90 protein-coding genes, 2 tRNA genes and 3 pseudogenes (2 of these 95 only partly in view) are annotated in these 115,343 nt (G+C 65.6%); 52 read left to right on the top strand and 43 right to left on the bottom strand.

Going from position 1 to position 115,343, the window contains the following annotated elements; all coding sequences use genetic code 11:
- Nucleotides 1–2,319: the 3' portion of a UvrD-helicase domain-containing protein gene (locus F7R26_RS15075; RefSeq protein ID WP_150984175.1), read on the top strand. The gene continues 45 nt to the left of window position 1, outside the view; only the last 2,319 of its 2,364 coding nucleotides appear in the window; its start codon lies beyond the left edge, outside the window; its stop codon occupies nt 2,317–2,319.
- A 39-nt stretch (nt 2,320–2,358) separates the two neighbouring features.
- Here the strand turns inward: F7R26_RS15075 and F7R26_RS15070 are convergent, their stop codons facing one another.
- Entirely contained in the window at nt 2,359–3,336 is a 978-nt protein-coding gene (locus tag F7R26_RS15070; protein WP_150984176.1) for a tripartite tricarboxylate transporter substrate binding protein, read from the bottom strand.
- Nucleotides 3,337–3,407: 71 nt separating this feature from the next.
- Entirely contained in the window at nt 3,408–4,175 is a 768-nt protein-coding gene (locus F7R26_RS15065; RefSeq protein WP_150984177.1) for a GntR family transcriptional regulator, read from the bottom strand.
- 127 nt (nt 4,176–4,302) lie between these two features.
- Here F7R26_RS15065 and F7R26_RS15060 point away from each other — a divergent pair, with 127 nt between their 5' ends.
- Nucleotides 4,303–5,103, top strand: a complete 801-nt coding sequence (locus F7R26_RS15060) for an amidohydrolase family protein (RefSeq protein ID WP_150984178.1) — start codon at nt 4,303–4,305, stop codon at nt 5,101–5,103.
- Nucleotides 5,104–5,137: 34 nt separating this feature from the next.
- Here the strand turns inward: F7R26_RS15060 and F7R26_RS15055 are convergent, their stop codons facing one another.
- From F7R26_RS15055 to F7R26_RS15040, 4 genes are all read right to left on the bottom strand, one after another.
- Nucleotides 5,138–5,938, bottom strand: a complete 801-nt coding sequence (locus F7R26_RS15055) for a BPSS1780 family membrane protein (protein WP_006159000.1) — start codon at nt 5,936–5,938, stop codon at nt 5,138–5,140.
- Nucleotides 5,939–5,943: 5 nt separating this feature from the next.
- The gene (locus tag F7R26_RS15050; protein WP_150984179.1) at nt 5,944–6,927 is read right to left on the bottom strand and encodes a homoserine kinase; all 984 of its coding nucleotides are present in this window, start codon (nt 6,925–6,927) and stop codon (nt 5,944–5,946) included.
- Nucleotides 6,928–7,143: 216 nt separating this feature from the next.
- Nucleotides 7,144–7,578, bottom strand: coding sequence for a hypothetical protein (locus tag F7R26_RS15045; RefSeq protein ID WP_241754337.1), 435 nt, complete (start codon nt 7,576–7,578; stop codon nt 7,144–7,146).
- Nucleotides 7,579–7,784: 206 nt separating this feature from the next.
- Nucleotides 7,785–8,723: an LOG family protein gene (locus F7R26_RS15040; RefSeq protein ID WP_241754336.1), complete on the bottom strand. Its 939-nt coding sequence runs from the start codon at nt 8,721–8,723 to the stop codon at nt 7,785–7,787.
- Nucleotides 8,724–8,727: 4 nt separating this feature from the next.
- Between F7R26_RS15040 and polA the strand changes: the two genes are divergently transcribed.
- The 4 genes from polA to F7R26_RS15020 all read left to right on the top strand — a co-directional run bounded on the left by polA (nt 8,728) and on the right by F7R26_RS15020 (nt 15,107).
- Nucleotides 8,728–11,526, top strand: coding sequence for a DNA polymerase I (gene polA, locus F7R26_RS15035; protein WP_150984180.1), 2,799 nt, complete (start codon nt 8,728–8,730; stop codon nt 11,524–11,526).
- Nucleotides 11,527–11,725: 199 nt separating this feature from the next.
- Nucleotides 11,726–13,054, top strand: coding sequence for an NAD(P)/FAD-dependent oxidoreductase (locus F7R26_RS15030; RefSeq protein WP_150984181.1), 1,329 nt, complete (start codon nt 11,726–11,728; stop codon nt 13,052–13,054).
- A gap of 159 nt (nt 13,055–13,213) precedes the next feature.
- Entirely contained in the window at nt 13,214–14,086 is an 873-nt protein-coding gene (locus F7R26_RS15025) for a dienelactone hydrolase family protein (protein WP_150984182.1), read from the top strand.
- A 193-nt stretch (nt 14,087–14,279) separates the two neighbouring features.
- A complete protein-coding gene (locus F7R26_RS15020) occupies nt 14,280–15,107 on the top strand; it encodes a ZIP family metal transporter (protein WP_150984183.1) in 828 nt (275 codons plus the stop codon).
- 30 nt (nt 15,108–15,137) lie between these two features.
- Here the strand turns inward: F7R26_RS15020 and F7R26_RS15015 are convergent, their stop codons facing one another.
- The 3 genes from F7R26_RS15015 to F7R26_RS15005 form a co-directional block, all read right to left on the bottom strand.
- Nucleotides 15,138–15,995: a sulfurtransferase gene (locus F7R26_RS15015; protein ID WP_150984184.1), complete on the bottom strand. Its 858-nt coding sequence runs from the start codon at nt 15,993–15,995 to the stop codon at nt 15,138–15,140.
- A gap of 86 nt (nt 15,996–16,081) precedes the next feature.
- The gene (locus F7R26_RS15010; RefSeq protein ID WP_150984185.1) at nt 16,082–17,002 is read right to left on the bottom strand and encodes a DMT family transporter; all 921 of its coding nucleotides are present in this window, start codon (nt 17,000–17,002) and stop codon (nt 16,082–16,084) included.
- A 256-nt stretch (nt 17,003–17,258) separates the two neighbouring features.
- Entirely contained in the window at nt 17,259–18,362 is a 1,104-nt protein-coding gene (locus tag F7R26_RS15005; protein ID WP_150984186.1) for an aromatic ring-hydroxylating oxygenase subunit alpha, read from the bottom strand.
- Nucleotides 18,363–18,720: 358 nt separating this feature from the next.
- Between F7R26_RS15005 and F7R26_RS15000 the strand changes: the two genes are divergently transcribed.
- From F7R26_RS15000 to folE2, 4 genes are all read left to right on the top strand, one after another.
- The gene (locus F7R26_RS15000) at nt 18,721–19,011 is read left to right on the top strand and encodes an exodeoxyribonuclease VII small subunit (protein ID WP_043348298.1); all 291 of its coding nucleotides are present in this window, start codon (nt 18,721–18,723) and stop codon (nt 19,009–19,011) included.
- Nucleotides 19,008–19,928, top strand: a complete 921-nt coding sequence (locus F7R26_RS14995) for a polyprenyl synthetase family protein (protein WP_150984187.1) — start codon at nt 19,008–19,010, stop codon at nt 19,926–19,928. Before F7R26_RS15000 ends, F7R26_RS14995 begins: the two co-directional genes overlap by 4 nt.
- A 59-nt stretch (nt 19,929–19,987) precedes the next feature.
- Complete coding sequence (gene dxs / locus F7R26_RS14990; protein ID WP_150984188.1) at nt 19,988–21,898, top strand: 1-deoxy-D-xylulose-5-phosphate synthase; 1,911 nt, start codon at nt 19,988–19,990, stop codon at nt 21,896–21,898.
- Nucleotides 21,899–22,146: 248 nt separating this feature from the next.
- Complete coding sequence (folE2, locus tag F7R26_RS14985; protein WP_150984189.1) at nt 22,147–22,950, top strand: GTP cyclohydrolase FolE2; 804 nt, start codon at nt 22,147–22,149, stop codon at nt 22,948–22,950.
- A gap of 66 nt (nt 22,951–23,016) precedes the next feature.
- On the opposite strand, the gene tsaD is transcribed toward folE2, so the two are convergent.
- Nucleotides 23,017–24,057 (bottom strand): tRNA (adenosine(37)-N6)-threonylcarbamoyltransferase complex transferase subunit TsaD, encoded by a 1,041-nt coding sequence (gene tsaD, locus F7R26_RS14980; RefSeq protein WP_150984190.1) that lies wholly within the window; start codon nt 24,055–24,057, stop codon nt 23,017–23,019.
- Nucleotides 24,058–24,241: 184 nt separating this feature from the next.
- Between tsaD and F7R26_RS14975 the strand changes: the two genes are divergently transcribed.
- The 6 genes from F7R26_RS14975 (at nt 24,242) to F7R26_RS14950 (ending at nt 31,327) form a co-directional block, all read left to right on the top strand.
- On the top strand, nt 24,242–25,516 hold the full coding sequence (locus F7R26_RS14975; RefSeq protein ID WP_150984191.1) for a BaiN/RdsA family NAD(P)/FAD-dependent oxidoreductase: 1,275 nt from the start codon (nt 24,242–24,244) through the stop codon (nt 25,514–25,516).
- 110 nt (nt 25,517–25,626) lie between these two features.
- Nucleotides 25,627–25,839, top strand: coding sequence for a 30S ribosomal protein S21 (gene rpsU / locus F7R26_RS14970; RefSeq protein ID WP_043348281.1), 213 nt, complete (start codon nt 25,627–25,629; stop codon nt 25,837–25,839).
- 129 nt (nt 25,840–25,968) lie between these two features.
- Complete coding sequence (locus F7R26_RS14965) at nt 25,969–26,418, top strand: GatB/YqeY domain-containing protein (protein WP_150984192.1); 450 nt, start codon at nt 25,969–25,971, stop codon at nt 26,416–26,418.
- Nucleotides 26,419–26,643: 225 nt separating this feature from the next.
- Nucleotides 26,644–28,458, top strand: coding sequence for a DNA primase (dnaG, locus tag F7R26_RS14960; RefSeq protein ID WP_150984193.1), 1,815 nt, complete (start codon nt 26,644–26,646; stop codon nt 28,456–28,458).
- A gap of 486 nt (nt 28,459–28,944) precedes the next feature.
- Nucleotides 28,945–31,221 carry an RNA polymerase sigma factor RpoD gene (gene rpoD, locus F7R26_RS14955; RefSeq protein ID WP_150984194.1) on the top strand — a complete coding sequence of 759 codons (2,277 nt, stop codon included), beginning with the start codon at nt 28,945–28,947 and terminating at the stop codon, nt 31,219–31,221.
- Between the two features lie 27 nt (nt 31,222–31,248).
- Nucleotides 31,249–31,327 (top strand) — tRNA-Ile (locus tag F7R26_RS14950).
- Nucleotides 31,328–31,400: 73 nt separating this feature from the next.
- Here the strand turns inward: F7R26_RS14950 and F7R26_RS14945 are convergent.
- Nucleotides 31,401–31,763 (bottom strand): hypothetical protein, encoded by a 363-nt coding sequence (locus F7R26_RS14945; protein ID WP_150984195.1) that lies wholly within the window; start codon nt 31,761–31,763, stop codon nt 31,401–31,403.
- 301 nt (nt 31,764–32,064) lie between these two features.
- Here F7R26_RS14945 and F7R26_RS14940 point away from each other — a divergent pair, with 301 nt between their 5' ends.
- Complete coding sequence (locus F7R26_RS14940) at nt 32,065–32,592, top strand: DUF3455 domain-containing protein (protein ID WP_150984196.1); 528 nt, start codon at nt 32,065–32,067, stop codon at nt 32,590–32,592.
- 91 nt (nt 32,593–32,683) lie between these two features.
- On the opposite strand, the gene F7R26_RS14935 is transcribed toward F7R26_RS14940, so the two are convergent.
- A complete protein-coding gene (locus F7R26_RS14935) occupies nt 32,684–33,151 on the bottom strand; it encodes a hypothetical protein (protein WP_150984197.1) in 468 nt (155 codons plus the stop codon).
- Between the two features lie 71 nt (nt 33,152–33,222).
- Complete coding sequence (locus F7R26_RS14930; RefSeq protein WP_150984198.1) at nt 33,223–33,555, bottom strand: hypothetical protein; 333 nt, start codon at nt 33,553–33,555, stop codon at nt 33,223–33,225.
- A gap of 326 nt (nt 33,556–33,881) precedes the next feature.
- On the opposite strand from F7R26_RS14930, the gene F7R26_RS14925 reads away from it, so the two are divergent.
- From F7R26_RS14925 to F7R26_RS14865, 13 genes are all read left to right on the top strand, one after another.
- Nucleotides 33,882–35,519, top strand: a complete 1,638-nt coding sequence (locus F7R26_RS14925; RefSeq protein ID WP_150984199.1) for a ShlB/FhaC/HecB family hemolysin secretion/activation protein — start codon at nt 33,882–33,884, stop codon at nt 35,517–35,519.
- Between the two features lie 67 nt (nt 35,520–35,586).
- Nucleotides 35,587–37,377 (top strand): DUF2341 domain-containing protein, encoded by a 1,791-nt coding sequence (locus tag F7R26_RS14920; RefSeq protein ID WP_150984200.1) that lies wholly within the window; start codon nt 35,587–35,589, stop codon nt 37,375–37,377.
- 15 nt (nt 37,378–37,392) lie between these two features.
- Nucleotides 37,393–37,803: an ExbD/TolR family protein gene (locus tag F7R26_RS14915; protein WP_150984201.1), complete on the top strand. Its 411-nt coding sequence runs from the start codon at nt 37,393–37,395 to the stop codon at nt 37,801–37,803.
- Nucleotides 37,804–37,813: 10 nt separating this feature from the next.
- Nucleotides 37,814–38,524 carry an energy transducer TonB gene (locus F7R26_RS14910; protein WP_241754334.1) on the top strand — a complete coding sequence of 237 codons (711 nt, stop codon included), beginning with the start codon at nt 37,814–37,816 and terminating at the stop codon, nt 38,522–38,524.
- 74 nt (nt 38,525–38,598) lie between these two features.
- Nucleotides 38,599–40,371, top strand: coding sequence for a putative porin (locus F7R26_RS14905; protein WP_150984202.1), 1,773 nt, complete (start codon nt 38,599–38,601; stop codon nt 40,369–40,371).
- A 10-nt stretch (nt 40,372–40,381) separates the two neighbouring features.
- Nucleotides 40,382–41,158, top strand: coding sequence for a hypothetical protein (locus tag F7R26_RS14900; protein ID WP_150984203.1), 777 nt, complete (start codon nt 40,382–40,384; stop codon nt 41,156–41,158).
- Nucleotides 41,155–42,291 carry a peptidyl-prolyl cis-trans isomerase gene (locus F7R26_RS14895; protein ID WP_241754333.1) on the top strand — a complete coding sequence of 379 codons (1,137 nt, stop codon included), beginning with the start codon at nt 41,155–41,157 and terminating at the stop codon, nt 42,289–42,291. Before F7R26_RS14900 ends, F7R26_RS14895 begins: the two co-directional genes overlap by 4 nt.
- A gap of 100 nt (nt 42,292–42,391) precedes the next feature.
- Nucleotides 42,392–42,913 (top strand): YbjN domain-containing protein, encoded by a 522-nt coding sequence (locus F7R26_RS14890; RefSeq protein ID WP_241754332.1) that lies wholly within the window; start codon nt 42,392–42,394, stop codon nt 42,911–42,913.
- 201 nt (nt 42,914–43,114) lie between these two features.
- Nucleotides 43,115–43,591, top strand: coding sequence for a hypothetical protein (locus tag F7R26_RS14885; protein WP_150984205.1), 477 nt, complete (start codon nt 43,115–43,117; stop codon nt 43,589–43,591).
- A gap of 1 nt (nt 43,592) precedes the next feature.
- Nucleotides 43,593–44,993: a trypsin-like peptidase domain-containing protein gene (locus F7R26_RS14880; RefSeq protein WP_241754331.1), complete on the top strand. Its 1,401-nt coding sequence runs from the start codon at nt 43,593–43,595 to the stop codon at nt 44,991–44,993.
- A 133-nt stretch (nt 44,994–45,126) separates the two neighbouring features.
- Nucleotides 45,127–45,843, top strand: a complete 717-nt coding sequence (locus tag F7R26_RS14875) for an STN domain-containing protein (RefSeq protein WP_150984207.1) — start codon at nt 45,127–45,129, stop codon at nt 45,841–45,843.
- A complete protein-coding gene (locus tag F7R26_RS14870; RefSeq protein WP_150984208.1) occupies nt 45,844–46,359 on the top strand; it encodes an RNA polymerase sigma factor in 516 nt (171 codons plus the stop codon).
- An 81-nt stretch (nt 46,360–46,440) separates the two neighbouring features.
- The gene (locus tag F7R26_RS14865; protein WP_150984209.1) at nt 46,441–47,442 is read left to right on the top strand and encodes a FecR domain-containing protein; all 1,002 of its coding nucleotides are present in this window, start codon (nt 46,441–46,443) and stop codon (nt 47,440–47,442) included.
- A 756-nt stretch (nt 47,443–48,198) separates the two neighbouring features.
- Here the strand turns inward: F7R26_RS14865 and F7R26_RS14860 are convergent.
- A protein-coding gene (locus F7R26_RS14860) for an IS3 family transposase (protein ID WP_241754329.1) occupies nt 48,199–49,748 on the bottom strand; the annotation gives its coding sequence in 2 pieces (ribosomal slippage) (nt 48,199–49,262 and nt 49,262–49,748; 1,551 coding nt in all).
- Nucleotides 49,749–50,151: 403 nt separating this feature from the next.
- Here F7R26_RS14860 and F7R26_RS14855 point away from each other — a divergent pair.
- Both F7R26_RS14855 and F7R26_RS14850 read left to right on the top strand, forming a co-directional pair.
- Nucleotides 50,152–63,756, top strand: a complete 13,605-nt coding sequence (locus F7R26_RS14855; protein WP_170301975.1) for a filamentous haemagglutinin family protein — start codon at nt 50,152–50,154, stop codon at nt 63,754–63,756.
- Nucleotides 63,757–63,847: 91 nt separating this feature from the next.
- Nucleotides 63,848–64,264, top strand: a complete 417-nt coding sequence (locus tag F7R26_RS14850; protein WP_150990837.1) for a hypothetical protein — start codon at nt 63,848–63,850, stop codon at nt 64,262–64,264.
- A gap of 7 nt (nt 64,265–64,271) precedes the next feature.
- On the opposite strand, the gene F7R26_RS14845 is transcribed toward F7R26_RS14850, so the two are convergent.
- A complete protein-coding gene (locus F7R26_RS14845) occupies nt 64,272–64,814 on the bottom strand; it encodes a GNAT family N-acetyltransferase (protein WP_150990835.1) in 543 nt (180 codons plus the stop codon).
- Between the two features lie 107 nt (nt 64,815–64,921).
- On the bottom strand, nt 64,922–65,716 hold the full coding sequence (locus F7R26_RS14840; RefSeq protein ID WP_150990833.1) for an IclR family transcriptional regulator domain-containing protein: 795 nt from the start codon (nt 65,714–65,716) through the stop codon (nt 64,922–64,924).
- 203 nt (nt 65,717–65,919) lie between these two features.
- On the opposite strand from F7R26_RS14840, the gene F7R26_RS14835 reads away from it, so the two are divergent.
- Together F7R26_RS14835 and F7R26_RS14830 are read left to right on the top strand one after the other, a co-directional pair.
- Nucleotides 65,920–67,566 (top strand): acyl CoA:acetate/3-ketoacid CoA transferase, encoded by a 1,647-nt coding sequence (locus F7R26_RS14835; protein ID WP_150990831.1) that lies wholly within the window; start codon nt 65,920–65,922, stop codon nt 67,564–67,566.
- 182 nt (nt 67,567–67,748) lie between these two features.
- The gene (locus F7R26_RS14830) at nt 67,749–68,747 is read left to right on the top strand and encodes a Bug family tripartite tricarboxylate transporter substrate binding protein (RefSeq protein ID WP_150990829.1); all 999 of its coding nucleotides are present in this window, start codon (nt 67,749–67,751) and stop codon (nt 68,745–68,747) included.
- On the opposite strand, the gene F7R26_RS14825 is transcribed toward F7R26_RS14830, so the two are convergent.
- Nucleotides 68,734–69,660: a LysR family transcriptional regulator gene (locus F7R26_RS14825; protein ID WP_150990827.1), complete on the bottom strand. Its 927-nt coding sequence runs from the start codon at nt 69,658–69,660 to the stop codon at nt 68,734–68,736. The genes F7R26_RS14830 and F7R26_RS14825 overlap by 14 nt on opposite strands.
- A gap of 107 nt (nt 69,661–69,767) precedes the next feature.
- Between F7R26_RS14825 and F7R26_RS41780 the strand changes: the two are divergent.
- Together F7R26_RS41780 and F7R26_RS14815 are read left to right on the top strand one after the other, a co-directional pair.
- A pseudogene (locus tag F7R26_RS41780) lies at nt 69,768–70,728 on the top strand (Bug family tripartite tricarboxylate transporter substrate binding protein).
- Nucleotides 70,729–71,180: 452 nt separating this feature from the next.
- Nucleotides 71,181–72,671 carry a DEAD/DEAH box helicase gene (locus F7R26_RS14815; RefSeq protein WP_150990825.1) on the top strand — a complete coding sequence of 497 codons (1,491 nt, stop codon included), beginning with the start codon at nt 71,181–71,183 and terminating at the stop codon, nt 72,669–72,671.
- Nucleotides 72,672–72,768: 97 nt separating this feature from the next.
- Here the strand turns inward: F7R26_RS14815 and gluQRS are convergent, their stop codons facing one another.
- Nucleotides 72,769–73,701: a tRNA glutamyl-Q(34) synthetase GluQRS gene (gene gluQRS, locus F7R26_RS14810; protein WP_150990823.1), complete on the bottom strand. Its 933-nt coding sequence runs from the start codon at nt 73,699–73,701 to the stop codon at nt 72,769–72,771.
- A gap of 61 nt (nt 73,702–73,762) precedes the next feature.
- Nucleotides 73,763–74,686 carry a LysR family transcriptional regulator gene (locus F7R26_RS14805; RefSeq protein WP_150990821.1) on the bottom strand — a complete coding sequence of 308 codons (924 nt, stop codon included), beginning with the start codon at nt 74,684–74,686 and terminating at the stop codon, nt 73,763–73,765.
- A 150-nt stretch (nt 74,687–74,836) separates the two neighbouring features.
- Here F7R26_RS14805 and F7R26_RS14800 point away from each other — a divergent pair, with 150 nt between their 5' ends.
- Both F7R26_RS14800 and F7R26_RS14795 read left to right on the top strand, forming a co-directional pair.
- Nucleotides 74,837–75,535 (top strand): pirin family protein, encoded by a 699-nt coding sequence (locus F7R26_RS14800; protein WP_150990819.1) that lies wholly within the window; start codon nt 74,837–74,839, stop codon nt 75,533–75,535.
- Between the two features lie 164 nt (nt 75,536–75,699).
- Nucleotides 75,700–76,692 (top strand): CobD/CbiB family protein, encoded by a 993-nt coding sequence (locus F7R26_RS14795; protein WP_150990817.1) that lies wholly within the window; start codon nt 75,700–75,702, stop codon nt 76,690–76,692.
- A 67-nt stretch (nt 76,693–76,759) separates the two neighbouring features.
- Here the strand turns inward: F7R26_RS14795 and F7R26_RS14790 are convergent, their stop codons facing one another.
- The 3 genes from F7R26_RS14790 to F7R26_RS14780 are packed head-to-tail and all read right to left on the bottom strand — an operon-like array spanning nt 76,760 to nt 79,395.
- A complete protein-coding gene (locus F7R26_RS14790) occupies nt 76,760–77,068 on the bottom strand; it encodes a putative signal transducing protein (RefSeq protein WP_150990815.1) in 309 nt (102 codons plus the stop codon).
- A 54-nt stretch (nt 77,069–77,122) separates the two neighbouring features.
- A complete protein-coding gene (gene rsgA, locus F7R26_RS14785) occupies nt 77,123–78,151 on the bottom strand; it encodes a ribosome small subunit-dependent GTPase A (RefSeq protein WP_150990813.1) in 1,029 nt (342 codons plus the stop codon).
- Complete coding sequence (locus F7R26_RS14780; protein WP_150990811.1) at nt 78,148–79,395, bottom strand: M48 family metallopeptidase; 1,248 nt, start codon at nt 79,393–79,395, stop codon at nt 78,148–78,150. Before F7R26_RS14780 ends, rsgA begins: the two co-directional genes overlap by 4 nt.
- 195 nt (nt 79,396–79,590) lie before the next feature.
- Here F7R26_RS14780 and orn point away from each other — a divergent pair, with 195 nt between their 5' ends.
- Both orn and F7R26_RS14770 read left to right on the top strand, forming a co-directional pair.
- Nucleotides 79,591–80,241, top strand: coding sequence for an oligoribonuclease (gene orn / locus F7R26_RS14775; RefSeq protein ID WP_150990809.1), 651 nt, complete (start codon nt 79,591–79,593; stop codon nt 80,239–80,241).
- A 67-nt stretch (nt 80,242–80,308) separates the two neighbouring features.
- Nucleotides 80,309–81,190 (top strand): AEC family transporter, encoded by an 882-nt coding sequence (locus F7R26_RS14770; protein WP_150990807.1) that lies wholly within the window; start codon nt 80,309–80,311, stop codon nt 81,188–81,190.
- Between the two features lie 19 nt (nt 81,191–81,209).
- Here F7R26_RS14770 and mog read toward each other — a convergent pair whose 3' ends face one another.
- On the bottom strand, nt 81,210–81,863 hold the full coding sequence (mog, locus tag F7R26_RS14765) for a molybdopterin adenylyltransferase (protein ID WP_150990805.1): 654 nt from the start codon (nt 81,861–81,863) through the stop codon (nt 81,210–81,212).
- Nucleotides 81,864–81,910: 47 nt separating this feature from the next.
- Nucleotides 81,911–82,528 carry a ribosome biogenesis factor YjgA gene (gene yjgA / locus F7R26_RS14760; RefSeq protein WP_373887586.1) on the bottom strand — a complete coding sequence of 206 codons (618 nt, stop codon included), beginning with the start codon at nt 82,526–82,528 and terminating at the stop codon, nt 81,911–81,913.
- 57 nt (nt 82,529–82,585) lie between these two features.
- On the opposite strand from yjgA, the gene pmbA reads away from it, so the two are divergent.
- Nucleotides 82,586–83,956, top strand: a complete 1,371-nt coding sequence (gene pmbA / locus F7R26_RS14755) for a metalloprotease PmbA (protein ID WP_150990801.1) — start codon at nt 82,586–82,588, stop codon at nt 83,954–83,956.
- Nucleotides 83,957–84,046: 90 nt separating this feature from the next.
- Here pmbA and F7R26_RS14750 read toward each other — a convergent pair whose 3' ends face one another.
- From F7R26_RS14750 to F7R26_RS14740, 3 genes are all read right to left on the bottom strand, one after another.
- Nucleotides 84,047–84,547 (bottom strand): dihydrofolate reductase, encoded by a 501-nt coding sequence (locus tag F7R26_RS14750; RefSeq protein WP_150990799.1) that lies wholly within the window; start codon nt 84,545–84,547, stop codon nt 84,047–84,049.
- A complete protein-coding gene (locus tag F7R26_RS14745; protein WP_150990797.1) occupies nt 84,544–85,338 on the bottom strand; it encodes a thymidylate synthase in 795 nt (264 codons plus the stop codon). Before F7R26_RS14745 ends, F7R26_RS14750 begins: the two co-directional genes overlap by 4 nt.
- A gap of 187 nt (nt 85,339–85,525) precedes the next feature.
- On the bottom strand, nt 85,526–86,224 hold the full coding sequence (locus F7R26_RS14740) for a TerC family protein (RefSeq protein WP_150990795.1): 699 nt from the start codon (nt 86,222–86,224) through the stop codon (nt 85,526–85,528).
- 561 nt (nt 86,225–86,785) lie between these two features.
- Between F7R26_RS14740 and egtD the strand changes: the two genes are divergently transcribed.
- Together egtD and F7R26_RS14730 are read left to right on the top strand one after the other, a co-directional pair.
- A complete protein-coding gene (gene egtD, locus F7R26_RS14735) occupies nt 86,786–87,886 on the top strand; it encodes an L-histidine N(alpha)-methyltransferase (RefSeq protein WP_150990793.1) in 1,101 nt (366 codons plus the stop codon).
- Between the two features lie 145 nt (nt 87,887–88,031).
- The gene (locus F7R26_RS14730) at nt 88,032–89,291 is read left to right on the top strand and encodes an SUMF1/EgtB/PvdO family nonheme iron enzyme (RefSeq protein WP_150990791.1); all 1,260 of its coding nucleotides are present in this window, start codon (nt 88,032–88,034) and stop codon (nt 89,289–89,291) included.
- A 143-nt stretch (nt 89,292–89,434) separates the two neighbouring features.
- On the opposite strand, the gene F7R26_RS14725 is transcribed toward F7R26_RS14730, so the two are convergent.
- Nucleotides 89,435–91,378: a DEAD/DEAH box helicase gene (locus F7R26_RS14725; protein ID WP_150990789.1), complete on the bottom strand. Its 1,944-nt coding sequence runs from the start codon at nt 91,376–91,378 to the stop codon at nt 89,435–89,437.
- Between the two features lie 1,121 nt (nt 91,379–92,499).
- Here F7R26_RS14725 and F7R26_RS14720 point away from each other — a divergent pair.
- The 4 genes and pseudogenes from F7R26_RS14720 (at nt 92,500) to F7R26_RS14710 (ending at nt 93,589) form a co-directional block, all read left to right on the top strand.
- Nucleotides 92,500–92,574 (top strand) — tRNA-Arg (locus tag F7R26_RS14720).
- 139 nt (nt 92,575–92,713) lie between these two features.
- Nucleotides 92,714–92,929: pseudogene (locus F7R26_RS41775) on the top strand (Arm DNA-binding domain-containing protein); the annotation flags it as partial.
- A 136-nt stretch (nt 92,930–93,065) separates the two neighbouring features.
- On the top strand, nt 93,066–93,242 hold the full coding sequence (locus tag F7R26_RS41020) for a phage integrase central domain-containing protein (RefSeq protein ID WP_241754327.1): 177 nt from the start codon (nt 93,066–93,068) through the stop codon (nt 93,240–93,242).
- Complete coding sequence (locus F7R26_RS14710) at nt 93,239–93,589, top strand: hypothetical protein (RefSeq protein WP_150990785.1); 351 nt, start codon at nt 93,239–93,241, stop codon at nt 93,587–93,589. Before F7R26_RS41020 ends, F7R26_RS14710 begins: the two co-directional genes overlap by 4 nt.
- A 25-nt stretch (nt 93,590–93,614) precedes the next feature.
- Here F7R26_RS14710 and F7R26_RS14705 read toward each other — a convergent pair whose 3' ends face one another.
- The 11 genes and pseudogenes from F7R26_RS14705 to F7R26_RS14655 form a co-directional block, all read right to left on the bottom strand.
- On the bottom strand, nt 93,615–93,974 hold the full coding sequence (locus F7R26_RS14705) for a hypothetical protein (protein ID WP_150990783.1): 360 nt from the start codon (nt 93,972–93,974) through the stop codon (nt 93,615–93,617).
- A 442-nt stretch (nt 93,975–94,416) separates the two neighbouring features.
- Nucleotides 94,417–94,833 (bottom strand): GtrA family protein, encoded by a 417-nt coding sequence (locus tag F7R26_RS14700; RefSeq protein ID WP_150990781.1) that lies wholly within the window; start codon nt 94,831–94,833, stop codon nt 94,417–94,419.
- Nucleotides 94,830–95,678: a class I SAM-dependent methyltransferase gene (locus F7R26_RS14695; protein ID WP_241754326.1), complete on the bottom strand. Its 849-nt coding sequence runs from the start codon at nt 95,676–95,678 to the stop codon at nt 94,830–94,832. The genes F7R26_RS14700 and F7R26_RS14695 overlap by 4 nt, the downstream gene beginning before the upstream one ends.
- A gap of 58 nt (nt 95,679–95,736) precedes the next feature.
- The gene (locus tag F7R26_RS14690) at nt 95,737–96,117 is read right to left on the bottom strand and encodes a hypothetical protein (protein ID WP_150990779.1); all 381 of its coding nucleotides are present in this window, start codon (nt 96,115–96,117) and stop codon (nt 95,737–95,739) included.
- Nucleotides 96,117–96,878 carry a class I SAM-dependent methyltransferase gene (locus F7R26_RS14685; RefSeq protein ID WP_150990777.1) on the bottom strand — a complete coding sequence of 254 codons (762 nt, stop codon included), beginning with the start codon at nt 96,876–96,878 and terminating at the stop codon, nt 96,117–96,119. The genes F7R26_RS14690 and F7R26_RS14685 overlap by 1 nt, the downstream gene beginning before the upstream one ends.
- Before the next feature lie 20 nt (nt 96,879–96,898).
- Nucleotides 96,899–98,866 carry an NAD-dependent epimerase/dehydratase family protein gene (locus F7R26_RS14680; protein ID WP_150990775.1) on the bottom strand — a complete coding sequence of 656 codons (1,968 nt, stop codon included), beginning with the start codon at nt 98,864–98,866 and terminating at the stop codon, nt 96,899–96,901.
- 1 nt (nt 98,867) lies between these two features.
- Nucleotides 98,868–99,776 carry a transketolase family protein gene (locus F7R26_RS14675; protein ID WP_150990773.1) on the bottom strand — a complete coding sequence of 303 codons (909 nt, stop codon included), beginning with the start codon at nt 99,774–99,776 and terminating at the stop codon, nt 98,868–98,870.
- Nucleotides 99,773–100,570: a transketolase gene (locus F7R26_RS14670; RefSeq protein ID WP_150990771.1), complete on the bottom strand. Its 798-nt coding sequence runs from the start codon at nt 100,568–100,570 to the stop codon at nt 99,773–99,775. The genes F7R26_RS14675 and F7R26_RS14670 overlap by 4 nt, the downstream gene beginning before the upstream one ends.
- 66 nt (nt 100,571–100,636) lie before the next feature.
- The gene (locus F7R26_RS14665; RefSeq protein ID WP_150990769.1) at nt 100,637–102,463 is read right to left on the bottom strand and encodes a hypothetical protein; all 1,827 of its coding nucleotides are present in this window, start codon (nt 102,461–102,463) and stop codon (nt 100,637–100,639) included.
- 367 nt (nt 102,464–102,830) lie between these two features.
- Nucleotides 102,831–103,214, bottom strand: a pseudogene (locus F7R26_RS14660) (Tn3 family transposase); the annotation flags it as partial.
- Between the two features lie 358 nt (nt 103,215–103,572).
- Complete coding sequence (locus F7R26_RS14655; RefSeq protein WP_150990767.1) at nt 103,573–103,905, bottom strand: DMT family transporter; 333 nt, start codon at nt 103,903–103,905, stop codon at nt 103,573–103,575.
- A 289-nt stretch (nt 103,906–104,194) separates the two neighbouring features.
- Here F7R26_RS14655 and F7R26_RS14650 point away from each other — a divergent pair, with 289 nt between their 5' ends.
- A complete protein-coding gene (locus tag F7R26_RS14650; protein ID WP_150990765.1) occupies nt 104,195–104,689 on the top strand; it encodes a hypothetical protein in 495 nt (164 codons plus the stop codon).
- A 10-nt stretch (nt 104,690–104,699) separates the two neighbouring features.
- Here the strand turns inward: F7R26_RS14650 and F7R26_RS14645 are convergent, their stop codons facing one another.
- Both F7R26_RS14645 and F7R26_RS14640 read right to left on the bottom strand, forming a co-directional pair.
- Complete coding sequence (locus F7R26_RS14645; RefSeq protein WP_150990763.1) at nt 104,700–105,902, bottom strand: benzoate/H(+) symporter BenE family transporter; 1,203 nt, start codon at nt 105,900–105,902, stop codon at nt 104,700–104,702.
- A gap of 82 nt (nt 105,903–105,984) precedes the next feature.
- A complete protein-coding gene (locus F7R26_RS14640) occupies nt 105,985–106,911 on the bottom strand; it encodes an amino acid ABC transporter substrate-binding protein (protein WP_150990761.1) in 927 nt (308 codons plus the stop codon).
- A gap of 552 nt (nt 106,912–107,463) precedes the next feature.
- On the opposite strand from F7R26_RS14640, the gene F7R26_RS14635 reads away from it, so the two are divergent.
- Nucleotides 107,464–109,386: an ATP-binding cassette domain-containing protein gene (locus tag F7R26_RS14635; RefSeq protein ID WP_150990759.1), complete on the top strand. Its 1,923-nt coding sequence runs from the start codon at nt 107,464–107,466 to the stop codon at nt 109,384–109,386.
- Nucleotides 109,387–109,453: 67 nt separating this feature from the next.
- Here F7R26_RS14635 and F7R26_RS14630 read toward each other — a convergent pair whose 3' ends face one another.
- Both F7R26_RS14630 and F7R26_RS14625 read right to left on the bottom strand, forming a co-directional pair.
- Nucleotides 109,454–109,600: a hypothetical protein gene (locus tag F7R26_RS14630; RefSeq protein WP_170301974.1), complete on the bottom strand. Its 147-nt coding sequence runs from the start codon at nt 109,598–109,600 to the stop codon at nt 109,454–109,456.
- Nucleotides 109,597–110,829 carry an MFS transporter gene (locus F7R26_RS14625; RefSeq protein ID WP_150990757.1) on the bottom strand — a complete coding sequence of 411 codons (1,233 nt, stop codon included), beginning with the start codon at nt 110,827–110,829 and terminating at the stop codon, nt 109,597–109,599. The genes F7R26_RS14630 and F7R26_RS14625 overlap by 4 nt, the downstream gene beginning before the upstream one ends.
- Nucleotides 110,830–111,136: 307 nt before the next feature.
- Between F7R26_RS14625 and F7R26_RS14620 the strand changes: the two genes are divergently transcribed.
- The 3 genes from F7R26_RS14620 to parC all read left to right on the top strand — a co-directional run.
- Entirely contained in the window at nt 111,137–113,128 is a 1,992-nt protein-coding gene (locus F7R26_RS14620) for a DNA topoisomerase IV subunit B (protein WP_150990755.1), read from the top strand.
- A gap of 48 nt (nt 113,129–113,176) precedes the next feature.
- Complete coding sequence (locus F7R26_RS14615; protein ID WP_370565954.1) at nt 113,177–113,971, top strand: lytic transglycosylase domain-containing protein; 795 nt, start codon at nt 113,177–113,179, stop codon at nt 113,969–113,971.
- Between the two features lie 92 nt (nt 113,972–114,063).
- On the top strand, nt 114,064–115,343 hold the 5' portion of the coding sequence (parC, locus tag F7R26_RS14610) for a DNA topoisomerase IV subunit A (protein WP_150990753.1). It continues 1,072 nt past the right edge of the window; only the first 1,280 of its 2,352 coding nucleotides appear in the window; its start codon is at nt 114,064–114,066; its stop codon lies off the right edge, out of view.

The following is a 115,343-nucleotide window of genomic DNA, read 5'->3' as shown; positions in this document are numbered from 1 at the left end:
GTCACTTTGCCTGACGAGCCGGCGCTGATCCTGGCTGGCGCGGGCAGCGGCAAGACGCGTGTGCTGACCACCCGCATCGCATGGCTGATCCAGAACGGCCGGGTGTCGCCCGCCGGCCTGCTGGCGGTGACCTTTACCAACAAGGCCGCCAAGGAAATGATGACGCGGCTGACGTCGATGCTGCCGATCAACACGCGCGGCATGTGGATCGGCACCTTCCACGGGCTGTGCAACCGCATGCTGCGCGCGCATTACCGAGACGCCGGCCTGCCGCAGACCTTCGCCATCCTCGACAGCCAGGACCAGCTCTCCGCCCTCAAGCGCCTGCTCAAGTCGCTGAACGTGGATGACGAGAAGTACCCGGCCAAGAACCTGCAGTACTTCATCAACAATGCCAAGGAGCAAGGCCTGCGCCCGGCCGATGTGGAGGCCAACGACGACTTCAACCGCCGCTTCGTCGATCTCTACGCCGCCTACGATGTGCAGTGCCAGCGCGAAGGCGTGGTCGACTTCGCCGAGCTGCTGCTGCGCTGCTACGAGCTGCTGCGCTACAACGACGCGATCCGCCAGCACTACCAGCACCGCTTCCGCCATGTGCTGGTGGACGAGTTCCAGGACACCAACGTGCTGCAGTACCAGTGGCTCAAGATGCTGGCTGGCTTCGGCACGCAGAACCCGGCCGCGGTGTTCGCGGTCGGCGACGACGACCAGAGCATCTACGCGTTCCGTGGCGCCAATGTCGGCAACATGCGCGACTTCGAGCACGAGTTCCGCGTGCGCCACATGATCAAGCTGGAGCAGAACTACCGCTCCCACGGCCACATCCTGGATTCGGCCAACCACCTGATTGCCCACAATTCGCGCCGCCTGGGCAAGAACCTGCGCACCGATGCCGGCCACGGCGAGCCGGTGCGGGTGTACCAGGCCGGCACCGACGGCCAGGAGGCCGGCTGGATCGTGGAGGAAATCCGTGACCTGATCGCGCAGGGCATGAGCCGCTCGGAGATCGCCATCCTCTACCGCAGCAATGCGCAGTCGCGGGTGATCGAGCACGCGCTCTTCTCGGCCAGCATTTCCTATCGCGTGTACGGCGGCTTGCGCTTCTTCGAGCGTGCCGAAATCAAGCACGCGCTGGCTTACCTGCAGTTGCTGGAAAACCCGCGCAACGACGCTGCCTTCGGCCGCGTGGTGAATTTCCCCACGCGCGGCATCGGCGCGCGCTCGCTGGAGGCCCTGCAGGATGCGGCGCGCCAGTACAACTGCTCGCTGGCCGAAGCCGTGGCCTTCGTGCCCGGCAAGGCCGGCAGCACGCTGGGCGCCTTTGTGCGGCTGATCGAGCAGATGCGCGCCGAGACGCGGCGCATGACGCTGCCGGAAACAGTCGAGTACGTGACCAACACCAGCGGCCTGATCACGCACTATCGCGCCGAAAAAGAAGGCCAGGACCGCATCGAGAACTTGCAGGAACTGGTGACGGCGGCGCAGGCGTTCGTGACGGAGGAGGGCTATGGGCTGGACGCGCTGGCCAGTGCGATTCCGGTCGGGCGCGATGGCGCGCAGCCGCTGCCCGCGCTGGCCGAGGGCGACCAGGCCCAGCAGGTGCTGGATCCCGAGGCGCTGCCGGCGGTGATGACCCCGCTGGTGGCCTTCCTCACCCATGCCTCGCTGGAAGCCGGCGACAACCAGGCGCAGGCGGGCCAGGACGCCGTGCAGATGATGACGGTGCATGCCGCCAAGGGGCTGGAGTTCAACGCGGTCTTCATCACCGGGCTGGAAGAAGGGCTGTTCCCGCACGAGAACAGCGCCACCGAGGCTGACGGGCTGGAGGAAGAGCGCCGCCTGATGTACGTGGCCATCACGCGTGCGCGCGAGCGGCTCTATCTCTCGTTCGCGCAAAGCCGCGTGCTGCACGGGCAGATGCGCTACCACGTGCGCTCGCGCTTCTTCGAGGAGCTGCCGGAGGAATCGCTCAAGTGGCTGATGCCGCCTGCACAGGCCTATGGCGGCAGCGGTTCGCAGCGCCGCCAGCAGAACGAGGGCGGCTGGGGCCGCGACTGGTTCAAGAAGGCGGAGGACGTTCCCTATTCGGGCACCCAGCCTACCGGCGGCATGGACACCGGCAACGGCTATGCCGACGCCAAGCGCCAGGCCGGCTCCGGCTTGCGCATCGGCCAGAGCGTGTTCCACAACAAGTTCGGCGAAGGCGTGATCGCCGGGCTGGAAGGCGAGGGCGATGCCGCCCGCGCGAATATCAAGTTCAAGCGCCACGGCGCCAAATGGCTGGTGCTGTCGGTCGCCAAGCTGGACCCGATCGACTGAGCGGACGGGCGCCCAGGCGCCCAGGCCGCGGGAAAGTGATCAGTCCAGCTGGATGTTGCCTTCCTTGATCACCTTGGCCCATTCGTTGGTCTGGGCCTGGATGAACTTCGCCGCCTCGGCCGGCGTGCCGGCCACGATCTCCCCGCCCAGGCTGGTTACGCGCTCACGATTCTCCGGCAGGTTGATGACCTTGCGGATCGCATCCGACAGGCGCTTGACGATTTCCGGCGGCGTGCCGGCCGGCAAGAACACGCCATTCCACTCGTAGACCTCATAGTGCGGCACGCCTGCCTCGGCCAGCGTCGGCGTGTCCGGCAGGATGGCCGTGCGCCTGGCGCCGGTCACGCCCAGCACGCGCAGCTTGCCCGCGCGCACATGCTGCAGGCCAGACGCCGTGTTGGCGAAGAACACCGGCACCTGCCCGGCAATCACATCGGCCATGGCCGGGCCGCCGCCCTTGTACGGTACGTGCAACAGGTCCAGCTTCATGCGCTGCGCGAACAGCGCGCCCGCCAGGTGCTGGGCCGAGCCATTGCCCGAGGACGCATAGGCAATGCTGCCCGGCTTGGCGCGTGCCATCGCGATCAGCTCCTGCGTGGTCTTGGCCGGGAACTGCGGGTTCACGACCAGCATGTTGGGATACAGCGCCAGCACCGAGACCGGGATGAAGGACTTGACCGGGTCGTAGGGCAGCCGCTTGTAGAGCGAGGGGTTGGCGGCAAACGAGGCGGCGTCGAGCAGCACCGTATAGCCGTCCGGGGCGGACTTGGCGACCAGGTCCGTGCCGATCTGGCCGCCCGCGCCGGGACGGTTGTCCACCACGATGGTCTGGCCCAATTCCTGGCCCAGGCGCGGCGAGATCATACGGGCCATGGTGTCGGCGCCGCCGCCGGGCGCGTAGGTGACGACCAGCCGGATGGGCTTGGCCGCGGGCCAGGCCTGTGCGTGCGCAAGGCTGCTGGTGCCGGCGGCGAGCCAGCACAGGGCGGTGGCGCAAAGACGGATAGGGAATCGCATGGGTCTCCTCGGAATGTGCAGGTCTGGGTGCTTGCGCCGGCCCGCGCTTGCGGTGGCGTCGCGCGCGGGGCTCAGCGAACCTCGGCGCGGTAGTGGAAATCGTCGGCATTGCCCAGCGTCTGGCGGAACTCCACCCGCCGGCCCGCCAGGTCAAACGCCACGCGGCTGACCGCCAGCGCGGGATGGCCTTCTGGCAAGCTCAGCTGGGCGGCCTCGCGTGCGCCAAGCCGGGTGAAGCGCAGGTCGTCGACAGCGCGGCCGACCGTGACGCCGCAACGCTCGGCATACATCGGGTAGAGCAGGGGCGCGAACTCGGCCGGCTTGAGCGCGGCCAGCGCGCCGAACAGCTGCGCCGGCAGCCAGATGGTCTCGAGCAGGCGGACCTGGCCTTCCCAGCCGCGCTGGCGCAATACGCGCAACACCGGTGTGCCCGCAGCCAGGCCAAGCTGCGCGGCGACATCCGCCGGCGCCGCCAGCGTGCGCAGCGACACGATGCGCGACTCGGGAATCTCCGAGCCGGCATCGCCAAAGCGGAAGAACCGCGCCATGGTGGCGCCGGTCAGCGCGCCGCGCACAAAGGTGCCGCGGCCATGCACGCGTTCCAGCAAGCCTTCGTCCACCAGTGCCTGGATGGCGGCGCGCATGGTGCCCAGCGCCACGCCGTAGTGCTCCGCCAGTGCGCTCTCGGCCGCAATGGCGGTGCCGGAAGCCCATTCACCGGCCAGGATGCGGCCCTTGAGCGCGGTCGCGATGCGAGCCCAGCGCGGCGCCGCCAGGCTGGCTGGCGAGGCGTCGAGGCCGGCTCCCGTGGGGTCGGGCAGGGCGGAACGGTCTGGCATTCGTGTCTCCATGCGTGCCCCGGCGGCGGTGCCTGTTCGGGGAGAGAGGTGAACTCTAGTCATCTATAGGACTAGAGCATAGAATGGAGGGGCGCGGGTGTCAACCGGCGCTACCATTCATGGCGGCATGCGCCGTTCCTTGGGCCAGAACATGTTCCAGATCGATTCCCATTTCCACGTGTTTTCCGCCAATGCCCCCGCCGTGGGCGGGGCGCGCTACCGGCCCGCCTACGGCGCCAGCCTGGCGCAGTGGCAAGCCATCTCCGGGGCGCATGGCGTGCGCGCGGGCGTGGTGGTGCAGCCAAGTTTTTTCGGCTGCGACAACAGCGAGCTGGAAGCAGCGCTGGCGGCTTCGCCCGCGCTGCGCGGTGTTTGCGTGGTGGGCCCGGAGGCATCCGCCGGCGAGCTGGCGCGGCTGCACGGCCTGGGCGTGCGCGGCCTGCGCTGGAATATGGTGGGGCGGCACGACGACGCATCATGGCGCGATGCGCGCTGGCCCGCGCTGCTGGAGGCGGCCCACGCACTGGGCTGGCACCTGGAGTTGCACACCGATCCGGGCCGGCTCAACGAACTGCAAGCCTGGTTGCCGGCGGTGCCGATCGCGCTGGTGCTGGATCATTTCGGCAAGCCCGCGCCCGGCGCGCAGGCAGATGCGCCGATGCTGGCTTGCGCCGCACACTGGCGCAGGCAGAGGGAGGTCTACGTCAAGCTGAGTGCGCCGTATCGCGTGGCGGCGGACCTGGCCGGCGTGGTGGCTGGCTGGCACCACTGCCTGGGCGAGCAAGGCTTGCTATGGGGATCGGACTGGCCTTGGACCAATCACGAGGCCGAGGCCGGCTATGCCGGCCTGCAGCGCAAGGTGTGGGAGTGGCTGGGCCCGCTGTGCGAGGCGCCGGACCGCAACGCGGCCCGGCTGTTCGGCCTGTGAGCCGCCTGACCCGGGTGGCCGGCGTGACCTGCCTTCAGGCGGCCAGGTCCGGCCTGCCGGCGGCTTCTTCCGGCACGACATTGAAGCAGCCGCGGTAAGTGGCGTAGAACGAGCAATACATGATCGCCAGCATCAGCAGCGAGTACGGTGTGACCAGGAAGGACAGCACCGCTTCAGCCCCCAATGCGCCGAACAACGCCTCCAGGAAGAACGGCACCGCCACCAGCAGGACCGCGAACACCACGCCATAGGCCAGGAACGCGCCACGGTTGCGCCAGCACGCGGTCCAGCTGAAGAACAGTGCCTTGACCGGCGGCACGTTGTGCCACGCGGTGAGCAGCGGCGCAAACCAGAACAGCATGGCAATCGGCGTGTACAACGCGGCCCCGATCATCAGCGCGAAGTAGAGCTGCCGCACGGATTCCGCCGACGGCGCTTCTTCCTTGAGCAGGATCGGCACCAGCGTGCTGATATCCACCAGGCTGCCCGCGATAAGGCTCAGCACGAAGACCAGGCCTGCGTAGATGCCACCCAGCACCAGCAGGTTGCGGCTTGCCTGCTTGCCGTTGCCGCGAAATCCCGCCAGTAATACGGTCGGCAGCACGCGCTTGTTCAGTATCACCTCGCGGCAGGCGGTCATGATGCCGACCGACAGGCCCGGGGTGACCACCAGCAGCGCGATGATGCCGATCAACGGCACGAACACGGCCAGTTGCGCGGCGATCAGGTAGACAAACAACAGCATCAGGAAGGCGAGCGGGTTCTTGCGGAACAGCCAGACACCCTGGCGGAACCAGACATAACCTTCCTTGGCGGAGACTTCCAGTAATTGCATGACGGTCAGGTCCAGGGCAGCGCGGCGGCTTCGATGCGCCGGCGCAGGATGCGTTCAAAGTGGGTCGGGTCATGCGGTTGCAGCATGTCGGCCTCGCGTGGCAGGTAGAAGTCCCACAGGCGGGAAATCCAGAAGCGCAGTGCGCCGGCGCGCAGCATGTCGCGCCAGTGCTGTGCCTCGATGGGGCCCAGCGGCCTCACGGCATGATAAGCCCGCAGCAAGGCCTGGCCGCGGGCGGCGTCTAGCGCGCCGCTGGCCAGGTCGATGCACCAGTCGTTGACGGTGACGGCCAGGTCGAACAGCCACTTGTCGTTGCCGGCGAAATAGAAATCGAAGAAGCCCCCCAGTTTCTCCTGCCCGGCGGGGCCGTCCTCGAACAACGCGTTGTCACGGAACAGGTCGCAATGGCAAGGGCCGCCGGGCAGCGCCGCGTAGTCCGCGCCGCCGAAGAAAGCGGTCTGGTGGGCCAGTTCCTCGCGCAGTAACGTTTGCTGGCCGGCATCCAGGAAGGGCAGGATCTCGCCTTCCGTTTGCTGCCACCACGGCAGGCTGCGCAGGTTGGGCTGCTGGCGCGGATAGCTCTGGCCGGCAAGGTGCATGCGGGCCAGCATGTCGCCCACTTGCGCGCAGTGCCCCACGCCTGGCGCCAGCTGCGAGCCGCCCGGCAGGCGCGTGACGATGGTCGCCGGCTTGCCCTTGAGGGCCCGCAGGATCTCGCCGTCGCGGCCCGGGATGGGCGCCGGCACGCGGATGTCGTGCGCGGCCAGGTGGGCCATCAGGTGCAGGTAATACGGCAGTTGCTCGAACGTCAGGCGCTCGAAGATGGTCAGCACGTACTCGCGCGTGACCCCGTCCTGCTCCATGGTCAGGAAGAAGTTACTGTTCTCGATGCCTGAGGCAATGCCGCGCAAGTCGCGCATTTCGCCCAGGTTGTAATCAAGGAGCCAACTGGCGATCTCGTCCGGCGAGACCGTGGTGAATACGGCCATACTCTTTGTGTGAATCGAAACGGATGGCGGCGGGCGCAAGCAGAGCTTGGCTTTCGCGGCATGGATGCCGGAAGCGCCGGCGCGGCCCCGCCGTGATCATCTGGCGGGGTCGTGGGAAATCAGAAACAAGACAACAGAAACCAGGCAGCAAAAACAAGAACGGACGCGAACATCAGGGTGCGCAAGGCGGGATTCCAAGACCTGGCGCCCCGGTGCTCAGAATTGCAGCACTTTGACCGATGGCACGCGGTTCGTGTCGTGGTCCCGGATCTTCGGCGAGCTGTCTTCCGGCTTGCTCATCTGGTATTTGGTGCCCATGCCGGACTTGACCTCGATATCGGTGGCCTGGCCCTTGTTCTTGTACTCCCGGATCTGGGTGCCATCCCGCTCATTGAGCTGGAAGCTCGGTTCGCGCGGCTGGTTCAGCTGGGTCTTGGCCGGCGCGGTGATCGGCCGGTCGTTGATCTGGTTCAGCTCTTGCTGGGTCAGCGCGCCGCCTGCCTGCTCGGCCGGCTGCGCCATCACCGCGGCCGGGGCGCCAAGCGCCACCAATGCCGCAAAAGCCAGCACGCGCAGGGCGGCCGGACGGGAGGCTCCAAGCGGCTGCGGCGCTTGCGCGCGGGCGGTGGCCAGGAGTGAGGGGGAGGTCATTGAAGGCTCCTGCGCGGCGCAGCAGGCCGGGGGCATGCTGCACCACAAATGGCGCTGCAGCCCGGCGGCGCCGGGCTTTGGCAGTGTGTCAGGCTTCCATTCTAGCAATTCCTGCCCGCGCCGGGCCCCTCGCGGTGACCCTGCGGGCACCTTTGCGGGGCGGGCGGCGCGCCTGGAAGCCGCCTGGCGGGCCTGTTCTACCTGGCTTACAGGTAGAACATCTCTTCCTTGGGCGGGATCGGGTTGTCGCCACCGCGCTGCTCGTAGTACTCATATACCGCTTCGAGCACTTCGTGCGGCTCGTCCACGATCTTCATCAGGTCGAGGTCGTGTTCGGCGATCAGGCCCATCGGCAGCAGCGTGAAGCGGAACCAGTCAAGCAGGCCTTTCCAGAAGCGGTTGCCGAACAGCACCACCGGCACGGCGCGGGACTTGCCGGTCTGCACCAGCGTCAGCACTTCGGCCAGCTCATCCAGTGTGCCGAAACCGCCCGGCATCACGATAAAGGCGTCCGAATTCTTGACGAAGGTGACCTTGCGCGTGAAGAAGTGGCGAAAGCGCATGGCGATGTCCTGGTAGGGATTGCCTTGCTGCTCGTGCGGAAGCTCGATGTTCAGGCCTACGCTGGCCGACTTGCCCGCGTGGGCGCCCTTGTTGGCCGCCTCCATGATGCCTGGGCCGCCGCCCGAGATCACCGCGAAGCCGGCGTCGGAGAACAGGCGGGCGATCTCGATGGTGCGCTGGTAGTAAGGCGAGTCCTCGCGCAGGCGCGCGCTGCCGTAGATCGATACCGCCGGGCGGATCTCCGAAAGGTACTCGGTCGCCTCGATGAACTCTGCCATAATCGTGAACATTTGCCACGAAGCGCGCGCCTTCTTTGCGGTCGCGCGGTCTTCGTCGGCCAGCGCACGCAGGCTGGGAATCATCTTGCGTGGGTTGGCGCGGATGCCGGCGGCGGGAGACGTATCTCCCGGGCCATCGGCAGCGGTGCTGACCGTCACGTTCACGTCCATATCGGCCGCGGTGGTAATACTGCCTTGCGCGGCCTGCTTGAGGGCCGCTGCCGGGTTATCGGCGCCGGCTGCGTCGGAAGGGGGGGCGGCGTTCGCACCGCCTGCGGCGGCACCAGTCAATTTTGAGTCCATGGGAATGTCGGATAGTCCAAAAACACTCTTGCTCGTCGATGGGTCGAGCTATCTGTATCGTGCGTATCACGCTCTGCCGGACCTGAGGAACGGTGAGGGCCTGCCCACAGGGGCAATCTACGGCATGATCAATATGCTGCGCAAGCTGCGCAGCGATTTCCCGGCAGAGTATAGCGCCTGCGTGTTCGACGCCAAGGGTAAGACCTTCCGCGACGACCTGTATCCGGCCTACAAGGAGCATCGCCCGTCGATGCCCGAGGACCTGGCCAAGCAGATCGAGCCGATCCACGAAGCGGTGCGTGCGCTGGGCTGGCCCATCGTGGTGGTGGACGGCGTGGAGGCGGACGACGTGATCGGCACGCTGGCGCGCCGGGCCACCGCCGAAGGCATGCGCACGGTGGTCTCCACCGGTGACAAGGACCTGGCGCAGCTGGTCGACGACCATGTCACGCTGGTCAACACCATGAGCGGGGAAATCCTCGACCCGCCCGGCGTGGCCGCCAAGTTCGGCGTGCCCCCGGCGCGCATCGTCGACTATCTCTCGCTGATCGGCGACGCCGTGGACAACGTGCCCGGCGTGCCCAAGGTGGGCCCCAAGACCGCGGTCAAATGGCTGACCGAGTACGGCACGCTCGACGATGTCATGGCCAATGCCTCCGGCATCAAGGGCGTGGTGGGCGAGAACCTGCGCAACACGCTGGCGTGGCTGCCCAAGGCGCGCGAGCTGGTGACGGTCAAGACCGATTGCGACCTGACGAGCTCGTTGGCCGACTTCCACCAGCTCGCGGGTGGCAGCGAGGACAAGGACAAGCTGATTGACTTCTTTGCGCGCTATGGCTTCAAGACCTGGCTGCGCGAGGCCACCGGCGAAAGCCTGCCCAACCCGCGCGCCCAGGCACGCGCAAGCGCGGCGCCGCCCGCGGCCGGCGCCGACCCGGGTCCGGCCCAGGGTGGCCTGTTCGACAGCGCCCCGGCCCCGGCGCAGATTCGCTACGAAACCGTGGCCACCGAGGCGGCGCTGGAGGCCTGGATGCGGCGCATCGAAACCGCGCCGCTGGTGTCCATCGATACCGAGACCACTTCGCTGGACCCGATGCAGGCCCAACTGGTCGGCATCTCGCTGTCGATCGAGCCGGGCGAGGCCTGCTATATCCCGGTGGCGCACCGCGGCCCGGATGTGGTGGGCCTGGAAGCCAATGGCCAGCTCACGCGCGAGGCCGTGCTGGCGCGCATGCGCGCCTGGCTCGAAGACCCGTCGCGCGGCAAGGTTGGCCAGAACCTGAAGTACGATTCCCATGTCTTTGCCAATCACGGCGTCAGCCTGCGCGGTATCGTGCACGACACCATGCTGCAAAGCTACGTGCTGGCGTCCCACCGCAATCACGGCATGGACAGCCTGGCCGAGCGCCTGCTCGGCCTGAAGACCATCAGCTACGAGGAAGTGTGTGGCAAGGGCGCGAGCCAGATCGGCTTTGACCAGATCGACATCGCGCGCGCCACCGAGTACGCGGCCGAGGATGCCGACGTCACGCTGCGCCTGCATCGCAATATGTACCCGCAGGTCGAGGCGTTGCCGGGGGTGCATTACGTCTACGAAAAGATCGAGATGCCGGTCTCGGTGGTGCTGCAGAAGATCGAGCGCAACGGCGTGCTGATCGACGCCGAGCGCCTGGGCGCGCAAAGCGCGCAGCTCGGCCAGCGCATGCTGACGCTGGAGCAGGCCGCCTACGAGGCTGCGGGCCAGCCTTTCAACCTGGGCTCGCCCAAGCAGATCGGCGAGATCCTGTTCGGCCAGATGAAGCTGCCGGTGGTCAAGAAGACCGCCAGCGGCGCGCCGTCCACCGACGAAGAGGTGTTGCAGAAGCTGGCCGAGGATTACCCGCTGCCCAAGCTGCTGCTGGACTACCGTGGCCTGGCCAAGCTCAAGTCCACCTACACCGACAAGCTGCCGAAGATGGTCAACCCGGCCACCGGCCGCGTGCACACCAGCTATGGGCAGACCACAGCGGTGACCGGCCGGCTGGCATCCACCGAGCCCAACCTGCAGAACATCCCGGTGCGCACCGAGGAAGGACGGCGCATCCGCGAGGCCTTTATCGCCGGCCCGGGCAATGTCATCGTGTCGGCAGACTACTCGCAGATCGAGCTGCGCATCATGGCCCATATCTCTGGCGACGAGAACCTGATGCGCTCGTTCGCCGAGGGCGAGGACGTGCACCGCGCCACCGCCGCGGAGATCTTCGGCGTGGCGCCGGATGCCGTCAGCAGCGAGCAGCGCCGCTATGCCAAGGTCATCAACTTCGGCCTGATCTACGGCATGAGCGCTTTCGGCCTGGCCGGCAACCTCGGCATCGAGCGCGAAGCCGCCAAGCACTACATCGACCGCTATTTCATGCGCTATCCCGGTGTGGCGCGGTACATGGAAGAAACGCGCCAGACCGCGCGCGAGCAGGGCTTCGTCGAGACCGTGTTCGGCCGCCGCCTGTGGCTGCCGGACATCAATGGCGGCAACGGCCCGCGCCGCCAGGGCGCCGAGCGCGCCGCCATCAACGCGCCGATGCAGGGCACGGCCGCCGACCTGATCAAGCTGTCGATGATCGCGGTGCAGGACTGGCTGGAACGCGATGGCCTGGGTACGCGCCAGGTCATGCAGGTGCACGATGAACTCGTGCTGGAAGTGCCGCAGGCCGAGCTGGAACTGGTCAAGGTAAAGTTGCCGGAACTGATGTGCAACGTGGCTGAACTGCGCGTGCCGCTGGTGGCCGAGGTCGGCGCCGGCAGCAACTGGGAGGAGGCGCACTAAGCTCGAGGAGCGGCCTTCAGGGCCGCTCCGGGATTGCACCCGTCCCGGTATTCCTGCATCCTGGTTTCGATTGAAGCGACCGCTGAATCGGTGAATGGCGTCTTGCCAGTTGTGCTGCTGTGCAGCAGACTGATGAAAAGCCGAGGTCACTGGCTCGCGTCAGGCCCCGCAAAAGAATATCGACGACACTGGGTAGATCATGAGCACAGAGGGAAGGGCGCATCGCATCATCGTAGTCGGAGGAGGAGCGGGCGGACTGGAGCTGGTCACGCGGCTGGGCGACAAGCTCGGCAAGGGCGGGGCCGCGCAGGTGGTGCTGGTGGACCGCTCCCCCACGCATATCTGGAAACCGCTGCTGCATGAAGTTGCCGCCGGCAGCATGGATCCCCACACCCATCAGCTTGAATACGTGGCGCAGGCCCGCTGGCATCATTTCGAATTCCAGCAAGGCGAGCTGACCGGCATCGACCGGGATCGCAAGACGATCTCGGTGGCGGCCTGTGTCGACCTCGACGGCACGGAGCTCTTGCCCGCACGCGATCTTTCCTATGACACCCTGGTGCTGGCGATCGGCTGCGTCACGCATTTCTTCGGCGTGCCTGGCGCTGCCGAGAACGCCATCGCGCTCGACACCGTGGACCAGGCGGAGCGCTTCCGGCGCAAGCTGATCTCGGCCTGCGTGCGCGCCCAGAACGGGCGCGGGCGCATCGGCGAGGACGGCCGCCCGCGCGTGGACGTTGCCATCATCGGTGCCGGCGCCACCGGCGTCGAGCTCTCTGCCGAGTTGCGCAATACCGCACATGTGCTCAGCGCCTACGGGCTGCATCAGCTCGATCCGCGCCGCGATGTGCGCATCCACGTGATCGAGGCCGGCCCGCGCATCCTGCCCGCGCTGTCCGAGCGCGTGTCCAACGAAACCACCAAGCTGCTGCACAAGCTCGATATCGAAGTCCTCACCGCCGAGCGCGTGACCGAAGTCACCGGGGATGCGGTGCTGACCGCCAGCGGCAAGCGCATCGACGCCGACCTGACGGTGTGGGCCGCCGGCATTACCGCGCCGGCGGTGCTGTCCACCCTGGGCCTGCCGGTCAGCCGCATGGGCCAGCTCATCGTCAAGCCCACGCTGCAAAGCGAGGCCGATCCCGATATCTTTGCCTTTGGCGATTGCGCCAGCTGCCCCTGGCCCGAGAAGCAGGGTGCGGTGCCCCCGCGCGCCCAGGCCGCGCACCAGCAGGCCATGTTCCTCTATGGCGCGCTGCGCGCGCGCCTGAGTGGCAAGCCGCTGCCGACGTTTGCCTTCAAGGACCTGGGCTCGCTGGTGTCGCTGGGGCATTTCAGTGCGGTAGGCAGCCTGATGGGCGGCCTGATCGGCGGCTCCATGTTTATCGAAGGGCTGATGGCACGTGTGATGTACAGCTCGCTGTACCGCATGCACGTCATGGCGTTGCATGGCGCCGTGGGCATGGGGCTGGATACCGTGACCCACTGGCTGCGCAGCAAGACCAGCCCGCGCGTCAAGCTGCACTGACACGCGCCGGCGCAGGGCGAATCGCACTGCGAACCGCCCCGCTTGCCGGCTGCGTGCGCTGAACTCCATGTTTGCTTAGAATCGGATCTCGCCACGGCGGCGGTGCCACCCCGTGCGCCGTCCATCCAGATTCGCCATCCACGCCAGACAGGAGACCGCATGCTGAAGCCAGAAGTGGAAAGCCTCGTACCCAGCCAGTCCTTTGACCGCCGCGCCTTCGTCAAGACGGCGCTAGGTTCGGCTTTTGCCGCAGCCGCCTTGCCCGTGATGGCACAGGCCATCAAGACCGATTTCGCAGGCCTTGCCGCCGGCGAGGTGACGATTCCCTCGGGCGGCTTCAACATGCCCGCGTACCGCGCCCAGCCGGAAGGCAAGACCAACCTGCCGGTGGTGCTGGTGGTGAGCGAGATCTTCGGCGTGCATGAGCACATCGCCGACATCTGCCGGCGCTTTGCCAAGCTGGGCTACCTCGCCATCGCGCCGGAGCTGTTCGCGCGCCAGGGCGACCCGAGCAGCTTCGGCACCATCCAGGAATTGCAGGCGAAGCTCATTTCCAAGGTGCCCGACGAGCAGGTGATGGGCGATCTCGATGCTGCCGTGGCTTGGGCCAAGGACAACGGCGGCAATACCAGCCGCCTCGCCATCACCGGATTTTGCTGGGGCGGGCGCATTACCTGGCTGTACGCCGCGCATAGCCAGCAGATCAAGGCCGGCGTGGCCTGGTATGGCCAGCTGGTAGGCGAGCCAACCCCGATCAAGCCGCGCAACCCGATCGACCTGGTCGGCCAGCTCAAGGTGCCGGTGCTGGGCCTCTATGGCGGTAAGGACACCGGCATCACGCAGGAACAGGTCGAGAAGATGAAGGCGGCGCTGGCTGCATCGAACGACCCCTCTGCCAAGGCTTCCACCTTCGTGGTCTACCCGGAATCCGGCCATGCCTTCAACGCGGACTACCGCCCGAGTTACCGCGAAGCCGATGCCAAGGACGGCTGGCAGCGCTGCCTGGCCTGGTTCAAGCAGCACGGGGTTTGAGGCGCGGCCCGCACTGGCGCGCGTTTGCAGCAGGGCCCGGCGTCGCCACGCCCGCGGCACAAGGCCGACTTGTGCCGCGGGATTTGCAAAACCGGCTGCAATCTACGTACAATGCGGGCTTCGTTTCTTGCAACAGTGTTGCGTTTGAGGTCGATGCTGCTCTCCAAGAGCGGAATACCGATCCCAGGAGCCCATCATCGATTCCACGCTTGTCTACATCCTGCTTGCCGCCACCATCTCGGGGGTGGGCAGTATCTTTGGCGCGGCGCTGTTGTCGCTGACCGTGGCTTCGCGCGTGGTCGAGCGCATGGTGAGTTTCTCGGTGGGGGTGCTGCTGGCCACGGCGCTGCTGCATTCCCTGCCCGAGGCGTTCGAGTCCGGCGCCGATCCGCGTGCCTTGTTCGGTACCTTGCTGGCCGGCCTGCTTGGCTTCTTCCTGCTGGAAAAAGTCGCGCTGCTGCGCCACTCGCATCATCACGAGGGCGACGGGCACCACCATCACCACGGCCATGACCGGGAGGAAGCTGGCCGTAGCGGCATGACCATCCTGGTGGGCGACACCTTCCACAATTTCGCGGACGGCATCGTGATCGCCGCGGCCTTCCTGGCGGATCCGCATATTGGCCTGGTCACCGCGCTGGCCATTGCCGCGCACGAGATCCCGCAGGAGGTGGGCGATTTCATCGTGCTGCTCAACGCCGGGTTCTCGAAGGCGCGCGCCTTTGCCTTTAACCTGCTGTCCAGCCTGGCGGCCATCGCCGGCGGCGTGGTGGGGTACTACCTGCTCGACCAGATGAGCGGCTGGATTCCCTACGTGCTGGTGATTGCTTCAAGCAGCTTCGTCTATATCGCCGTAAGCGACCTGATGCCGCAGATGCAGCGCAAGCCGCGCTGGCGCGAATCGATCATCCAGGTCGTGCTGGTCGCCACCGGGATCTGCGCCATCTTCTTCATCACCAATGGCGTGCACGAGGCGCATGGCCATGGCCATCCACATGGCGTGGCCGCAGCCGCAAGATAAGCTGGCCCGGGCGGCTTGCGCCGCCCGCCATCAGGACCCGCTTGCCACTGGCCGCGCCGGGTCGGCGCACCACTCGCTCCACGAGCCCGGATAGAGCGCGGCGCCCGGCATGCCGGCCACTTCCAGTGCCAGCAGGTTGTGGCAGGCGGTCACGCCCGAGCCGCACTGCATGATCGCCTCGCTGGCCGGCTTGCTGCCTAGCACTTGCCCGAACTCCTGGCGCAACGCGCTAGCCGGCTTGAAACTGCCGTTCCCTTCCAGGTTGTCCTTGAAGAAGCGGTTGGCCGCGCCGGGGATATGCCCACCCACGGGGTCCAGCGTTTCGTTCTCGCCACGGAAGCGGTCTGCCGCGCGGGCGTCCACCACCAGCCGGGTCGGGTTTGCCAGGTTCGCCAGCACGGCGTCGGCGTCCACCGTAGCTACCAGCGCCGCCTTGCGCGTCAGGTTGCCCGGGTTTTCCGGCTCCGGCGTATTGCCCGCCTCGAGCGGCAGGCCCGCCGCCACCCACGCATTCTTGCCGCCATCCAGCACGGCCACCGCGCCGTGGCCCAGCCAGCGCAGCAGCCACCAGGCGCGCGCCGCGTACATGCCGCCCTGCGCGTCGTAGGCAATGACCTGGGTGTCATCGTTTACGCCCAGCACACGCAGGCGCGCGCTCAGCGTGTTCGGGTCCGGCAACGGGTGCCGGCCGTTGGTGCCGGTTTTCTCGCCGGACAGTTCGTTGTCCAGGTGCAGGTAGAAGGCGCCGGGCAGGTGGCCCACGTGATAGGCCTCGCGTCCGGCGGCCGGGTTGGCCAGGTCGAAACTGCAGTCGATCACGACGCTGTGGCGGCTGCCGTCTTCGCGCAGCGCGCGCAGGTCCTGGCTGGAGATCAGGGTGGTGAACATGGCGTAACCTTGGGTTGGGATAGTCGCGCTGCAAAGGCATGGGCGGGCGCGGGCGGCGGGGTGAGCACGGTCCGCCACCCCCGATGCTACACCTCGGGGTGCACTTCCGCCTCGGCCGACTTGACCGGGGTATCAGCGGTTGGCTGCTGGTTGGAGCCTTCGCGCGCCCGGGTCAGCGTGGTGGCGATGCCGCTGGCAATGATGAGTGCCATGCCAACCCAGGACAGCCAGTTGAGCTGGTCGCGCCAGACAATCATGCCCCACAGGCTGGAGAACACGATGCCGGCGTACTGCAGGTTGGCGGTGAGCAGCGTGTTGCCGCGCTTGTAGGCGCGTGTCATTGCGGTCTGGCCGAGCGTGGCCAGGATGCCGATGGCCAGCAGCAGGCCCGCGCCGCGCCAGGTGTGGGTGCTCGGCCCGGTGTACAGCATCCAGGCCAGGCCTACCACCATCCCGACTGCCGAGAAATAGAACACGATGCGGCCTTCAGGCTCGCCCAGTTGGCCGAGCTGGCGCACTTCGACATAGGCCAGCGCGGTGAACATGCCGGAGATCAGGCCGATCAGCCCGCCGGTGAGCTGGTTATGGCCGACGGACGGCTGCAACAGGCAGATTACGCCGCCGAACGACATCAGGATGGCGCCGATCAGCTTGCGGTCCGCGCCGCCGGTGCCGGTCAAGGCTGCGCCGGCGCCCAGGATCAGCGCGATCCAGACCGGCGACATGTAATTCAGGGTCATCGCCGTGGCCAGCGGCAGCATGGTGATCGAGGTGAACCACAGCAGCAGGGCGGTCACGCCGAACAAGCTGCGCTTGATGTGCATGGCCATGTGCGGCGTGCGCACCGAGGTGCCGGATGAAGCCAGCACCGTCCACATGATGATCACGCCGATCAGGCTGCGGTAGAACACGATCTCGCCCGTGGCATAGATCTCGGATGCCAGCTTGACGCCCACCCCCATTAACGAGAAGGCGAAGGCGGCGAACAGCATCCAGAGCGATTGCATGGTGGGGCGAAAGGAAGAATGGACAGCGCGCGAAGCGGCTCCTGGCGGGGGGCGCGGAACTGGATCGCGAAAGGCTCCGCATGGGGCGGATGGCCGGCAAGGCTGGCGGCGAGGCGCCGGGCGCACACCGGAAGCGGCGATTGTATCAGCGAGTGTGCACCGCACCAAAGGCAAAACGGACCGCCTGGGCGGTCCGTTTTGCTTGCGTCTGCGCTGCGCTGTCGATGCCGCGGCCCGCTGGGCCTTGGCTGGCGGGTCAGTCCGTGAAGGACATGGCGCGGCGATACCATTCATGAAAGTGCTGCATACCGTCTTCCATGGGTGACTGGTACGGGCCGGTCTCGCTGACGCCGCGTTTGGCCAGCGCCCGGCGCCCGGCATCCATGCGCTCGGCGATCTCGTCGTCCTCGACGCAGGTTTCCATGTAGGCGGCGCGCTCGGCCTCGACGAATTCGCGCTCGAACAGCGCGATTTCCTCGGGGTAGTAGAACTCCACGACGTTGCGCGTCTTGTTCGGCCCGAGCGGGTGCAGGGTGGAGACCACCAGCACGTTCGGATACCACTCCACCATGATGTTGGGGTAGTAGGTGAGCCAGATCGCGCCGTACTTGGGCAGCACGCCGTTGTTGAAGCGCAGCACGGCCTCATGCCACTTCTGGTACGTGGGGCTGCCCGGGCGTTTCAGGCCCGCGTGCAACCCGACGGTCTGGACGCTGTGCCAGTCACCGAACTCCCAGCTCAGGTCGTCGCAGGAGACAAAGCTCCCGAGGCCCGGGTGGAACGGCACGACGTGGTAGTCCTCCAGATAGACCTCGATAAAGGTCTTCCAGTTGTAGTTGCACTCGTGGATCTCGACGTGGTCGAGCAGGTAGCCTTCGAAGTTCAGGTCTTCGGCCACGCCCAGGCGTGCCAGGTCGGCGCGAACGTCGCGCTGCCCCTCGAACAGCAGGCCGTTCCAGTTCTGCAGCGGCGAGCGGTTCAGATGGACGCACGGACGCTCGGCGAAATGCGGCGCGCCGAGCAGTTCGCCCTTCAGGTCGTAGGTCCAGCGGTGCAAGGGGCAGACAATGCTTTTCGCATTGCCGCGGCCATTGAGCATGATGGCCTGCCGGTGTCGGCAGACATTGGACATGAGCTCGATCCCGTCGGCATTCCGTACCAGGATGCGGCCCTCGTCCTCGGCGGCCAGCGTGTGATAATCGCCCGTTTCGGGGATCATCAGCTCGTGGCCGACGTAGCCCGGGCCCTTCTTGAACAGCAGTTCCAGTTCTTGTTGATGCAGTGCCTCGTCGAAGTAGACGTTTACGGGCAACTGCGTATCAGCCGGCACCAGTTTCAGCGCGGTGCTGAGATTGGACATTATCCCCACTCCCTATGACAGGCGAAAGCAGTGAACAACCCAACCATCGAAAAAGAAATCGATTTGGGAAAGACGGTCAGTCGCGCCCTGGCCTGCTTTCGGGCCGACGGATGGGGATCGCGCTGACGAACCGCGGATTGTACCCGAGCGAAAAAGTTAAGGGACTGATTATTTGGCCTTTTTAGCGAAAAAGTCGACCCGGGTCGTCATGGAGGTGTCGTTCAGGGCGCATTCGGAAAGACGACCCAAGCGCACAAGTCACTTTCCGGCAACGTTGTCCCTGTCCCCTGTTGCATGGGATGCGGGCAATGTCCCGCTTTGGCGTAAAATCCCAGCTTCCCCAGATTCAATGTCCGCAATGCCAAAGACTACGAGCTCTCCGGCCCAGGCCGATCCGGCCGCGACCGACCAGCGGTCCGCCTCCGCGCCGCCCGCCTCTTACGAGGCCGCCATGGCCGAACTGGAGGCGCTGGTCGCCAGCATGGAGGGCGGCGCCTTGCCGCTGGAAGATTCTTTGGCCGCGTACAAGCGCGGGGCCGAACTGGTCAGGTACTGCCAGCAGATGCTCGAACGCGTGGAACAACAGGTTAAAGTGCTGGAGGGCGATGTACTCAAGCCCATGGCCGCCGACGCCGGAGACCTGGAATGAGCGAATCGCATCAAACTATCGAAGCTGGCGAATTTGCTGCCTGGATGCGCGCCACGGGCGCCAGGACCGAGGCCGCGCTCGACGCCGGGCTGCCGGCCGCGGAAACAGTGCCTTGCACACTGCACGAAGCCATGCGGTATGCTGTGCTCGGCGGTGGCAAGCGGGTTCGCCCCTTGCTGGTGCACGCGGCCGGTGAAGTAGCGGGCGCTGCCCCCGAGGCCTGTGACGCGGCGGCCAGCGCGGTGGAGATGATCCACGCGTACTCGCTGGTGCATGACGATATGCCCTGCATGGACGATGACGATTTGCGTCGTGGCCGCCCCACCGTGCACAAGGCCTACGATGAAGCGACGGCGCTGCTGGTGGGCGACGCGCTGCAGACCCAGGCCTTCGTTGTGCTGGCCGAATCGGCCTTGCTGGCCTCGCTCGACGCTGCCGCGCGCCTGCGCCTGGTAGCGGAACTGGCCCGGGCCTCCGGCTCCGTGGGCATGGCAGGCGGGCAGGCGATCGACCTGCAGCATGTCGGCCTGGCCATGTCGCTGGAGGAACTGGAAGGCATGCATCGCATGAAGACTGGTGCGTTGCTGCGCGCCAGCGTGCGCATGGGCGCTTACTGCGGTGCCGTGGACGAAGCCGGCCTGGCCGCGCTTGACCGCTACGCCGCAGCCGTGGGCCTGGCGTTCCAGGTAGTGGACGATATCCTCGACGTGACCGCGGATACCGCCACGCTGGGCAAGACTGCCGGCAAGGACGCGGCAAACGACAAGCCGACCTACGTGTCGCTGATGGGGCTCGAGCCTGCACGCCAGCTGGCGCAGCAGCTTCGGGCCACGGCGCACGAAGCGTTGGCGGTGTTTGGCGCGCGCGCCCGACGCCTGGGCGAACTGGCCGATCTCATCGTGCTGCGCTCGAATTGAATGGACAAGCAGGAAACACTGACAACCGGGCACAAGAATCCGGCCGCCGAACGGACATCATGACCTACGCACTGCTCAAAACTATTGACGACCCCGCAGCCCTTCGCAGGCTGGACCGCCGCCAGCTCAAGACGCTGGCCGACGAACTCCGCGCCTACGTGCTTGAATCGGTGTCGCAAACCGGCGGCCACCTGTCGTCCAACCTGGGCACGGTCGAGCTGACCATTGCCCTGCACTATGTGTTCAATACGCCGGATGACCGCGTCGTCTGGGACGTGGGGCACCAAAGCTATCCGCACAAGATCCTGACCGGTCGCCGCGACCGCATGCATTCGCTGCGCCAGTGGGGCGGCATCTCTGGCTTCCCGCGCCGCTCGGAAAGCGAGTACGACACCTTCGGCACCGCGCATTCGTCCACCTCCATCTCGGCTGCGCTGGGCATGGCGCTGGGCGCCCGCACGCTGGGCGACAAGCGCGTTTCCATCGCCGTGATCGGCGACGGCGCGATGACCGCCGGCATGGCCTTCGAGGCCATGAACAACGCCGGCGTCTACAAGGACCTGCCGCTGCTGGTGGTACTCAACGACAACGACATGTCGATCTCGCCGCCGGTGGGCGCGCTCAACAGCCACCTCGCGCGGCTGATGAGCGGCAAGTTCTACGCCGCCACCAAGAAGGGCATCGAGCGGGTGCTGTCGGTCGCCCCGCCGGTGCTCGAGTTCGCCAAGCGCTTCGAGGAACATGCCAAGGGCATGATGGTGCCGGCGACGCTGTTCGAGGAATTCGGCTTCAACTACATCGGCCCGATCGACGGCCATGATCTCGAATCGCTGGTGCCGACGCTGCAGAACATCCGCCAGCGCGCCCTCGAAGGCGGCGGCCCGCAGTTCCTGCATGTGGTCACCAAGAAGGGCCAGGGCTACAAGCTGGCCGAGGCCGACCCGATCCTGTACCACGGCCCCGGCAAGTTCAATCCGGCCGAAGGCATCCGCCCGTCGACCAAGCCCGCCCGCAAGACCTACACGCAGGTGTTCGGCGATTGGCTGTGCGACATGGCCGCCGCCGACCCCAAGCTGGTGGCGGTCACGCCGGCCATGCGCGAAGGCTCCGGCATGGTCGAGTTCGAGAAGCGCTTCCCCAGCCGCTACTACGACGTGGGCATCGCCGAGCAGCACGCCGTGACGTTCGCCGGCGGGCTGGCCTGCGAAGGCCTCAAGCCCGTGCTGGCGATCTACTCCACGTTCCTGCAGCGCGGCTATGACCAGCTGATCCACGACGTGGCGCTGCAGAATCTGCCGGTGGTGTTCGCACTCGACCGCGCCGGCCTGGTCGGCGCCGACGGCGCTACCCATGCGGGCGCCTACGACATCGCGTTCCTGCGTTGCATCCCCAACATGATGGTGATGACGCCGGCCGACGAGAACGAGTGCCGCCAGCTGCTGACCACCGCTTACCAGCAAGATTGCCCGACCGCCGTGCGTTACCCGCGCGGCGCCGGCACGGGCGTGGCGACCGGGGCCGCGCTCACCGCGCTGCCAGTGGGCAAGGGCGAGATCCGCCGCACGGGCGGCGCGCGCGCCGGCCAGCGCGTGGCGTTCCTGGCGTTCGGCTCGATGCTGCATCCGGCGCTGGGTGCGGCCGAGGCGCTCGACGCCTCGGTGGCCAACATGCGCTTCGTCAAGCCGCTCGACGAAGAACTGGTGAAGAAGCTCGCGAGCGAGCATGACTACCTCGTCACCGTCGAAGAAGGCTGCGTGATGGGCGGCGCGGGCAGCGCGGTGCTCGAAGCGCTGGCTGCCGCTGGTATCGCCATGCCGGTGCTGCAGCTCGGCCTGCCTGACCGCTTCGTCGATCATGGCGACCCGGCCTTCCTGCTATCGCAGTGCGGGCTGGACGCCAAGGGCATCGAGCAATCGGTGCGCGAGCGCTTCAACCTGGCGCAGCCTGCCGTCGCTACCCGCGCGGCCTGAGCCAACGGCGCGCCCGCGGCTTGCGGGCGCGCCGGTTTTCCTGATGGTATCCCGATGCCATCACCCGTGCGTCCCGTACGGGTATCGCCCCGCTCGTGGGCAGTCAAAGGCAAATTCCCTTAGAATCCCAGGTTCTGTGTTCGCAGCTGCGGGAGGCCATCGGCTTTGCCATCCCCGCGGTTTCACACTCGTTGCGCGGCAAGGTTGACTGCGAAAAATGCCGCGACCGTAGAGGAAACCTGATCGATATGAATGACATCAATCCCGCCTTTGTGATGCCCGACGTGCAGTCGAGCCTCGATACCCGCCAGATCCCCATCCAGCGGGTTGGCGTGAAGGGCGTGCGTTACCCCCTGTCGCTGAAGACGCCGGCCGGCGTACTGGCCACCGTCGGCACCTTCAATCTCGACGTGCACCTGCCTGCCGACCAGAAGGGCACGCACATGTCGCGTTTCGTCGCGTTGCTGGAAGAAGAACGCGAGCCGCTGGAGCTGGCGAGCTTCCGCACGCTGCTCGACAAGATGCTGGTCAAGCTCGAAGCCGAGGCTGGCCGTATCGAAGTGACCTTCCCGTATTTCATCAACAAGACCGCGCCGGTATCCGGCGTGCAATCGTTGATGGACTATGAAGTCACGCTGATCGGCGAAGTGCGCAACGGCGCCACCAAGGTCTTCCTGAAAGCCCTGGTTCCGGTCACCAGCCTGTGCCCGTGCTCGAAGAAGATCTCGCAGTACGGCGCGCACAACCAGCGCTCGCACATCACCATGAACGTCGAACTGGCGGCCGACCTGCCGGTCGAGGCGCTGGTGCGCATGGCCGAGGAAGAGGCCTCGTGCGAGTTGTGGGGCCTGCTCAAGCGCCCGGACGAGAAATTTGTCACCGAGCGCGCTTACGAGAACCCCAAGTTCGTCGAGGACTTGGTGCGCGATATCGCCATGCGCCTGAATGCGGACGATCGCATCGTGGCCTATGTGCTGGAGGCCGAGAATTTCGAGTCCATCCACAATCACAGCGCCTACGCCGTGATCGAGCGCGACAAGCGCGCGCAGTAAGCCCGCCGTGCCGCAGTAAAAAAGCCACCGTGAGGTGGCTTTTTTTACTGCATCGAGGCGTTCGCCTCAGGCGGCGGGGCGCTCCGGCAGCCGGATGTCCGACAGCTCCCAGCGCGGCGTCACGCCGTAGCCGTAGTCGCGCTTGGCCAGCTCCGGCGCGGCTTGCAGCCGCATGGCGCCGGCGAAGGCGATCATGGCGCCGTTGTCCGTGCAGAAGGCCAGGTCCGGATAGTAGACCTCGATCTTCTTCTGCGCGCCAAGCTGGTTCAGCCGCTCGCGCAGTTGCCGGTTGGCGCCCACGCCGCCGGCCACCACCAGGCGCCGGTGCCCGGTCTGCTTGAGGGCGGCCATCGACTTGGCGGCCAGCACGTCGACGATGGCATCGACAAAGGAGCGCGCCAGGTTGGCCCGGTCCTGCTCACACACATTGCCCAGCTTGCGCGTTTGCGTGAGCACAGCGGTTTTCAGGCCGGCGAAGGAGAAATCGAGGGTGCCCGAATGCAGCATCGGACGCGGCAGGGCGTACGTGCCGGGCACGCCGAACTCGGCCAGCCGCGAGACTTCGGGGCCGCCCGGGTAGCTCAGGCCGAGCAGCTTGGCGGTCTTGTCGAACGCTTCGCCGGCGGCATCGTCCAGGGTCTCGCCCAGCAAGGCGTACTCGCCGATGCCGCGCACTTCCATCAGCTGCGTGTGTCCGCCCGAAACCAGCAAGGCAACGAACGGGAATGGCGGCGGATTGGGTGTCAGCAGCGGCGACAGCAGGTGGCCTTCGAGATGGTGCACGCCCAGCATCGGCACGTTCAGTGCGAAGCCCAGGGCGTTGGCCACCGATGCACCCACCAGCAGCGCGCCAGCCAGGCCGGGGCCTTGGGTGAAGGCAATCGCGTTGATGTCCGCGCGGGTGCGGCCGGCTTCGTCGAGCACCTGCTGCAACAGCGGCAGCACGCGGCGGATATGGTCGCGCGAGGCGAGTTCAGGCACGACGCCGCCGTAGTCGCGGTGCATGGCGATCTGCGAATGCAGGGCATGGGCGAGCAGGCCGGCTTGCGTGTCGTAGAGCGCGAGGCCGGTTTCGTCGCAGGAGGATTCAATGCCGAGGACAAGCATGGGGCAGGCGAGGCCGGCATCAAGCGAGGCCGGCAAATCAAGGGGTTGGAGCGGGCTGCAGACCATCGGGCCGGCAGCCGGGCATGAGGCCAGCAGGGTAGCACAGCGGCGCTGGCCATGCTTTTCGCTACAATCGGCGCTTCTTCCGCGGGCACTAATCAGGCATTCATTGGGCAAGACAGACATGGGCAGCAAGCAGACCACAGAGACCGGCCGGGCCGGCGCGCGCGCAGGGCGCTTCGACGTGGCGGTGCTTGGCGCCGGGGCCGCCGGCATGATGTGCGCCGCTGTGGCGGGGCAGGGTGGCGCCAGCGTGGTGCTGATCGACCACGCCACCAAGGTGGCGGAGAAAATCCGCATCTCCGGCGGCGGGCGCTGCAATTTCACCAACCTGCAGGCGGGGCCGGCTAATTTTTTGTCGGCTAATCCGCACTTCTGTCGTTCCGCGCTCGCTCGCTACACGCCGCAGGATTTCCTCGCGCTGATGCGCAAGCATGAGATCGACTGGCACGAGAAGCACCGCGGCCAACTCTTCTGCAACGACAGCGCCGAGCAGGTGATCGAGATGCTGCGTGCCGAATGCGGCGCGGGCAACGTGCACTGGCGCACCGGCTGCGGCGTGGACGAGGTCAGGCGCGAGGGCGACGATTTCCTGCTGATGACGGCAAGCGGGCCAGTGCGTGCCGGCGCGCTGGTGGTGGCCACGGGCGGCCTGTCCATCCCGAAGATCGGCGCCACCGACATCGGCTACCGCATTGCCCGCCAGTTCGGGCTGGGCGTTGTCGAGACACGCCCGGCGCTGGTGCCGCTGACGTTCGACGGGCAGGGCTGGGCGCCATTCGTGCCGCTGGCGGGCGTGTCGATGGAGGTAGACATTGCGACGGGAAGCGGCAAGACGGCCGGCGCCTTCCGCGAGGACTTGCTGTGGACCCATCGCGGCCTGTCCGGGCCGGCCGTGCTGCAGATTTCCAGCTTCTGGCGCCCTGGCACGCCGATCACCATCGACCTGTTCGACGGCAACGACGCCAGTGAATGGCTGCTCGAGCAAAAGGGTGGCAGCCGCAAGCACCTGGCCAACCTGCTCGCCGAGCGCCTGCCCGCCCGTCTGGCCGACGCCTGGTGCGCGGCGGCCGGCCTGAACGGCGCGCAGCCGCTGCACGATATGCCGGACAAGGCACTGCGCCGGCTCGGCGCGGCGCTCAACAGCTGGCAACTGGTGCCGGCAGGCACGGAGGGCTACCGCAAGGCGGAGGTCACGCTCGGCGGTGTGGACACGCGCGCGCTGTCGTCGGCGACCATGATGGCGCGCACCGTGCCCAACCTGTATTTCATCGGCGAGGTGGTCGACGTCACCGGATGGCTGGGGGGGTACAACTTCCAGTGGGCGTGGGCATCCGGCGTGGCCGCCGGGCAGGCCGTGGCGGAGAATGCAAGGGCCATGGCGGCGGGGACGGCCTGAGTATCGTAAGCAGCATGGCGGCAAAAAAACCGCCATACGGGCTTGACAGCGGTTGTGCTACACTTGTAGCTTTCGTAAAACCGCTAACAGCTGCTACTTATTTCAGCAAAATGACCACGATCCACCTTAAAGAAAACGAGCCGTTTGAAGTTGCCATGCGTCGTTTCAAGCGCACCATCGAGAAAAACGGCTTGCTGACTGAATTGCGGGCTCGCGAGTTTTACGAAAAGCCGACGGCGGAGCGCAAGCGCAAGAAGGCCGCCGCCGAAAAGCGCCACTACAAGCGCATCCGCAGCCTGATGCTGCCGAAGAAGATGTACTGAGCGTACCCTTCGCGTTTCGCATCAAAACCCGCTGTGGGCAAGGCTCCGGCGGGTTTTTGCATTGGCGGCCGACGGCCGGCGTTGCGCCTGACCGGCACCATCCCGCCCACACTTTCCTGGAATAATGCGATGTCCCTCAAAGCCCGTGTAACCGAAGACATGAAGGCCGCCATGCGTGCCCGCGAGACCGAGCGCCTCGGCACCATCCGCCTGCTGCTGGCTGCCATCAAGCAACGGGAAGTGGACGAACGCGTCGAGCTCGACGACACCGCCGTGCAGGCCGTGATCGAGAAGCTGATCAAGCAGCGCAAGGACTCCATCTCCCAGTTCACCCAGGCCGGCCGCAACGACCTGGCTGACAAGGAGAGCGCGGAAATCGATGTGCTCAAGGTCTACATGCCGGCGGCCCTGTCGGATGCGGAAGTGGCCGCCGAAGTGCAGGCCGCGGTCACGGAAACCGGCGCTGCCGGCCCGCAGGACATGGGCAAGGTCATGGCCGTGCTCAAGGGCAAACTGGCCGGCCGTGCCGACATGACCGCGGTCTCCGGTCTGGTCAAGGCCGCGCTGGCGGGGCGTTGAGCGGGGTGGGGCGCTAGCTGGCACCTGGCGGCCGGAGGCTGCGGAGTCTGGCTGAGGGCACTTTTTGCCTGGCACCCCTCGCCGGCGCTGGCTGCAATCCGTTGCGTCTGCACTACAATGTAGTGTTAAGGGGCCGGAAAGCGCAGTGCCGGTCACGCACTTCATGAACCAGATATCGCCGCCGCCCGGTTCCACGGGTGGTTCGGCCATAGGACGACAAGCCGGGTGATTCCGCAATCCTTCATTCAGGACCTGCTCAACCGTGTCGACATAGTCGATGTGGTGGGCAAGTACGTGCAGTTGAAGAAGGGCGGCGCCAACTTCATGGGGCTCTGCCCCTTTCACAACGAGAAGTCGCCGTCGTTCACGGTCTCGCCGACCAAGCAGTTCTATCACTGCTTTGGTTGCGCGGCGCATGGCTCGGCCATCGGCTTCCTGATGGAATACTCCGGGCAATCCTACCCCGATGCCGTGCGCGAGTTGGCGCAATCGGTCGGCCTGTCCGTGCCCGAGGAGCGCGACCGGCTGCCGCCGGCCCAGCGCGCCGAAGTGCAGGCGCGCTCGCTGGCGCTCTCCGATGCCATGACCCGCGCGACCGAGTTCTATCGCAAGCAATTGCGCAGCGCGCCGCAGGCGATCCAGTACCTCAAGAGCCGCGGCCTGACTGGCGAGATCGCGGCGCAGTTTGGCCTGGGCTATGCCCCGGACGACTGGCAGGGGCTGGAGTCGGTGTTCGGCAATTACCGCGACGATGCGATCGCCGGGCCGCTGGTGGAAGCCGGCCTGATGATCGAAAGCGCCGAGAAGCGCGACGCCGACGGCAAGCCGCGGCGCTACGACCGCTTCCGGGACCGCATCATGTTTCCCATCCGCAGCACCAAGGGCCAGGTGATCGGCTTTGGCGGGCGGGTGATGGGGCAGGGCGAGCCCAAGTACCTGAATTCGCCGGAAACGCCCTTGTTCAGCAAAGGCACCGAGCTATATGGCCTGTTCGAGGCCCGCCATGCGATCCGGGAAACCGGCTATGTTTTGGTGGTCGAAGGCTATATGGACGTGGTGGCCCTGGCGCAGCTGGGCTTTGCCAACGCCGTGGCCACGCTGGGCACGGCCTGCACGGCGGTGCACGTGCAAAAGCTGTTGCGCCAGACCGATGCCGTGGTGTTTTCGTTCGACGGCGACGCCGCCGGGCGCCGCGCGGCGCGCCGGGCCCTGGAGGCCTGCCTGCCGTACGTGGCGGACAACAAGACCATCCGCTTCCTGTTCCTGCCGGCCGAGCACGACCCGGACAGCTATGTGCGCGAGCAGGGCACCGACGCGTTTGCCGCGCAGGTGCGCGATGCCATGCCGCTGTCGCGCTTCCTGCTGCAGGTGGTGTCGGAGGGGCAGGAGCTGCGCCAGGCCGAGGGGCGCGCACGCGCCCAGTACGAGGCCAAGCCGCTGCTGCAGTCCATGCCCGCAGGCGGCCTGCGGCTGCAGATCGTGCGCGAGCTGGCCGATGCCACCGGCACCACGCCGGCCGAAATCGAAGCCGTCTGCGGGCTGGCGAGCGACCCGGCGCGGGTCGGGCGTTTTGCCCAGCCGCGGCCGCGCACCAAGCGCCAGGCCCCCACCGGCCTGGAGCAGCGGGTGCTGCAGTTGCTGATGCGCTACCCGCAGCTGTCGAGCCGGCTCGACGCCGATAGCCGGGCACTGCTGCTCGAAGACGAGCAGGCCGACGCCGAAGTGCTGGCGCACCTGGTGTCCGCCTGCGACGAGTTGCAGGGCGAGGTGAACTTCGCGGCCTTTAGCGAGCATCTCGCGCAGTCGCCGTACGCCGAGGTCTATGCCAATGTGCGCGCCGCGGTACTGCGCGAAGAGATTGATGAGGAACCTGCCGAGCAGGAGTTCGACACCGCCATCGCCAAGCTGCTGGCGGGGCCGTTGCGCCGCGAGCTCGACATGCTCCAGCAGTCGGTGATCATGGGCACTGCGGATGAGCAAGGCAAGAGCCGCATGCGATGGCTGGTCAGCGAGATCAATCGCCGGCGGCAGTTGGGTTGATTCGGGTTGAACCGGGTTGACCGTCCGGTAGGTCGGGCAAGGTGGGTGGTGACAAATAAGTGAGGGCTTGGCGCGGCATGGCTACGCTTAAGCCTTGATTTTTCAGGTGAAAACCTCACCTGTTGGGAAGCCGGCTAATTGCTAGTGCTACAATAGCCGGTTTGGATAGCGAGATCTTTCTCTCCCCTTCTGGTGAAAGTGAGCGTGCCAATGGCAAAGGCCAAAGCAACCGAAAAGGTTTCCACTACAACTCCCCAATCGGGGAGCGGCAAGGCGTCCGTGAAGACAACGGCGGCTGCGAAGACGGCCGCGTCAGTCAAGGCGCCTGCCCAGCCTGTGCCTGCCAAGACAGCTCGGAGCGCCAAGGCGCCCGCAGCGTCCACTTCCACCGGGATCCGCCTGTCCGAAAACCTGAAGCCCTCGACTTCGGCACACGAGAGCGGCGATAGCGCCAATACAAGCGGCAAGAACGCCGCATCTGTACCTGTGAAAGGCAAGAGTATTACCGTGGCGAAACAGCAGAATACCGAAGTCGAGAGCAAGAAAGCGGCAGCGACCAGCGCCAAGACCGGAGACGCCAAGCCAGGCGCCGCCGAGCCCGAGGCCACGCCGAATGCCACAACTTCCGCCCCCGTTGCATCCGAGCGTCCCGCCGCTCCGGCAGTCAAGCCGGAGCCCAAGAAGCGTGGCCGCAAGCCCAAGGCCGGAGCGCAGCACGACGACAGCACACCAGACGACGTGACTGAAGAGCTTTACGAAGACGAGATCCCCGCGGCGGCAACGCCGACTGCCGCGCCCAAGAGCGACAAGCAAAAGGCTCGCGACCGCAAGGCCAAGGAAAAGGCGCTGCTCAAGGAGTTCGCCTCGACGCAGCAGGGTACCGAGGAAGAGCTGGAAGTACGCCGCCAGAAGCTCAAGGCGCTGATCAAGCTCGGCAAGTCGCGCGGCTACCTGACGTACGCGGAAATCAACGATCACCTGCCGGACGACATGGTCGATTCGGAAACGATCGACACGCTGGTCGCCACGCTCAACGACATCGGCATTGCCGTCTACGAACAAGCGCCGGACGCCGAAACGCTGCTGCTCAACGACAACGCCCCGTCGGCCACCAGCGAGGAAGAAGCCGAAGAAGAGGCGGAGGCGGCTCTTTCAACCGTTGACTCCGAATTCGGCCGCACCACCGACCCCGTGCGCATGTACATGCGCGAGATGGGCACGGTGGAGCTGCTGACGCGCGAAGGCGAAATCGAGATCGCCAAGCGCATCGAGGCTGGCCTGAAAGACATGGTGATGGCGATCTCCGCCTGCCCGGTCACGATCTCCGAGATCCTGGCCTTGGCCGAGCGCGTTGCCAACGATGAAATCAAGATCGACGAGTTCGTCGACGGCCTGATCGACCCGAACGCCGCGGACGTACCCGTGGCCCCGCCGGCTCCGGCCGTGGTGGCGGCTGCCGAGGAAGACGAGCTGGAGTCTGACGGCGAAGAGTCCGACGAAGACGAGGATGACGATGCCGGCGGCCTGGCTGCCTCGGCGCGCCAGCTCGAAGAACTGAAGCTGGCCGCGCTGGAAAAATTCCGCGTGATCGCCGAGCAGTTCGACAAGATGCGCCGCTCGTTCGAGAAGGAAGGCTACAAGTCCAAGTCCTACGTCAAGGCCCAGGAAGCCATCCTGAACGAGCTGATGTGCATCCGCTTCACCGCGCGCAATGTCGAACGCCTGTGCGACACGCTGCGTGGCCAGGTGGACGAGGTGCGCAAGCTCGAGCGCTCCATCCTGAAGATCGTGGTGGACAAGTGTGGCATGCCGCGCGCGGATTTCGTCGCCCGTTTCCCGGGCAATGAGACCAACCTCGAGTGGATCGACACGATTATCAAAGACGGCAAGCCGTACAGCACCATCGTCGAACGTAATGTGCCGGCCGTGCGCGAGCTGCAGCAAAAGCTGATCGACCTGCAGATGCGCGTGGTGTTGCCGCTCAAGGAGCTCAAGGAAGTCAACCGCAAGATGAGCGAGGGCGAGAAGCGCGCCCGCGAAGCCAAGCGCGAGATGACCGAGGCCAACCTGCGCCTGGTGATCTCGATCGCCAAGAAGTACACCAATCGCGGCCTGCAGTTCCTCGACCTGATCCAGGAAGGCAATATCGGCCTGATGAAGGCGGTGGACAAGTTCGAATACCGCCGCGGCTACAAGTTCTCGACCTACGCGACGTGGTGGATCCGCCAGGCCATCACCCGCTCGATCGCCGATCAGGCGCGCACCATCCGTATCCCGGTGCACATGATCGAAACGATCAACAAGATGAACCGTATCTCGCGCCAGATCCTGCAGGAAACCGGCAACGAGCCGGATCCGGCAACGCTGGCCGAGAAGATGGAGATGCCGGAAGACAAGATCCGCAAGATCATGAAGATCGCGAAGGAGCCGATCTCCATGGAAACGCCGATCGGCGACGACGACGACTCCCATCTTGGCGACTTCATCGAAGACACCAACACGCTGGCCCCGGCCGAAGCGGCGCTGCACGGCTCCATGCGCGACGTCGTCAAGGACGTGCTGGATTCGCTCACGCCACGCGAAGCCAAGGTGCTGCGCATGCGTTTCGGCATCGAGATGAGCACGGACCACACGCTGGAAGAAGTCGGCAAGCAGTTCGACGTCACACGCGAGCGGATCCGTCAAATAGAAGCCAAGGCATTGCGCAAGCTGCGTCACCCGAGCCGCTCGGATAAGCTAAAGAGTTTCCTTGAAGGCAGTTGATCGGTATCATGCCGGTCTGACTTTCCAGGGCCTCTAGCTCATGCCTGGTTAGAGCAGCGGACTCATAATCCGTTGGTGCCGTGTTCGACTCACGGGAGGCCCACCATTGTTGAAAAAGCCCCGCAGGAATCTGCGGGGCTTTTTCTTTGCCGCGTCGGACTTAAGCTAAGCAGGCTGCGCTACTTGTCCATGCCGGCAGTGGGCGATTTTTTCTGGCTTGACGCCTTGCCAGCCGGCTTCTTGGCAGACGCTTTTGAGTCGGTGAGCGCCGAGGCCGTGTTCTGGTTGGCACCCTGGGTGTACGGGTCGAACTTGTCGTTGGCCTTCGCGGTGTCGGGCACGTAGCCATCCTTGTTGGTGGCGCGTTCGGCATCGGGTACGTAGCCGTCTTTATTGGTCGTGCGCTGAGGGTCCGGCACATAGCCGTCCTTGTTGGTGCTACGCATGTTGTAGTCGTAGCGATCCGCTGGATTCGCAGGGCCTGCGGCGTAGACGGTAGCAGGGAGGAGAACTGCAATTGCCATTGCGATAGCGATCTTCATGGATGACTCCTTCCAATCAAAGTCGATGCAAAGCCGATGACCCTCGCGCGCTCAGCTGGCGCAACGGTCTGCCTATTAGCGTAGCCGCCAGGCTTGCAGAATTCCAGTGATCATTTTGCCGCGCGCTTGTGGCTGCGTGCTTGTGGCTGGACCCATGTCGGCAGTTCGCTACTTCAACCGCATCCAGTGGCAACGCGGACGGCCGCGCCTGCCGCGCTCGCTGCGATTGCTGTGTCTTCCGGCGTTTCCCTGCCATCGCGCCGGAGGTACCATTCTGACCAGGCTCAGGCAAGGAGGACGTATGCCGCAAGATTTCCGCACCCGTCGCAAAGCGCATCGCATCGCCCTCGCCGGCGCATGCTTGCTGGTTTCCTGCGCTGTTGCCCAGGAGGCTGCGCCGCCTGAGCTGCGGCCCGCCGACGCCCATCGCACGATCGCGACCCTGCACGCATCCGGCGTGCAGATCTATGTCTGCAAGCGCGATCAGGGTAGTGCATTGGCGTGGGCGTTCAAATCCCCCGAAGCGGATCTGCGCGATGATTCCGGCAATCTCATCGCCAGGCATTACGCCGGGCCGACCTGGGAGGCGCCGGACGGCAGCAAGATCACCGGCAAAGTACTGCGGCAGGCCGCAAATGCCAGGGCGCCCGACAGCATCGCGCTATTACTGTTGCAGGCGACGAGTTCCGGAGCGGCGGGCATGCTAGCGGGAGTGCATTACGTTCAGCGCCTGAATACGCAAGGCGGCATTGCGCCCGCTCAGGCCTGCACCGAGGAAGGACAGGAAAGCCGCGTGCCTTATCGCGCCGACTACGTATTTCTCGAATAGACGCGTCTTGTCGAGGCAGGCGCGTTCGTTCCGATGGCGTTGCCGGTCTTGCCGTTCGTGCCGCTCGGGCGAGCCGCGCAGCACCAGGCCTTCAAAGCTTCTGCACCGCAGCCAGGTCGAAAATCTTCGCCCAGCGCAACGCTTCCTTCCGGCTTGCCATCGGGATCTGCCAACTGCCTTGCGCCTGGTGTTCGAGACGCAAGGCAAGCATCCATGCGCTGCCGTTTTCCAGCGCGGTAGCGCTCGCTATATCCGCAAAAATAAACTTCGCCTGCTGTCCGTCGACATCCAGTGCGCCACGCTTGCGTTCCGGATCCACGCGCATCGTCCCCCATGCGCCCTCCAGCGACAGGATGCGCTCGCCCTTGATCTTGACGCCGTGGATCGCGCGGTAGCGGCGCACCAGGCTTGCGACGAATGCGACGAGCAGCGCCGCGCAGAACAAGACAGCGGCGGTCCCGGCGATCGCGCCATAGGCTGCGGCCACCGTGGCGTACAGGCGGACCGCACCGTAGATGAGGGCACCGATCAAGGCGAGGCCGGCGATGATGAATGGCACGTCTTTTCCCTTAAAGAAACCGTGGTGAATGGAGTGGCTTGCCGCTAAGGCGGCTAGTGCGGCTAATGCGGCTATGGCCGCTGCGGCGTGACCGATGTGCCGAAGGTATTACCCATGCGGTTGCTGGTCGCCGAGTGGTTGAACAGCCCCAGCGCGTTGGAGGGGCGCTCCACGATGGCTTCGGACGCCAGCTTGCGCTCCGAGGGTGGCTGCCCGGCCGCGGGCTTGGGGCTTAGCTTCTGCGTCAGGCAAGGAAACGACGGGGCCCGCATGCCATTGACTTCGACCTCGACACAGTTCGCCGTGCCTTCCCCCGTCGGTGGGGATGCCTCCGCGGCGAGTAGCGGGCAGGCCGCGGCAAGGCTGCCTGCGGCAATCACTACAGCGTTCAGCCATCCGCGCATTTCGTGCTCCGTGTTCATTGGTTGCCAACCCCGCCATTGGCGATATGCCTGAAGTGTAGCGCTCCATCCCGAGTAGTGCGGCATGCAATTGCTCTGCGATATCGCTGCCGTTGAGGCGCATCGCCATGCCCCGCGCCCGCAGATGAAGCTTTCGTGACAAACGACAGTCGGCGCGCGGGCCGTTCGTCTAACCAATCGTACGCGGCGCTGAAATGATGACCGCTCATCATGGCCTCATCGGATGCGATCGCTTACGACTTGCCTCTGGTCGAGGCGCCGGCGCAAGGGAACGACGGCAATTGTTTCGCAAGGGATTGAGCAAACACATGCATGACAAGAACAAGAACGATGCGTCCGCGCGCTGGAGGGCGCTATGTCTGGCGGTGCTAGGACTAGGGACGCAGGGAACCGCGATGGCGCAGGCCCCCGCTGCCACCGAGGCGGCAACGCCTGGCGTGCAGGCCGACGCGGAACGGCGCGTCGACATCAACGAGTACATCGTGCGTGGGAACACGGTGCTGGATGCGCGCGCGATCGAGCGCGCGGTCACGCCTTATCTTGGACCGAAGCGCACGCTGAAGGATATCGAGGGCGCGCGCGATGCGCTGCTGGCGGCCTACCAGGCAAAGGGATACCAGTCGGTGTACGTGGACCTGCCTGAGCAGCAGGCGGTTGGCGGCGTGGTCTTCCTGCAGGTGAGCGAGACCAAGGTGGGCCGCGTGCGTGTGGTGGGAGCGCAGTACAACTCGCCGGTAGAGGTGCGTGAGCAGGTGCCCGCGCTGGCGGAGGGCGCGGTGCCGGACTTCAACCAGGCGCAGACGGAGCTCACTGCCCTGAACCGGACCGCGAACCGGCAGGTGATGCCGCTGGTCAGGCAGGGCGCGCTGCCAGGCACCATGGACGTTGATCTCAAGGTCGAAGACAGCAGCCCGTGGCGGGCGAGCGTGGGCCTGAACAACGACTACAGCGCGGATACCAAGCAACTGCGGGCCACGGCTTCGCTGGGCCACGACAACCTCTGGCAACTGGGGCACAGCGCCTCGGTCAGCTTCTTTGGCGCCCCGCAGGACCTGAACCAGACCCAGGTGTGGTCCGGCTCGTATGTGGCGCCGCTGCGTGGCACTAACTGGGGCCTCGAGGCTTCCGGCTACAAATCGGACAGCAACGTCGCGACGCTAGGCGGCACCAATGTATTGGGCAAGGGCTATGCGGTTGGCGTGAAGGCCACCTACACCGTGCCGAACACCGGCGCATGGTGGCACGCGTTCAGCGCCGGCGTGGACTTCAAGGACAACGACGAGGTGACGCGCCTTGGCAGCGCCGCCGATACGGTGCCGCTCAAGTACGCGCCGATCACGCTCGGCTACTCGGGCTTTGGCCAGACGGAGCGCGGCACCTACGGCCTGAACCTGTCGCTGGTCGCGGGCACGCGCAGCTTCCTTGGCTACGGCAGCACCGCGCAGCAATTCGACTACAAGCGCTACAAGGCGTCGCCGAGCTTCATGGTGCTCAAGGGCGATACCAATGGCTCCTACACCTTCGCGGGCAACGCGCAGCTGGGCTGGCGCCTGGCGGCCCAGGTCACGGATTCCCCGCTGGTCTCGAACGAGCAGATCGCGGCCGGCGGCATGAACTCGGTGCGCGGCTACCTGTCCGCCGAGTCCACCGGAGACTATGGCGTGGTCGGGTCCGTGGAAATGCGCACGCCGCCGCTGGCCTTCTTCACTTCCGTGGTTGAAAACTGGCGTGCCTACCTGTTTGCCGATGCCGGCCAGGTCCGCCTGCGCGATCCGTTGCCCGAGCAGAAGAGCAACGTCTCGCTCGCCTCGGTGGGGGTGGGCACTACGTTCCGCCTCGGCCAGAAAGTCACCGGGCGCCTGGACCTGGGCTATCCGCTCAAGGACGGGCCACGCACGCAGCGTGGCGACCCGCGCGTGAACTTCAGCGTCACCGCCAGTTACTGAGCGCGTGCGGCGCGCCGCTTCCAACCTGATACATCGACTCCCGACGAGCTAACCGAGAACCACTGTCATGCGACGCATCCTTTTGCTCGTGCTCACGCTGCTGAGCACACTCCTGCCCGACCTGGCCCATGCCTGGTGGCAGCCCGACTGGGCTTATCGCAAGCCGATCACGATCGATGCCGGCCCCAAGGCCGGCGCGATCGGCGGCGATGCCGGGCGTACCCCGGTGCTGCTGCGCCTGCATACCGGCAACTTCAGCTTTGAAGGCGTGAGCGAGACCGGCGCCGACCTGCGCTTTGTTGCCGCCGACGACAAGACCGTGCTTAACCACCAGATCGAACAGTTCGATCCGCTTCTGGGCATCGCGCTGATCTGGATCGACGTTCCGTCGGTCTCCGCCGCCGGTCCGCAGCAGTTGTGGATGTACTACGGCAACGCCAAGGCGCCGGCATCGGGCAATGGCCAGCGGACCTTCGACCCTGACTACACGCTGGTCTACCACTTCGCCGAAGGCAGCGTACCGGCCCGCGACACCACGGCTTACGGCAACCACAGCCAGACCGCTGTGGTGAGCGTCGATGGCACGGTCATCGGCAAGGGCGCGCAGCTCGGCGCCGCCCCGCTGGTGCTGCCGTCGTCGCCGTCGCTGGCGCTGGCCGCGGGCGCGCCGTTCGGCTTTTCCGCCTGGGTGCGCCCCGAGAGGCTCGGCCCGCAGCAAGTCGTCTATGCGCGCCGCGATGGCGCGGGCGAACTCGTCATCGGCATCGACCAAGCCGTGCCGTTCGTGCAGGTCAATGGCCAGCGCAGCAATCCCGGCCAGCCCGTGCAGGCGGGGCAGTGGTCGCACCTGGCAGTCAAGTCCGATGGCAAGAGCGTGTCGCTGTATGTCGGCGGACGTCCTGCCGCGTCGCTGGCAACCGCCTTGCCGGCGCTGAACACACCGGCCACGCTCGGTGCCGACGCGGCCGCGGCCAACACGCCGGCCGCAGCGACCGCGCTGAGCCCGTTCACCGGTGCCATCGATGAAGTGCGCTTGTCCAAGGTGGCGCGCCCGGATGCGCTGATCCTCGCCGACGCCGTATCGCAGGGTGCTGAATCGCGCCTGGCCGTGTTCGGCGCGGACGAGCAGCAGGCCGGCAAGAGCCATTTCGGCTTCATCCTCGCCGCCATGCCGCTGGACGCCTGGATCGTGGTGGGCCTGCTCGGCATCATGATGGCGCTGTCGTGGGCCATCATGATCAGCAAGGGCCGCAGCTACGGCGCCACCTCACGCGCCAACGCTGCCTTCATGGTGCATTTCCGCGAAGCGGCCGGCGCGCCGCTGGACCAGCTGGCCAAGAGCAACCGCGTACCCGAGGCCGTCAAGGCGGATTCATCGCTGTGGCGCTTGTATGAGATGGCGGTCGAGGAACTGCACCGCCGCCATCAGATGGGCTACGACCTCAACGCGGTCTCCGACGCGACCATCAGCGCGATCCGCGCGGCCATGGATGGCGTGATGGTGCGCGAGAGCGAGCGCATGGCCAAGCGCATGAACTGGCTGTCGACCACCATCGAAGGCGCGCCGTATGTGGGCCTGTTCGGCACCGTGATCGGGATCATGCTGGTGTTCGTCGTGGCGGCCATGGCCGGCGCGGTGGATATCAACTCGGTGGCACCAGGCATGGCCGCGGCCTTGCTGTGTACCGCTGCCGGGCTGGGCGTCGCGATTCCCGCGCTGTTCGGCTACAACTGGCTGGCCTCGCGCTCGGATTCGATCGGCGCCGACATGGCGGTGTTCGTGGACGAGTTCGCCACGCGCCTGGCCGAAGAGCAGGGCGAGGGACGTCGCGTCCCCGCTGCCCTGCACCGGGCTTAAGGGGAGCGCGCGGCCATGGCAAACGCAGCCAAGTTCGGCACCAAGAAGCGCACGGGCGGCATCAACATCACGCCCTTCGTCGACGTGCTGCTGGTGGTGCTGGTGATTTTCATCCTGACCAGCAATGCCAGCATCCCGGGCATCAAGGTGGACCTGCCCAAGGCGAGTTCGTCGGTCGCGCTGGAGAAGCCCAAGACCAAGGCCATCACGATCGACAACGCGGGCCAGGTGTTCCTCGACGCCTATCCGGTGACGCTGCCGGAGCTGGAGGAGCGCTTGCGCACGGAGAAGGCGCTCACGCCGGATTTCCCCGTGATCGTGCGGGGCGATGCCGCCGTGCAGTACGCGAAGGTGGTGGAGGTGCTGGACCTGCTCAGGCGCATCGACCTGAACCAGATCGGCCTCGTCACCGGCAAGCCGGCGTGAGGAGAGTCGGGTGAAACATCGTGATTCAACTCCTCCTGCCCGGCAGCGCGCCGTCGCCTTGTGGCGCCGCTGGGGCGGGCTGATCATCGGCGCGCTGGTCATCATCGGGCTGGCCGTGCTGGTCTGGCGCTTGCTGTCCGACACTGCCAGCACCAAGCGCGAGGTGGCGGCCACGCCGATGCTGGTGCTGCCGCCGCCGCCGCCGCCACCCCCCGAGCCTGAGAAGCCGCCCGAGCCCGTGCCGGAGAAGGTCAAGCCGGAAGTGGTCGAACCCGAGCCCAAGCCGGCGGACCCGCAGGAAGCGCCGAAGGACGACGCCCCCCCAAGCCCGTCGAAAGATCTCGGCGACCCGGTCACGATCGACGGCGCGGCGCAAGCCGGCACGGATGCATTTGGCATCCAGGCCGGGCGCGGCGGCGGCATGACCGGCGGTGGCGGCGGGCTGGGCAGCCGGTCCTATTCGAGCTACGTTTCGGGTGCCTTGCAGCAGGCCTTTGCGCGCGACCAGCGCACCCGGCAGCTGGCGTTCGAGGACATCCGCATCGAGCTGTGGCTGGACGCCGACGGCCGCGCCACGCGCGTGCAACTGGTGCGCAGCACCGGCAACGCGCAGACCGATGAAGCCGTGCTGGCCATGGTGCGCGATTTCCGGGCCGACGAACGGCCGCCGGCGTCGCTGCGCTTTCCGATGCGCATGTCGATCAAGGGGCGCCGGCCGTGACGCGGCCAGCGGGCCGCCGCCGCATGTCCCACCGCATGCCCTACCTATTCCACCTCATTCTCGTGAACGAACCGATGAACCATCCAGCAAACTCCCGGCGCCATGCGGAGCCGGCCCGCAAGACCCACGCGCTGGCCGCCGCCATGGCGATCGCACTGCTCGGCGCAAGCGGCGCGGGCTACGCGCAAAGCGCGGCGCCCGCCGATAGCACCATGGTCAAGCTGATCCGTGGCCTGATGCAAAGCGGTGCCCTGAAAAAAGATGCCGGCGAAGCCTTGCTCGCCCAGGCCCAGACCGAAGCCATGGCGCAGCAGCAGGCGCAGCGCCTGGCGTCGGCAGCCCCGGCCGCCGCCGCCGCCGCCGGCGGCATGCGCGTGGAGCCGGGCGACGTGCGCGTGCCCTATATCTCCGATACCGTGCGCGACCAGATCCGCGACGAGGTCAAGGGTCAGATCATGGCCCAGGCCCAAGCCGAAGGCTGGGCGGCACCGAACGAAACGCCGGAGTGGACCAAGCGCATCCGCATCGAAGGCGACGTGCGCGTGCGCGACGAATCGCGCTTCTACTCCAGCAACAACAGCGATATCGCCATCGACTGGGCGGCCATCAACCAGGGCAGCGGCTTTGACGTCAACCCGAACACCAATCTTTCGCTGCCGCCGCTGCTCAACACGCGGCAGAATCGCGTGAGCCTGCTGCGTGCCCGCGCCAGGTTCGGCGTGCTGGCCGATATTTCCGACAGCACGCATGCGGGCATCCGCATTGCCACCGGCAACGACGACAGCCCGGTGTCCACCAACCAGACGCTGGGCGGCGGCCTGGCCAAGAAGAATGTGTGGCTGGACCAGGGCTGGCTGTCCTACAAGCCGGCGGAATGGGTCAACCTCACGGCTGGCCGCTTCGGCAACCCGTTCGTGTCGTCCGACCTGCTGTTCTCGAACGACCTGAACTTCGACGGCCTGGCCGCGCAGTTCGACAAGGCGTTGCCCAACCGGGACGTCGCGCTGTTCGGCACGCTGGGCCTCGTGCCGCTCGAGTATTCTTCCGACAGCTTCCCCAGCCGCAGCCAGAACAAGGCGAGCAGCGAGAAGAAATGGCTGCTGGGCGCGCAGATCGGCGCGAGCTGGAAGCTCAACAACGACAATCGCCTGCGCGGCGCGCTGGCGTACTACGACTTCCGCAACGTCAGCGGCCAGGTGTCGCAGCCTTGTGCGTTGTACGCCGGCGCCGATGGCTGCAGCACCGACTGGTCACGCCCGGCCTTCATGCAGAAGGGCAACACGCTGATGCTGTTGCGCAATATCGCGCTCAATCCGCTGGATCCGGCCGGCACGCCGCAGCCGCAATACGTGGGCCTGGCGTCCAAGTTCCAGCTGCTGGACCTGAACTTCCGCTGGGAAACCAAGGTGGCGGGCAGCCTCGGCCTGCGCATGGATGCGAACTACATCCGCAACCTGGCCTACGACGAGGGCGGCATGTTCTCGCGCGCAAACGGCGGCATCGTCAACAACTTCGGCGGCAGCGGCGGCACCAGCCGCGCGGACTTCAAGAGCGGCGGCAACGCCTATATGTTCCAGGCGACGCTGGGCAAGCCCGTGACGCTTGCCAAGGGCGACTGGAACATGCTGCTTGGCTACAAGCGCATCGAGCCGGATGCCATGCCGGACGGCTACAACGATTCGACCTTCCACCTGGGCGGCACCAACGCACGCGGCTACTACGTGGGCGGCTCGTACGCGCTCGACAAGAACACGTGGGTGACCGGCCGCTGGACGTCGACCAAGGAGGTCTATGGCCCGCCGCTGGCAATCGATATCTTGCAGGTCGAGATCAACACGCGCTTCTAGGAGGGATACAGTGTCATCCACATCACGCTTGCGCGGCGCCTGGCGTCCGCTGGCGCTCGCCGCCAGCTTCATGATGGCCGGCGCAGCGGCTCACGCCCAGCCGGCCCAGACCATGGAAGAGCGCCTGCGCGCCCAGTTGCGCGTCACCACCACGCAGCTGCAACAGGCGCAGAACGAACTGGCCGCGCTCAAGGCCGGCGCGCCACATGCCGGCGCCGCGCCATCCGGCGCGGACGGCGACGTGAAGAAGGAACTGGAGCGTGCCCGCGCGCAACTCGCCGCAGAGCGTCAGGAGCGCGAACGGCTGAGCGACAGGAGCCAGCAGGCGCAACAGCAGGCACAGGCGGTTGCCGAGAAAGCCAGCACGCAAATTGCGCAGTACCGCAACGCTTATGACGAACTGCTCAAGCTCGCACGCGCAGCCGAGGCGGACCGCCAGCGCCTGGCCCTGGAGGCCAAGACGCTGCACGCCACGGTGGCGCAGTGCGAGGCCAAGAACGCGAAGCTCTACGCAGTGGGCCAGGAGATCCTGCGCGCCTACGAGACGGTGGACCTGGGCACGGTGATGATCGCGCGCCAGCCCTTCGCGGCGCAGAGCCGGGTGAAGTTCGAGCAGATCGCGCAGGAGTATGGCGACAAGCTGTACGAAGGGCGCTTCGTGGCCGGCGCTGCGGCAGCCGCCGACGCACCCGCGCAGGCGGCCGCCGAAGTCAAGGATGCGCAGAGCACCACGAACACTACAAACACCACAAGCGCCACGGGCGCGGCAGAGGCGCCACGCCCATGACGCGCAAAGCCGGCAACGGACCGTGCATGGCGGTGGCGCCGAGCCTGCTGTTGCTGGGGCGTGAGTGTTTTGTCATGTTGCTGCGATGTCATGAAGCGCGCGGGCCAGCGCGCGGGCAAGGCGATGCCGCCGGCCCGCGCAAGCGTTCGCCCGCGCTCACAGAGAAAAAAGGTAAGACACAGATGATTCGAATGAAATCGCACGTCCAGTCCATGCTGCCGCCCGTGCGCACGGCCATCGGCATCCTGCTGGCCTCGTGGCTGAGCGCGGCGCCGGTGCAGGCGGCGGAGCCCGCACCGGCAAGCGGTCCGGTGGTGGCGCGTGCCGGCTCGGTCACCGTTGGCCAGGATGACGTGGAACGGCTGCTGCAGGGCCTGCCAGAAGCGGACCGCGCCGCGGCCAGGAGCAACCGCGCGGGCATCGAGAGCTGGCTGCGCCAGCGCCTGGCCAGTGAAGCGTTGCTGCGCGAGGCACAGGGCAAGGGTTGGGCGGAACGGCCCGAGGTGAAGGCGCGCGTCGATGCCGCCATGCGCGAGATCTCCGCGCGGATCGTCGCCTCCACCTACCTGGAGTCGGTCACGCAGGTGCCGGCGGACTATCCGTCCGAGCTTGAGGTGAAGGCGGCCTATGAAGAAGGCAAGGCGAACTTCCAGGTGCCCGCCACCTACCGCGTCGCGCAGATCTTCCTGGCTGCCCAGGGCAGCGATGCCGCGGCCACGGCCAAGGTGCGCGACGAAGCCCGCAAGCTTGCCACGCAGGCACGCCAGGGCGACTTCGCGGCGCTCGCCAAGAGCCGCTCGCAGGATCCTCGCGGTGCCGAGCGCGGCGGGGAGGTCGGCACGCTGCCGCTGGCGCAGATGCTGCCGGAAGTGCGCGACACCGTTGCCAGGCTCAAGGTTGGCCAGGTAAGCGACCCGGTGCAATCGGCCGCGGGCTTTCATGTGGTGAAGCTGCTGGACACGCAGCCTGGCCGCACCGCAACGCTCGACGAGATCAAGCCGCAGTTGGTGTCGGCGATGCGCCAGCAACGCCAGCAGCAGCTCGTGCAGGCCTATATGGCGAAGCTGGTTGCGCCAGGCGCGGCCAGCATCGACACCGCCGCGCTGGATGCCGTGCTGCAGAAAGCGAACTAGAAAAACGATGCGGGCGCGGATCACGGCGCCCGGTCACGCAAGCCTCAATCCCGATCCAGATTTCAATACCAGTCCCAATCATTTAAACACCAGGATACCCATGAACACCACCGCAACCCAGATCGACACCTCGGCAGACAGCCAGCCCGCACTGCTGATGGCAGTCACTTCGGAGCAGGTCTGCGATGCCATCAAGGCCGCCGGCTGCGCTGTGACGGCCATCGAGCAGGACGGCGTTCAGCGCCTGCACAGCGCCAGCCACGGCGTTGGCTTCCAGGTCCTCTGGGGCAACTCGGCTGCGCCGGATGCGTACCTGGATTTCACGCTGAGCTGCCCGCTGCGGGTGCAAGGCGGCGCGTTGCCCGAAGGTGTGCTGGGCGACTGGCATCGCGCCAAGCGCTTCGCGCGCGTGGCGCAGCACGGCGAATTCCTGGTGCTTGAGATGGACGTGGTGATTTCCGGCGGCGTGGGCCCCGACTATCTCACCGTGGCGCTGCAGCTGTGGACGCAGATGATGGGCCAGTTTTTCCTGCATCTGCGCAACTTCCAGCCGGCGGTATCGGAGGCAACCGCGGAGGCAACCGCGGACGCACCTGCGCAGGAAGAGGCAACCGCCGCGTAACAACTAACGCACGGCCGGCTAGCAGGCATGTTGTAGCAAGGGCCAATGCGCGGGGCGCGGACCTGAGGCGGGCCTGATGCGGCGGGGCATATGAATCTTCCGTGACAAACGACAGGTCCGGGCGATGTGTTCCGTCTTGCTATGACGAGGTTGCGGCCCTGCGTGGTGCGCAACGCACCATGACGAAAGACAGGAACTTCGATGCATTCCCCGATTGAGCCAAGCCGGCAGGCCAGTCCTGCCGCGCGCAAGCTGGCTGCGCCCTGGAAAATGTGGGGGCGTTTGCTCCGTACGCTGGGGCTGGTGGGCCTTGGCCTGGGCGCGGCGTCTTCCGCCGCCGCCCCGGCGCAGCCGTTCCCGCAGCACTGGATGCGCTATGCGCAGCTGGCCAGCGCGGAGTTCCAGGCGCGGCTGGGCGATGCGGCCGACGCGAGCGCCCTGCGTTTGCAGGATTGGATGCAGGCCCGCGCGCAGCCGGCCACGTCATTGGTGATGCGTGTGTGGCTTGCTCCCAATGGCCGCGTGGAGCGCATGGAGTTCGACTCGCTGGGCAATCCGCAGGCCGACGCGGACCTGCGCGCGGTGCTGATGACCAAGGCGTTGCCCGAGCCGCCGCCGCCGGATATGCGCCAGCCCATGGTGCTGGAACTGGGGCTGGATGGCGCACAAGCGAGCTGATATGGCGATGGCTTTGGACCCGGGTCGCCGCAGCGGTTTCGTGCGGCGCTCGCTGGCCTTTGCTGCCATGGCGCTGCTCTTTGCGCTGGCGGCAGGCACGGCCGGATGCGCGCCGCTGCAGGCGGCAGCGTGGCGAGCCGCGCCCGATTTCTCGCGGCTGGTCCGCGAGAATGGCCCGGCCGTGGTCAACATCGGTGTGGCCCGCGAGGCATCGACCGATCTGCTGCGCGGGCGTGCGCAGGGCCAGGACAATGTCGACGAGACCAGCCTGGGCTCGGGCTTTATCCTTAGCGGCGACGGCTATATCCTCACCAACGCGCACGTGGTCGCGCGCGGATCCCTGGTCAGCGTGAAGCTGACCGACCGGCGCGAGTTCAAGGCCAGGCTGATCGGGCTGGATGCCGTTGCCGACGTCGCGCTGCTCAAGATCGACGCCACCGGCTTGCCGACGGTGAAGATCGGCGACGCCGCGAGCGTGGAAGTGGGCAGCTGGGCCCTGGCCATCGGCTCACCCTATGGTTTCAGTAACTCGGTCACGGCCGGCATCGTCAGCGCCAAGGGCAGGGTGTTGCCTGGCGCCGAGTACATGCCCTTCCTGCAGACCGACGTGCCGGTCAACCCCGGCAACTCCGGCGGCCCGCTGTTCAACCTCAAGGGAGAGGTGATCGGCATCAATTCCCGCATCTACAGCCGCAGCGGCGGCTATCAGGGCTTGTCGTTCGCCATTCCCATCGATGTGGCCATGCGCATCAAGGACCAGTTGCTGCGCCAGGGCGCGGTGACACGCGGGCGTATCGGCGTGGCGGTGCAGGAGGTCTCGCAGGCCCTGGCCGATTCGTTTCGCCTGCCCCGGCCCGCGGGCGCGCTGGTGAGCTATGTGCAGCCCGGCGGGGCCGCCAGCCGGGCCGGCATGAAGCCGGGCGATGTGATCCTGCAGGTGGGCGCGCGCGATGTCGTGCAGTCCGCCGATGCGCTGATCTGCATCGCGGACCTGGCCCCCGGCGTCGCGGTCCCGCTGCGCATCTGGCGGGACCGCGCCGTGCTCGTGCTGGAGGTGCGGCCCGATCGCTTCGACGCGCCACGGGTGGCGCGCACGGCCACGCCCGGGCACGCGCCGCTGGGCATGATGGTCAGGCCGCTGTGGGCGCAAGAGCGGCAGGTGCTGCGTATCGACGGCGGCCTGCTGGTGCAGCGCGTGAACGCGGCCGCGTCGCGCGCCGGCATGCAGGCCGGCGATGTGATCCTCGCGCTCAACGGCCAGCCGGTCGACAGCATCGAGGCGCTGGCCGACGAGGCCAGCGCGGCGGACGGCGCGGTGGCGCTGCTGGTCCAGCGTGGCAACGCGCGGTTGTTTATCGCGATCGAGACGCGGCAGCCGGCGGGTCCCGGCCAGGAGGAGTGAGCCATGTCACCGCAGTGGCTGGCACGCCTTCACGGCGGCGTCACATTGGATCCCTACGATGCGCACGAGTATGCACTTGGGCCACGCGCCCGATGCGGCAAGGACTCCTCAACGCACATGGCATTGGATCGTGATGGCAAGTTTGGTCGCAGCCCCCGGTGCGCGCGCACTGGTCGTCTATATGGCGGTCCTGGCCCTCTGCCTCGCCTGCCAGCAGACCCGCGCCCAGCAGCCCGCCAACCGCGGCGCGGTCGAGATGGCATTCGACCTGCCGGCCCAGCCGCTCAAGCAAGCGTTGGCGCAATACGACGCGCAGACCAGCCTGTCCGTCTTCTTTTCCTCCGAGCTGGCAGCGGGGCGAACCTCGACTGCCGTCCACGGCACCTTCAGCCCGGAAAACGCCTTGCGCAAGATGCTCGAGGGCACGGGGCTGAGCGTGCAGGCAGCCGCGGCCGATGCCTTCGTGCTGGTGCCCGCGCCGCGCTACGCGGACACGGCCGTCGCGCAGCCCCCGGCCAGCGCCGCGCGGCAATATGACGGCGCCGTGCAGTCGCAGGTCTATCAGGCGCTATGCGCGCGGCCCGCACTCGCGCTCGGGGAATATCGTCTCGCGCTTTATGTGCAGATCAATGCGGCCGGCCACGTTGCGCACGTGCGCCTGCTGGACACCACCGGCGACAAGGCACGCGATGCGGCCATCATCGAGACCGTGGAGCACGTCGATGTGGGCCAGCCGCCCGGGGATCCGGCCAAGGCATTCGTGCTGCTGGTCAAGCCGGTGCGCTGTGACGGCGCCGCGGCCCGCTCCGGCTCGTGCCAGCCTCCCTGTGGCCGGCAGGCGAGCCGATAGATGAGCGACTCCAGCCGCTCCAGCTTGCGCGAACTGCTCGCGCAACGCTACGACGACCTCAAGCGCCGCCTGACATGGCGCCTGGGCTCGGCCGAGCTCGCCAGCGATGCGCTGCACGATACCTGGGTGCACCTGGAAGACCGCAAGGAGGAGGGCGAGCCGGTCAAGAGCCCGGCCGCCTACCTGATGCGCATGGCCACCAACCTGGCGCTGGACCGGCTGCAGCGCGACCGCCGCTACATGAGCGCCGAAGAGATGGAGACGCTGATGGCCGAGATCGTCGATCCCGCGCCCGGCCCCGCGCAAACGGTCGCGGCGCGTGACGAGGTCGAGGCCGTTGCACGCCTTATCGAAAGCATGCCGCCACGCCGGCGGGCGATCTTCCTCGCGGTGCGGGTCGATGAACTCTCGAACCAGGAGGCCGCGGTGCGCTTCGGCGTGTCGCCGCGCCTGATCGGCCTGGAGCTCAAGCGGGCCCATGAGTACTGCATGGCCCATAGCCCCAAGCATGGATGAAAAAAAGCATGCCGATCTGTTGCTTCCCAACCGTCTTGTCTATGTCCACGGGCAAACCACGGTGGCGGCTCGCTTGATGCCATGATACGAATGATGATTCCTGCGCGACAACCGGAACGCACGCTTGATGCGATCGAGCGGCAGGCGCTCGCCTGGGTGCGCCGCGTGGCGGCGGGCGAGATGACGCAGGCCGACGGCGCCGCGCTGCGGCGCTGGTGCATGGCCGATCCCGCCAACCGGGCCGCTTTGTCCGTGGCACGGCAGCGATGGGCGCAACTGGGCGAGGCCAGTCAGCTGGTGGTGGCCCGCAACCCGGCCAGCCTGCGTTTTGCCGGGACGCCGCGCGCGCCGAACTGGCAGCGGCGTGCATTTCTCGGCGGCGCCATGAGCGCGGCGGCAGCCGCGGCGACAGTGGCCGTCATCCGGCCGCCGCTGGGCCTTTGGCCTTCCGTGGAGGAGATGCGCGCGGATTACCGCACCGCGACCGGCGAGCAACGCCGGCTGGCGCTGGCCGAGGATGTCACCGTCGAGCTCAATACGCGCACCAGTATTGCCGTGCGCTCCGGCGCGGGGCGTGTGCAGGGCATCGACCTGATCGCCGGCGAAGCCGCCGTCGATACCTTGAATGCGCCGCAGCCGTTCGCGGTGGTCGCCGGGCCGGGGCGCGCGTTTGCGCAGAGCGCACGGTTTGAAGTGCGGGTCACGCCCGCCGGTGTCTGCGTGACTTGCGTCGAGGGGACCGTGCAGGTGGCGCACGGTGCGGGCATCGCGACGCTGAGCGGCAAGCAGCAACTCACCTACGATAGTGCTGCGCTCGGGCGCATCGTGCATGTCGATCCGACATGGATGCCGGCGTGGCGCGATGGCTACCTGCGGTTTGCCGACGCGCCATTGCATGAGGTGGTTGAGGAGATCAATCGCTACCGGCCGGGCAGGGTGGTGCTGTTGGATAAGCGGGTAGCGAGCAGGCATGTGACGGGGCGGTTTCAGATTCGGTCGCTGGATAAGGCGATTGCGCAGATGCAGCGCTCACTTGGGTTGGAGGTGAGGTCGTTGCCGGGGGGGATTGTGTTGCTTAGTTGAGTGTTTCTTAAGGGGGCGTTTTTTGCGCTGCTGGCTGCTGGCTGCTGGCTGCTGGCGCAGATTGGCGTTTTTGGGGCGGGGTTTTATTGCTTCTAGCTGCTGGCGCGGCTGTACGGTGTTGGCTGTTTTGGAACGTGTGAGATGTTACTTTTCTTTACTCGTAAAGAAAAGTAACCAAAAGAAAGCGATCCTTGCAGGAGGCTGGCGTGGCGTCATTGGGAATCCCAATGGTTTCGTCGTACGGCCCTGGGTGCTAATGGACTCGTGCCGTTACCAGTTTAGATCACCACGACCCAGCCAATGCCCAGGGATTCGTGGTGGCCCCCACCGGTAGCCATCACCACGAATTTGAAGCCGTCTGTCGCTCGCGGTGCGGGCGGCCACGAAGTTGCAGGCGTCCCGTTTCCGTCGTGGGCGCGGTGGCAACGGCTTGATTGGCCGATGAACTTCGTCACCGCGCCCACCCCACCACGAAACCATCATAGCGTGATATATCGTGGCGCTTTGCGCCGGTACCGGCAGATGCGTGAATGAGCAGGGATGCCTCTACCGAGCAGCCTCACCACGAAACCAGCGTCATTTGCTGGGTCGTGGTCCTTTAAACCGGTTGCGGTACGAGGCCATTAGCACCCGGGGCCTGACGACGAAACCACCGGGCTGCGCAACCCCGAAAAGCCAGCCTCCTGCAAGGATCGCTTTCTTTTGGTTACTTTTCTTTACGAGCGGCGTGTGTCAAGGTAGTTGTCGCCTCAGCCGTTACGCTGCTTGCTTGTAATTCTGTCCGTTTTGCTGCGCTCGCTCCGGGTTCAGGTACACAGCATCTGGTAGTTCCCAGTTGCGGATGCCCGTGGTCCAACGCTGCGGATTCCGGGCGCGCACAACTTCATACAGTGCCGTTCTCTGCGCCAACAGAGCGGTGGCTGTGCCCTGATGCCGCTGGTTGGGCGTGACGTATTTCAGGCTGCTGTGTCGGTGCTCGTCGTTGTACCAGCGCACGAAGCGCAGCACCCAGTCACGCGCTTGTTCCAGGCTATCGAACGGGCGTTCCGGCCACATCGGGCAGTACTTCGCCGTGCGGAACAGCGCTTCGGCATAGGCATTGTCGTTACTCACCCTGGGCCGGCTGTAGGATGGCACCACCCCTAGGTCATACATTGCTGCCAGCATGGTGGCCCCTTTCATGGCCTTGCCGTTGTCCGAGTGCAGCACCAGCGGACGACCCGCTGTCTGCTCCCGCAAACAGCCGTGCATCAGCAGGCGGCTGGCGTGCTCAGCCGTCTGGCTCTCATGCACCTCGTTGGCTACCAGCTTGCGGCTGTAGATGTCCTTCATCATGTACCAGTAGAAGAACTTGCCCTTGACCGTAGTCGGCAGCCAGGTGATGTCCCAACACCACACCTGATTCGGACCCGTGGCCCGGTGCGTCGTCAGCGGGCGCGTGCACGGGGCCTTGCTGCGGCCACGCCGACGGCTTTGTCCCGCTTCATGCAGCACCCGGTAGATCGTCGATACCGATCCCACGTAGATGCCCTCATCCGCCAGCTTTGGCACGATCTGGTGCGGCGTCAGGCTCGCATAACCTGGCTGGTTCGCCGCCCTCAGCACCGCCTGCCGTTCTGATTCGCTGAACTTGTTGGCCGGTGCATCACGACGCGCTTCAAGCCGCCCGTCGGCGGGGGCATGCCGCCAGCGCTGCATGGTCCGCTCGGTCAAACCAAGCGCCTCGCACGCCTTCGCCTGACGGGCCCCGGCGCCTACGGCTTCATCGATCAACTCTATGGCTTCCAAGCGATCCGGGGTGCTGATCAGTCTTCCTCGTCCCGTCCCCAGATCGCTGCGGCTTTTTTTTGCAAGACCAGCAGTGCCGCCGTCTCCGCCAGCGCCGCATTCTTGCGCTTGAGCTCGCGTTCCAGCTCACGCACTCGCCCACGCGCCGCTTCGTCTTCCCGCCGCTGCGCCAACGTTCGCTTGACGGGGGTAGCCGCATTGGCCTGCTCGCACGCCTCACGCCATTGCTGAATCTGCTCCGCCCGGATGCCCTTTGCGCGGCAGTACTCCGACAGCTCCGCTTCGCTTAGCGGCGCTGTCTCCAACACAACGCGAAACTTGTCCGCGCTGGACCATTGATCACTCTGCTTTCCGTCACCCGGCACAATTCTTCCTGCTTCTCTCGCCATCCTGCGCCAAGTCCGCAAGGTCACTGTCGTGATCCCTGTGGCCTTGGCCAACTCCACTATCGACCGGTTCAGCGGCGGCATCATCTGCTCCACCACCCATTCCCGATGCTCGATTGCATATCGTGTCATCACCTATTCGCACACCGCCCTCCATTTTGCTTCACCAAGGAGACGGAGACGACAAGTATCCTGACATGGAGGGCGAGTAAAGAAAAGTGACATCTCACACGTTCTAAAACGGCCAATACCGTACAGCCGCGCCAACAGCTAGAAGCAATAAAACCCCGCCCCCAAAAGCCAACAGCAACCAGAAGCCGCCCAATACCCCCCCAATTACCCCTCCTATCCCTCTGTCACGAAATCTTCAAATAAAACCTTGCCGATTCCCCCGCGCCCAACGGTCTAGATCCCAGGAGCATCGACGGCGCTTGCCATCGATGGACATGATCGCAGTGCCTGTTCGTCAAGCAATGCCAGGCAATGCCGGGCGAGCGGGCCACGCCGAATGAGCTAGACGGGAATGGAAGCCAGAATGAACATGCGCGTTCACTACAAGAAGATGCCCTCGCGACAGACAACGCGATTCAGCAGAACGGTTCTCACGATCCGGCCCCTGGCCCACGCCATCGCATTGCTCGTGGCAGCCGGTGGCAGCATGCAGAGCGCGCATGCGCAACAAGCCTTCAGCCGTGCCTGGATGGCGCAAAAGAACATGATGCAGGACACGGCGGCGGCAACCGGCCGCCTGCCCAATGGCCAGCCCGCCGCATCGCTGACCAACCCGCAGGCGCAACAGCAACGCGCTAACGAACAACTGCAACGCTCCATCGACAACCTCAACGTGGCGGCGCGCGGCATTGCTGCCATGCAGGCCGCGCAGGCTGCCGCGCGGCAGGCCGCGATGAGCGATGCGTCGGTGCCCGATGGCCTGGCCGAAGGCGGCCTGAAGGTGGATACCAACAGCCTCACCGCGGGCTGGATCAATGCGAGGCCGCTGGACAAGGAAACCGGGCAGAAGGTCGTCGACGGCAGGACGCAGGTTACCGTCCGGCAGACCGCGGACAAGGCCATCCTGAACTGGGAGACCTTCAACGTCGGGCGTAACACCACGGTGCAGTTCGACCAGCAGCCGAGCTGGTCGGTGCTCAATCGCGTCAACGATCCGCAGGCGCGGCCCAGCCAGATCCAGGGGCAGATCAAGGCAGACGGCACGGTGATGATCGTCAACCGCAACGGCATCCTGTTCTCGGGCAGCAGCCAGGTCGACACGCGCAACCTGGTGGCGGCAGCAGCGGGCATGACGGATTCGCAATTCCGCAAGGGTCTTTACAGCGATGCGCTGGGCGTTGGCTATGTGCCGACCTTCGCCAACGACCTGGTCAGCACCCCGAGCACGTCATCGAACGGCAATGCCACGGGCGACGTGATCGTCCAGGCCGGCGCGCGCATCGCAACGCGCAAGCCGCAATCGGTGACCGAAGGTGGCGGCTATGTACTCCTGGCCGGGCGCGAAGCGCACAACCACGGTTCCATTTCCACACCTGGCGGGCAGGTCACGCTGGCCGCTGGCGACAGCTTCATCATCCGCAAGGGCGTTGGCACCGATGCCAACCAGGATTCGAGCACGCGCGGCAACGAGGTCAGCGTGCAGCGCAACCCCGGCAGCCTGGCAGGCCGCGTGAGCAACAGCGGCTTTCTCCAGGCGGCGACCGGCGACATCACGCTGGTTGGCCGCAGCGTGGAGCAGTCCGGCGTGGCGCTTGCCAGCACCTCGGTCACCACGCGCGGCACCCTGCACCTCACAGCCGTAGGCGACGCCGAGAGCCGGGTGATCCTGGGGCCCGGCAGCGTCAGCGCGATCCTGCTCGACGACAGCAACGCCACCGCCCTGGATGCGCAGCGCGATGCGCTGATCAAGGACTCCGCGCGGCTGAGCGATGGCGCCTACAACCGGCGCGACCAGTCTTTGGTGAAGATCGATTCCAGCGGCGACGTCGACTTCCAGTCCGACTCCATGACGCTCGCCACCGGTGGCCAGGTGATGGTGGGCGCCGTGCGCCGCACGCGCGTGGCGGATCGCGCCGCGATCGACGTGGCTGGCGCCGTGGGCGTCAGCGTGGCGATGGAATCCAACAACGTCATGATCAACGTGCAGGGCAACGAGCAACGCGACGCCCCGCTCAACCGCGACAGCAAGCTGCTCAACAACGCCAATATCTGGATCGACCGCCGCACCCTGGTGCGCGTCGCCGCGGGCACCAACGGCTATGCCACCGAGCGCATGTACACGGGCGGCGGCCTGCTGGAAGTCAGCGGCTACCTGAGCACCGGCGGCCACAGCATCGGCGAATGGGCCGCGCAGGGCGGCACCGTGGCCTTCAGCGGCGGCGAGCTGGTCACGCAGGCCGGGTCCGGCATCAATGTCTCCGGCGGTTCGCTGAACGTGCAGAGCGGCATCATCAAGCAGACCTGGCTCAGGGGAGTCGACGGGCGCTTGTATAACCTGGCTACCGCGCCTGCGGACAACCTCTACACCGGGCTGTATCGCGGCTTCGAGAACGCGCACGCGCGCTGGGGCAAGAACACCACGGAATACTTCCTCAGCCCGCTGATCGCGCCGGGCGAGCGGCTGGAGAACGGCTACACGGTCGGGCGCGATGCCGGGCGCGTGGTTGTTGGCACGCAGTCCGCGGTGCTCGAAGGCCATATCGACACCACGGTATTCCAGGGCGATCGCCAGCGCGACGCGCGGGATGTCGGCCTGGACGGCTACAAGCAATCGCAGATCGCCGCGCCACGCGCCGGCCAACTGATCGTTGGGCAACTCACGCCGATCTATGACAGCAAGACCGGCATGCTGCGCGACAGCCCGCAGGCACTGGTGAAACAGGTGGATATCGGCGTCGTGCAAGGCATCGCGGATGGCCTGGCCATGACGGACGCGCTGCCCGACGAGCGCAAGGGCAAGTTGCGCCTGGATGCCGGGTGGATCAATGGGCTAGGCCTGGGCGCCTTGAAGGTCTACGCCAGGGACGGCATCGACGTTGGCGCCGCCGTGCAATTGGCCGCGGGCGGCGACCTCGCGCTGCATGCCACGCAGGTGGACGTCGGGGCGGACCTCGCGGCGCGCGGCGGGCGCATCGCGCTGGGCAACATGATCAATCAGTACACCAGCAGCGCCGGTGGCGCCTGGCTGGACGTGCCGGTGGTGGCGTTACCGGCCAAGGGCTATACGCCCGGCGTTTCGGTGGGGCAAGGTGTCACGCTGGATGGGCGTGGGCTGTGGTCCAACCTCGAACTGGACTTCACCCGGATCGGCGGGCTGCCCTACGTCAACGGTGGCGCGATCACCATCAGCAGCACTGGCGACGTCACCCTTGGCACGGGCAGCGTGCTGGATGTGTCGTCGGGCGCGGCGCTGCTCGCCGGCAACAAGATACAAGGCGGGCGGGGCGGCAATATCACGCTGTTGTCCAACCAGAACGACGTCGCTGGCAAAGGTTCCGGCGCGTTGCGGATGAACGGCGAACTACGCGGCTATGGCGTCAAGGGCGGGGGTACGCTCACCATCGATACCGGCGTGGGCATTGCCATCGGCGGCGGCTTGCTGGCCGACAGCGGCCTGTTGCCGGCGGGCCAGTCGGTATCGGTCAACCTGACGCTGGCGCAGTCGGTCACGCTGCCGGCCGGCACGGTGCTGCCCAGTGATTTCACGTACATGGCGGACATCGTGGCGCCGGGCCAGGCGATGCAAGGCAACCCGCTGTTCAGCGCGACGCGCAAGGTCACGCTGCAAGCGCCGTGGCTGGTGCCGCGCGGCACGACCTGGAACTTCGCGGTCATCGACGACAAGGGCCGCTTTTATTCCAACGGCAACATCGCCCCCGCCGGTACCGTGCTGGTAGGCTCATCGGGCGACCTGGCACCGGGCTACGTGGTGCCAGCGGACGTCTTTCCCAACGGCATGCCCGTGCCCGAGTTCAATAGCACCCTGAAGGCCGGCACGCCGTTGCCCAAGGACGTGGTGCTCGCCGAGGGCTCCAGGCTGCTGGCCGGCACGAAGCTGCCGGGCGCGGTGGCGGTCAAGCCGCTGCTGGTGATCGGCAACGAGGTGTTCCAGAGCGGCTTCTCGCGCTACGCCGTGGCCGCCCAGCAAGGCGTGCAGGTCGCCCGGGATGCCAACACGGCGGTAGCGATGCCGGTGCTGCGCTTTAACGCCGCTGCGGGCCATGCGGTGGCAAGCGGCGCCGATCCGGCGCAAGTCCTGGAGCGCTGGCTGCCGCCCCTGTGGCAGGAAGACCCGCTCAAGGCCACGCTGACCCAGCGCGGCGGCGCCGACCTGGCATTGTCGGCCGGTTCGGTCTACACCCAGGCGCCGCTGGTCATCGGGCAGGGCGCCACCGTGACCGTCGATCCGGGCCGTGCGCTGACCCTGCAGGGCAATGGCCAGATCACCGTCGAGGGCACGCTGAACGCCTGGGGCGGCAATATCGCATTGCTGCCGGGCAAGCTTGGCACCGGCAACCAGGCGGACCGGCCCAACGGCATCGCCGATGCCATGTCGATCTGGATCGGCAACGGCGCCGTGCTCGATGCCGCCGGGCGCGCGGTCACCGCTGTCGACGCGCGCGGGAACGTATATGGCAAGGTGGGCCAGGGAGGCACGATCGAGATCGGTGCGCGCCATAACCTGGACGCCACCCAGATCGACGCCGCGGACGCCTTCGTCGTGGTTCGGCCGGGCGCGCGCATCGATGCCTCTGGCTCTTCCGCACGGCTGGACCTGCCCGGGCTGGGCGCCACGCAGGTGGCGAGCGACGGTGGCGTCATCGCGCTGAGTTCCTTTCGCGGCCTGTTCCTGGACGGCAGCCTGCGCGCGGCCGCCGGCGGCCAGGGCGCCGCCGGCGGCACGCTGGCGCTGAACCTGGAGACACCGGCCTACGGACCGGTGGACAACTATACCCAGAAGAGCCCCAGCGTCGAGGACGCGGTGCGGGCCGCGCGCGAGCTGGTGGTGGCGCAAACGCAGGGCGCCACCGCGCTGGCGGCCGGACTGCGGCCCGGCGAGCGCGATGCCGCCCTGGCCTACGGCGCCGGGCGCATCGGCGTGGACCGCATCGGGGCGGGTGGGTTCGACAACGTTGCACTACTGGCCAACGGCTTGATCAGCTTCGATGGCAACGTCAATCTGGCCTTAGGGCAGAGCTTGCGCCTGACGACCGGCGCGATCGCGCTGGCGGAGCATGCCGCTGCCGGCACCCAGGTCAGCCTGGCCGCGCCCTATGTTCGCCTGGCCGGCACGACCCGTGTTCCGCCCGACTTCTACTACATGCCCAACCCCACTGTGAACACCGTGGGCGTGCCGCTGGTGTCGCAAGGCACCCGGCTGCAAGTCGAGGCGGATCTGCTGGACCTGGTGGCAGCCACGCAGCTCGGCGTGCGCGGCGTCATCAAACGCAACGCTGACACATCGCTGACGGTGGAGCGAGGTGCCTTCGACGAAACGACCCTGCGCAGCCGCGGCGACATGCGCATGTACCGCGCCGCCTCGCTGAGCGTACCCGGCAACCTCACGCTGGCGGCCGCGCAGATCTACCCGGGCATGGGCGACAGTGGTTCGGTGACGGTCGGACAGCGCAGTTTTCTCGACAACTACGGCAACGTCCAGCGCGAATTCGACCCGGCGCGCCACCTCAACATCGAGCGCGTGGGCGATGAACTGCCCGCCATGCCCTATTCCGTCTTCGGCCGCCTGACCTTGCGCGCCCCGACCATCAACCAGGGTGGCGTGGTGCGGGCGCCGCTGGGCAACCTCGAGCTGGGATCGGTGGGCTATGGCGCTGTGACGGAGCACCTGAACCTGCTGCCGGGCAGCGTGAGCTCGATCAGCGCCAACGGCCTGGTCATGCCCTATGGCGGCTCGCTCGACGGGCTCAGCTACCTGCACGACGGCAAGGACGTGGTGTTCAACGGCGTGGGTAATGGCCCGGCCATCACCCTGGCCGGCAAGACGATCGACGTGCGGCAGGACGCGGTGCTGGACCTCAGCGGTGGCGGCACGCTCACCGGCGCGGCCTTCCTCGCCGGGCGCGGTGGCTCGGTGGACGCGCGCATGAATCCGCTGGTGCAGGTCGGCGCCCGCGGCGGCTTCACCTTGCCGGGCCTGTCGACCAACCCGGTCTATGCGATCGTGCCGGGCGTGCAGCCCGGCTATGCGCCGGTGGTGGCCGAGAAAGGGGCCAGCGATCCGGCCATCGGCCGCCAGATCACCATCGGCGCCGGCGTGCCGGGCCTGCCCGCCGGCACCTACACGCTGTTGCCTTCCACCTTCGCCTTGTTGCCCGGCGCGTTCCGCGTCGAGCTCAACGGGCTTGGCCATGGCACGTTGGCGGCCAGCGGCGCCATGGCCATGCGCAATGGCTCGTACGCGGCCTCGGCGCAGCTGGGCGTGGCCAACACCGGCATCCGCAGTGCCGTGCCTAGCCAGGTCTTCCTGACGCCTGCCGACGTATTGCGCAGCTATTCGCAATACAACGAGATGAGCTACGCGGATTTCGCGCTGGCCCAGGCCGCACGCGAGGGCGTGCCACGCGTCCAGCTGGAGCGGGACGCCAAGACACTGCGCTTTTCCTTCGCGCCGAGTGCGCCGCGCGCCCCTGGCGATGAACCTGTCCTGCACTTTGGCGGGCGCACCTTGTACGCGCCCGCCGCAGGCGGCTTTGGCGGCAGTGCGCTGATGATGGGCGAAACCAGCTACGAAATCCTGGCCGCCGGCGCGGCGCCGACGCCGGGTTTTAGCGGCACCTCGCTGTACGCGGCGGATATCAATGCCATCGGCGCCTCGCGCATCGGCATCGGCGGGCTGCCGTCAGTGCGCTATGTCGACTACACCGGCAGCAGGCAACGCGCCAACATCGCCACGTTCGATAGCGGGGCGTGGAGCATCTTCCTGCGCGAAGGCGCGGTGCTGAAGGCCGCCGAGGTGTACCTGGTGACCAGTACCAAGTCCGGCGGCATCTTCGTGGAGCAGGGCGGCGGCATCAATACGCTGGGGCAGGGCAAGGCGGCCTGGGATTCCACCAACGGCTATGTCTACGACCCGGGCTCCAGCAGCGTGCTGGCGGTCTCCAACGGCTGGCTGGACATGCTGGCTCCCGGCTATAGCGTTGATCCCCTCCGGGGCGCGGGCCGCATCGACATCGGGGCCTGCAGCCCGGGTGCTGTCTGCCACGGCACCACGCCGCTGTATTCCGAAGGCACCATCGCTGCCTCGACCGACCAGAGCTTCAACCTGCGCGACGCGGCACGCTATGGCACCCGCAACCTGGTGTTGTCGGTCGGCGCAATCAACGCGGGCAACCAGGCGACGCTGGCGGACCTGGCCGCGCGCAATGCGCTGCCGCCAGGCCTGACGCTGAACCAGGAGGTACTGGACCGGCTCCTGAAGGGCGACACCAGCACCGGCGCGCCGGCGCTGGAGAACCTGGCGCTGACCGCGCGCGACGCGCTGCGTTTCTATGATTCGGTGGAGCTGTCCACCATCGACCCGGCCACCGGCAAGTCCTCGCTCGCGCGCCTGGTGCTGGGCACGCCGGCCATCCAGGGCTATGGCAGTGCCGATGCGCTGGCCCGCATCCACACCGACATCCTGGTGTGGAACGGCGCGACCAATGCGCCGGGGCTGGTGGCAACCGGCGGCGCCGGCACGGGCAGCGGCCGCCTGCAGGTCGACGCGAAGCAGATCGAGTTTGGCTATGGCCCCAACAGCCGCCCCGATACCATCCACGCCATGGACCGGATGGTGCTGGGCTTCGCTCAGGTCGACCTCAACGCCAGCGAGCGCATCACCGCCAACCAGAAGGGCTCGCTCGCGGTCTACCAGTCGCAAGGCGCCTGGGACGACGCCACCAAGGGCTATGCCTACAGCGGCGGCAACCTGAATCTCAACACGCCGCTGCTGACCGGCCAGGCGGGCTCGGTCAACAAGATCACCGCCGGTGGCGACATCCGCTTGACCGCGCCTGCCGGTGCCGCTGCGCCGGCCTTGTCCGGCAAGGCCCTGGCCGAGGCCCTGGGCGCGGAGATTTCGCTCAACGGCAACAGTGTGGCGCTGGATAGCACGGTAGTCTTGCCCAGCGGCAAGCTCACCGTGTCCGCCGAGCGCGACGTGATGTTGCGCGACGGCGCGCGGCTCGACCTGGCCGGGCGCAAGCTCGATTTCTATGACGTCAGCAAGTACAGCTGGGGCGGCGACGTGGTGCTGGAAAGCCGCGCCGGCGACGTGCGCCAGGCGGCGGGTGCGCTGATCGACGTTTCCGCCAAGGAGAACCGCGCGGGCAAGCTCACCGTGCTCGCGCTGGGCGCGGGCGCGGGCACCATCGACCTGCGCGGCAGCGTGCTGGGCGGCAGCAGCGGCCACTACGATGCCGGCGGCACCCTGGTGCCGTTTGCTGCCGGCGGCGCGGATATCCGCGCGCAGCATATCGCCGATTTCACGGGACTGAACCAGCGCCTCAACGACGGCAAGCTCTCCGGCATCCGCAGCTTCCAGCTCAAGCAGGGCGACCTGGCCATCGGCGACGAGCTCAAGGCGCGCGAGGTCAGCGTGTCGGTGGACGGCGGCAAGCTCACCGTGACCGGCACCATCGACGCCAGCGGCGAGCAGGTCGGCAGCATTCGCCTGGCCGCGCGCAACGGCGTCACCATCGGCGGCGGCGCACTGCTCGACGCGCACGGCACGGTGCTGCGCGTGGATAGCTACGGCCAGGTCATCGAAGCGCCCAACCGCGCCACCATCGAGATCAACGCCGGCACGGGCCGGCTCACGCTTGAGAGCGGCGCGCGCATGGACCTGCGCGCCGGCACCGGCGCAGGCGCACAGTCGCTCGGCACGGTCGAGCTCAACGCCCCGCGCCTGGGCGGCGCCACCGGCAACGATATCGATATCGACGCCAGCGGCGCGCTGCGCATCGACGGCGCGCGCTCCATCGCGGTCAACGGCTTCTGGTCTTACAAGGACGCGGCCTGGGGCACCGATCCGATGGCCGACGGCCGTCCCTACCAGGTCATCAACCAGGCCTACCTGGACGCCAAGCACGCAGATAGCCTGGTGTTCATGAGCAATGCGCTGGCCAACGGCGACCTGATGAACCGCAAGCTCGCCGGCCTGCGCGGCTATGCGGATGCTTTCCACCTGCGCCCGGGCGTGGAGATCGTCAGCGCCACGCCGGATGGCGACCTGCACGTCGATGGCGACATCGACCTGTCGCGCTACCGCTATGCCAGCGTCAACCCGCGCACGCAGCAGACCGGCGTCTATGGCTCCGGCGAAGCCGGCGCGCTGGTGCTGCGCGCGGGCGGCAACCTGAATGTCTATGGCAGCCTGACCGATGGCTTCGACGCCTCGGCGCTGCCGGTCACCCCGGACGATCAGGGCTGGGTGCTGGTCAAGGGCAGGGTGCCCTGGGGCGGCGATGTCGTCATCCCGCAGGGCCAGCTGGTCACGCTGGCGGAAGACACCTTCTTCCTGTCCGGCCGCACGCTCAACTACGACCTGCCGATCAAGGCGGTGAGCCTGCGCCCCGGCACGGTGCTGCCCGCACGCGCCACGCTGGCGGCGGACCTGGTGCTGCCAGCCGGTACGATACTGGGCGGCGCGGTGCGCGATGCGCAAGGCAATATCGTGCAAGCGGCGGGTACGGTGCTGTCGCAGCCGCTGACGCTGGCCAGCGGCATGCAGCTCGATGCCGGCAACCGGCTTGCCGGCGGAGCCAGCGTAGCAGCCATGACCTGGCCTGCCGGCGTGCCGCTGCCGCAGACCGGCACGAGCGTGGAGACCGCGCCAGGGGTCTACCTGGCGAACGCACTTGCCTTGCGCAAGGGCGCGGTGATCCCGAGCGAAACGGTGGTCAAGCTGCCGGACGACGCGGTCATGGTGTCGCTGCGCCCAGGGGACGCCAGCGGCAACCAGGGCCGCAACTGGGCGCTGGCGCCGATGCTGCCCGAGGGTTCGCAATCGTGGTCGGTGCGGCTGGTGAGTGGCGCCGACACGCAGGCCGCGGACACGCGCGCCTTGCAGACGCACGGCAAGCAGGCGTCCATGCTGCTGGCCGACACCCACTACGGCCTGGTCTCGACGAACGTCTTGTTGCCGGGCACCGGCTTGCCGGGCGAATACGTGTGGGCGGGGGATTCGCTGGAATTGATCGGCATCGAGCCCGGCACACCGATCGACCTGGACCAATGGGGCGGCGAGCAAGAGGTCAAGAACCTCAACGACCTGGGGTATGGCTTGCTGGTCGTCAAGGTCAAGGACGGCACGCCCCCGGAGTACAGGACGCAGCTGCAGCCAGCCCGGCAGCAGCTCTTCAGCGTGCTGCGCACCGGCACCGGTGACCTGGACCTGATCTCGGGCGGTGACTTCACCATGACCTCGCCGTTCGGCGTCTACACCGCCGGTACGCAGTCCGCCGGTGTGGGCGCGGCGTACAACCTGCCACGCGCCACTGCCTTCGACGGCACGCTGCTGGGCCCGGATGGCACGACGTTTGCGCCGTATATCGATGGCGGCAGCCAGAGCCTGTACCGCGCCTGGTACCCGGAGCACGGCGGCAATGTGCTGGTACGTGCCCAGGGCGACGTGAAGGGCGACCTGATCGGCGTCAGAAGCAACCAGTCCCGGACCGATGCGATCGGCGTCCTGCGCGCCCACGTCGGCTCCACCGCTGTTGGCAACTGGCTGTGGCGCCAGGGCACCGGCAGCGCCGTGACAGGCAGCGAAGGCGTGCCCACCGCCTGGTGGGTCAACTTCGGCAGCTATGTGGCCGGCCCGACGGGAGGCTACGACTTGTTCGCGAGCGCGCCGTTCCTGGTCGGGTTCACCGGCATCGGCACGCTGGGCGGCGGCAACCTGGTGCTGGAGGCCGGCGGCGACGCCGGCATGCTGTCGTCGCGCATGTCGGCATCCGGCAGCTATGTGTCGCGCAGCCAGGGCTTGAACCTGGCGGTGGCCAGCACGGGCCGCGTTTCGGCCGATGGCAAGCAGCTGACCCTGACCGGCGGCGGCGACCTCGACATCCGCATCGGCGGAGGGCTCAACCCCGTGGCGGAAGTGCGCGCCTTCTCCTCGCAGACAGGTGACGTCACGCCGGCCACCCGCTACTCGGGGGTATATAGCGATATCAACAGCACCTTCGTCAACCTGCGCGGGGCGTTGCGCATGGAGGCCGGTTCGGTGGGCGGCATCGAGCTGCGTTTCGACCGCGCGGATCCCGCCGAATCGCGCGCCTACGACGTGTACAAGGCCACGTCCTCCATCGCCGGCGGCGGGCCGGTGCTGGTACCCGGCGATGCCGGCGTGCGCATCGACGCGCGCGGCGACCTGGTGCTCGGCGGCGTGGGCGACCCGGGGCGTGTGGCGCTGGTCAACAACGGCACGCCGTTCCGGGCCAACGGCGCCAGCTACACCGGCGACGGCTGGACCTGGTTCTCGCTGTGGACGCCGGGCACCGCCATCGACCTGTTCAGCGCGGGCGGTAATCTGACGCCGTCCGCCGCGGCGGCGGACAATGGCAATTCCGGCAACCATACGGCGACCGACGGGCGTTTCATGATGCCGTCGGTGCTGCGCGCGGTGGCGGCCAGCGGCAGTTTCTACTACGGCAATTCCAGCACCGGCGCCATCGATGGAACGAACCGGCCGGTCCAGTCCAGTACCACGCTGATGCTGGCCCCGTCACCGGTGGGGCCGCAATATGCCCGTACGGGCGCGGGCCAGCTGGAGCTGCTGGCCGCCGACTCGATCTACGCCGGCGGCTACGGGATCACGCAGTCTGGCGCCGATCCCACTGCCTTGCCAAATCCGTTCAACGCAGCCTTCAGCGGCAGCACGGTGAAGATCATCTACGGCACGCTGAAGCTGAGCAATATCAGCCCGGACGGGCTGGCTGCCAGCGTGTTCCTGGCGAACAACGGCGGCGCAGATACATACCAGGCCTACCCGCTGTTCAGTTTCACGCCACCCACGGCCTCGGGCTACGCGGCCCCCGGCAGCCAGCCGGCGCGCTTCTATGCGGTCAATGGCGATATCGTCGGCCTGCGCACGGGGTCGATCATTTCCCGTGCCAATGGCGTCGGTTCGGCCCTCACGTTCGGTAACTGGTATGAAGGCAGCGGACCGGTGGCGATCCGCGCGGGGCGCGACCTTGTCAATGCGGGTACAGCGCTGGGCGAGGCCGAAGACGTGCCCGCCGATGGCCACGGCTGGTACCTTCCTCCTCGCCGCGGCGACGGCACCTTTGCCGAGAAGCCCGTCCCGGTCCTGAATGCCAGCGCGCGTGGCAACCTGATCGTGCATAACAACGCGGACGATGTGTCCGTGGTCTCCGCGGGCCGCGATATCCGCATGAGCAACTTCTACGTGGCCGGTCCCGGACTGCTGGAAGTCACCGCCGGGCGCGACCTGTACATGGCCGACCGGGCCGAGCTCAAGAGCATCGGGCCGGTGGCCAACGTGACCCCGGGCGACCGCGGCAGCGGCGCCAGCATTGCGGTGGCGGCGGGCGTGGGCCGCAACGGGCTGGACTTCAACGCCTTCGCCAGGCGCTACCTGGATCCCGCCAACCAGGCCGACGCGGGCCGCGCGCTTGCCGATCAGCCGGGCAAGGTGGTGGCCATCTACAGCGGCGAGCTGAAGCTGGCCGACTGGCTGCGCGCCCAGTTCGGCTACGCGGGCGACGAGGCCGGCGCGCCGGCTTACCTGCAAGGCAAGCAGGCGGAGCTTGACAGCGCGCGCCAGCAAGCCTTGGCGGCCGGCGCGGCCGCCCCCAACCGCGACCTGCGGCGCGAGTACGGGTTGGCCGGCCAGCTGCACCTGGTCAACTGGCTGAGTGGCCGCTTTGGCGGGCATAACGGCCTGGGCCTGCACTTCGACGCGGCCAGCATGGACGCGCGGCAGTTCTTCGCCGCGTTGCCGGCCGAGCAGCAGCGGGCCTACCTGCGCAACGTGTACTACGCCGAGCTCAAGGCCGCCGGGCGCGAGTACAACCAGGCCGGTGGCCCGCGCGAAGGCAGCTACCTGCGCGGCCGCGAGGCCATCGCCACGCTGTTCCCCACGCATGACGCACAGGGCAACGCGCTTGCCTACGAGGGCGACCTGACCATGTTCAGCAGCGCCAACTACTACGCCCCGGTCTCCGGGGCGCAAGCCACCAAGCGGCCGCTCAAGGGCGTCACCTACCTGCGGCGCGACGAGTACAAGGCGGCCGGCAACCCATACAACATCGGTGTGTACGACCTGCTGGACGCTGGCATCCATACGGACTTCGGCGGCGACATCGACATCATGACGCCGGGCGGGCGCACGCTGGTCGGCGTGGATGGCGGTTTCGTCCCGGGCGAGGGCTCGGGCGTGCTGACGCAGGGCGCCGGCGAGGTCCAGATCTACGCCAGGGACAGCATCCTGCTGGGGCAGAGCCGCATTTTCACCACCTTCGGCGGCAACATCCTGGCGTGGTCAGCGCAGGGCGACATCAATGCCGGGCGCGGTTCCAAGTCCACCGTGGTCTACACGCCGCAGCGGCGTGTGTACGATGGCATCGGCCTGGTCACGCTGTCGCCCACCACGCCGAACACCGGCGCGGGCATCGCCACGCTCAACCCGGTTCCCGAGGTACCGCCGGGCGACATCGACCTGATCGCGCCGCTGGGCACCATCGACGCGGGCGAAGCGGGCATCCGGGTCTCCGGCAACATCAACATTGGCGCGCTGCACGTGGTCAACGCCGAGAACATCCAGGTGCAGGGCAAGGCCACCGGCATCCCCGTGCTGGCCGCGGTGAACGTCGGCGCGCTGACCAACGCCAGCGCGGCGGCTTCGCAGGCGGTGGGCGCGGCGCAGGACGCGCTGCAGCGCGAGCGCGCGGCGGCGCGCCAGGGCTTGCCGTCGATCTTCACGGTGCGGGTGCTCGGCTTTGGCACGGATGCGGATGAGGCAGCGCCCAAGGCGAGGGAAGGCGCCAAGGTGGCGCCGGCCAGCTACGACCCCAACGGGGTGGTGCAGGTGCTGGGCCAGATGGAGCTGAGCGAGTCGCAGCTCAGCCAGCTGAGCGCCACGGAGCGCCGCAATCTCCAGCGCTGAGCCCCTGGCGGGGGCGTTCCCGCGCGCGCGCCGGCTGCAATGGCGCCACCCGTGGTGGGCGTGGCAAGTGTTGTCATGGAGCGTGGCGACATTGGCTGCGCCCACCTTTCTCACCATCGGCGTGCTGCTGATGCAGGACGCGCGCAGCGATCATCCGTTCTTCTGGCCGTCGCTGATGGGGATCGTGGCGGCAGCCAATGCCGTGGCGATCCTGCGCATCAACCACCTGCACCGGCATGCCGCCTTCACCGGACGCGTGGCACTGGCGCTGCGGTATTCGTGCGCCGGCATGTCGGCGGGCTGCGCCATGTTCCTGGTCCTGGGCTGGGGCACGGGCGTGCTGCCGGAGATGGTGGCGCCGATGGCGGGCACGGTCGACGCGCCCGCGGTGGCGACGGCACCGTGGAGCGCGGTGATTGCCGTGGTGTTCGGCGTCGGCTCCTTCGCGCATGCCGGCGTGCTGCATGCGTGGATCGGCTTTTGCCATGCGCAGGAGGGGGCTGGCTAGCGGATGGCTAGCCAGACTTGCGCACCACCGGCCGCGTGAAGATCAGCGCGGTCTCGGTGCCGGCGGTGTCGGGGTCATAGAGGTCCCAGTCCAGCCCGCACAGCGAGAATCCCAGCGCGCGGTAAAAGCCGATGGCCGGGTAGTTGGTGTTTTGCGTTTCGGCGCGCAGGCAGCGGGCCGGCGTTGCTAGCAGCAGGCGGTTGATTTCCCCCAGCAGCACGCGGCCGATGCCGGTGCCGCGGAACGCGGGCGCGACGAAGATGGCGCTCAGCAGCGCGGACCGGTTCCAGGCTTCGAGCCTGACGGCGGCAAAGCCGCCGATGTCGCCGCTTGCGCTCTCGAACACCAGCGCGTGGTCGGCCTTGGCGCAATCCTGCTCGAAGCCGGACGGGTCGTAGTGGTTGAGCACGGGCTGGCCCAGCACCTGCTCCACGAGCCAGATGCCCAGCGGGCCGCTTTTGACCGCGTAGATGCGATCGGTCTCGTAGGTGGTGTCGAGCTTGAGGATGCCGGCGCCGTCACGCGCCCAGTCGAGCGGTCTGATAGTCATGCGGTGATGCTTTCAAGTGCGGTACGTGCCGGCCTTGACCCGTTTCTCATTCTAGGCGTCCCGCCCTGGTTGTGCATTGCCGATGCGCCGCCAGGGCGCCGATGTCCTCAACGCCGGCGCAGCAGCGCCTCAAGCTCCCCCGCGGCGTGCTTGAGCGCCGGCAGGTAGTGCTGCTCCAGGTGCGCCGCATCCCGGCTGCCCAGCACCATGCTCAGGCCCAGTCCCGCCACCACCTTGCCGGACTCGGCGCGCACCGGCACCGAGATGCCGGCGAAGCCGTCCACCAGTTCGCTGATCAGCGTGCAGTAGCCGTCGCCGCGCACTTGCTTGAGCGTGCGCGCCAGCGCCGTGCGCGAGCTGACCGTGAACGGGGTGAGCTTGCGCAGCTGCGCGGTGGCAAGGTAAGCCTCGAGCGCCTTGTCGTCCAGCCCGGCCAGCAGCACGCGGCCGAGCGAGTGGGCGTAGGCCGGCATGCGCCGCCCCACACCCATGTCGACGCGCAGGATCTGCGGCGGCTCCTCGCGCGCCACCAGCGCGACCGATTCTCCGTCCAGCACGCCCAGCGAGCAGGTTTCCCCCGTCTGCTCGGAGAGCGCCTTGAGGTAGGGCGCGGCCAGTTGCGGCAGGTTCATCGACGCAAAGTACGCGTAGCCCAGGTCCATCACGCGCGGGGTGATGGAAAAGTCCCGGCCGTCCTGCGCGACATAGCCGTTGTGCTGCAGGGTCAGCAGCAGCCGCCGTGCCGCGGCGCGGGTCACGTCGAGCTGTTCCGCCACGTCCTGCATGGTGAGGCTTCCCGCGCCGGAGGCGAACAGGCGCAGCAGCGCCAGGCCATTGGTCAGCGAATCGAGCAGCTCTTCCTTTTTCTGCGGGTTGGCCAGGGGCGTGTCGGTGCTGTTCATAGCGTGGGGAGACGGAAATAGGGTGATTTTAGTGCGCTGAGCGCACTTGCGCGATGCCGGCATGACTACGTATGATAGGTGTTTTGCGAACAAATGTTCGCGGAATGCGTGGCGTGTAGTGTGTAGTGCGGAGTGCGGTCCGGCGCAATGCGTGCAGGCAGCACGCCGCACGCCGCGCCGAGAAGAACACGATGGAGACAGCCATGAAGGTCATCAGCGCGCAGCAGGCGGCTGCGCTCGTGCAATCCCGGTGGACCGTGGCCAGCGCCGGTTTCGTGGGCGCCGGCCATGCCGAGGCGGTAACGGACGCGCTCGAGCGCCGTTTCCTGGACACCGGCATGCCGCGCGACCTGACGCTGGTGTATTCGGCGGGGCAGGGCGACCGCGGCGCGCGTGGGGTGAACCACTTTGGCAATGCGGGCATGACCGGGCGCATCGTGGGCGGGCACTGGCGCTCCGCCACGCGCCTGGCCTCGCTTGCCATGGCCGAGGCGTGCGAGGGCTACAACCTGCCGCAGGGCGTGCTGACCCACCTGTACCGTGCCATCGCGGGCGGCAAGCCCGGGGTGCTGACCAAGATCGGCCTGCACACGTTCGTGGATCCGCGCACCGCGCAGGACAGCCGCTACCACGGTGGCGCCATCAACCGCAGCGCGCAGGCGGCGATTGCCGAGGGCCGCGCGAACTGGGTCGAGGCGGTCGATTTTCGCGGCGACGAATACCTGTTCTATCCGAGCTTCCCGATCCAGTGCGCGCTGATCCGCTGCACCGCCGCCGATACGCGCGGCAACCTGAGCACGCACCGCGAGGCCTTTCACCACGAACTGCTGGCGATGGCGCAGGCGGCGCACAACTCCGGCGGCATCGTGATCGCGCAGGTGGAGTCGCTGGTGGATCACCACGACAACCTGCAGGCCATCCACGTGCCCGGCATCCTGGTCGACTACGTGGTGGTGAGCGAGAACCCGGCGCATCACCAGATGACGTTCGCGGAGCAGTTCAATCCGGCCTACGTGACGCCGTGGCAAGGGGAAGCTGCCTGCACTGTCAACGTCGCCAGCGCACCGGCGCCAGAGATGTCCCCCGCGCCCCCCGCGCTTGATGCCCGCACCATCGTGCAGCGGCGCGCGGTGCTGGAACTGGCGCGCAGGCAGCCGCGCGTGGTCAACCTCGGGGTTGGCATGCCGGCCGCCGTCGGCATGCTGGCGGTGGAAGCCGGCGTGGAAGGCTTCACGCTCACGGTGGAAGCCGGCCCGATCGGCGGCACGCCCGCGGATGGCCTCAGCTTTGGCGCGTCTGCCTATCCGGAAGCGATTGTCGACCAGCCGGCGCAGTTCGATTTCTATGAGGGCGGCGGCATCGATCTCGCCATCCTCGGGCTGGCCGAGCTTGACGGGCACGGCAACGTCAACGTCAGCAAGTTTGGCGAAGGCGCCGAAGCGCTGATCGCCGGCGTCGGTGGCTTTATCAACATCACGCAGAGCGCCAAGGCCGTGGTCTTCGTCGGCACGCTCACCGCCGGTGGCCTGGAGGTGCGCGCCGAGAACGGCGCCCTGCGCATCGCGCGCGAAGGCCGCGTGAAAAAGATCGTGCCGCAGGTCTCGCACCTGAGTTTCAACGGCCCTTATGTGGCCTCGCTCGGCATCCCCGTGCTCTACATCACCGAGCGCGCGGTCTTCGAGATGCGCCCCGACGCCATCGGCGCGGAGCACCTGACCCTGATCGAGATCGCGCCGGGCATCGACCTGCAGCGCGATGTGCTGGACCAGTGCGCCACCGCGGTCACCGTGGCGCCCGACCTGCGCACCATGGATGCGCGGTTGTTCCGCTCAGGTCCGCTGAAGCTCTGAAGCCCTGAGACGCAGCTGCCCAGCTGCTTAGTTGCCCGATAACAAACGACCGGCCATGACCGGTCATGGAGGAGGCCATCGAAGCTTTGTCCTGTCTTTCCCGTTAGTTTTTGCTGGATCGCCGACGCGCGCGGGCTGTCAAGCCGGCACGCGTCATTGCTGGATTACGTTTCATACTCATCATGCAGAAGACAAGCCGTCGTATTTTCTCGCGCCGCCTGGGTGCGGCCATCCTTGGCGTTTCGCTGCCGCTGTGCGCGCCGCAGGCCTTCGCGCAAGCCTATCCGTCCAAGCCGATCCGCCTGGTGGTGCCGTTCCCGCCGGGCGGCCCGACCGATACCGCTGCGCGCATCATCGGCCAGAAGATGGGCGAATCGCTCAAGCAGACGGTGGTGGTGGACAATCGCCCGGGCGCCTCCGGCACGATCGGCGCGGAAGCCGTCGCCAAGAGCGCGCCGGATGGCTACACGCTGATGGTGTTGGCCACGCCCACGCTGCTGGCGCCGCACCTGATCAGCCGCAAGGGCTACGACATCTTCAAGGATTTCACGCCGATCGGTTCCGCCTACGATCTGCCCATCGTCATGGTGGTCAACCCGCAGGCCATGCCCGACGTGACCGACCTGCAGCAATACATTGCCCGCGCCAAGGCCAAGCCCGGCGCGCTCAACTACACCAGCGCCGGCAATGGCAGCTTTGGCCATCTGTCCACCGAACTACTCAAGAGCACCGGGCATTTCGACGTGCAGCACGTGCCCTACAAAGGCAGCGCGCCGGCGATCTCCGATCTGCTGGCCGGCCAGGTGCCGATGATGTTCTCCGACATGATCGCGGCGCTGCCGCACATCAAGGCCGGCAAGCTGCGTCCCATCGCCGTGGGCTCGGCCAGGCGCGTGAGCTTCACGCCCGATGTGAAGACGGTGGCGGAGCAGGGCTTCCCCGGTTTCGAGGCCACCGCCTGGGGCGGCCTGCTGGCCCCCGCCGGCACGCCCAAGGATGTGATCGCCAGGTTGTCGGCCGAACTGAAGGCGGCGCTGGCCGATCCCGTGGTGCAGGAAAAGATGCTTGGCGCGGGCACGGTCGCTGCCTACCAGCCGCCTGAACAACTGGCATCGCGCATGCGCAACGACTACAAGAAGTGGGGCAAGGTGATCGAGGACAACGGCATCAAGAGCGACTGAGTCTGGCCGGCCCCGGCAGGATCTGGTGAACCAGGCCGACCAGCGCCTGCGCCGCCGGCGACAGCGAGCGTCCGGCGAGCGACACCAGCCCATACGCGGCCTTGAGATCGATCGGCGGCGTGACCTGCAGGGCCACGAGCGCGCCGCTGGCCTGCTCCGCGGTCATCATGGCCCTGGGCACCAGGCCGACGGCGTCGGTGTTGAGGATCAGCGTGCGCAGCGTGTGCATGTCGTCGCAGGTCACCGTGAGCAGCTCGCGCGCGCCCTCGCCAGCCTCGGCGCGGATGCGCTCGCGAAAGAAGTCCGCCACCCGCGCCGGGATGCGGGGGCCGGCCACGGGATACGCCAGCAGGCCGGTCAGCGCGGGCGCCCCGCGCGCGGCCAGCGCATGGCCGCTGCGCACAAAGAAGCTGGTCTCCAGCGAGCGCAGGCGGTCGATCCGCAGCTGCGCTTCATCCTTCAGGCTCTGGCTCTCGCCCACAAAAAAGTCCAGCTGCTCGGCCTTGAGCTTTTGCACCATCGAAGGCGTGTCCGCGATCTCGATATCGATTCGCAGCTTGGGATAGCGCGCCAGCAGCACCGTCAGCACGGGCTCCATCAGGATGGCCGCGGCAAACGGGCCAAAGCCCACGCTCACTTCGCCCATCTCCACATCGCGTAGCAGTTGCAGGTCGCGCCGTAGCTCGCGGCCTTCGCGCAGCATGCGGCGCGCCCGCTCCAGCACGATGCTGCCGGAGGCCGTGGGGCGCGCCTTGCCGTAGCTGCGGTCAAGCAGCTGGCTGCCGAACTCGTCTTCCAGGCCCTGGATGCTGCGCGAGAGCGCCGGTTGCGACAGGTGCAGCGCGGTGGCGGCGCGGGCAAAGCTGCCTTGCTCGATCAGGGTGACGAAATGATGCAGGCGGCGCAGGCCCATGATTTTGCGTGCTGTGCATGGAAAACTGAAAAATATTGCATTGGACGTATTTTCTCAAGTCGGTAAGCATGTCCCGACCAATAAAAGAAGATTTCTGGAGACTAGGCATGGTTCGACGCGCTTTGCTTGCGCTTGCCCTTGGCGGCACTTCCCTGATGACCTCCCACGTCATGGCCGATGCTTACCCGGCCAAGCCGGTGCGCGTGGTGGTGCCCTACGCGGCCGGCGGCGGCAGCGACATCGTGGCACGCGCGCTGGGCGAGAAGCTGAGCAAGAAGCTCGGCCAGCCCATCATCGTGGACAACAAGGCCGGCGCCTCCGGCATCATCGGCACGGACGCGGTGGCCAAGGCGGCGCCGGACGGCTACACGCTGCTGGTCACGATCACGCAAGTTCCTCTACAACCGGCTGCCCTACGATCCGCGCAAGGACCTGACGCTGGTCAACGTGATCGCCGATGCGCCGCTGGTGCTGGTCACCACGCCATCGCTGCCGGTCAAGTCAGTGAAGGAGCTGGCCGACTACGGCCGCGCTCACAAGGGAAAGGTCAGCTATGCCTCCTGGGGTGTCGGCTCTTATCCGCACCTGGCAGGCGCGTATTTCAGCAAGGTCACGCACGGCGATATGGTGCATGTGCCATACAAGGGCGAGGCCCCCATGCTGCAGGACCTGCTTGGCGGCCAGGTGCAGTGGGCCGTGGCCAGCGTGCTGTCGGCCAAGCCTTACATCCAGAGCGGCAAGCTCAAGGCCATCGCGGTGACGGGCACGCAGCGCAGCACGGTGCTGCCGGACCTGCCGACCTTCGCCGAGGCGGGCATGGACGACAACGCGTTCAAGGTGTTGGGCTGGATTGGGTTGCTGGCGCCGGTCGGCACGCCCGCGCCGGTGGTGGCGAAACTGGATGAAGAGGTGCGCGCGCTGATCCAGGCGCCGGACATGCAGGCGCGTTTCGCCGCGCTGGGCCTGCGCCCGGTGGGCAGCACGCCTGCCCAGTCGCAAGCCATCTTTGCGCGGGAATGGCCGGTGTGGAAGACGCTGGTGGCGGAGTCGGGCGCGAAACTGGACTAAGCCGCAATGGAAATAGGGGCCGCATGCAGTGAGTGCGTGCGGACTCCCCCCGCTTAGCCGGTAATCCGGTAATCCGGTAAGTCTGTTACCCGGTCAGCCAGGTGGCGCTCAGCTGCTGGCGTTGCTTGCCGGCTCGATCTCCGGTGCGTTGGCGGCATGGCTGGCGTTCATAAAGTTGAAATCCGCGGCGCCGAAACTGGCGTAGCCGCCACACCCGCACTACCCTTAAACGGGCCGCTAATGCTACAATCTAAGTCTTTGATTTACATGAGCTATTGATCGCGCGGCGGAATTGCCCGCAGAGGCACGGACAGACGACGGCTTGCAGTGGCGTGCAGCAGCACAACGCGCCCCGCGCGGCCGGCCCCTAAATCCATGCGCAGATCTCCCCCGCTCGGTTCAAGACGCGTGTCCGTTGGCGCCGGGTTCGCCTCCTGCAAGACACGGAAACCATGACGACTACGACCACTGACCAGACCACCCCCGAGATCACCTTCGACAGCTTCGGGCTGGATGCGCGCATCCAGCGCGCGTTGTCCGAGCAGGGCTACACCAAGCCCACTCCCATCCAGGAGCAGGCGATTCCCGTGGTGCTGCTGGGCAAGGACGTGATGGGCGCGGCCCAGACCGGCACCGGCAAGACCGCCGGCTTCGCGCTGCCGATCATCCAGCGCCTCTTGCCGCTGGCCAGCGCCAGCGCCTCGCCGGCCCGCCATCCCGTGCGCGCCCTGATGCTCACCCCCACCCGCGAACTGGCCGACCAGGTCTACGACAACGTGGCCCGCTACGCGCGCTTCACGGACCTGCGCAGCACGGTGGTGTTCGGCGGCGTGGACATGAACCCGCAGACCGAGGCGCTGCGCCGCGGCGTGGAAATCCTGGTGGCAACGCCGGGCCGGCTGCTCGACCACGTGCAGCAAAAGTCGGTGAACCTGTCGCAAGTGCAGATGCTGGTGCTGGACGAGGCCGACCGCATGCTCGACATGGGTTTCCTGCCCGACCTGCAGCGCATCATCAACCTGCTGCCGGCACAGCGGCAGACGCTGCTGTTCTCGGCGACCTTCTCGAACGAAATCAAGCGGCTGGCCGCCAGCTACCTGCGCCAGCCGGTCACCATCGAAGTGGCGCGCAGCAACTCGGCCAACGAGAACGTGCGCCAGACCGTGTTCCAGGTCGAAGACGGCCACAAGCAGGCCGCCGTGGTGCACCTGCTGAAGAAGCGCGCCGCCGAAGGCCTGTCGCGCCAGTGCATCGTCTTCGTCAACAGCAAGATCGGCTGCTCGCGCCTGGCGCGTCACCTGGAGCGCGAGGGCATCAATGCCGCCGCCATCCACGGCGACAAGACCCAGACCGAGCGCATGCAGACGCTGGATGGCTTCAAGCAAGGCAATATCGATGCGCTGGTCGCCACCGACGTGGCAGCGCGCGGCCTCGACATTCCCGACATGCCCTGCGTGATCAACTTCGACCTGCCGTTCAGCGCCGAAGACTACATCCACCGCATCGGCCGTACCGGCCGTGCCGGCGCCAGCGGCGATGCCCTGTCGATCTACGTGCCGGCCGATGAGCGCCTGCTGGTCGATATCGAGAAGCTGCTCAAGCGCAGCCTGCCGCGTACCGCGCTGGTGGGGTTCGACCCCACCGGTGCCGGCGCCCGCGCTGACGAGAACGACCGCCGCCGTGCCCGCACCGAAGTGCGCCGCCCGCGCGCCAATGGCGACGGTGAGGAGCCGCGTGCGCGCCGCAACGATCCGGCCAGCTCGCGCAACGCGTTCCGCCCGTCCGACGATTCCTTCTTCTCGCGTCCTTACGAGCCGAGCGTCGCGGCGATTGCCGCGCAGCCCGAGGTGACGGACAACAATGCCGCCGCCTTTGGCCGCGGCCGTCCGGCGCCCAAGCGGCAGCTGGCGGCGCTGCTGGGCGGCGTGCCGCGCAAGTCCTGAGCGCCACGGCGCGGCACCGCGCGTAGCGGATCGCTGCCGCCGCAGCCAGCAAGAGAGGCGCCTTCGGGCGCCTCTCTTGTTTTGGGCCTCATGCCAGTCAGGGGTGCGTCGCCGCTTCGCCTTGCGTCTGCGCGGGGAGGCTTTCCAGCAAGGCCGCCCAGCCGGCAGTGGCATCGCTCAGCCAGCTCTGCACCGATTGCGCCGCGCTCGCCAGTCCCAGGTGCGCGCCGGCCGTGCGCAGCGCCGCCAGCGGATCGAGGCCGTCGATGGCCTGCGCGCCGCTTTGCTTGCTGAGCTTCTCGCCCAGCGCATTGGTCACCACCGGCACATGCAGGTACGACGGCGTGGGCAGTCCCAGCAGATGCTGCAGGTGGATCTGCCGCGGGGTGGAGTCAAGCAGGTCGGCGCCGCGCACGATATGCGTGATGCCCTGGTGCCCGTCGTCGACCACTACCGCCAGCTGGTAGGCCCACAAGCCATCGGCACGGCGCAGCACGAAGTCGCCGAGCTCGGTCGCGAGGTCCTGGCATTGCCGGCCTTGCCAGCGGTCGTCGAAGCAGATCAGCGCGGCGTCGCCGTCCGGCACCCGCACCCGCCAGGCGCGGGGCAGCTTGCCATGCAGGCCGTCGCGGCAGGTGCCGGGATACCCGAGCGTCTGGTGGCGCTCGCGCGCATGCAGCAGCGAGTCGGCGATTTCCTTGCGCGAGCATCCGCAGGGATAAATCCGGTGGTCGGCATCGAGCTGGCGCAGCGCTTCGGCGTACAGCGCTTCGCGCCGGCTCTGCCATTGCGGCGGCTCGTCCGGATGCAGGCCGAGCCGCGCCAGGGCGCGCAGGATCTGCTGGTCCGCGCCGCGCACGCAGCGCGGATAGTCGATGTCCTCGATGCGCACCAGCCAGCTGCCGAGATGGGCGCGTGCGTCGAGCCAGCTGGCCAGCGCGGTGACCAGGGAGCCCATGTGCAACGGGCCGGTGGGGGAGGGCGCAAAGCGGCCCCGGTAGCTGGGCGCCAGGCTCGGGTGGGTAGACATGGCGAAAGCAGGTGTTAGACGGTGATAGGTCCGGCGATGGGTCTGGTGCGTAGTCTGGTGCTTAGTCAGGCTGGCCCGGCTGCTGCTGGAGCAGGGCTTGCGCCAGGCGCGGGTCGTCCAGCTTGTTGGCCCACCATTGCAGCGCCTTGCCGCGCGTGCTGGTGCGCCAGGCTACCTTGAAATTGCCGGGGGCGCGCACCTCCAGGGTCTCGCGTGCCTGCAGCACGCCGCTTTCGATAAAGGGCTGCGCCATGGGCGCCGGCAGCCAGCCGCAGCCCAGGCCGCGGATCTGGGCTTCGAGCTTGTCGCGCATGGTGGGCACCACCAGCACGTCCTGCCCGGCGAGCACGCCATGGGTGCGCGCGGGCAGGTTGCGCGAGGTATCGCCCACGGCCACGATGCGGTGCTTGGCGATCTGCAGGGTGGTCAGCGGGCCGGGCTCGGTCGCCAGCGGATGATGCGCGGCCACCGCGAAGACAAAGGGCATGGAGCCCAGCGCGCGCACCTGGAAGCCCTGGGTGCTCGGCGCATCGTAGGCGCCGCCGATCACCAGGTCGGCGCGGCTGCTGACCAGCGCATCCCATGCGCCACCCAGCACTTCCTTGGCAAAGCGCAGCCGGGTGGCATCGTTCTCGGCATAGAAGTCCTGGATGACCGGCAGCAGGGCGCGGAAATTGATCAGGTCGTCGACCACGATGGTCAGGGTGGCCTCCCAGCCGGTGGCCAGCCGCTTGACGCGGCGGGCCAGGTCGTCGGCGGCGTGCAGCAGGTGGCGGCCTTCGTCCAGCAAGGCGCGCCCGGCGGGCGTGAGCTCGGCGCGGTGGCGGCGTCGGTCGAACAGCAGCACGTCCAGGTCTTCCTCCAGCTTGCGCACCACATAGGTGAGCGCGGAGGGCACTTTGCCCATCTCGTGCGCGGCGGCTGCGAAGCTGCCCTTGCGCTCGATGGCATCAAGAACTTCCAGGGATTCGAGAGAGAGTGCCATGTTCAGAATTTCTGAATGAATGCTTCTAAGATCGGTCCGCCAAATATACGCCTGCCACCCTAAACTGCCTAGCATCGAAACGTAGCGCAAGGCCAGGACTAGGATTAACCCAGCTCCTGCGCCGATGTGGCCTGAAGGAGGGCCGTCAAAATGATTGAAATCAGAAAGGCGGGTGAACGTGGTTATGCCGATCATGGCTGGCTCAAGTCGTACCATACGTTTTCCTTCGCGGACTACTACGATCCCAAGCACGTGCAGTTCGGGCCGCTGCGCGTCATCAATGAAGACCGTGTAGCGCCGGGCATGGGTTTTGGCACCCATGGCCACCGCGACATGGAAATCATCAGCTATGTGCTGGAAGGCGAGCTGGCCCACAAGGACAGCATGGGCAACGGCAGCGTGATCCGCCCCGGCGACGTGCAGCGCATGAGCGCGGGCACCGGCGTGCGGCACTCGGAGTACAACCACGCCGCACACGACACCACCCACTTCCTGCAGATCTGGATCCTGCCGGAGAAGTCCGACCTTGAGCCCGGCTACGAGGAAAAGCACTTTCCGGCGGCCGACAAGCGCGGCCGGCTGCGCCTGGTGGGCAGCCGCGACGGTGCCGAGGGTTCGGTGGTGATCCATCAGGACATGCGCCTGTATGCCGGCCTGTTTGACGCGGACGAGTCCGCCACGCTGGCGCTGGCACCCGGGCGCAAGGCCTATGTGCATGTGGCGCGTGGCCGCGTCACCGTCAATGGCAAGGCGCTGGAAGCGGGCGATGCCGCGCAGCTGGAAGGCGCCGAGGCCGTGACCCTGGCGCACGGCGATGGTGCCGAAGTGCTGGTGTTTGACCTGCCCTGAGGCGTTGCCTCGGCAGCCCGCAGCCCGCCCGCTTTGCCGGCGGGCTGCTGTGCTTTGTCTGGGCGGGTTTGCCGTATGCTATCGTCTCGCCATAGATAAGATAAGCGATCAGCCCGGCACACGCGCCGCCTGATGCGCCCTGGCCATCGACACCCAGACCAGAGATGACATTTGTATCCGTTCTCCTCGCGCTGATCGCCGAGCAGTTCCGCGCCCTGGGCCGCAACAATCCGATCTACGACATCGTGCGCGTTCTTGCCGAGCGCGCCGAGCATGCCTTTGACACCGGGCGTCCGCGCGATACCGCGCTGGCCTGGTTCACGGTGGTGCTGCCGCTCACGCTGACCGCCATGGTGGTGCACTACCTGCTGGCTTCCATCAGCGTGGCGCTCACGCTGGCGTGGAATGTCCTGCTGCTCTACCTCACCCTGGGTTTCCGGCAGTTCAGCCACTTCTTCACCGACATCCACGAGGCGCTTAACCGCGATGACCTGCCGCGCGCCCGCGCGCTGCTGCACGAGTGGACCGGTCTCGAAACCATCGAGATGCCGGTCACGGAAATCGTCCGGCACACCCTGGAAGCCGCCATCGTGGCAGTGCACCGGCATGTGTTCGGGGTGTTTTTCTGGTTCCTGGTGCCGATCGGCCCGGGTGGCGTGGTCTTGTACCGCATCGCCGAGTACCTCGCGCGCCACTGGAATATCCCCTCCACGGACCGCAGCCCCGCGCTGGGCCGCTTTGCCGCGCGTGCCTTCTACCTGCTGGACTGGATTCCTTCGCGGCTGACCTCGGTCGGCTTTGCCATCGTTGGCAATTTCGAGGACGCGGTCTATGCGTGGCGCAACCATGCGCGCAAGTGGAACGATGCCGTCAACGGCATCCTGCTTGCCAGCGGCGGCGGCGCGCTTGGCGTGCGCCTGGGGGTGCCGCTGGCCGAAGAGAGTACTGCCGTGGTGCTGCGGACCAGCCTGGCCGGGCCGGCGGTGGACTATGCACCGGGCATGGACGACGACAGCGAGCCCGAGGCGGCCGCGCCGGAATTCGGGGTGGAACCCAACGTGCGTACGCTGCAATCGGCCATCGGCCTGGTGTGGCGCGCCGTCGTGCTGTGGATGCTGCTGCTGGCGATGTTGTCGCTGGCGCTCTGGGTGGGCTGAGCCAACCCCGCCGTACCCGTTGACCGTCGGCCATCGACGCCCGCGCTTGCCGCGGGCGCTTTGCTTTTCAGGGTTGCCGCGGTGCGCCGCATTGCCAGCACGAGCCGAACTGCGCATCGTGCCATTCCCCGCAGGACACGCAGGCCCATCGCGGGCCCGGCGCCGGATTGGCGGCGGCGTGCAACACCTCCCAGGCCTCGGCCTCCCGTTCATCGTCGATCAGCCAGACCTGGGGGGCGCTTTCGCGAAACGGGATATCGCCCATGGCGCCAGCCAGCCACGTATTGCGCAGGTCGGCGCGGATGCCGGCGGCTTCCAGCACATTCTGGCAGTGCGCGGCATGGACGAGGGAAGGGGTCGATAGCAGTAGTTTCATCGGGATCGGGTGCGCCGCATGCCCGTTTGTCCGCAGGCGGCGCGCCCGATTACCTTACCACGGCTTTTGCTGGCGGGATTCGTGCAGCAGCTGCGTGTAGAGCTGGTGGCGCCGGCCGGAGATCTCGCCGGCCTTCATCGACGCCAGCACGCCGCAGCCGGGCTCGTTGATGTGGTGGCAATTGTAGAAGCGGCACTCGGTCAGGCGTGGGCGGAATTCGGGGAACGCGCGCTCCAGCATGCCTTCGCTCAGGTGGTGCAGGCCAAACTCCTGGAAACCCGGCGAATCGATCAGGCAGCCACGCTGGCGCGCTTGAGGATCCGCGTCATCCATGCCATCCACGCCATCGGCCTCGCCATCCACGCTGGCGGGCAGGTGGTAGAGGCGGGTGAAGGTGGTGGTGTGCTTGCCCGAATCCAGCTTGGCGGAGATTTCCCGGGTTTGCGCTTCCACGCCCGGGATCAGCAGGTTCAGCAGGGAGGACTTGCCCATGCCCGACTGGCCGATCAGGATGCTGGCGCGGTGCGCCAGCTGCGGGCGCAACTGCGCCAGCGTATCGTCCGGCGAGCCGTGCACCGACAGGAACAGCGTCTCGTAGCCAAGCCCGCGGTACAGTTCCAGGCGGCCGCGCGCTTCTTCCAGCCGCTCGGTCAGGTCGATCTTGTTGAGGATGATCAGCGGGCGTATGCCCAGTGCTTCGGCGGACACCAGCGCGCGGCCCAGCAGGTCTTCCGAGAAGCCCGGCTCGGTCGCCAGCACAATCACTACCTGGTCGATATTGGCAGCCAGCAGCTTGGACTTGAACTGGTCCGAGCGATGCAGCAGGTTCTTGCGCGGCTTGAAGCCGGTGATCACGCACTGGTCGGACGCGGCGCGCTCGATGGTGACTCGGTCGCCCACCGCGCATTCGCTGCGCTTGCCGCGCGGGAAGCCGTGCAGGCGGCTGCCGTCGTCCAGTTCGATCACATAGTGGCGGCCGTGCGCGGCGACGATCAGCGCCTCCTCGGCGGCGGCGCCATTGGCATTGGCTTTGGCAGGGCTTGGGGCGCGCTGCGGGCCTCCCCGGCTGGCGGCGCGGCTCATGCGTGCGCCAGCAGGCGGTCGATCCGCTGTGCTGCCGGTGGGTGCGAGTAGTAGAAGGCGCTGTAGATCGGGTCGGGGGTCAAGGTAGAGGCATTGTCCTTGTAGAGCTTGACGAGGGCAGAGACCAGGTGGCCGGCATCGGTCTGGCCGGCCGCAAACGCATCCGCCTCGAACTCATGGCGGCGCGAGGTCAGGCTTGCCAGGGGGCCAAGCAGGAAGGTGAAAACCGGCAAGGTCAGGAAGAACAGCACGAGGGCAAGGGCGTGATTGGTGGTGCCCAGGTTGGGCAGCACGCCCAGCCCGGTGTAGAACCACGTGCGGCTGGAAAGCCAGCCCAGCGCGGCGAGGAAGACCAGGCTCAGCGCAAAGCTGACCAGCATGCCCTTGAGGATGTGGCGCCGCTTGAAGTGGCCAAGCTCATGCGCCAGCACCGCTTCGATCTCGTCATCGGCAAGGCGCTCCATCAGCGTGTCGAAGAAAACGATGCGCTTGGCCGCGCCGAAGCCGGTGAAGTAGGCATTGCCGTGCGCGCTGCGCTTGCTGCCGTCCATGACGAACAGGCCGCGGCTGCGAAAGCCGCATTTCTGCAGCAGCCGCGTGATGCGGGCTTCCAGCGAGGCATTGGCCAGCGGCTCGAAGCGGTTGAACAGCGGCATGATCACCGACGGGGCAATCATCTGCACAAAGATGGTGAAGGCGATCCACGTCAGCCAGGTCCACGCCCACCAGTACTCGCCCATATGCGCCATCAGCCATAGCACGGCGAGCAGCAAGGGCAGGCCGAGCGCGCAGCCAACGGCGGTCATCTTGAGCAGATCGGCCAGGTAGAGCTTCCAGCCCATGCGGTTGAAGCCAAAGCGCTGCTCGATGCCGAACTGCCCGTAGAGCGAGAAGGGCAGGTCGACCAGGCCCCCGATCACGGCAACGCTGGCGATCAGCGCCACGCTGTAGGCGTAGCCCGGCCCGAAGGTGTCGATCCAGAACTGGTTGATCCACTGCAGCCCGCCCAGCATGGTCAGCACGATCAGCAGCGCGGCGCCAGCCAGCACTTCCAGCATCGACAGCCGGGTGCGGGCGATGGTGTAGTCGGCCGCCTTCTGGTGGGACGACAGCGTAATGGTGTCGGCAAAGCGCTCAGGCACAGCATGACGGTGTTGCGCCACATGGCGCACCTGGCGGGCGGCCAGCCAGAGCTTGGTCAGCACCATCAGCATCAGGGCGGCTAGGAACAGAAACGTGAACATCGGGCAGAGCCTTGTCGTGTGAAGCCTTGGCGTACGCGGTGGCGGCCGGACCGCCGAAGCGGGTTTCCGAGCGCGTTGGAACCGGCTGCGGTGGCGGATATGCGAGAATTATAAGTTGTTCGTGCCTGCTGCCCCGTGTTCCTGATCCGGAGCGCGGGCGCGCCCCCTATTGCTTCCCTTTCGATTGCAGTCCAGATGACCAGCCAAAATACCCACGTCCCCAGCGGCGTCAAATCCGTCAAGAGCGAAAACAACCTGATCTGGCTGGACATGGAGATGACCGGCCTGATGCCCGACACGGACCGCATCATCGAGATCGCCATCGTCGTGACGGATTCCGAACTCAACATCCTGGCCGAAGGCCCGGTGCTGGTGATCCACCAGGAAGACGCCGTGCTCGATGGCATGGACAACTGGAACAAGGGCACCCACGGCCGCTCGGGCCTGATCGACAAGGTCAAGGCCTCGACCCTGACCGAAGCCCAGGCCGAGGCCGAACTGCTGGCCTTCCTCAAGCGCTGGGTGCCGGCCGGCAAGTCGCCCATGTGCGGCAACTCGATCTGCCAGGACCGCCGCTTCATGGCGCGCTACATGCCCAAGCTGGAGGCGTTCTTCCACTATCGCAACCTCGACGTCTCCACGCTCAAGGAACTGTGCAAGCGCTGGGAGCCGGCCATCCACAAGGGCTTCATCAAGCGCCAGCTGCACACCGCGCTGGCCGATATCCTGGAGTCCGTGGAAGAGCTGCGCTACTACCGCACCCACTTCATCCGGCAGTCGGCGCCGGCAGCCGTACCTGCAGCCGCGGCCGAGGCGAGCGCAACGCCGGATACCCCGGCCGCCTGATTCTTTCTCCTCCCATGTCACTGCCAAGGCGCCCTGCGGGGCGCTTTGGCTTAACGGCAGCCCGCCCATGCTTGCGCGCATCGTCTCGATCATCACGCCGGTCATCCTGATCATCCTGGTCGGCTGGCTCTACGGGCGCCGCGCGCACCCCGACATGTCCGGGATCAACCGCGCCACGCTCGATGTGATCGCGCCGCTGCTGGTGGTGTCGGCCTTTGTCAGCAAGGAATTCGTGCTGGCCGACCAGCTTGTGCTGCTGGGTTGCGCGATTGCCGTGGTGCTGGGCTCGGGCTTGATGGCGTGGCTTGGCGCGCGGCTGCTGGGGGCGGATCCGCGCACCTTCGTGCCGCCGATGATGTTCAACAACTGCGGCAACATGGGCTTGCCGCTATCGGTGTTCGCGTTCGGGCCGGTCGGGCTGGCGCCCGCCGTGGCGCTGTTCGCCGCGTCCAATCTGATGCACTTCACCATCGGCATGAAGATCGTCAACCGGCACGCGTCGATCACGCAGATCGCGCGCAATCCGATGGTGCTGGCAACCGTGGGGGGGGTGGGATTGTCGCTGGCGCGGCCGTGGTTCTCGCTGCCGGAGCCGGTGTTCCAGTCGATCAAGCTGCTGGGCGACGCCACCGTGCCCTTGATGTTGTTCGCGCTCGGCGTGCGCATGAAGGACGTGAGCCTGCGCAACTGGGGCATGGGCGCGATCGGCGCTGCGGTCTGTCCGCTGACCGGCATCGCCTGCGCCTTGCTGCTGGCGCAGGTGGTGCCGCTGACCCAGCTTCAGCGCGGGCTGCTGTTCGTGTTCGCGTCGCTGCCGCCGGCCGTGCTCAACTTCCTGGTGGCCGATCATTTCCGGCAGGAGCCGGACCAGGTGGCGTCGATCGTGCTGCTGGGCAATGTGGCTGCCGTGCTGTTCGTGCCGGTGGGGCTGTATCTGGGGCTGCGATAGCGTGGCTGCCCACTGAGGTTCACGCGGCGGGTTTGGCGCGGATCGCGTGCTTTGGGCGCCACACCTTGGCCACGGCTTCGTCAGTCTCGATGTAAGGCCCGCCGATCAGGTCGACGCAGTAGGGCACGGCGGCAAAGATGCCTTGCACGATGGAGTTGCCGTCCTCGCCGCGCAGGCCTTCCAAGGTTTCACGGATGGCGCGCGGCTGGCCCGGCAGATTGATGATGAGGGCGGCGCGGCTGGCGGTTTCGCGAATCACGGCCACCTGCCGTGACAGGATGGCCGTGGGCACGAAGTGCAGGCTGACCTGGCGCATCTGCTCGCCAAAGCCAGGCATTTCCTTGGTGCCTACCGCCAGCGTGGCCTCGGGGGTCACGTCGCGGCGGGCCGGGCCGGTGCCGCCGGTGGTCAGCACCAGATCGCAGCCGGTCACGTCGACCAGCTCGATCAGCGTGCGCGAGATCAACGCCTGCTCGTCAGGGATGAGACGCTCCACGGCCTGCCAGGGCGAGCTCAGGGCGCGCCCGAACCAGTCGCGCAGCGCCGGGATGCCCTCGTCCTGGTAGGTGCCGGTCGAGGCACGGTCGGAGATCGAGACAAAGCCAACCAGCAGTTCGTCCGGGTGCCTGCGGGTAACGGGATGGACCAGCGCGGGCGTTGTGGTTTGCATCATCTTGTCCCCATTTCCTTGGTTGCTGCGTTCGGGATGCCGTTTATCGGTTATTCGCCGGCTTCCGGCTCGGGTTCCTGCTCGCCGGTGGCCGTGGCCTGCTTGCTTTCCAGCGCGGTCTTGATGGCCTGGAACAGCTCGCGGAAGTAGCGCGGCGGCTTGTTCATCTCGTGCTCTTTGCGCGCGTTGCGGATGATGTTGCGCAGCGCCTGGACGTCGCTGGCCGGATGCTCGGCCAGGAATTTCGTCAGCGCGGCGTCGTCCGCCAGCAGCAGCTCGCGCCAGCGCTCGACCAGGTGCAGCTTGGCCGTCTCGGCCTTGCTGGTGCCCTTGAAGCCTTCCAGCACGCGCTGGATGGCGGCCACTTCGTCATCGTCGAGCCTGCGCATGACCTTGCCGACATACTGCATCTGGCGGCGCTTGCCTTCGTGGTTGGTGATGCGCCGCGCGTCGCGGATGGCGTCGGCCAGCGCTTCAGGCATGGGCACGCGCGCCAGGCGGTCCTTGGGCAGGGCTTCGAGTTCCACGCCCAGGTCTTGCAGGGCGAGCATGTCGCGCTTTTTCTGCGACTTGCTCTTGAGCATGTCGTCGTCGTCGGCCGGCTCAGGGGTGAACGGGTCGGGGAAGCCGGAGGCGTTCCGGGGGGAGGGGCGGGTGTTTCGCGTCATGGTTGGCATTTTATCTTGCTATGATTCTTGTTTGGACTTTTGATGACCGCGCCCACAATGGATCAATCCGCAGACCAGACCACCCACTTCACTTATACCCAGGCCCAGCTCAGCGAGATGGCCGCCGATGTGCTGCGGGTGGCACGCGAGCTGGGCGCCACCGACGCGGCTACCGAGATCTCCGAGGGCAGCGGCCTGTCGGTGTCGGTGCGCAAGGGCCAGGTGGAAACCATCGAGCAAAACCGCGACAAGGTAGTGGGCGTCACGGTCATGATCGGCCAGCGGCGCGGCAACGCCAGCACCTCGGATTTCTCGCCGGCGGCCCTGCGCGCCACGGCCGAGGCGGCTTACAACATCGCTCGCTTCACCGCGGAAGACGATTGCGCCGGCCTGGCTGAAGAAGCGCTGCTCGAGCGCAACCCGCAGGATCTAGACCTGTTCCACCCGTGGAATATCGACGCTGAGCAAGCCATCGAGCTCGCGCGGCGCGCCGAGGCGGCCGCCTTCGCGGTCTCGCCGCGCATTCGCAACAGCGACGGCGCCAGCGTCTCGGCCCAGCATTCGCAGTTCGTGCTGGCCACTTCGCGCGGCTTCACGGGCGGCTACCCCTATTCCCGCCACTTTATTTCCTGCGCGCCGATCGCCGGCACCGGCAGCGGCATGCAGCGCGACGACTGGTACTCGTCCAAGCGCGCGCCCGGCGCGCTGGCTGCGCCCGAGGACATCGGCCGCTATGCCGCCGAGCGCTCGCTGGCCCGCCTGAATGCGCGCCAGTTGTCGACGCGCCGCTGCCCGGTGCTGTTCGAGGCACCTCTGGCCGCCGGCCTGCTTGGCGCCTTCGTGCAGGCCGTGTCTGGCGGCGCGCTGTACCGCAAGTCGACCTTCCTCTACGACACATTGGGCAAGGCGGTGTTTGCGCCGCATATCCATATCCACGAGCAACCCCACCTGCCGGGCGCCATGGGCAGCGCACCCTTTGACGAAGAAGGTGTGAAGACCCACGCGCGCGATGTGGTGCGCGGCGGCGTGGTGGAAGGCTATTTCCTCTCCACGTATTCGGCGCGCAAGCTGGGCATGACGACCACCGGCAACGCCGGCGGCTCGCACAACCTGACGCTTTCCAGCAAGCTGACCACGCCGGCAGACGACTTCGCCGGCATGCTGCGCAAGCTGGGCACCGGCCTGCTGGTGACCGAGCTGATGGGGCAGGGCGTGAACTATGTGACGGGCGATTACTCGCGCGGCGCGTCGGGCTATTGGGTCGAGAATGGGGTGATCCAGTACCCGGTGGAAGAGATCACCATCGCCGGCAACATGAAGGAGATGTTCCAGCAGATCGTGGCCATTGGCGCCGATTCGCTGGTGCGCGGCACCAAGGAAACCGGCTCGGTCCTGATCGAGCAGATGACCATCGCCGGCGGCAACTAAAACGACAGCGGCGGCCTGAAGACAGGCCGCCGCGTGCTCAAAACGTCAGCGACGTCAGCGTCGCTTGAAACTTGCCGTTTGAGGCGACCGTTATTCCTCGCCCGAGGGCGGGCGCTCGTACGTCACGAACGCGTAGTCGAAACCGTTCGCCTCCGAATGATGCCGCTCGCGCTGCGTCGCGATCCACTGCCGCGGGTCGATGGCCGGAAACACCGCGTCGCCTTGCACATCCGCATCGATTTCCGTCACCACCAGCCGGTCTGCGCTGGGCAGGGCCTCGGCATACAGCTGCGCGCCGCCGATCAGGAAGATCTGCGGGGCGCCCACGCATAGCCGCTGCGCTTCTTCCAGCGAGTTCGCCACGTCGCAGCCCTCGATGCGCAGGTCGCGGTTGCGGCTCACCACGATATTGCGCCGGCCCGGCAGCGGCCGGCCGATCGACTCCCACGTCTTGCGGCCCATCACGATGGGCGCGCCCATGGTAGTGCGCTTGAAGTGCGCCAGGTCCTCGGGCAGGCGCCAGGGCAGGGTATTGTCGCGGCCGATCACGCCGTTGCGGGCCTTCGCCACGATCAGGGTCAGCAACGTCATACGGCCACCGGTGCCTTGATGGCCGGATGCGATTCGTAGCCCACCAGTTCGAAGTCCTCGTATTTGTAGTCGAAGATGCTGTCCGGTTTGCGCAGGATCTTCAGTTGCGGCAACGCCATCGGTGTGCGCGCGAGCTGGGTTGCCACCTGCTCGGCATGGTTGCTGTAGATGTGGCAGTCGCCGCCGGTCCAGATGAAGTCCCCCACCTCCAGCCCGGTCTGCTGCGCGATCATGTGCGTCAGCAGCGCATAGCTGGCGATATTGAACGGCACGCCAAGGAAGATATCGGCGCTGCGCTGGTACAGCTGGCAGGACAGGCGGCCGTCGGCCACGTAGAACTGGAAGAATGCATGGCAGGGCGGCAGCTTCATCTGCGCGATCTCGCCCACGTTCCAGGCCGATACGATCAGCCGGCGCGAATCGGGATTGCTGCGGATCTGCGCCATCAGGTCGGCGATCTGGTCGATGTGGCGGCCGTCCGGCGTGGGCCACGCGCGCCACTGCGAGCCATAGACCGGCCCGAGCTCGCCGTTTGCGTCGGCCCATTCGTCCCAGATGCTGACGCCGTTGTCCTTCAGGTACTGGATGTTGGTCGAGCCCTTCAGGAACCACAGCAGTTCGTGAATGATCGACTTCATGTGCAGCTTCTTGGTGGTCACCACCGGGAAGCCTTCGCGCAGGTCGAAGCGCATCTGGTAGCCAAACACCGAGCGCGTGCCGGTGCCGGTGCGGTCGGCCTTTTCGGTGCCATGCTCTTGCACATGGCGCATGAAGTCGAGGTACTGTTTCATCGGCGCGGGTGTTGGGGAAAAGTGACGCGACAGCGGTGTGCGCGTATGGCAGGCAATCTGCTAACCGAATGGCAAATTGCTAAAGGTTTAGCATTTTATCGCAAAGCAAAACGGGCCGCCTTTCGGCGACCCGTTGCGACCCGTTTTCAGGTTTCAGCTAGCTCGGCGGCGCTGGCGCCGTCGCGCATTACTGCGCGGCCGTAGCCGGAGCCCGGCGCTTTTGCACCAGGTAGCCACCGCCCAGCACACCGCCGACGACCACCACGAACAAGCCGTAGTAGGCCAGCGCGTTGCTGTTGAAGAATTCCTTCACCAGCGGCTCGCTGACGATCATCTTGACTGCCGTGAAGGCCAGCACGCCGGCACCCACGAAGATGATCGAGGGGAAGCGCGACATCAGCTTGAGCACCAGGCTCGAGCCCCACACCACGATGGGGATGCTGATGAGCAGGCCCAGCACCACCAGCAGGAAGCTGCCGTGCGCCGCGCCAGCCACAGCCAGCACGTTGTCCACGCCCATCACCGCATCGGCGATGATGATCGTCTTCATCGCGCCCATCAGGGTGGTTGCGCCCGCGCCATGCTCGTCGCCATTGCCGTCATCGGACAGCAGCTTGTAGGCAATCCACACCAGGGCCGCGCCGCCGATCAGCAGCAGGCCAGGGATCTTGAGCAGCCACACCACGCCGACCGTCATGGCCGAACGGACCACGACCGCGCCGACAGTCCCCCAGATGATGGCCTTCTTCTGCAGGTGGGGCGGCAGGTTGCGCGCCGCCAGGGCGATCACGATCGCATTGTCGCCGGCCAGCACAAGGTCAATGACGACGATGGATAGCAGTGCGGTCAGGAACTGCATCGTGAACAAATCGGTAAACCATTCCATGAAATCTCCTCGAACAACGAATAGCTAAGAGCCGTGCGTACGCACCGGTTTGGCCTGGAGACATGATGTGTGGGAGCTTGGGGGCGCCTTTGCAAACCATGAAACCAGGTTGCAAAGGTCTTGCTCGACCGCTGATGTTACTTGGCGCGGTCAGCACAACCGGAGACTGTCAGTCCCGGAATGACGATTGTGCTAAGGGCATGGCCCCGGAGCTACTCCCCTTTGAGGGGCGATCCAATCCGGGCGAGCCCGAAGCAGATGCGCTGAAGCGGATTATAAACGATGCTGCGTATTTTTTGTGGGCGCCGTGGCGGCATTGTGGCGGCGTTGCCGCAGCGAATTTTTGTTGAACAAAGCGCACTTTCTGGTTTTCACTGCACGGAGGTTTTTGTGCAATGCGGTAAGCACACTCCGCGCTCGCCAGCTATCCTGAGAAGACTTGCATCGGCTGATGCGCCCCAGACGTCACCGGAGGCGGATCCCTTGCAACTCCCGCGCATGCCGTGACGTGCGGGCCCCTGGGGGTTTTATGCAGTGCCCATCGACCATCAAGGAAACGTCATGCCGGCAGTCCCGACCCCGCTGAATCCACTGAACGTACGCCTCAATCACTCCCAAGCCAAGCACAACGGCACCTCGGCCCTGAAACCCAACGGCCCTCCCGCCGGCAGCGTCGTCGTCGGCAACGGCCATGCGCAGCCGAACCCGGTGCCCCGGCTGGATTTCATCCAGCAGTACCACGAGGACAGCGGCGCGCTACGCGGCGAGATCACGCGCGGCCTGCTGGCCAGCGCAGCCAGCATCAGCCCCAAGTTCTTCTACGACGTGCTCGGCTCGCGCCTGTTCGAGGCCATCACCGACCTGCCCGAGTACTACCCCACGCGCACCGAGGCCGCGGTCTTTTCGGCATTTGCTCCCGCCATGGCCGCGCGCGCCGGCAGCGGCTGCGTGCTGATCGACCTTGGTGCGGGTAACTGCCAGAAGGCGGCCCGGCTCTTCGGCAGCCTGCAGCCGGCGCAATACGTGGCGCTGGATATCTCGGTGGAATTCCTGCGCGGAACGCTGTTCTGCCTGCAGCAGCAGCATCCGCAGATTCCCATGCTTGGCCTGGGCGCCGACCTGTGCGTGCCGCTCGACTTGCCGCCCGAAGTCAGGAGCGGGCGCCGCCTGTTCTTTTATCCAGGATCCAGCATCGGCAATTTCGCACCAACGCAGGCCCAGTCCTTGCTGCAGCGGCTGCGGGCCGCGGCGGACAAGGGGGATGGCGTGCTGATTGGCGTGGACCTGCTCAAGGACGAGCAGGCGCTGGTGGCCGCCTACGATGACCCGCTTGGTGTGACCGCCGCCTTCAATCGCAATGTGCTGCGCAACCTGAATCGCATCGTGGGCAGCGACTTCCAGCTTGAGGACTGGCGCCATGTGGCCAGCTTCGACCGCGAGGGGTCGCGGATCCAGATGCACCTGCAAGCTGAGCGCGAGGTCACCGTGCGCTGGGCGGAGGGTAGCCGCGGCTTTCGCGCGGGCGAGCAGATTCATACGGAGGATTCGTATAAATACCGGCCGGACGACTTCGCCGCCTTGCTCGAGGCTGCGGGCTTCGACGATCCGGTCTGGTGGAGCGATCCGCGCGGATGGTTCGCGGTGTTCCACGCCCGGGCCTGAGAAGCCACCGGGCACACCGCGAGGGGGCAGGTGGGGCTGGTGTCATAATGCCCGCATCTCTTCGGCGAAAGGTGCGGCGCATGGCGCACGCGGCTAGCCGGATCACGCAACCGGGTGCCAATCCCATTCTCTGGCAGGGTGTTCGATGAGCGGCTTTTCCATGCTTCCCGACCTTCATTTCAACGGCGGCAAGGCCGTCTGGGCCGATGCCCGGCGGCTGCCGCGCGAAGGCCTGGCGCAGGCGCTGGTGGAAGCGCGCAACCGCACCCTGGCCTGGCTGGCCGCTTTTGGCCAGACCCGGCGTGGCTGGGAGGTGCCTCGCCAGGATTTTTCCGACCCGCCGTTGTGGACGCTCGGGCATGTGGCCTGGCACGCCGAATGGTGGTGCCTGCGCGACGTGCGCACGCTTGAGCGCGATGGCGCCTGGCTGCAGGTGGCCAGCGTGCCGTCGTTGCTGGCCGGCGCGGACGAGTGGTTCGATCCCGATCGCATCGATCCCGATGCCCGCTGGGAGGTCACGCTGCCCGACGTGGCCGTGGTCAAGCGCTACGCCGCCGACGTGCTCGATGCCGTCCTGCGCCGGCTGGCGGCGCAACCCGATGATGGCGATGCCACGCTCTACGCCTGGCGCCGCGCGCTGTTTCACGAGGACCGCCAGGGCGAAGCCATCGCCGCGCTGCTGCAGGCGCTGGGCGTTGCTCCCGTGGAGCCTGCGGCCGTCCTGCCGTCGGTATCGGTGCCGCACGGCGGCACCTTGCAGTTTCCCGGCGGGCGCTTCATCCAGGGCTGGAGCGCGCCGGATGGCTTCGCGCTGCCCGATGAGTTGCCGTCGCAGCCTATCTATGTGCCGGCTTTCGAGATGGATGCCGCGCCGGTCAGCAATGCGCAGTTCCTCGATTTCGTAGAGGACGGCGGCTACGAGCGCGCCTCGTGGTGGTCGGCGGCGGGTCGCCAGTGGCTGATGATGCAGGATCGCTCGGCGCCGCGCTACTGGGCCCGCCATTCCGAGTCGCGGGCCTGGATGGCCTCGCGCTTCGGCAGCCTGCGCACGTTGAACCCTGACGAGGCGGTACGTCACGTCAGCTTGTTCGAGGCGCAAGCCTGGTGCGCCTGGGCAGGCCGGCGCCTGCCGACGGAAACGGAATGGGAGCTGGCTGCGGTCCAGGATCGGGGCGGCCTGCGCTGGGGCATGGTGCGCGAGTGGACGGCGACGCCGTATGAGCCCTACGCGGGATTCGAGGCGGACCCCGCGGATATGGAATACGTGTACTGCTTTGCCAGCCACCAGGCGGTGCGGAGCACGTCTTTCGCCAGCCCGGCGCGCCAGCGTCATGCACGCGCGCGCATGGCGCTGCTGCCCGAGGACGATTTCGCGTTCGTCGGCTTTCGCAGTTGTTCGATGTAGCGGGACGCTGGTTGCCCGTGGCGAGCGCCGCTGGTTGAGGCGGCCGAAAAAGGCGGCCAAAGAAAAAGGCACCCGAAGGTGCCTTTTTCTTTGGCTTTGCGAGAGATCACCGCCTTAGCGGTGAACCTGTTCAGCCCGGCAAATTAACGCTCGAAACGCGAGCGGCCGCCGGTGTTGCCGTTGCCGCTGCGCTGACCGCCGCCGAAGCTGCGGGGGGCGCCATCACGGTTGCCATCGCGGTTGCCGAAGCTGCGGCCTTCGCCGCCACGGTAGCCACCGTTGCCGCCATTGCCGGCTGCACCGCCGCCAAAGCCGCCACGATTGCCGTCGCCGAAGCTGCGGGGAGCCGCGCCGTCACGATTGCCGAAGCCACGATTGTCGCCGCCACGGTAGCCGCCGCCTTCGTTGTTGAAGCTGCGCTGGCCGCCGGCTGCGCCCTGGCCACGATAGCCGGTGCTGTTGCCATTGGGGTTGCCCAGGCTGCTGCGGTCGCCGAAGCCACGGTTGCCGTCACGGTCGCCGAACGGGCGATCGCCTGCGGGACGCGGGGCGCCATCACGGCTGCCGAAGCCGCGGCTTTCGCCGCCGCCGAACTTGCGGTCGCCAAAGCTGCGGTTTTCACCGCCGCGATAGCCGCCGCCATTGCTGTTGCCACGGTAACCACCGCGGTCACCACCCGGCTTGCCGGCGAAGCCCGAACGCGGCTTCGGCGAGCGACGCGGCTCCAGGCCTTCGATCACCGATGCGTCGACACGGTTGTTGGTGAAGCGCTCGATGCGCTTCCACTGGAACATGTCGCCGTGGTTCACCAGGTTGATGGCGACGCCCGAGCGGCCAGCGCGGCCGGTACGGCCGATACGGTGGACGTAGTCTTCCGCTTGCTTGGGCAGGTCGAAGTTGACCACGTGGGTGATATCGGGCACGTCGATGCCGCGTGCGGCCACGTCGGTTGCCACCAGGATGCGCAGGTTGCCGCGGCGCAGCGAGGTCAGGGTGCGGTTACGCGCGCCCTGGGTCATGTCGCCGTGCAGCGCGCCGGCTGCGAAGCCGGTGTCCGACAGGCGCTCGGCCAGCGAATCGGCATCGCGCTTGGTCGCGGTGAAGACGATGGCTTGCTTGAGCGTGGTGTCGCGCAGCAGGTGGTCCAGCAGCTTTTCCTTGTGCGACATGTCGTCGGTGAAGTGCAGGCGCTGTTCGATATTGCTTTGGTCGGCGCGGGTCGCGGCGATTTCGATGCGTTGCGGATCGCGCAGCTGACGCGAAGCCAGCTGGGCGATGCGGCCGTCCAGCGTGGCCGAGAACATCAGCGTCTGGCGGGTAGCCGGGGTAGCGGCAACGATGGCGTCGATGTCGTCGGCGAAGCCCATGTCGAGCATGCGGTCGGCTTCGTCGAACACCAGCATGTCCAGTTGGGACAGGTCGATACGGCCGGCTTCAACGTGGTCCAGCAAGCGGCCCGGGGTAGCGACCAGGATGTCAGGCATCTTGGACAGCGCGGCGAGCTGCTTCGGGTAAGGCATGCCGCCCAGGATGCTGGCGCAGACGATGCGGCGCAGGTGGCGGCCGTACTTGGCGGTGGCTTCGGTAACTTGCAGGGCCAGTTCGCGGGTCGGGGTCAGCACCAGCAGCGCGGGTTGCGCCGGCGACGGACGGGGGCGCTTGCCCTTCATGCGCTTGACCGGATCGTCCGAACGCGGGCGATTCGGCGAAGCCTTCTCGCTGATGCGCTGGATCGCCGGCAGGATGAAGGCGCCGGTCTTGCCCGAGCCGGTCTGGCTCGACACCAGCAGGTCGCGGCCAGCCAGGAAGGCGGGGATCGCTTGTGCCTGCACCGGGGTCGGCGTGGTGTAGTTCAGTTCAACCAGGGCGCGAAGAATGGCTTCTTCGAGGCCGAGCTTGGCGAAGCCGTTCTCGGCATTGATGGCAGCAGCGGCAGGCGCCACGGCGGCTTCCGGGCTGAGGATGGCGTCGAGCTTGTCGAGCGGGCTCGGTTCCTGGATAGCGGGGGTGGCGATGGCTGCGGCTTCGATCGATGCGTCGGCGGCGGAGGCAAAATCTTGCTCCGCACGAATGTCGTGCTGGGTCATGTCGTAATTTTCTTTAAATGCATGGCACCCCATGCCGAACTAGCGAACAGGGGCGGGCGCAGTGCAAAGTCTTAAAAAGGCTTCGGCGCCAATCGGTGAGGCCGTTACGACAGACACAGCTGGCAGTACGGCGGCAGGCAGGGTGGCACCGGGCACAAGGCCGGGCGACAGTCCCTGGCAGGCAAACAGCTCTATAGAGCTATTCAACAGGATCGGAGACGAGGCGACGTCGGTGAGAAATGCGTTCTGTCGGGTATCACCACTTGGCCTTGATGCAGCAAACAGCACGGCAACATAAAGCAGGCCAGTCGGCGGGACCGGGGAGCAGAGCTTGAGAGCGGGGGCGGTATCGCCTGCCGGAAGAACCCGGCTGGCGTGTTGCACAACTCACAGTGCGAACTCACGGCGCGAATTATAGCAGAAACAAAAGTAAAGTTGTTGCACTGCGATAGGAATTCCTTTCTGAGCCTTTCTGAGTCCGAAATGCGAGTTTCTGAGCGCCATCGCGCACTTTTTCTGGAATTTCCCCCGCCGCATTCAAAGTTGCATCCGTGGGCTGCCTGCCTATACTGAAGCCGTCGGGCACACGGTTGCCCGGCAAGGTGGCGGACCTGGAATACCCGCTGACCTTCCTCGGCGCTTTGCTTTAAGTGCTGCTAGCCGCTGATATCGCGGCAGTCGGCGTCACTGCCAGCTTTCCTTCGACTCTCCGGGTGGTCCGGAGGGACGTCCGCGTCATGGGCGGAATCATGGGAAACGCTGCTTGCAACGACTGTTGCCGCGATAGCGCCGGCGTTGACCTGGAAGGTCCGGACCGTCCGCAACCAGCCCGCCAGTTTCCTGGCGGGCTTCTCGTTTTATGGGCTGGCGGTTCTGCTAACCGCGCTGGGTGCAGGCCAGCGGTGGCGGGGTGCTGGTGCCCGAGCGCTGGGACGGGCGCCGCGACGGCGGCTACGGCAAGAACGACAAGGGCTATCACTGTCCCCCGGGGCACGCCAAGAATGGCGAGTGCTGAAGAGGGGGCGGCGCGTTTCTTGGGCGGTGAGGATTTTGATATACTCCGGCCTGCTCCGGGATCCGCGCCGCCAAGGCGCGCTCACCGATCCGGGAGTGTCTATCGTCTCGCCGTAGTTCAATGGATAGAACACGCGCCTCCTAAGCGTGAAATGCAGGTTCGATTCCTGCCGGCGGGACCACAATATAGTCCGCAGAGGTTCTCTGAAGTTCTTTCTTCTCAAGTAAATCAAGGCTTCGCGGGCTTTCGGAGTTCGCCAAAGTGCGCCATTGGTCGCTCGCATCCGCCATTTTTCGAGGCATCATTCGTGGCACCGGCCAATGCCACATTATCCAGTGCCACGAAAAAATGCCAAAGCGCGTAGAACCGCAGTCTGCTATGAAGCTCCGCAATGCGAAGCCGAAAGAGAAGCCTTACAAGCTGGCTGGGGGGGCGGTCTCTTTCTAGAGGTAACGCCCGACGGTAGAAAGCTATGGCGTTTTCGCTATTTCCGGCCGTCCGGCAACGAGAACCGACTGGGCTTCGGCGTCTATCCTGAGGTGCCGCTCGCGCAGGCGCGCGCGCAACGCGACGCCGCCCGGGCCGTGCTGGCCACCCGGCCAGGATCCAGGCGCCGCGAAGGTCGAGCAGCGCCGCGCGGTCGAGATCGCCGCGGGCAATTCCTTCGAGGCGGTGGCCCGCGACTGGTATGCCACCCAGAAGAGCAACTGGGTCGAGTACTACGCCGGCAAGGTGATCGCCTCCCTCGAAAACGACGTGTTCCCGGTCATCGGCGTCATGCCAATTGCTGACATCAAGGCGCCGGCGCGACTGGATATGCTGCGCAAGATCGAGATAAGTGGCGTATGAGACACTACCAAGCGCGTCCTGCAATGCGCGCGGTGTTCCAGTACGGGATCATCCACGGGGCTTGCGACCGTGACCCGGCGGCCGACATCGACAGCGCCACCGCGCTGAAGGGTGCGCCGGTTACGCACCAGGCGCGCGTGTCGCAACTCAAGCTGCCGCAGTTGCTGCTCGACGTCGACGCCTACCAGAGCGATGCCGTGACCCGCCTGGCGCTGCAGTTCATGACGCTCACCTTTGCCCGGACCACCGAGATGATTCAGGTCGGCGACAAACTCGGAGCCGGATGCTTCAGCTTCGCTGGTCCGGTGATCCGCAGAGGTTTCGTGTCCATGGTGGGTAGTTCCTGAAATTATTGGTCTTGAATAATTCGGTCTAAACGCGTCGGAACTCGACGACCCAGACCCATGGGTTCTCGTCCCACGCTCCAGCGCCGTTTATGTCATCCCAAAGGGACGCGTAGCCGGTCGTGGGAAACTGGACACAAGAGCCGGCGGCGTACGACAACCATCCCTCACCGTCGCGATCGATGCCTTCTGCCATCGCGTCAGCCTCGCTACAGTCGTTCAGGCGCTCGACGCGCACGCCGATAATCGCCAGCATGAGGCGGCAAGCGGCAAGCGGCAAGCGGCAAGCGGCAAGCGGCATGTGGATGCTCGGCTTCCTGGTGATGGTTTCCGCCGGCGGGATGTTCTGAATGCGGCGGCCCAGACTGCCTCGGCCAGCCCCCGCCATCCATAACTGCTCGCAGCTCGTTGATCAGCAGCTTCCGACTTCCAAACACGCTCGAACGCTTTAGGGTCAAAATCCACGCCCGTAATCAGCCTAGTCTGGCTGGGTGTGCTGGCCAGCAGGATATCGAGCTTGTGCCGCAAGTGTTTCACCGACGCTCCGACGAATACCGTCATTCGCCGTCTCCGTGGCAGCCACTGTCGTTATCCGCGGTGCCGCGGCCAACGGCTACCTGCTGGGTATTCGCGCCGTCGACGAATTGTGGTTTTTTCTGAAAAGCCAGAATAGCGCTGTGTTCGTGGGCGTCGCTGAGGAGGGTGGCCGGCCTGAAACAACCACTCGCGACTTAATGTGAGCGCATGAAGGCGATCCGGGCCGTGGCTGCCGGCTGGCCGCCGAGCGTCTAGGCTTCAGTGCCCGGCATGCCAGGCGGCTGGACTTGCGACTAATGCCCGCCGGTTGATCCGGAGCCGGTCCCGTTGCTTTCCCGCCGGCCCGTGAACACCATGCGTGATAACACCAAGTAGGACACCATGGCCATGAAGGGCGTGAGAATCAGTTGCCCCAGGATCGGCTCGTCAATCCATCGCTTCAGCAGTGTCAGGCAAATCAGATTGACGACGTAGATAAAACCGTACGTCATGACAAATCGGGGCAATCTGGCAACTGTCAAGTCTCGGAAGGCATAGCCTCCCAACGTGACGAAATTGAATGCGATGCCCATGACGATGCCGACGATCAGCGCCAGCCAGGGCTGTGCTCCGAGCAGAATGGCCCCTGAATACACCAGCCAGCCAAACAGGGAGTTGAATCCGCCGGCAATCAGGAAACGAATAAAGGTGGCGTGGCGTTTGAGATTCATTGTTGAGGGCGGTAACCAAAGGACAGCATGTTGCCGACATTAAAGCTCAGGTTCATGTCGGCCATGCCGATCGCATCCAGTCCTTTGATCATGTTTTGCTTTAGTCCGACGCCAAAGGGTAACAGTCGCACCCAGTAGCGCAGCGCATAGCGGTTCTGGAAGCTGCGGACGACGATCGAGTCAAAGTTATTGCGCTCTAGGAGATGCCGGATGCTCTTTGGCGAAAACAGTTGCATGTGTTCGATATCGATGATGGGCGACCGCTTGCCGAGTAGTCGATTGATGCCACTGCGATAATCGTGCGTCACTAGTGCGATGGCTCCGCCGGGCCTGAGCAGGCGGCTCGCCGCCGATACGATTTCATGTGGGTCTCTGACGTGCTCCAGGGTCATGAAGCAACAAATGAAATCAAAGCTCTCGGGCTGAAAATCCGACTCTCTGAAAATAGCCTCGGTGAGCCAGCCTTGTCGATGGGGCGGCGCTGCCGCAATCGCGGCCGACGACGGCTCGACGCCCAGCGTGACCTTGAATCCCTGGGACTGGAGGACATCCAGGAAAATTCCTGTACCCGCCCCAATCTCTAGCGCTGACTCCTTGCTTTTGAGGCGACTTAACACCGGAAGGACGGCCTTGCCGTAGGCCGCTGCTGCATCGTCTGCCTCCTGAGCGCTATCGAAGCTGGCGATGTGATAGGCCTGGGCCAGTATCAACTGGTCCGGAGGATCATTGGCATACACCAGATCGCACGTCGGGCACTGAACCAATTGATGATTCATAAATTCGGGCAGCTTGCGCGAGGCGAAACTGAATGCAGACATCAGTGCAGGATTGATGTTCTGTTTCATGAACAGCTTCGCCTCGGACGATTGCGTGCCACAGACTGGGCAAGATCGACTGGTCATATTAATTTGTCTTGGTTAAGCTGTTATTTGGGGGCATAGCAAATGGCCCTATAAAAGCCGAAATCCTTTGCACCTGGATCAGGCTTGGTCTCAAACCGTATTGCAATGGGATGTCATGCAGGGGCAACGCGCCCGCGACAATCATTTGCGCGGGGCCTATATAGGCGCAGTGCGGCACTGGTAAGCCTTGATGAAGCTTGACGGGCATCCATGCCGCCTGCGGGCTCACTCCGGCAACGGTCCAAAGGGGGGGGGCGGATAACGCCGCCGATTTGCCCGGAATGTCAGCAAACAAATATTTTCTTCTGCACAACGGAATAGCCAGGGACAGCCCAAGTCCAGCCAGGACAAAAGCCAACAGAACGCCTAGCGTATCTGCCATCACTCGTATTTCCTTGCCCGGACAAAGTAGCCAAGCGGGTCGTCTTTTGAGCCCATTCCCAGCCGAATAGAGATGTGCGCGGCAATGATGAATCCCGTGGCGAGCACACCGCAGAGCGGCGACAAGGGTAGCTTCCAGCACATGGACCATATCGGTCTGTCGATCCGCAACAGCCTGATTGTCAGTACCGTCAACTTGTTGGCGATTGCTGCAATGTCATTGCCACGTTCACGAATTTCGATGTCTGCGAAACCGTTCTGGACAAACAATCTCTGCAGACGCTCGCGGGTAAACCGATGGTAATCATGCGGCAAGTGGTGTTGCCGAGCTGACCAGGGCACCGTGAGCAACATGACGCCACCGGGCTGGAGAACCCGTGCCATTTCGCTGACCAGGAGTTGCGGGTCCTCCGAGTGCTCTAGCACTTCGATGCAAAGGGCGCATTCAAAGGTGGCGTCGTCGAACGGCATCAGCCGCCCATCGTAATAAATCACATCGGCACGCTTGCTACCCATTCCAAATTCATCGGCATGCCCGACATCGATACCCTGATAGGTCGTTGAGGCCGGTAACCAGGCACGCCAGGGCGACTGGCCGGCACCCACGTCGAGGACCCGGCCGCTGGCCCGCCCAAGCGCCGGGCGAAGGTATTGCACGATTGTTCCCAACTGGAGATCGATCAAGCATCGGAGCCGGAACAGGAAAGGATTGGTGACCGGTGACTTGACTGAAATCGGCTGAAAACCTTCTTTCCGGTGCATGTTTCCGGATCCAGGCTGCGTCATTTGATGGCCTTCCCATCAGGCAACAGGTCCGTGGCTTTTCCATTGCGGATCAGTGCGGAGCGGATCAGGCGCGGCCTGCCTTTGACCTCGACCATGATCTTGGCGACGTATTCACCGACCAGGCCAATGGCAAAAATATTGAAGGAGCCGAACATCAGGATGGCGATCAATAAGGTGGTGACGCCACGTGGCGCGATATCCGGACTGAATATGCGCAAGGCGGCAACAATGACAGCCGCAACCGTGGAGACACCGAGCGCAATGACGCCGGTGGAGGTCAGCAAAGTGAGGGGCGTGTTACTGAAAGAAAAGATCCCCTTCTTCGCCCAATCAATGTTCTTGACGAAGCTGTTAGTGGTGACGCCAAACATACGTTCGGGGCGCACATAATCGACACCGGTTTGTTTGAAGCCGACATAGGCGCGCAAGCCGCGTACAAATAGATCGCGCTCGGGGCAGTTGAGCAACCACCCCACGACGCGTCGATCCAGCAGCGAAAAGTCGCCGGCGTCAAGCGGGATTGGGACATAACTGAACATTGCGAAGATGCGATAGAAGAGTTTGTACAACATACCCCAGTGCCACGGCATATCACGCTTGATGCGACGGCCATAAACAACGTCATAGCCTTCTTTCCACTTGGCGTAGAATGATTCGATCAACTCCGGTGGGTCTTGCAGATCACCATCCAGCAACACCACAGCGTCTTTTGTGGACAATTCCATTCCACTCCGGAAGGCCATCTGGGAACCGAAGTTGCGAGAGTGCGTGATCCCCAGGACATGTGGATCCCTTGCGCTGATCTCATGGATCACCTGGGCGCTGTCATCCGGGCTGCCATCGTTGACGAAAATGATCTCGTAATCGATCTCGAGCTTATTGAACGTCTCTGTCAATCGACGGTGCATGACCGGAATCGCCTGGCCATCCTTATAGCAGGCGATGATGGCAGACACGCTGCGCTTGCGCGTACTGAGATTCTTCTTGGTCGCCGATTGCATCGCGTTGCCTCTAAGTTGCTTCACCCAGTCGGCTGTGGAACGCAACCCGTCAACCAATCCGATCTCGGCCTTCCAACCCAATTGCTCGCGCGCTTTGCGCGGATTCGAATACCATTCGGCCAGATCCCATATGCGACCTTCCATGGTGTTGAATTGCGCTTGTTCCTCGATCTTGAATTCGTCGCGCGTGATCCGAGCCAAATCGGCAATGGTGGTTTTGGTCCCACTTCCAATGTTGAAGCTTTCGCCGTACAGGTCGGGATGCATCTTTGCCGCCGCCATGATAAATGCGGCACAGACATCATCCACATGGACGAAATCACGCGAGGTGCGCGGGTCGACGAAGGGAGGCAGCTTGCCGTCCAGTGCCTGGCGCAACAAATTGGGTATCAACCGCGAGGTGTCTTCCAGCGGCCCGTACACAGAGTAGAGACGCAAGTTCACGCAGGGAAAACGACTATGCTTGCCCAGGAATCTCAGGTAGCTGGCTGCCGCCGCCTTGGAGACTGCGTAGGGACTGTTGGGCTCGCACACACTGTCTTCTGACGGCGCAGCGCAGTTGGTGCCGTATTCGGAAGAACTACCGGCATGGATATATGCAGCAACCGATTGCCGCGCGAGACAATCGGTAAAACTGACCAGCGATTGAAAATTGGTTTGATAGATCAACGTGGCGTCTTGCTCGAAAGAGTAAGCACCATAGGCCATGCAATCGAAAATCGTCTGCGGTGCAATGCTGTCGGCCAGGTTTTTCGCTGCCGCATAGTCATTGAAATCCACCGCAATGACTTGCTCATCCTTAACATCCGCCAGCCGCCAGTTCTTTTCCCGACGCACTACCGCAAACACGTCGTTGCGTAAAGCGTTGATGGCGTGGAACAGGTTCGCGCCCACGAAGCCAGATGCACCGATCACCAGAATCGGTCCGCGCAGGGCGCGTATGTATTCGTGCATTTCGGACATGTTAGAAAATTTCGAGAGCGGCGAGCACACTGCGTGCGTCCAGCTTCGACTGACTTCGAAGAAAGCTCTGGGAGCCGTATCGCTCAAAATGATGAGCGCGGGCATAAAAATGCTTGAAGCAGGGCACGGGTATTTGCTGCTCCACCAAATAAAGCAGAAGTTCGGAAGCAAAGCCGCCACGTTGCACATGCTCCTCGGCAACGCACAGGACGGAGGCACGCTTTATTTGAGCGATTAGTTCCGCCGGCATCGGCGATTGCGAAATGGGCAACTCCGCGACGGCCCAGAGGTTGGGGCGCTGCCCGGCCGGCAACTTCTCGAACGCCTCGATATAGGTGCTGGCAAGCGGCCCCACGGCAATCAGCAAAGGCCCATCTCCGCAGGTCAATTGGCGCCAGGGTGCATAGGCTGGAACCGGATAGTCTTTAGGTTGTTCACCCCGACCCATTCGTATGTAGGAAGAGCGGGGGGATGCGCCGGCATGTGCAACCACCGCCTCCATGTCCTCGTCGAAAACGGGGACGTACACCGACATGTTCGGTAACGCCAGCATTACCCCATAGTCTTCAATGGCATGATGCGTGGGGCCCATGACGCCGTAACCATAGCCGCCCCCATTGCCGATCAGCTTCACAGGCAGTGCGTGGAAGGCAATGTCGTTACGGATCTGTTCGAATGCTCTCGCGTAGATAAACGGCGCGATACTGTAGATCCAGACATCCAGACCCTGCCTTGCCAACGCAGCAGCAACCGATGCCATATTCTGCTCTGCGACCCCGGCGTTGATGAATCGTGCCCCCATCGTCGCCTGCAGCGGTTCGAGCGCCATGAATCCCAGATCTCCGGTCATGAAGATCATGTACGGATTGACAGCGCGTTTGGCAAGGGCATCACAAAGTTGTGTTCTCATTGCGCACTCAACTCCAGTGCCAGTTCCGCCATCGCCTTGTGGAATTTTTCTTCGGTGAGGGGGAGGTAATGCGAATCCATGCGGTTCTCCATGAAGCTGACGCCCCGGCCCTTCACCGTGCGCAAGATGATGATTCTCAGGCGCTCTTGAGTCGCAGCAAGGGCGCTACGAATGGCGCTGGGGTCATGGCCATCAATGATCTGCATATCGATGTCAAACCCTTTCAGCTTGTCCCAGAGCGGGGCCATGGAGGCCACATCGCTGGTCGAACCGAAACCCTGCAAATTATTGTGATCGATCAACACCGTCAGGTTGCTCAGGTTCTGGTGCCGTGAAAATATCAGGGCCTCCCAGGTGGAGCCTTCCTGCCACTCCCCGTCTGAGGTCAGGCAAACGACCTTCGCGTTGCTGCCTTTGAATCGGAACGCCAATGCAGTGCCCGCGGCGAGAGACAAGCCATGGCCCAGGCTTCCGGTAGCAAAGGGGATATCCGCAATCCCTTTTGCTGGTGGGTGGCCGGCGAGCAAGGTGCCATCCTTGTGGAACAGTTTCAAATCCTGTTCGTCAAGTCGTCCAATGCTCCACAAAGCGACATACAGCGCCCCTGCTGAATGCCCTTTCGAAAGGATGAATTTGTCGTCGGCGCCAAGGTACTCATGAAAAACGATCAGTAAGGCATCAAGTGCAGACAGATTTCCTCCAATATGCCCAACGCCACTTTCGAAATGCATTTGAAGCAGTCGCTGACGCGTGCGGATCATCTCATCAGTTGTTAATAACTTTTTGCTGTCCATCTTGGGGAGTTTTTAATTATCCAGTCGAGTCAAAGGAGTTCAATGCCATAAACCATTGAAACTGGTCTAGTTGACAATAAATAATGCAATATCCGAAAGATCAATCAATCCTTTCGTATCCATTTTTTCCACGGAACTGCTATGAACTTCCAGCCAGCTACGGACATCTGCTCGGGGGTCAGTTCCGGTTCTGTCGATGTAGGCGCGGGTTTCAACGGAGGTAATATCAAAAACACACCAGCTTTCGCCTTTTCTGAATTCTGACAGTATTCGCTCATTGGAGAAAAAGAATAGGGGGCGCACTAGGCCAACGACCTCATCAAAGCGGTGGCCCACCACGTAGTTAAGCAGCGGAACATAATCCATCGCCATCATGCGCTTTTTCGCGCAGTCATTCTTTTGATAAGCCTCAATCAGCTTTTCCATTGCAGCAGAGTAGCCGGGGAGGGCCGAAAGGCCCCGCATTGGTGACACCTGTATCGGCTTGATATTGTCTGAGAAAATACGTTGATTTTCGGTGTGGTCATAGAACAGCGAAAACAGCGCAATCATGCCAAAACACAAAACACAAAACACCTTGTGTGCCCAGCGGCTGAAAGCACTTTCATCCAGGCCGGCACCGCATATGAAAATGATCGCGAGAGCGCAGGCGGGGCCAGCGTAGAAAACCATTCCCTGGCTGATACCTGTATTGCTGCCAATGCCGGTCGCAATTTGTAAGGTAACAATACCGGCAGCCGCGATCACCAGATCGCGATCAAGTCGTGCATGACGGGAAGGGTTTGTATGGGTGCCCGTCCGTTTCCTGAAAAACCAGGCACCTCTTAATGAAAAGAAGTAGTAGGCAAATGCGGCAAGCAAGACATGGAAAGCAAAAGCTCCAGGGAGCGCACTGATCCAGAGGCCCTCATCACTGAGCAGAAATTTTCCACGCCATGGGAAAGCATGACCCAGTTGTATTGGTCCGTTGAAATAAATCGTGCTAATGACGTAGGAACCCAGGTTGTACAAGAAAAACGCCGCCAAGAACGAGCACAACAGAAAACCAATCTTATTCAACTTCGCAAAATAACCGAACAGGAGAAGGCAGCACGCCGAGAAGAGCAGAATTTCCCCGTAATATCTGAAAATCAAGAGCAAGCGAGCCAGAAAATGGGAGGTGTCACCACTATGCGCTTTGGGCGCCGAAAAGAAGATGGAGGGGCCCACGGCATTGATATACCAGGTCCATAGACATGCACTGCACAGAATATAGACCAATAAAACAAGCCTGCTCCGGTAACCGAGTACCATGGAAAAGATAATCCAGGCGACCATGGTGGCCGCAACAACGGCGTGCATAAAGCCGGAAATCGCCAGTAGGATACCTGAAACGAAGAGTAGCGCTATATTTTTTCGATCCGCCGCTGCATTTCCTGCGATAAAGGCGGCAAGCCCGAGCATAAAGAAATTCAAGGTCAGGCTGTTGGGGCCTTGTATCGTGTAAAGGTAAACTCCCGAGCAAGCAGATACCGCAACCGGTGTGACGTAGGCAGGGGTGTGTTCCTTCTTCAACGCCGTGAAGAGGGCAAAGGAGGAAATGGCGCAGAGGGCGACGTTGAGAAATCTGAACCAAAAGATCTCATGAAGCCCAACGCGCATGAAGACGGCATTGATCAGATAATTGGGCGTTTGCGGTAGCGCCAGGTGATCAAGTCCAAAACCATTGGCGACCTGCCACGACAGCGTCAGAAAAAGTCCGTCATCGCTTGACAGGCCGACCGCGCGTCGTGGCATGACGAAAAATGCCATGACACATACCGTCACCAAAGGAATCAGCCACGGAAGAAGCTGCTGATAATTTTTATCGGACAGTAACCTGTGCAGATTCAATGGATTGGTTCTTGTTTGCATCAAATCCGTCAAGCATTATTTGAAAAATGGCTCATCGTACTGGGGGCCAGGCCTAAGCCCAGTCTCTCTGTTCTCATTCTTTAGCCCCTTGAGAGCATCTCTTCGCCTTGGCCTTGGCCTTGGCTGGCCACAGCAAATATCGCTGCAGATCTGTGTCTTGAGTCGCCAGCGATGCCGCCAATAGAGACCTCTTGCTGCCAAGATGTCGCTTGTCTTGGGAAGGCTCGGCAAGATTATCACTTCATCGCGAGGCTTTGGTCCAGTCCTAGGGGTTCACTCGAAAAACGACGCCGAAAATGGAGCCAATGTGACTTAGACCGAAGAAGAGGGTTGACTGGGATTCGCAAAAAATACGTCGCATCTAAGCCTAAGATACTGATTTGAATGAGAAATTGATGGTCGGGTCGAGGGGTGGAACGGGGTGCTGCAGGTCCCACGGATAGTCCCCGGGTCGGTTGATGTGATCCCGCCGGTACGGCGACGTCCCCTTGAGCACGTCGGCGTCGACCGGATTTCCTTTCTGTTGCAACTCCTTTAGTTTGCGCGACGTCCACTGCACGTTGTGCAGGATCACCATGTTCGCGACGAGGTGGTTGTATTTGACGACCGTGCGTTGCTCGCGTCGGACGTTCTCCGCGATCACGCCTTCGCCGCCGAACAACAGTCATTGCGCGAAATCGTTGAACTGTTCGCTCTTGTTGGTCGCCGCGCGAATCGTGCGACGTAGCTCCGGATCGTTGAGATACTTTAATGGTTAAATTTGTTAAGGACTTCGAGTATTCCAATATCAGCCTATTGAGCGCGAGCAGCAACGCCTCATGAGCGAGAGAATTCGCACCGTCCTCGTCCGCCGCAGGGCGCCGCTCACAGCCCACAGGTTGTAAATCTATTTTACAACCAATTCGTTGTAACCCCCGATAATCTCAGTGTTGCGCTTTAGGGGCACGAGAAAGGGGTGCTACGCCTATTCATAATACATATTACCGCGAAATAAAAGGTTGTGGCCGATTTTAGGATTCCTGCCGGCGGGACCACCCCACGGTCTCAGCGGTCCATCAAAGCTCCCCTAGTTGAAATGCAGTGGCTTGCCGCCGCGCGGCGCATGCGTCTCAGTGCGTCCCCATCTTCGAAAACAGCTGAATTACCGCCACCCCCGCAATAATCAGCCCAATCCCCACCCAGGCCGCCAGATCCGGCACTTGCCGATACAGCATGCTGGCGATCAGCGTCACGAGCACGATCCCCGCGCCGCACCAGATCGCATAGGCGATGCCCACCGGCACGGTCTTCATGACCTGCATCAGCAGGACGAAGGCGCTGACATAGCCGGCCACGACCAGCACGCTTGGCCACAGGCGCGTGAAATTCTCGGCAGCCTTGAGGCTGCTGGTGGCAATGACTTCGGCCGCGATGGCGAGGGCCAGTAGTACATAGGCATTCATGGATGGGTCCTTGACGTTGGCTGTCGCTGGGGCCACATTTTCCCATAGCTGCCCGGCGGGCCTTGCCAGGTGTACAGTGCAAAGCATGGTCGAGGCCGCTTTGCGGGCTGACGATCCCTCCTTTCAGGTGGTTGTCCCTTGCCGGGATGCCATCTTCAATCGAGGTAGAGCGCGTTGTTCAAGCGCCGGTAGTGCGGAGCATCGTTGTGGGGTGGTCGCGGTAGCCCCGACCAGCTGGCAGTTGTGATAAAGCCAGCGGCGGGTGAGTCAGGTTCGCAGGGGGAGCGCCATGAAAGGCGAGGATGAGGTTCAGACCGTGTGGCCGCAGGTGGATGGCCAGACGACGGGTCAGGGGCTCTGGCAGAACACGATTGCCGCAGCGGATGTGGCACTGGAAGAGGCGTCGCGCATACAGCGAGGCGTGCAGCACAACCTGAAGCTCCAGCAGGAGGTGAGGGCGCTGCGCGAGGAGTTGCGCAAGGCGCACGGCGAGCTGGATCGCTACCGTGGCATGCACGCGCGCGTGGTGGTCGGCATGCGTCAGCTGGAGGAGGACAACGCCGGCGAGATTAGCCGGCTGCGCGCCGAGAGCGAGATGCTGATGGTGCGCCACCGGGTCTACAAGCTGCTCTCCGAGCACTATGCGCTCACCGCGCTGCGCTTTGATCCCGCTACGTTTGCCGAGCACCGCGACCGGGTGCTGCAGCACATCCTGTTCCAGCGGCGCAAGGGCACGCCGGTCTCCGGGATCGGCGCCGCGGACATTGCTTTCCTGCTGCTGTGAGCGCTCGCGCTTAGCCTGCCTTGGCGGCAGTACGCGGTCGCAAGACGATCAGAGCCAGCATGCCGCCCACCACGCCCCAGAAGGCCGACCCCACGCCGGCCAGCGTCATGCCTGAGGCGGTGATCATGAACGTCAGCAGGGCGGATTCACGCTCGGCCGGCGCTTGCATGGCCGTGGTCAGGCCGCTGGCGATCGAGCCAAGCAAGGCAAACGCAGCCACCGCCACGACCAGCGCTTTGGGGAACGCTGCGAACAGCGCGGCGATGCTGGCTGCCAGCGCCCCCGCAACCAGATAGCCGATGCCACAAACCACCGCCGCCGTATAGCGCCGGTTGCGGTCGGGATCGGCTTGCGCGCCGGTGCAGATGGCCGCGGTAATGGCCGCCAGGTTGATGCCGTGCGAGCCGAACGGGGCGAGCAGGGCGGAGGCGATGCCGGTGACGGTGATCAGCGGCGAGGCCTGTACGTGATAGCCGTCGGCGCGCAGCACCGCCAGCCCGGGAATGTTCTGTGACGCCAGCGCCACGATGAACAACGGTACCGCGATGCTGACGAAGGCTTGCAGCGAGAACGCCGGCGTGGTCCACACCGGCTTGGCCAGCGCGAAATGGAACGATTCGAAATGCAGCTGGCCAAGCGCGCCGGCCAGCGCCACACCCGACAGCAGCACGCCCGGCACCGCGTAGCGTGGCCAGAAGCGCTTGCCCAGCAGGTACAGCGCGAACATCACCAGCAGCAGCAAGGTCTGATGCTGGGCTTGCACGAACACGTCGACGCTGATGCGGAACAGGATGCCGGCCAGCAGCGCTGAGGCAATGCTGGCCGGCAGCGCGCGCATCAGTTTGTCGAACCAGCCGGTCATGCCGGCGGCGGTCATCAGCACCGCCGCCATGACGAAGGCGCCGATGGCCTGCGCGTAGGGCACGCCGGGAAGGCTGGCGATCAGCAGGGCGGCGCCAGGGGTGGACCAGGCAACGACGATGGGCGCCCGCGTCAGCAGGGACAGTCCGATAGTGGTCACGCCCATGCCGATGGACAACGCCCAGATCCACGAGGCGACTTGCGCGTCCGATAAATGGGCTGCCTGGCCGGCCTGGATCATCAGCACCAGCGAACTGGTGTAGCCGGTCAGCATGGCGATCAGCCCGGCGACCAGGGCGGAGACGGAGAGATCGGTCAGCTTCAGGGGCGTGGTGGATACAGGGCTGGACATGGGGCGGCACGCGACGCGACACGTGCGGAAAAAGCGGCTGGGCCGCCATCTTCGCACGAGTTGCGCCGTTCGGGATGCGCGCTCAGTCGGCGACCTTGTCGCTGGGGAACTTGAAGGAATCGCGCAGCAGGTAGCTCATCGGGATGTCGAGGTTGACCCCTTGCGGCGGGATCGGCGACTGGAACCACTTCTTGTAGAGCTTCTGGGTATCGAGCGAATAGATGGAGGCGACCAGGGTCTTGTCCACCAGCCGCTTGAACTCGGCGTCCTGTTTCGACAGCATGATGGCGTAGGGCTCGATCGTCAGCAGCTCGCTGGTGACGGTGTAGCGGGCCGGGTCGCGCGCATTGGCGCGCAGGCCGTAGAGCAGCACGTCGTCCATCACGAAGGCGTCGGCCTTGCCTTGCTCGACCATGGCGAAGGCCTCGGCGTGGTCCTTGGCTTCCACCACGTGGATCTGCATGGCGCCGGAGCCGTTGATCTGGCGCACCACCGCGAGCGACGTGGTGCCTACCGTGGAGACGACCGTCTTGCCGCGCAGGTCGCCCAGCTTGCGGATGCCGGAGTCGGTCTTGACCAGCATGCGGCTGCCGGCGATGTAGTGGGGAATGGTGAAAGCAACCTGCGCGCGCCGCTCGCGGTTGTTGGTGGTGGAGCCGCATTCGAGATCGGCCTTGCCGTCGACGATGGCGGCGATGCGGCTGGCCGGCGTGACAGGAACGAATTCCACTTTGAGGCCCGGGAGCCGGAGCGCGCCGCGCAGGGCGTCGGCCACCCGCAGGCACAGGTCGATGGCATAGCCGTAGGGCTTGCCGTCGGCCACGAACGAGAACGGCACCGAGCTCTCGCGGTGGGCGATGCGTAGCACGCCGGTCTGTTCAATGCGCTGCAGCACTGGCGTGCCGCCGGACTGCGCGGCGGCGGGCATGGCGCCGGTGGCGAGTGAAAGCGAAAGCAGGGTCGACAGCACAAGCAGCAGCGGCAAGCGCTGCGCACACGGATGGATCATGGAATTCCCCGTACAAAGAAAAAGGCATCAAGCGGAATTGGCGTTGGGTCGCCTCTCACCGGTTCGGACCGGTTCTTGTATTGCTGCCGTTGTGCTGCGGCCTGCCGGCCGCCGGCCATTGTTCCATGGGGGAAAGCGGCCCGGCAATCGTCACGGCGGGGGGTGTTGCGCGGCGCGCAACAGGCGCGTGGCAGGCGCATGGCAGACGTGTAAGCGCCAGCGCCGCTGGGGGCGTTGACGGGACTTTCCCTTACGGACTTGTACGACTAGAGCCAGTCCGGGGCGCTTGCTATGCTCCTTCCCGTGCCTTGCGAGCAGGGCACCGAGGAGAGACTCTTGGGCCCGCGCGAGCGCGGGCCCTTCTTTTTTTGTGGCGGCCGAGGGCCAGGGGTTTGCGCCGCCTCCGGCGAGGGCGGGCGCCGGTGGTCTACAATGCCGGCTACCTGGCTCCCCGCCGCCCGGTTGCTGTCCGGCGCGCGGCCGCGGGTTCAAGCCGCTTGAGTTGCCGCCTTGAACGGCCTCCTTTTCGCTGTCTCCTTTCGTATTGCTCCCATGGCCCTGTTTTCGATTTCCGACGCCCAGCTTGCCTTCGGGCATGTGGCCTTGCTCGACCATGCCGACTTCTCGCTGGAAGCCGGCGAGCGCGTTGGCCTGATTGGCCGCAACGGCACCGGCAAGTCGTCGCTGCTCAAGATCGTGGCCGGCCTGTCCGCGCCGGACGATGGCCTGATCGCCCGCCAGAGCGGTGTGACCTCGGCGTATGTGCCGCAAGAGCCGCAGTTCGAGGCGGGTGTGACCGTGTTCGACGCCGTGTCCCAGGGCCTGGGCAAGATCCACGACCTGCTGGTCGCCTATGAAGCGGCGCTGGCGGGGCTGGACGATAACCATGACGAGGATTCGCTGGCCGAGCTGCACCGGCTGCAGTCGGAAGTCGACGCCGCCGGTGCCTGGGGTTTGCGCACGCGGGTCGAAACCACGCTGGCGCAACTCAGCCTGAGCGCCGATGTGCGCGTGGATGCGCTATCTGGCGGCATGCAAAAGCGCGTGGCGCTGGCGCAGGCCCTGGTGGCCGAGCCTGACATCCTGCTGCTGGACGAACCGACCAACCACCTGGACGTCGAAGCGATCCGCTGGCTGGAAGACCTGCTGCTGGCATTCCGCGGCAGCGTCCTGCTGATCACCCACGATCGCGCCTTCCTGGACCGGGTGGCCACCCGCATCATCGAACTCGACCGTGGCCGGCTGATTTCCTTTCCTGGCAATTTCGCTGCCTATCAGGCGCGCAAGGCCGAGCTGCTGGCCGCCGAGCAGGTCGAGCAGGCCAAGTTCGACAAGCTGCTGGCGCAGGAAGAAGTCTGGATCCGCAAGGGCGTGGAAGCGCGCCGCACGCGTAGCGTGGCGCGTATCCAGCGCCTGGAGACGATGCGCACGGACCGCGCGGCCCGCCGCGACGTGCAGGGCAACGTCAAGCTGGAAGTGTCGCAAGGCGAGCGCTCCGGCAAGATCGTTTCCGAGTTGACGGATGTCAGCAAGGCCTTCGGCAGCAAGATGGTGGTGCGCGACTTCACCGGCACCATCATGCGCGGCGACAAGGTCGGCCTGATCGGCGCCAACGGCGCGGGCAAGACCACGCTGCTGCGCCTGATCCTGGGCGAGCTGGCGCCGGATGCCGGTACGGTCAAGAACGGCAGCAACATGCAGGTGGCGTATTTCGACCAGATGCGCACGCAGCTGGACCTGGAGCGCTCGCTGGCCGATACCATCAGCCCTGGCAGCGACTGGGTCGAGATCAACGGCCAGCGCAAGCACGTCATGAGCTACCTCAGCGATTTCCTGTTCGCGCCGGAGCGCGCGCGCTCGCCGGTCAAGTCGCTGTCCGGTGGCGAGCGCAACCGCCTGCTGCTGGCGCGCCTGTTCGCGCGCCCGGCCAATGTGCTGGTGCTGGACGAGCCGACCAACGACCTCGACATCGACACCCTGGAACTGCTCGAAGAACTGCTGCAGGACTACAGCGGCACGGTGTTCCTGGTGTCCCACGACCGGGCCTTCCTGGACAACGTGGTGACCTCCACCATCGCCGCCGAAGGCGACGGGCGCTGGCGCGAGTACGTGGGCGGCTACTCCGACTGGCAAGTCCAGTCGGCGCGCAGCGCGGCCATGCAGGACGCGCGCGGTGGCGAGGGCAAGGCCGCAGCGGAAACCGCGAAGCCGCGCGAAGCCCGCGCGGCCAACCGCCTGGTCAAGCTGTCGTACAAGGAACAGCGCGAGCTGGACACGCTGCCGGAGCGTATCGCTTCGCTGGAAAGCGAGCAGAAGGCCGTTGGCGCACAGCTGGCGGACGGCTCGCTGTATGTGAGCGACGCGGGCAAGGCCGCGCAACTGGCGGCCCGCCACGACGAGATCGACCTGGAACTGCTGGAGGCGCTGGAGCGCTGGGAAGTGCTGGAAGCCAAGACCAAGGCCGAGGCGCAGTAAGGCCGCTACGGCTGTGGCTCGGCAGGGGGCCGCAGCCGTCATCATTGCCGACGGCTTTGGCGCAGCCTCACCCGCACCAGGCGAGCACCATGTTCGTCAGGTCCACCATGAAAGCCGGCCGCAGGTAGGCCATGAAGGCCAAAGCCAGCACCCCGGCCAGCGCCGTGAAGCCTGCTGCCCGAAGCGCAAGGCCGGCGCGGCGTGCCGTGATCATGCCGCGGCCCCTTGCGGCCGCACGATCGCATGCTCGCGGATCGGCAGGTTGACCAGGGCGGCCACTACGCCCAACCCGATCGCGATCATCCAGACCGTGTTGTAGGTGCCGGTCCGGTCATACAGGAACCCGCCCAGCCACGCGCCCAGGAAGCTGCCGATCTGGTGCGAGAAAAACACCACGCCCGACAGCATCGACAGGTACTGCACGCCAAACACCTGCGCGATGATGCCGTTGGTCAGCGGCACCGTGGACAGCCACAGGAAACCCATCATCGCGGCGAACACCCAGGTGCTGGTGGCCGTGAGCGGCAGCAGCAGGTAGCCGGCAATCACCACGGACCGGGTGATGTAGATCAGCGAAAGCAGGAAGCGCTTGGGCACCCGTTGCCCCAGCGCGCCCGCGCTATAGGTCCCGAACACATTGAACAGCCCGATCAGCGCCAGCGCCACGGTCGCGATCTTCGGGTCGGTCAGGCCCCGGTCCTTGAGATAGGGCGCCAGATGCACGCCGATGAACACCACCTGGAAGCCGCAGACGAAGTAGCCCAGCGTAAGCAACTGGAAGTTGCGGTTGCCAAACGCTTCGCGCACGGCCTGGCCGATGGTCTGCTGGAAGCCGGGCGCTTGCGTCGCGCCCTGCGGCTCGCGCAGGCTCAGGGCCAGCGGCAGCATCAGGCAAGCCAGCACCGCCAGGATGAACAACGCGTTCTGCCAGCCGGCAGTCGAGATCAGCGTCTGCTCCACCGGGATCATCAGGAACTGCCCGAACGAGCCTGCGGCCGCCGCGATGCCCATGGCCCACACGCGCTTTTCGGGGCTGGCCACGCGGCCAATCACGCCATACACCACGCTGTAGGTGGTGCCGGATTGCGCAATGCCGATCAGGATGCCGGCGCCAGAGGCGAAGGCGGTGCCGGAGGTGGCCATGGCCATCACGACCAGGCCCGCCACGTACAGCGCAATGCCGACCAGCATGATGCGAAAGCCACCGAACTTGTCGGCCAGCGCGCCCGTGAACGGCTGGGTCACGCCCCACATCAGGTTTTGCAGCGCCAGCGCGAAGGCAAAGGTCTCGCGGCTCCAGCCGTGGGTCTGCGTGATCGGCAGGTTGAACAGGCCGAAGCCGTGCCGGATGCCCATCGACAAGGTGACGAGCAGGCCACCGCAAATCAATACGGTCGTGAGGGAGAGTGGTTTTCTTGGTGTGGGTTGAATCGTGTTCTGCATGGCGTCCTGCATCCTGGCTCGGTGTGCGTAGTGCTGTTTTAGTTTTGTCGGCGCGGTCCGGAACCGCCTTGGCCACGCCGGTGCGAGCGAGTGTACCCCGCATCCCGGGAGGACGTCGGGCGTCACTCCGATGCCGCCCGCGACACCGGATGTGCCGAATCGCGCACGGCAATTGCTGGTGACGATTGGCATCAAGACGGCTATCCGCTTCCATTACAATGCAGGCTGCCCGGCCCCCCCCTGGCTGGCGTGCGGCAACCGCGCCCCCGCCAAGGCTGGCCGAGAATCCCACTAAGCAAGCGACTCCATGGCGAGCAAAATCAGTCAGTACAGCGAATCCTCCATCCGGGTCCTGAAGGGCCTGGAGCCGGTCAAGCAACGACCCGGCATGTACACCCGTACCGACAATCCCCTGCACATCGTGCAGGAGGTGATCGACAATGCCTCCGACGAGGCCCTGGGCGGCCACGGTTCCGAGATCATGGTCACCCTGCACCGCGACGGCAGCATCAGCGTCGAGGACGATGGCCGCGGCATCCCGGTCGGCATCCATCCCGAAGAGCAGGTTCCGGTGGTGGAAATCGTGTTCACGCGCCTGCACGCGGGCGGCAAGTTCGACAAGGGCAAGGGCGGTGCCTATGCCTTCTCGGGTGGCCTGCACGGTGTGGGCGTCTCCGTGACCAATGCGCTGTCGACCCGTCTCGACGTGACCGTATGGCGTGACGGCAACTGCTCCACGCTGACCTTCTCCGGCGGCGACGTCACCGTGCCGCTGGCCACGCGCAAGCTCGAGCGCGGCGAGAAGAAGAGCGGCACGCGGGTGCAGGTCTGGCCCGATGCGAAGTACTTCGATTCGGCCGCGATCCCGATGGCCGAGCTGCAGCGGCTGCTGCGCAGCAAGGCGGTGCTGCTGCCGGGCGTCAAGGTCACGCTGCTGCAGGAGAAAAACGGCGAGCGCCAGACCTGGCAGTACGAGCAGGGCCTCAAGGGCTACCTGGTGGAAGCGCTGGCGCAGGGCAGCGGCGCCGAGCTGGTGGTGCCGATGTTCGAAGGCGAGCACTTCGCCGACCCGGACGCCAACCCGGCGGAAGATGGCTTTGCCGAGGGCGAGGGCGCTTCCTGGGTGGTGGCGTGGACCGAAGATGGCGCGCCGGTGCGTGAGTCCTACGTCAACCTGATTCCCACGCCGGCTGGCGGCACGCACGAGTCCGGCCTGCGCGAAGGCCTGTTCCAGGCGGTCAAGAGCTTTATCGAGATGCACGCGCTGCAGCCCAAGGGCGTCAAGCTGATGAGCGAAGACGTGTTCGCCCGTGCCTCGTTCGTGTTGTCCGCCAAGGTGCTGGACCCGCAGTTCCAGGGCCAGATCAAGGAGCGCCTGAACAGCCGCGATGCGGTGAAGCTGGTGTCCACCTTCAGCCGTCCCGCGCTGGAGTTGTGGCTCAATCATCACGTCGAGTACGGCAAGAAGCTCGCCGAGCTGGTGATCCGCCAGGCGCAGGCGCGCACGCGCGCGGCGCAGAAGGTGGAAAAGAAGAAGGGTTCCGGCGTGGCCGTGCTGCCGGGCAAGCTGACCGACTGCGAATCCACCGACGTCACCCGCAATGAACTCTTCCTGGTCGAGGGCGATTCCGCCGGCGGCTCGGCCAAGATGGGGCGCGACAAGGAGTTCCAGGCCATCCTGCCGCTGCGCGGCAAGGTGCTCAACACCTGGGAGACCGAGCGCGACCGCCTGTTCGCCAATAACGAGGTGCACGACATCGCGGTGGCAATCGGCGTGGACCCGCACGGCCCCAACGATGAGCCCGACCTGTCCAACCTGCGCTACGGAAAGATCTGTATCTTGTCCGACGCTGACGTGGACGGTGCGCACATCCAGGTGCTATTACTGACCTTGTTCTTCAAGCATTTCCCCAGGCTGATCGACAACGGCAACGTGTGCGTGGCCCGCCCGCCGCTTTACCGGGTGGATGCGCCGGCACGCGGCAAGAAGCCGGCCCAGAAGCTCTATGCGCTGGACGACGGCGAACTGGTGGCCATCCAGGACAAGCTGATGAAGGATGGCATCAAGGAAGGCGGCTGGCAGATCTCGCGCTTCAAGGGCCTGGGCGAGATGAATGCCGAGCAGCTGTGGGAAACCACCATGAATCCCGACACGCGCCGCCTGTTGCCGGTGGCGCTCGGCCATTTCGACCTGCCGCAGACCGTAGGCGTGATGAATATGCTGATGGGCAAGGGCGAGGCTGCGCAGCGGCGCACCTGGCTCGAGGAGCGCGGCAACGAGGTGATCGCCGATATCTAGGCGGCACGAATCGAACCGTTCGATACCCGCATGATGCAAGGAGTCCCGATGGCTAAGACCAGACCTGGCAGCACCCGCGCGCGGCAATGGATTGCCGCCGGCATGCTGCTGGCCGGCTTGGCCGGCCTGGGCTTCATGCCAGCGGCCCACGCTGCGTTGTATGGCTATATCGACGACGACGGCGTGGCGCATTTCTCGGACGAGAAGCTGGACGAGCGCTACACGCTGTTCATGAAGAACGGCGGCGAGCTCAAGAACCCGCTGCCGTACCGTGCCGGAGCCGGTGCCGGCAGCCAGATCGACCTGGAGACGCACAAGCTTTACCGCTATGTCGTCAACCATCCCAATATCGCCACGGTCGAGCCCATGATCCGCCAGATCGCGGCGGCGCAGAATGTCGACCCGGCGCTGGTCAAGGCAGTGATGGCGGTAGAGTCCGGCTTCAACGCAGGCGCGGTCTCGCCCAAGGGCGCGATCGGGCTGATGCAGGTGATTCCCGACACCGGCGCGCGCTTTGGCGTGAGCGCCGATGCGCGGCGCACGGTCGAGCAGAAACTGGCCGACCCGCGCACCAATATCTCGGCCGGCGTGCGCTACCTGCGCTGGCTGATGGAGCTGTTCCCCAACGACCTCGAGCTGGTGCTGGCCGCGTACAACGCGGGCGAGGGCGCGGTGCAGCGCTACAACAACAAGATTCCGCCTTTCCCCGAGACCCAGCAGTATGTCAGCACGGTGCTGCAGTTCTATCGCTTCTACCGGCCGGGCGGCGCGCCCGCGGGGTTGGGCGGGGCGGGAGTCAATCGCGTCAAGATGGTGATCGGCGGCCGCCGCAACATGCCCTGATCCCATCCCGAACCATACGACGAACCGCATAACGAACAACATGCAACCGGCGCACCGGCCAACGATGCGGTGCGCCGTCTTCTTGCCAATCCATGGAACAACAAGACATTCCGCTTGACCCAGGTTCGCCCGACAACGGAGCGGACTCGCTGACCCTGGCGCACTATGCCGAGCGCGCCTATCTCGACTACGCCATCAGCGTGGTCAAAGGCCGCGCGCTGCCGGAAGTGGCCGATGGCCAGAAGCCGGTGCAGCGCCGTATCCTGTACGCCATGCACGAGATGGGGCTGCGCTCCGACGCCAAGCCGGTGAAGTCGGCGCGCGTGGTGGGCGATGTGCTGGGTAAATTCCACCCGCACGGCGACCAGTCCGCCTATGACGCGCTGGTGCGCCTGGCGCAGGACTTCTCGCTGCGCTACCCGCTGATCGACGGCCAGGGCAACTTTGGCTCGCGCGACGGCGACGGCGCGGCGGCCATGCGCTACACCGAAGCCCGCCTCACGCCGATCGCGCGCCTGCTGCTCGACGAGATCGACCAGGGCACGGTGGACTTCATCCCCAACTACGACGGCTCGATGGAAGAGCCCAGGCTGATGCCGGCGCGCCTGCCCTTCGTGCTGCTCAACGGCGCATCGGGCATTGCCGTGGGCATGGCCACCGAGGTGCCGCCGCACAACCTGCGCGAAGTGGCGGCAGCCACCGTGGCGATGATCCGCAACCCCAACATCACGCTGGCCGAGTTGCTGGCGCTGATGCCGGGTCCGGACTATCCGGGCGGCGGCCAGATCATTTCGCCAGCGGCCGACATTGCGCAGATCTACGAGAACGGCCGCGGCAGCCTGAAGGTGCGCGCGCGCTGGATCATCGAGGAAATGGCGCGCGGCCAGTGGCAACTGGTGGTGACCGAGCTGCCGCCGAGCACCTCGTCGCAGAAGGTGCTCGAAGAGATCGAGGAAATCACCAACCCGAAGGTTCGCGCGGGCAAGAAGTCGCTGACGCCCGAGCAGTTGCAGCTCAAGCAAGGCATGCTGGCGGTGCTCGACGCAGTGCGCGACGAATCCGGCAAGAACGCGCCGGTGCGGCTGGTGTTCGAGCCCAAGAGCAAGAACATCGAGCAGCAAGAGTTCATCCAGACGCTGCTGGCGCACACCAGCCTGGAGTCCGGCGCCTCGATCAACCTGGTGATGATCGGCACCGATGGCCGCCCGCGCCAGAAGGGCCTGGCCGACATCCTGCGCGAGTGGATCGCCTTTCGCTTTGCCACCGTCACCCGCCGCACGCGCCATCGCCTGGGCAAGGTCGAAGACCGTATCCACATCCTCGAAGGCCGGATGCTGGTGCTGCTCAATATCGACGAGGTGATCCGCATCAT

The sequence above is a fragment of the Cupriavidus basilensis genome (genome assembly GCF_008801925.2).
GTDB classification, from domain to species: Bacteria; Pseudomonadota; Gammaproteobacteria; order Burkholderiales; family Burkholderiaceae; genus Cupriavidus; species Cupriavidus basilensis.
Note: the sequence above shows the minus strand (reverse complement) of the source record. Positions and strands in the feature narration are given on the sequence as shown.

Bases quoted from the DNA above. Each gene is read 5' to 3' on its own strand.
- F7R26_RS14655 (WP_150990767.1), bottom strand. From the start codon at position 103,905: ATGAATGCCTATGTACTACTGGCCCTCGCCATCGCGGCCGAAGTCATT.
- F7R26_RS14880 (WP_241754331.1), top strand. From the start codon at position 43,593: ATGGCGATGGCTTTGGACCCGGGTCGCCGCAGCGGTTTCGTGCGGCGC.
- F7R26_RS14780 (WP_150990811.1), bottom strand. From the start codon at position 79,395: ATGTTCACGTTTCTGTTCCTAGCCGCCCTGATGCTGATGGTGCTGACC.
- F7R26_RS15065 (WP_150984177.1), bottom strand. From the start codon at position 4,175: ATGCCAGACCGTTCCGCCCTGCCCGACCCCACGGGAGCCGGCCTCGAC.
- F7R26_RS14945 (WP_150984195.1), bottom strand. From the start codon at position 31,763: ATGAAGATCGCTATCGCAATGGCAATTGCAGTTCTCCTCCCTGCTACC.
- F7R26_RS14800 (WP_150990819.1), top strand. From the start codon at position 74,837: ATGATTGAAATCAGAAAGGCGGGTGAACGTGGTTATGCCGATCATGGC.
- F7R26_RS14645 (WP_150990763.1), bottom strand. From the start codon at position 105,902: ATGTCCAGCCCTGTATCCACCACGCCCCTGAAGCTGACCGATCTCTCC.
- F7R26_RS14710 (WP_150990785.1), top strand. From the start codon at position 93,239: ATGAGACACTACCAAGCGCGTCCTGCAATGCGCGCGGTGTTCCAGTAC.
- F7R26_RS14650 (WP_150990765.1), top strand. From the start codon at position 104,195: ATGAAAGGCGAGGATGAGGTTCAGACCGTGTGGCCGCAGGTGGATGGC.
- F7R26_RS15055 (WP_006159000.1), bottom strand. From the start codon at position 5,938: ATGCAATTACTGGAAGTCTCCGCCAAGGAAGGTTATGTCTGGTTCCGC.
- dxs (WP_150984188.1), top strand. From the start codon at position 19,988: ATGACCTACGCACTGCTCAAAACTATTGACGACCCCGCAGCCCTTCGC.
- F7R26_RS14620 (WP_150990755.1), top strand. From the start codon at position 111,137: ATGGCGAGCAAAATCAGTCAGTACAGCGAATCCTCCATCCGGGTCCTG.
- F7R26_RS14805 (WP_150990821.1), bottom strand. From the start codon at position 74,686: ATGGCACTCTCTCTCGAATCCCTGGAAGTTCTTGATGCCATCGAGCGC.
- rpsU (WP_043348281.1), top strand. From the start codon at position 25,627: ATGACCACGATCCACCTTAAAGAAAACGAGCCGTTTGAAGTTGCCATG.
- F7R26_RS14740 (WP_150990795.1), bottom strand. From the start codon at position 86,224: ATGGAATGGTTTACCGATTTGTTCACGATGCAGTTCCTGACCGCACTG.
- F7R26_RS14690 (WP_150990779.1), bottom strand. From the start codon at position 96,117: ATGGCAGATACGCTAGGCGTTCTGTTGGCTTTTGTCCTGGCTGGACTT.
- F7R26_RS14630 (WP_170301974.1), bottom strand. From the start codon at position 109,600: ATGATCACGGCACGCCGCGCCGGCCTTGCGCTTCGGGCAGCAGGCTTC.
- F7R26_RS14830 (WP_150990829.1), top strand. From the start codon at position 67,749: ATGCAGAAGACAAGCCGTCGTATTTTCTCGCGCCGCCTGGGTGCGGCC.
- F7R26_RS14815 (WP_150990825.1), top strand. From the start codon at position 71,181: ATGACGACTACGACCACTGACCAGACCACCCCCGAGATCACCTTCGAC.
- F7R26_RS14925 (WP_150984199.1), top strand. From the start codon at position 33,882: ATGCATGACAAGAACAAGAACGATGCGTCCGCGCGCTGGAGGGCGCTA.
- F7R26_RS15025 (WP_150984182.1), top strand. From the start codon at position 13,214: ATGCTGAAGCCAGAAGTGGAAAGCCTCGTACCCAGCCAGTCCTTTGAC.
- F7R26_RS14670 (WP_150990771.1), bottom strand. From the start codon at position 100,570: ATGGACAGCAAAAAGTTATTAACAACTGATGAGATGATCCGCACGCGT.
- F7R26_RS14920 (WP_150984200.1), top strand. From the start codon at position 35,587: ATGCGACGCATCCTTTTGCTCGTGCTCACGCTGCTGAGCACACTCCTG.
- F7R26_RS14915 (WP_150984201.1), top strand. From the start codon at position 37,393: ATGGCAAACGCAGCCAAGTTCGGCACCAAGAAGCGCACGGGCGGCATC.
- F7R26_RS14730 (WP_150990791.1), top strand. From the start codon at position 88,032: ATGAGCGGCTTTTCCATGCTTCCCGACCTTCATTTCAACGGCGGCAAG.
- F7R26_RS15040 (WP_241754336.1), bottom strand. From the start codon at position 8,723: ATGGACTCAAAATTGACTGGTGCCGCCGCAGGCGGTGCGAACGCCGCC.
- F7R26_RS14855 (WP_170301975.1), top strand. From the start codon at position 50,152: ATGAACATGCGCGTTCACTACAAGAAGATGCCCTCGCGACAGACAACG.
- F7R26_RS15060 (WP_150984178.1), top strand. From the start codon at position 4,303: ATGCGCCGTTCCTTGGGCCAGAACATGTTCCAGATCGATTCCCATTTC.
- F7R26_RS14890 (WP_241754332.1), top strand. From the start codon at position 42,392: ATGAACACCACCGCAACCCAGATCGACACCTCGGCAGACAGCCAGCCC.
- F7R26_RS14840 (WP_150990833.1), bottom strand. From the start codon at position 65,716: ATGAACAGCACCGACACGCCCCTGGCCAACCCGCAGAAAAAGGAAGAG.
- F7R26_RS15070 (WP_150984176.1), bottom strand. From the start codon at position 3,336: ATGCGATTCCCTATCCGTCTTTGCGCCACCGCCCTGTGCTGGCTCGCC.
- yjgA (WP_373887586.1), bottom strand. From the start codon at position 82,528: ATGACGCGAAACACCCGCCCCTCCCCCCGGAACGCCTCCGGCTTCCCC.
- F7R26_RS15050 (WP_150984179.1), bottom strand. From the start codon at position 6,927: ATGGCCGTATTCACCACGGTCTCGCCGGACGAGATCGCCAGTTGGCTC.
- gluQRS (WP_150990823.1), bottom strand. From the start codon at position 73,701: ATGTCTACCCACCCGAGCCTGGCGCCCAGCTACCGGGGCCGCTTTGCG.
- egtD (WP_150990793.1), top strand. From the start codon at position 86,786: ATGCCGGCAGTCCCGACCCCGCTGAATCCACTGAACGTACGCCTCAAT.
- F7R26_RS15015 (WP_150984184.1), bottom strand. From the start codon at position 15,995: ATGTTCACCACCCTGATCTCCAGCCAGGACCTGCGCGCGCTGCGCGAA.
- F7R26_RS14975 (WP_150984191.1), top strand. From the start codon at position 24,242: ATGGGCAGCAAGCAGACCACAGAGACCGGCCGGGCCGGCGCGCGCGCA.
- F7R26_RS14635 (WP_150990759.1), top strand. From the start codon at position 107,464: ATGGCCCTGTTTTCGATTTCCGACGCCCAGCTTGCCTTCGGGCATGTG.
- F7R26_RS15000 (WP_043348298.1), top strand. From the start codon at position 18,721: ATGCCAAAGACTACGAGCTCTCCGGCCCAGGCCGATCCGGCCGCGACC.
- F7R26_RS14790 (WP_150990815.1), bottom strand. From the start codon at position 77,068: ATGAAACTACTGCTATCGACCCCTTCCCTCGTCCATGCCGCGCACTGC.
- orn (WP_150990809.1), top strand. From the start codon at position 79,591: ATGACCAGCCAAAATACCCACGTCCCCAGCGGCGTCAAATCCGTCAAG.
- F7R26_RS14865 (WP_150984209.1), top strand. From the start codon at position 46,441: ATGATACGAATGATGATTCCTGCGCGACAACCGGAACGCACGCTTGAT.
- F7R26_RS14745 (WP_150990797.1), bottom strand. From the start codon at position 85,338: ATGAAACAGTACCTCGACTTCATGCGCCATGTGCAAGAGCATGGCACC.
- F7R26_RS14625 (WP_150990757.1), bottom strand. From the start codon at position 110,829: ATGCAGAACACGATTCAACCCACACCAAGAAAACCACTCTCCCTCACG.
- folE2 (WP_150984189.1), top strand. From the start codon at position 22,147: ATGAATGACATCAATCCCGCCTTTGTGATGCCCGACGTGCAGTCGAGC.
- mog (WP_150990805.1), bottom strand. From the start codon at position 81,863: ATGATGCAAACCACAACGCCCGCGCTGGTCCATCCCGTTACCCGCAGG.
- F7R26_RS14725 (WP_150990789.1), bottom strand. From the start codon at position 91,378: ATGACCCAGCACGACATTCGTGCGGAGCAAGATTTTGCCTCCGCCGCC.
- F7R26_RS15030 (WP_150984181.1), top strand. From the start codon at position 11,726: ATGAGCACAGAGGGAAGGGCGCATCGCATCATCGTAGTCGGAGGAGGA.
- F7R26_RS14615 (WP_370565954.1), top strand. From the start codon at position 113,177: ATGGCTAAGACCAGACCTGGCAGCACCCGCGCGCGGCAATGGATTGCC.
- F7R26_RS14930 (WP_150984198.1), bottom strand. From the start codon at position 33,555: ATGCGCGGATGGCTGAACGCTGTAGTGATTGCCGCAGGCAGCCTTGCC.
- F7R26_RS14640 (WP_150990761.1), bottom strand. From the start codon at position 106,911: ATGATCCATCCGTGTGCGCAGCGCTTGCCGCTGCTGCTTGTGCTGTCG.
- F7R26_RS14680 (WP_150990775.1), bottom strand. From the start codon at position 98,866: ATGTCCGAAATGCACGAATACATACGCGCCCTGCGCGGACCGATTCTG.
- F7R26_RS15010 (WP_150984185.1), bottom strand. From the start codon at position 17,002: ATGCAATCGCTCTGGATGCTGTTCGCCGCCTTCGCCTTCTCGTTAATG.
- F7R26_RS14700 (WP_150990781.1), bottom strand. From the start codon at position 94,833: ATGAATCTCAAACGCCACGCCACCTTTATTCGTTTCCTGATTGCCGGC.
- F7R26_RS14835 (WP_150990831.1), top strand. From the start codon at position 65,920: ATGAAGGTCATCAGCGCGCAGCAGGCGGCTGCGCTCGTGCAATCCCGG.
- F7R26_RS14695 (WP_241754326.1), bottom strand. From the start codon at position 95,678: ATGAAACAGAACATCAATCCTGCACTGATGTCTGCATTCAGTTTCGCC.
- F7R26_RS15005 (WP_150984186.1), bottom strand. From the start codon at position 18,362: ATGTCCAATCTCAGCACCGCGCTGAAACTGGTGCCGGCTGATACGCAG.
- F7R26_RS15045 (WP_241754337.1), bottom strand. From the start codon at position 7,578: ATGACCTCCCCCTCACTCCTGGCCACCGCCCGCGCGCAAGCGCCGCAG.
- F7R26_RS14705 (WP_150990783.1), bottom strand. From the start codon at position 93,974: ATGGCGGGGGCTGGCCGAGGCAGTCTGGGCCGCCGCATTCAGAACATC.
- F7R26_RS14750 (WP_150990799.1), bottom strand. From the start codon at position 84,547: ATGACGTTGCTGACCCTGATCGTGGCGAAGGCCCGCAACGGCGTGATC.
- F7R26_RS14675 (WP_150990773.1), bottom strand. From the start codon at position 99,776: ATGAGAACACAACTTTGTGATGCCCTTGCCAAACGCGCTGTCAATCCG.
- polA (WP_150984180.1), top strand. From the start codon at position 8,728: ATGTCGGATAGTCCAAAAACACTCTTGCTCGTCGATGGGTCGAGCTAT.
- F7R26_RS14825 (WP_150990827.1), bottom strand. From the start codon at position 69,660: ATGGGCCTGCGCCGCCTGCATCATTTCGTCACCCTGATCGAGCAAGGC.
- F7R26_RS14905 (WP_150984202.1), top strand. From the start codon at position 38,599: ATGAACCATCCAGCAAACTCCCGGCGCCATGCGGAGCCGGCCCGCAAG.
- F7R26_RS14965 (WP_150984192.1), top strand. From the start codon at position 25,969: ATGTCCCTCAAAGCCCGTGTAACCGAAGACATGAAGGCCGCCATGCGT.
- F7R26_RS14885 (WP_150984205.1), top strand. From the start codon at position 43,115: ATGCATTCCCCGATTGAGCCAAGCCGGCAGGCCAGTCCTGCCGCGCGC.
- F7R26_RS14940 (WP_150984196.1), top strand. From the start codon at position 32,065: ATGCCGCAAGATTTCCGCACCCGTCGCAAAGCGCATCGCATCGCCCTC.
- F7R26_RS14845 (WP_150990835.1), bottom strand. From the start codon at position 64,814: ATGACTATCAGACCGCTCGACTGGGCGCGTGACGGCGCCGGCATCCTC.
- F7R26_RS14875 (WP_150984207.1), top strand. From the start codon at position 45,127: ATGGCAAGTTTGGTCGCAGCCCCCGGTGCGCGCGCACTGGTCGTCTAT.
- F7R26_RS14665 (WP_150990769.1), bottom strand. From the start codon at position 102,463: ATGCAAACAAGAACCAATCCATTGAATCTGCACAGGTTACTGTCCGAT.
- F7R26_RS14895 (WP_241754333.1), top strand. From the start codon at position 41,155: ATGACGCGCAAAGCCGGCAACGGACCGTGCATGGCGGTGGCGCCGAGC.
- F7R26_RS14770 (WP_150990807.1), top strand. From the start codon at position 80,309: ATGCTTGCGCGCATCGTCTCGATCATCACGCCGGTCATCCTGATCATC.
- F7R26_RS14995 (WP_150984187.1), top strand. From the start codon at position 19,008: ATGAGCGAATCGCATCAAACTATCGAAGCTGGCGAATTTGCTGCCTGG.
- F7R26_RS14870 (WP_150984208.1), top strand. From the start codon at position 45,844: ATGAGCGACTCCAGCCGCTCCAGCTTGCGCGAACTGCTCGCGCAACGC.
- tsaD (WP_150984190.1), bottom strand. From the start codon at position 24,057: ATGCTTGTCCTCGGCATTGAATCCTCCTGCGACGAAACCGGCCTCGCG.
- F7R26_RS14685 (WP_150990777.1), bottom strand. From the start codon at position 96,878: ATGCACCGGAAAGAAGGTTTTCAGCCGATTTCAGTCAAGTCACCGGTC.
- F7R26_RS14795 (WP_150990817.1), top strand. From the start codon at position 75,700: ATGACATTTGTATCCGTTCTCCTCGCGCTGATCGCCGAGCAGTTCCGC.
- pmbA (WP_150990801.1), top strand. From the start codon at position 82,586: ATGGATCAATCCGCAGACCAGACCACCCACTTCACTTATACCCAGGCC.
- rsgA (WP_150990813.1), bottom strand. From the start codon at position 78,151: ATGAGCCGCGCCGCCAGCCGGGGAGGCCCGCAGCGCGCCCCAAGCCCT.